Origin of the sequence: Burkholderia sp. SRS-W-2-2016, assembly GCF_001931485.1 — a bacterium.
Lineage (GTDB): Bacteria > Pseudomonadota > Gammaproteobacteria > Burkholderiales > Burkholderiaceae > Paraburkholderia.
Genome location: NZ_MSDV01000026.1, coordinates 1 through 113335, shown reverse-complemented (window position 1 = coordinate 113335; position 113335 = coordinate 1). Strand labels below are relative to the sequence as shown.

Here is a 113335-nt window from a genome sequence, read left to right as displayed (position 1 = left end):
CCGCGGACGGCGAGACGCTCGCCGGCTCCACGCGACGCGGGGAAAAGTAGATAACGACCTGCATCCGAAATTAGAATGTTTACTCTAAACGGAGCATATCATCAGAGCGGAGGTTTCGGACACTGTCCGTAATTCACGCTATTCGGACAGATCGCGGGTTGCGATTTTTTGCGGAATCGGCAGTGCTCATTGGCTGCTTTCCTCTGAAGAAAACGCTCCGTGCCGGGCGTCTTGCGATCGCTCTCGCGGGCGGCTCAAGAATGCAAAACGCATGCCGTTATAGCGCGCACGCGCCGCACTCGCAGCCTCACGATGGCTGTTCGTCGCGGGCGCGCCACCACCGGCACTGTTGTCAAGCGATGACCTTTCACTCTGTTTTCCGCCGGTTGCGATCGCTGGCTTCGATCCCGCGCGGCAACCCCGGGCTACTGAACGCGCAGTTCGACGCGTTCCGGCATCAGATGCCGCTGATGTACCTGATGCTGATCGCCAACAGCTGGGCGCTCGTCATCACGCATTACCGGTCCGCGCCGGCCTGGCTGGTCGTGCACGTGCCGGTCGCGTTGACCGCGTTCAGTGCGTTGCGGGCGTGGAAATGGGCGCGCTCGAACCGCGTGCGGCCCTCGCTCGCCGTCGCCGAGCGGGCGCTGGCGCGCACCAACCGGCTCGCGGTGGTGATGGCAGTCGGCTTCACCGCATGGGCGCTGTCGCTGGCCCGCTATGGGGACGCATACGCGCAGGCGCACGTCGCGTTCTATATGGCGATTACGGTGATCGGCGTGATTTTTTCGCTGATGCATCTGCGGCCGGCGGCGATTACGGTGGCGCTCATCGTCAATGGCGCGTTCTTCGTGTTCTTCCTGTTGTCGGAGAACATCGTGTTTCGCGCGATCGCGGTCAATACCGCGCTCGTGTCCGCCGCGATGCTGGTGCTCCTGTTGAACCACTACCGCGATTTCACGCGGATGGTCGACGCGCGCGCGGAAAACGAGCGGCTCGCGAATCTGGACAGCCTGACCGGTCTGCCGAACCGGCGCTCGTTCTTTCACGAACTCGACGCGACCTGCGCGGCCGCGGTTGCGAGCCAGACTTCGCTCGCGGTCGGCGTCATCGATCTGGACGGCTTCAAGCCGGTCAACGACATCCACGGTCATGCGATCGGCGACAAGGTGCTGGGGCAGATCGGCGAGCGTCTCGCACTCCTGATCACCCCGCGTTTGCGGCTGGCCCGGCTGGGCGGCGACGAGTTCGGGCTGCTGGTCTCGGAGTTCTCCTGCAGCGACGATTTGCTGGCACTCGGCGAACGGGTGTGCCGGGTGCTGCGCGAACCGGTCGTCGCCGGCGATGTGGCGGTGCAGATTTCCGGCTCGATCGGCTTCGCGATGTATCCGGACCATTGCTCGACGGCGGTGCAGCTGTATGAGTTCGCCGACTACGCGCTGTATGCGGGCAAGCGCAACCGGCGCGGCAGCGTGGTGATGTTTTCCGCGGCTCACGACGCCGCGATCCGGCGCGGTTCCCTGATCGAGCAGGCGTTGCAGATGGCGGATCTGGAGCGCGAACTATCGGTGGTGTTCCAGCCGATCATCTATATAGCGACGGGGCGCGTGTTCGGTTTCGAAGCGCTGGCGCGGTGGTCGCATCCGGTGCTCGGCCATGTTCCGCCCGACCATTTCATTCCGGTGGCCGAACGGATCGGCGTGATCAGCGGGCTGACGCGCGTGCTGTTGCAGAAGGCGCTCGCCACCGCGTTGCGCTGGCCGGATCCGGTGCGGCTGGCGTTCAATCTGTCGACCCTCGATCTGGCTTCGCGCGAGACGATGTCGGAGCTTCTCGGGCTGATCCACGACAGCGGTTTCGATCCGTCGCGGCTCGACTTCGAGATCACCGAAACCGCGTTGGCCCGCGAGATCGATCCGGTGCAGGAGGCGGCCGCGCGGCTGCGGGCAATCGGCTGCGGCGTGTCGCTCGATGATTTCGGCGTCGGCTATTCGAGCCTGTCGTATCTGCATACGCTGCCGCTTACGAAGATCAAGATCGATCGCAGCTTCGTGCGCGGGATGGATGCGGTCCGCACCAGCCACAAGATCGTCAAGTCGCTGCTCGCGCTGGGTCGCGACATGGGCGTCGAAACCATCGTGGAAGGCGTCGAGACGGACGATGAGCTGGCCGCGCTGCGGGCGGCCGGCGCCGAGCTGGCGCAGGGATTTCTGTTTGCGAAGCCGGTGGAGCCGGCGCAGACCTGTGCGTTGGCGCAGCGGTGCCTGTTGCCGGGGGCGGTGGTTGCGGAGGTTGGCTGAGCGACGCGCCGCTGCGTTCCGCGGAGAGCCGCTCTTGCGAAGAGTGCGTTTGCGTTGGTGCCCGTGTTTGTGCTTGCGTGCGTGTGTGTTTGTGCTCACGAATCGGATGCGTGCTGTTTTGTTTCTAAGGCTTCGCGAACCGCAGCGTCATCCGGTCCGATTCGCCGATTGCGGCAAAGCGTGAGCGGTCGACGTCGCCGCCTTTGTAGGTTGGCGGCAGTGACCAGACGCCATGCGGATAGTCCTTGGTATCGCGCGGATTCGCGTTGATCTCGCTGCGGGCGACCAGCACGAAGCCGGCAGCCTGGGCGTGTTCGATCACGAACGCTTCGCTCACATAGCCGGATTCGATCATTTGCTGGACGCTTGTTCCCGGCCGCGCGCGATGCTCCTCGACGCCGAGTTCGCCGCCCTGCTTGAGCGCCCGATAAAACGCGCGCAGGTTCGCATCGAGTTGTCCGTCCTTCATCCAGTTATGGATGTTCCGGAACGTGAAGACCCGGTCGAATTTCGCGTCGGCGTCGAAGCCTTCGAGCTGGCCTGCTTGCAGCGTGCCGACGACTACCTTCCCATACAGCGCCGGATTGTTCGCGAGCTTGCCGCGGAAATTGCGGTCGGTCGCGGCGTCCGCGGCGACGAGATCGGCGGACGTGCTCACGTACTGCGCTTCGTACAGCTGACCGGAAGCGTGGAGATAGGGCGCGAGTATGTCGGTGTACCAGCCGCCGCCCGGGGCGATTTCCAGCACGGTTTGCGTGGGCGCGAGTTCGAAGAACTGCAGCGTTTCCTTAGGATGACGATAGACGTCCCGGGCGCGCGCCTGGTTGCTGCGCTGGGGGCCGCTGATGGCGGCATCAAGTGATCCTGCGGTAACGGTGGACTGCGCGGTGCCTGCGGGCGATGAATCCTGCGCATTCAATGCGGAGGACGTGCAGCCTGTCAGGGTGAGCGCGAGAAACGCGGCGGTGGTCGTGAGTGTCGAAGTGAACGTATGAGCGAGCGGCGGGCGGGTGGTTTTCATCGAATCAACGAAGGCTGGAAGTAGGCGACAGGATACGCGTTAGCGCCGCGATTTGCCCACGGCCGCCCGCATGGATGCGAGAGTGGCGCCCGCGCCGCGCGGTAGTCGGATTGCCGGCGGCAACAACGTTCAGCGGCAGCAGAGGCAACCACCGGCGTGGCGCATCCCATAGCTGCCTGCGCCTTCGTCGGAAGTCGAAGAGACGCCGGCGAGACTCGCGGCTTTCGTATTCACATGGCGTGAAGCCTGACGGCCGCAGGCCGGACAGCACAGCTCGCTATCGCGCTCGGCGATCATGCGTCGTGCCTCGAATAGACCGCAGCTTGGGCATTCGTAGTCGTAGATGGGCATGGTTTAATAGAAATCGTCTGACAGATACCTGAATCACCTCGGCCGCTCGAACGCGGCGAACCGCATTATCTTCAATCATCACAGTGAAGGAGAGACCTTATGCCCTACGTTGAGCGAACCCAACGAGGTTCGCTTGTCGATGCGCTCTGGCGCGTCGCGCTTCGCGTCGGCTTTCAACTGGCTCGCGCCTGGTGGCACGTTCGGCGACCCGACCATGAGGGCGCGCTGGTCACCATCTACGTCGACGGGGCGTTGTTGCTGGTGAAGACATCGTACCGCGCCGAGTGGGGGCTTCCCGGTGGAAGTATCCACGCCGGTGAGACGCCTGTCGTGGCGGCGCAGCGGGAAATGGAAGAGGAAATCGGTCTGCCGGCTTATCCGCTGATAGCGGCGGGCAGCGTCAGCGGTTTCTGGGACGGAAGAAGAGACCGCGTGCATTTCTTCGAACTGCATCTCGATAGCCTGCCCGAATTGCGGCTCGATAATCGCGAGATTGTCGCCGCGTATCTGGCGTCGCCGGAGGAGTTGCGCAGTTTCTCGCTGACTGCGGCGGTCGCTGCGCATCTGGGTAAAGACACGCGTGTTCGAGCGGATACGTAGAAGTTAATGACAACACCTTGAGCGGTATTAACGGCCACACCGTATTACCGATATTTCAGCGTGGAGAGCGTGCATCCACACACGTTCCTGAACGTTTCGAGCCCGGCGGGTAATTTCGCGGTGACTCCCGTCTTCTACTTCGCCCCGTCCTGAAGCTTCTGCACGAGCGCGTCGGCAATCTGCTGGGCGCTCGTTCTGATCGCCGTCTTTTCATCGCGCCCCGACAGCACGACCTTCGCGGCGATCACGTATGGATTGAGCTTGATCACCGCGCCCGGCATATTCCGGCTCGCGCCCGTATCGACGCTTTCATAGAGCGGCGGCAAATCCGGCGCCGCGAGGCTATCGCAGGACACCGCGACCTGAAACTGGCTCTGGCCCGCGCCCATGCCGACCATCGCGCGACGCACGCGGTTGCCTTCGTCGACACTGAGAAACACGCCCCGCACCTGCCAGCCGCTGTGGGGCAGCGGCTCGCCCGGCATGACGCGGCGCGCGTCGACGCCGGCCTTCTTCAGATCGTCGGTCAGCGATTGCGCCATCAGTTCGACGACTTCTTGCGCCCGTACCTGCGGATCGTGCTGCTGGCGCACGGGCCCTTCTGGCAACAGATGACCGACGATGCCGCGCGCACGGTTGGCCGGCCCGCTGTCGGTGGTGACGTTGGCGGCGTCGAGATCGAAATTGGCCACGTAGACGACTGTAGAAGCGAGCGCCGGCGCGCCAGCGGTCGATGCATCCGCCGCCAGACAGGCGCGTGAGCCGGCGCACACAGATATCGCCAGACCGAGCATTCGCATCCATCGGGACATCATCGCGCACCTCCGCGCCGTTTTTTACTTCTTGTGCGGTACCGTCACGCGCCGGAGAGACGAAAGCGCGGTCGCCATAGCGTTAAAGCCTAGTACAACGGTGCGGGAACGAAAGCGACATTGCGGCGGCTGCGCGAGGCCGGTACGTGACCAACCCCGCTCAGTCGATCGAACCACCCGCGCAACCACCGCAAGAACGCGCCTTGCCGAGCCGCAGCCGCCCGGCGCTCACGCTCACCTCGGCACCGCATTCGCACCGGCACACCCACAAACCGTTGCCGGCGTAGCGGTCGGTGGTCAGCTGGCCGAACACTTCGCCGCCGCGCAGCGCGGTCGAGCCGGGCCGGGAGCGCCACACGCGACGCTGCTCGCGGCAGCCGCAATCGCGCATCTGGCCGCGCTCCACCGCATCGAGCCCGGCGGTCAGTTGGACGCCGCATTTGCAGCGCCAGAGCCACAGGTTCGCGCCGCGATATTGAAGCGCGACGAGGTCGCCGAAACCCCGCCCGGCGACATCGCGACGGGGCGGGAACGGCCAGGGAGGCGGCAACGGGGAGGGATTGCGGGGTTTCACGAACGGTAAATGGGAATCGGCAGCCGATTCTCAAGCATACCCTGCCTTCGATTCCCGGCGCTTCGGCGCTTTCCCGATCCCGCCCGCTCGCTGGATCCGTCGCCTGGTCAGCGATTGATTTCCTCGAGCCGCAGCCCGTTCGTCTTCGGACCGAACGCACCGATCGAGATCATCACGATCACCATGCACGCGGTAATACCGGTGAATACACCCGGAACGCCGAAGTCGCGCAGCAGGAACGCGATGATGAAGCCCGACATCATCGCGCCGGCGCGGCTGGCCGAATACACGATCCCATTCGCGCGGCAGCGTACCGCGGTCGGAAAAAGCTCCGACTGGTAAGTGTGATAGCACACCGAAATGGTTTGGCCCGCGAGGCTGATCAGCACGCCAAGCACGATCAACGGGCCGACGGTTTTCATCTGCCCGAACAGCAGGCCGAACACGATCACCGCGAGCGCCGCGCCGACGATCAGCCATTTGCGTTGCACCCGGTCCGCGTACAGCATCGCGAGCAACGGGCCGGCCGGCAGCGCGATCGCGATGACCGACGAATACAGCAGACTTTTGGTGACCGTAATGCCTTGCCCGATCAGCAGCGTCGGCACCCAGTTCGCGAAACCGTAATAGCCGATCGCCTGGCAGAAGTTGAAAACGATCAGCATGATCAGACGCGCACGGTAGGGCGGCTGCAGCAATTCGGCCAGCGACGCGCGTCGATGGACCGGCTGCTCGACTGTTTCCGCGGGTGCGGGCAGCGGCCGGCCCAACTGCTCGAGCGCCTTCGCCTCCATTTTCTCGACGATCCGTTCGGCCTTCTGCTCGCGGCCGTGCGAGGCGAGCCAACGCGGACTCTCGGGCACGATGCGCCGGATGATCCACACCAGCAGCGCGCCGAGCGAGCCGAGCAGCACCACCCAGCGCCACCCGTCGATGCCGAACAGCGTGGTCGGCACCAGCCAGTAGGACAGGATCGCCGCAACCGGCGCGGCGGCGAACATCACCATCTGGTTGAACGCCATCGCGCGGCCGCGCATATGCTGCGGGACGATTTCGGTGACGTAACTGTCGATCGTGACGATCTCGATCCCCACGCCGATGCCGGTAATGAAGCGCCACAGAATCAGGCTTTCCGGCGTGCTCTGGAAGGCCATGATCGCGGAGCCGACCGAGTACCAGAGCAGCGAATAGGTGAATACCGCGCGACGCCCGAAGCGGTCGGGCAGCCAACCGAAACAGAACGTCCCGACGAAAAGACCGGCGAAAGTCGCGGCGATAAAGCCCGCAATCCCGTGAAAGCCGAAGAACGCCGTGGTGGTGGTTTTCAGCAGGCCGCTTTTGGCCATGCCCGGTGCGATATAGCCGGTAAAGATCAGGTCGTAGACTTCGAAGAAGCCGCCGAGCGAGATCAGCAATACCAATAGCCACATATAACCGGTGGCCGGCAAGCGGTCCATGCGCGCCGACAGCATCGCCGCGCTCCGTGATCCGGTGCGGGTACCGGCTGCCGCGAGCGGCGCAATTTCCGTGGTGATCACACGTTGCATCAATGTCTCCTGGATGTCTCCCGCGGCGGTTTTATTGTCTGCGGTGCGCGTCGGGATGCGTTTTTGTCGATCGTCAGGCCGCGGCCCGGCCTGTCAGACGGGCGAGAATTTCCTGCGTGTGTTCGCCGACCCGCGCCAATGCCTGACGCACGCCGGGCCGCCGTCCGCCCATCAACAACGGCAGCAGCACGACTTCGGTGGGACCGTCTTCGGTGTCCATCGGCACGAGGCCGCCGCTTGCCTTCAGGTGCGGATCGTCGAGCAACTGGTCGGGGCGCACGATCGGCGCGTACGGAATGCCGGCCGCTTCGAGCTTCGCTGACAGTTCGTCGGCGCGGTGATGTTTGAGGATGTCGGCGAGACGCGCGAGCAGTTCCGGCCGCACCGCGACGCGCAGCGCGTTGCTCGCGAATTGCGGTTCCGCCGCGAGATCCGCTCGCTCCAGCACGTCGCACAACGTGATGAACTGCTTGTCGCTGACCGCGCCGATAAAAAGCTGTTCGTCGCCGGCAAGGGTGAACACGTCGTAGACGCTCCAGGCCGACACGCGCGACGGCATCGGCGGCGGCGGTTCCTTCGTCATCGCGTACTGCTGCATGTGCTGACTGCTCAGGAATACGCAGTTTTCGAAAAGCGCGCTTTGCACTTCCTGGCCGCGCCCGGTCGAATCGCGTTCGCGCAATGCCGCGAGTACGCCGATCGCGCCGAACATTCCGCCCATGATGTCGTTGACCGAAGTGCCCGCGCGCAGCGGCCGGCCCGCGGGTCCGGTCATATACGACAGGCCGCCCATCATCTGCACGACTTCGTCGAGCGCGAGGCGCTTTTCGTAGGGGCCCGGCAGAAAGCCTTTGTGCGACACGTAGATCAGCCGCGGATATTTCCTCGATAGCGTTGCATAGTCGAGGCCGAGTTTCGTCATCAGGCCGGGCCGGAAGTTCTCCAGCATCACGTCGCATTGACCGATCAGTTCGACCGCGGCGGCGAGGCCGTCCGGCGTATTGATGTCGAGCACCACGCTCTTCTTGTTGCGGTTGAACGAGCGGAAAAAGCCGATGCCCAGACCCGGCAGTGTGCGGGTCTTGTCGCCGCCGGGCGGTTCGATCTTGATGACTTCCGCGCCGAGGTCGGCGAGGATCATCCCGCAGGTCGGGCCCATGACCATGTGCGTGAATTCGATCACGCGCACGCCGGCGAGAGGAAGCGGATTGGGAGTGTTCATGATGGTCTCGGTCAGGCGTTCTGTGTTGCGCTCGGGAAGGGCGTGAAGGTCTTCGGCAAACCCGCACGCCACAACGCGCCGTGCAGTGTTTCGTTGGACAGCCAGCCGGCGACTTTCGCGCGCAGGCGCAGCAGGCGCGCAATATCGATGCCGGTCGCAATGCCCATATCGGCGAGCATGAACGCGAGGTCTTCGCTCGCGGCATTGCCGCTCGCGCCCGGCGCATGCGGGCAGCCGCCGATGCCGGCGAGCGTCGCGTCGAAGCGCGTCACGCCGGTTTCGAGCGCCGCATAGACATTGGCGAGCGCGAGACCGCGCGTGTCGTGGAAGTGGCCGCACCAGAAGCGCTCGCCGGCAAGCGCGCGGGCCTTGCCGAACAGCTCGCGCACGGCCGCGGGTCCGGCGTAGCCGACCGTATCGGCGATGCTCACGTAATCGGCGCCCGCGTCGAGCAGCCCCTGCATACAGCGCAGTACTTCGGTTTGCTCGACCGCGCCCTGGAGCGTGCAGCCGAACGCGGTGCCGATCCCGCCTTCGATCAGCGTCGTCGAGCCGGCGGCATCGCGTGCCGCGCGGATGCGGGCGACTTCGGCGATGACTTCATCGGGCGTTTTGCGCAGATTCGCGACGCTATGCGCGTGGCTCGCGGAAAGCGGCACCAGCATCAGATCGGCTTGCGATTCGATTGCGCGTTCGGCGCCTTTCAGATTGGGCACGAGTACCGACACGCGCAGTCCGGGCAGTGTCTTTGCGTAGGCGACCACCTCGGCGGTGTCCGCGAGTTGCGGCAGAAGTCTGGCGGGAACATACGAGCCGACTTCGATCTCGCGTTGGCCGGCCGCATACGCATCGGCGATCCATTCGATTTTGCGTTCGGTCGCGAGGATGCTCTGAATGCTTTGCAGGCCGTCGCGCAAACCCACTTCGCGAATGACGACGCTGGTCGGGAAAGAGGGCATGGAGTCTCCTGAATACTGCCGGTCGTGTGCGCCGGCGATAGGGCCACTCTAGGCTTTCCGCAAAAGACATAAAGAGGTATTTTGGAACCGTTAAGATTCCGAAATGGAAAGTCAGAGCGCCCAGAGGCACCGATGAGAGACATTGATCTGAAAACGCTGAGGCTGTTCGTCGCCGTCTGCGAGTTCCGCAACATGGGCCGCGCGGCCGACGAAGAACATATCGAGCCGTCGGCGATCAGCAAGCGGATCGGTCAGCTGGAAACCGACCTCGGCGTGCCGTTGCTCACGCGCTCGCGCCGCGGCGTGCAGCCGACCGCCGCGGGTCTGTCGCTGCTGGAACACGCGCGCAACGTGCTATTTACGATGGACCGGATCGCGAGCGATGTCGCCGCATTCGGCAGCGGCGTGAAGGGCCGCGTCAGCATTTGCGCGACGGCCTCCGCGATTGCCGAAGTGCTGCTGGACGATATCGCCGCGTTCATGCGCGAGCCGGATAACCAGAACATTCGCGTCGATGTCGAAGAGCGGCTGTCGATCGATCTGGTTCGACAACTGCGCGAAGGGGCGGCGTCGGTCGGGGTCTGCTGGGACGGCGCGGATCTGGAAGGTCTGCAGCATGTGCCGTATCGGCAGGACCGGCTCGCGCTCGCGGTTTATCCCGGCCATCCGCTCGCGAAGATGAAATCGCTGCGCTTCGAGCAGACGCTTGCTCACGATCACGTCGGTATGCCGCCGTCGACCGCGGTACACGCGATGCTGCAGCGGGCGGCCGCCAAAGCGGGGCGCACGGTTTCCTATCGGGTGATCGTGTCGAACTTCGACGCCGCGTTTCGGGTCGTCGCCGCGAAGCTTGGGATCAGCGTCGTGCCGCTGGAGGTCGGCGAAACCTACAAACGGATCTTCGACATCGTGACGATTCCGCTGACGGACCCGTGGGCGCGGCGGCGCTTCGTCGTGTGTTTCAGGGAGCTGGAAGCGTTGCAGCCGGCCGCGCGGCGGATGGTCGATCACCTGGCCAGCCGGGCGTCGTTAGACGCTGACTGAGCGCGGCATCAGTTCCGACACGCGCCACCAGCGGCTGCGCGGCGTGCCGGCCAGCCGCAGCAGCAACGGCGCCTCGGCGACCAGACACTCGACCGGAAAGCAGCGCGCGCCGTGCGATGTGAGCCACAGCATGCGGTCGATTCCATCGGCGACGGACACATACGGTTCGGTCGTCGTGCCGACGAACGAAGACGCGTTGATCGAGCGCGCAATCGAGCGCGGACGAACCCGGCAGCGAACTTCGGCCAGCGGAAGAGGGGCGGTTTGATCACTAAGCAAATCGCCGCCGCTCAACGCCGGCCTGTTTGCGATCCGTGCCGGCATTGCATGCAGCGTGACGTCGCCTGTGTCTTCGGCGGCGGTCCAGTTGCGCCATAGTCCGAGTACCGCATCGCGCCGGACCTCGACGATCGCGCGTTCCTCGTGCCCGCGTTTGGTGGAATCCACGCTCAGCAACACATCGCCGCGATCGGTCGCCACCTTGAACAACGCCACGGTGCCGGCGAGGGCCGAATCAGAAGGTCCAATGTAGGTTTGCACGGTAATCCCGGTCTGCGGATAACGATTCGAATCGCCTGCGGGTCGTTGGCGGTCGGCGAGGGCGCCCGGCACGATGTCGCGCGTGTCGGGCGTGGTCCATTCAGTTGCGATTGCGCTTCCGGACGCACGCAGCGCAGCACGGAATCGCCTCGTTATTTGATTACACGCGCGGTTGCGGCGCTAGAAAGATTGCGACGTGTCGGTGGAACGCAATCCCCGTCGCCCGGCGCCTGTCGCGACCGTCAGATATCGATGATCGGCCGCAGCAACGCCTGTCCTTCGTACAGGTAGCGCAAATGCCGGTCGCGGATATCGGCGAGCGACAGCGACGACACCTGCGTGGTAATGGTCAGACTCGCGCGCATCTCGCCGGCGCGGTTGGTCAGCGGCACGCCGAGAATGCGCATCCCCACTTCGTATTCCTGATCGAGCTCCGCATACCCCTGGAGGCGGATCTGTTCGACGACCGCCTTGATTTCATCGACGGAAGTGCGCGTGAACGGCGTCAGCGCCTTGCGCTCGACCCGCGCCAGATACGCGTCCACCTGCGCGTCGGGCAGCGACGCGAGCCACAGGCGGCCGCTGCCGGTGCAGTACATCGGCAGCCGGTAGCCCTGGCGGATCGACAACGACGACACGTTCGCGATCCGGCTGCGCACGATATGCACGACTTCGTCGCCGTCGTGCACCGCCACCGACACATGCTCGCGCGTTTCGGCCGCGACCTTTTCGACGATCGGCCGCAGCATCCGCGGCAGCCGCGCGGAGTCCACGTAAGCCTGACCGAGGCGCAGCGTCCGCGCGGTGAGCCAGTACTTGCGGCTGTCGGTCTGCGCGTAGCCGTCATGCACGAGCGTGAGCAGAAAGCGCCGCGCGGCGCTGTGCGTGAGACCGGCCAGGCGCGCGACATCGGCGACGCTCAGGCGCGGCATGTCCTCGGTAAAGAGCTGGATGATCGCCAGACCCTTCTGCAAACCGACGATCAGATCGCGCTCGTGAATGACCGGTGAAGCCATGATTTAGCCTGCAAAGCGTAAAAGGAGTGCGATTATCGCACTGCAATTGCGCTAATTGGTCGATTGTCCCGATCGCGGCGTTGCCCGCGAGCGGGCCGGGTCGCAACATGAGTGCCGTTCGCAACAACCGTCCGGTGCCATTCATGATTAGCGGTACGACCGAGCTGTTGGCCATCGTTGGTTCTCCGATTGCGCAGGTGAAATCCCCGGAGAACTTCAATGCGTGGTTCGCTCGCCATAACAAAAACGCGTCGATGATTCCGATCGATCTCGACCGCGATTCGCTCGACGACTTCGTCGACACGCTGCGCGCATGGCGCAATCTGCGCGGCTGCGTGGTCACCGTGCCGTACAAACACGAGATTGCGAAGCACCTCGACGCGCTCAGCGAACGGGCGCGCTCGCTTGCCTGCGTGAACGTGATCCGCCGCGAAGCCGACGGCACGCTGGTTGGCGACATGGTCGACGGCGACGGCTTTATCAACGCGGCACGGCGCAACGGCTTCGAAGCGGGCGGCAAGCGTGTGCTGATCGTCGGCGCGGGCGGCGCCGGTAGCGCGATTGCGTGGTCGCTGTGCGAGCAGGGCGTCGCCAGCCTGACGCTCGCCGATCTCGACGCCGCGCGCGCGCAACGACTGGCCGCGCTGCTCGCCGCGCGCTTCCCGGCGGTGACGACGCGCTTGCAGTTCGATTCGCTCGAAGCGTTCGATCTGGTCGTCAACGCGTCGCCGGCCGGAATGACCGGCAACGACGCGCTGCCGGTCGCGGAAGAAAAATTCGCGACGCTGCGCGCCGGCACGCTGGTCGCGGATGTCGTGACGACCCCTGAAATCACGCGCTTTCTGGCGCTCGCTCATCGCGCCGGCTGCCGGATTCAGACCGGCGCCGAGATGGCGATGGGCCAGTTCGGCTACCTCGGCGCATTCATGAATATCACGCCGCTTGCCGCGTAATCGACCGCGGCCGCCCGCGCTCACCTATGCGTTGGGCGGCGCGTGGCCGCTGCATTCACTCGAACATCAAACATCAAACAGGAGACCCCAGATGGACATCGATGGAAAAATCCCGGCGCCATCCAGCCAGCAAACGAGGCGCGCGACCGCGAGCGGCTGGATCGGATCGGTGCTCGAATACTACGACTTCTTCATCTACGCGCAGGCCGCGTCGATGGTGTTCCCGCAACTGTTCTTCCCGCATGGCAACCCGAAACTCGCGATCGTCGCGTCGCTCGCGACCTACGGCGTGGGCTACGTCGCGCGGCCGATCGGCGGCTTCGTGCTCGGGCGCCGCGGCGACACGCACGGACGCAAGCATCTGCTGTTGCTGTGCATGTTCCTGATGGGCGTGTCGACGTTCGCGGTCGGCCTGCTGCCGACCTATCAGCAGATCGGCATCGCCGCGCCGATCGCGCTGGTCGTGCTGCGTCTGATCCAGGGCTTCGCGGTGGCCGGGGAAATCTCCGGCGCCAGTTCGATGATTCTCGAACAGGCGCCGTTCGGGAGACGCGGCTATTACGCGAGCTTCGCGTTGCAAGGCACCCAGGCGGGCCAGATTTTCGCGGCGGCGATCTTCATGCCGCTCGCGTACTGGCTGCCGGCCGATGCGTTCGCCGCGTGGGGCTGGCGCATTCCGTTCCTGCTCAGCGCGTTCGTGCTGGTGGCCGGCTATGTGATCCGCCGCAATGTTCAGGAGTCGCGAGCTTTTATCGACGTAGGCGCGCAGCATGCGGTTCCCGAGTCGCCGATCCGGGTCGCGTTTCGCGAAAGCTGGCGTGACATCGTGCGTATCGCGGTGATGGCGTCGGCCGCGGTGATCGCGATGGTCGCGACGATTTTCGGCGCGGCGTACGCGGTGCAGCCGGCTTACGGGATCGGCTTTCACCCGAACACGTATCTGGTGATCCCGCTGGTCGGCAACATCGTCGCGGTGATCGTGATTCCGTTCGTTGGCCGCCTGTCCGACCGGATTGGACGGCGGATTCCGGTGGTCGTTGGGTCGCTGGGCGCGGGCTTGCTGTCGTATGTCTATCTGTATGCGATCAGCGCGGGCAACGCCCCGCTCGCGATCGTCACGTCGGTGCTGATGTGGGGCATCGTCTATCAGGGCTTCAACGCGGTGTTTCCGAGCTTTATGCCTGAGCTGTTTCCGACCCGTACCCGCGTGTCGGCGATGTCGATCGGGCAGAACGTCGGGATGGCGTTGACCGCGTTGCTGCCGTCGCTGTTTGCCGCGATCGCGCCGCCGGGTACGCAGAACATTCCGCTGTTGATCGGCACCGTCACGCTGGTGATCACCGCGGTCGCGGCGCTCGCCGCGTGGACCGCGCGGGAGACCTACCGGACGCCGTTGCACGAACTGGGTGAGCGTGGGGCGGGGCGCCGCGCGAGCGCCGGTATTGCGCGTGCCGATGCTGTCGAGGCGCGCTGACGAAGAGACGCTGCGAGTCACGGTGGCCTGATTCGCGTAGGCGGGCGCACGGCGGAGGATCACGGACAACCCGTGACTTCGCGGTGCGCCCGTCGTCGTTTGTTGCACTTTTCACCACACGGTTCAAATAGTTGTTCGTTATCTCAATATTTAATTACAATGAGAACGATTCTCATATGCATTCTCAATAAATCCATCACATCAACCAACAAGAAGACCACACGTTCATGTCTGTCCGCGACCCGCTGCCGGCTTCCTGCCAACCCACCGCCGTTTCCTCCGCCGTCCATCGCCTGCTGATGATTCTCGTCGCGAGCGCCATCACGCAGACGTTCGCGTACGCGCAAACTGCATCGCAGGCCAGCCCGGCTGCGGCTTCGGCCGCCGCGCCCGCCGCAGCCGCCGCGCCCGCGACCACCGGCGAAACCGGCGCTGAATCGGTGCAATCGGCCCAATCGGCCCAACCGTCCGTTCTGCCCACCGTCTCGGTCAAGGCGACCAGCCTGCCCGGCGAATTGCCCGCACCGTACGCGGGCGGCCAGATCGCGACCGGCGGCGGCCTCGGCGTGCTCGGCACCGGCAAGGTGATGGACCAACCGTTCAGCACGACGAACTACACCGAGCAGGCGATCCGCGACGTGCAGGCGCGCACACTCGCCGATATCGTCGTCAACAACGCGTCGGTGCGGACCGAGCAGAGCGGCGGCAGCTTCGGCGACGTGTTCCAGATTCGCGGCTTCGCGGTGCAGGCGACCGACGTCGCGCTCAACGGTCTGTACGGGATGGTGTCGGCGAGCCGGATGCCGGTCAATCTGCTGGAGCGGGTCGAAGTGCTGCAAGGTCCCGGCTCGCTAATGTACGGGATGGGGCCGTCGGGCAGCATCGGCGGGGCGATCAACATCGTCACGAAACGCGCCGATGACGAGCCGCTGACCCGCATCACCGCGCTGTATCAGTCGAAGGCGCAATTCGGCGCGCAGGCCGACGTGGGCCGGCGTTTCGGCGCGGACGGGCAGTGGGGCATCCGTGTCAACGGTCAGTACATGGACGGCCAGACGGGCATCACGCACGGCAACCAGAGCCAGGGCAACGGCGCGGTCGCGCTGGATTACCGCGGCACGAAGCTGCGCTGGTCGTTCGACGCGTACAACATCTCGGAGAACACCGACGAGTTCCGCCCGCAGATCGGTCTGGGCGAATCGACGTCGGTGCCGGCCCCGCCGTCCGGCTACACCAACTTCTATCCGGGCACGAAGCTGAGGCTGCGCGACTCGGCGGTCACGACGCGGCTCGAATACGACATCGACCGGCATTTCACCGTGTACGCGGCGGCGGGCCAGCACTACGGCACCTCCGAGCAGAACTTCCCGTACGCGTTCGGGATGACCCCGGCGGGCGACTTCTCGGTCTACAACGGCTACTACGACGCGTATAACCGCACCAAAACGATCGACGCCGGCATACGTTCGCACTTCGAAACGTTCGGGATCCGTCACACGCTGGTCGCGGGCCTGACCACGTTGAACGAGGAGCAGGGTTATTTCTACGCGCTGTCGGACAGCTACGCGGCGTCCAATCTCTACAATCCGTCGCCGCTGCCGGTGATGACGGTGAGCCGCGACGACCCGCAGCGCTCCAACCATACGCGCCTGAACAGCCAGCAGCTGATCGATACGATGTCGCTGCTGAACGACCGCCTGCTGCTGACCGGCGGTTTTCGCCGCCAGACCATCGGCGTAGACAACTACGATCCGGCCTCCGGCGCGCAGATGAGCTCGTACTCGAAGCAGGCGATCACGCCGGTCGCCGGTATCGTGGTCAAGCCGCTGTCGAACGTGTCGGTGTACGGCAATTTCACCTCCGGCCTGTCGGACGGCGGGACCGCGCCGGAGGGCACCGCCAACGCGGGTCAGGCGTTCGCGCCGTACAAGTCGAACCAGTATGAAGCCGGCGTAAAGGCGGACTGGGGCCGGGTGATGACGACGGTGTCGGTGTTCCAGATCTCGCGGCCGAACGGCGTGACGAACACGGCGACGAACATCTACAGCCTCGACGGCAGCTCGAAAGTGCGCGGCCTCGAACTGGCCGCGTACGGTGAACCGATCCGGCATCTGCGGCTGATGGCGAGCGCGACCTTCTACGATGCGAAGCTCGAAGGCACCGCTGGCGGCGCGACCGACGGCAACGAGCCGGTGGGTATCCCGCACTACGCGTTCAATCTCGGCGCGGACTACGACCTGCCGTGGGTCCAGGGCCTCGCGGTAAACGGCCGGATCATTCACACCGGCGCGCAGTACTACAACACGACCAACACGCTGCGGCTGCCCGCGTGGACGCGCTATGACGTCGGCGTGCGCTACGGCACGAAGGTCCTCGGCAAGGACGTGGTGTTGCGCGCGAACGTCGAGAATCTGTTCGGCAGCCGGTACTGGCTCCAGCAGGAAACCTATCTGACGACCGCCGCGCCGCGCACCGTATTGCTGTCCGCGCAATTCGATTTTTAAGCGTCATTTACGCGGGCGGGCGCTGCCGGTATCATCAGGTATCATCAGTTTTGATACTTCTTATTTGTGATGAAACTCCTTGATACCCCGGCGCCCGACCCGTGGCATTTCGCTCGACCGGAGCTTGCCGAAGCCTATCTGCAGGCTTTCAGCCTGAAGCTGTCGTCGGCGCGCGGGCTGTTCGCGCGGCGGCGCATGGGCAAGACCGAGTTTCTGCGCCGCGACCTGTTGCCGGCGGCGCTCGAGCACGGCTACCTCGTCGCCTACACGAACCTGTGGGACAACCGCTCGTCGCCGGACGTCGCGTTGATCGCCGCACTGACCGACGCGCTCGCGCCGCAAGGCGTGAAGGCGGTGCTGACGAAACTCGGCAAGCCGGTGCGCAAGATCAAGGCGAGCGCCAAGGTGGCGGGCGCGGAGGGTTCGCTGGAGGCGGAACTCGGCGCGGCCGACGCGGACCGCGCGGGCGCGCTGCGAGAAGTGCTGCGCCAGCTCGACCGGCAGAAAAAGCCGCTGCTGCTGGTGATCGACGAGGCGCAGGTGCTGGCGCGCGCGGAGCACGGCGATTTCGCGCATGCGCTGCGGGCCGCGCTCGACATCCGCAAGGAGCGCATCAAGGTGATTTTCGCGGGCAGTTCGGAGACGACGCTGCGCGAGATGTTCGCGCGGGCGTCCGAACCGTTCTACAACTGGGCCGCACTGGAACCGTTCCCGCTGCTCGGCGACGAGTTCGTCGCGTTCACGATCAAGCTGATGAACAGCATGGCGCGTCAGCGGCTGACGCTCGCGCAGGGCCGGCTCGCGTTCGACGAACTGCATCGCACGCCGGAATTTTTCAAGCGTTTTGTCGAGCGTTACATGCTCTACCAGCCGCAGGGCGACGCCGCCGCACTGGCTCATACCAAAGCGTCGGTATTCTCCGACGACCATTTTCTGCGGCAATGGAGTGAGCTGAACCGCGCGGACCAGGCGGTGATCACGATGCTCGCGCGTGGCGAAACGGATCTGCACGGCACCGCGAGCCTCGGCAAGCTGGCCGCGGCAACCGGTAAGTCCGCGACCAAAAACACCGCCGCCCACGCGCTGCGGCGACTGCAAGCGCAGAACTTCGTCACGCGTCTCGGCATGGGCGATTACCGGATCGAAGACGAGGCGTTCGCGGAATGGGTGCGGCGCCGCAAGGAAACGTCTTAGCCGGACGCGTCAATCCTCGAACGGGTTGCCGCTGCTTTTCACTTCGGTACTCAGGTTGTATTCGGCGCGTACGGCTTTCATCACGTCCGCGATGGCGCGGTCGAAGCCGATCGCATTGCCGAAGTTCGTCATATTCCAGTTGCATCCGGTCTTGTCCGGCTCCTGCAATTGCGGCCGCGGCACCCGGATTTTCACGCCATCCTCGACGATTTCCTGCAAGCGATGGATCCGCCGATTGACTTCCTGTTGCAGTTGCGACGCATTGAGCGTTTTGCGGATCATGCGGGCCTCCTTCCATTTGATCGACGCAGTCTAACGCAACGAGGGGGTGCGCAAACCGGCTTGCGGGCGCGTTCCGGGCTGGTATTGGGACCATCCGGAATAAGGGTTTTCAGCAAAAATCAGAAAACCGCCTGTTTTAAGGGCTTATCTTCTTGCATAGCTAAACAACCGTTGCTACGCTACCGGTCAGCTTAAGACGGCGCAGTAACGCGCGGCGTCGTGTGCCGTCTTAAGCGGATCTCTCAACCGCAAAGAGGATTTCGATGGCAACGAAGACCGCAACCGCTGCAGCCAAAAAGGCTGCGACGAAGACCGCAGAGAAGAAACCCGCAGCGAAGAAGGCTGCGCCGGCGAAAAGTGCCGCCGCCAGCGCGACGCTGAAGCCTTTGAAAGAACAGTTCACGAAGGCGTCGCTGGCGACTCATGTCGCCACGCAAGCCGGCGTCGAACCGAAGCAGGCCAAGGCCGTGCTGGCCGCTCTCGAAAGCACGATCCTCGGTGCCGTCCATAAGAAAGGGGCGGGCGAGTTCACGCTGTCGGGTCTGCTGAAGATCGGCGTTCAGCAGGTGCCGGCGAAGAAGAAGCGTTTCGGCAAGGATCCGTTCACCGGCGAAGAACGCTGGTTCGATGCGAAGCCCGCAACGGTCCGTCTGAAGGTTCGTCCGCTAAAGAAACTGAAAGACGCGGCAGCCTGATAAAAGTACTGCGTTCGATAAAAGCCCGCCTTCCGGCGGGCTTTTGTGTATTTGTCCGCGACTAATGCAATTCGGGGTGTTGTATTCGCCGTGCAATGTGGCATAGTGCGGCCCACCATTTTATGCAAAGGAAACATATGGCAACGCTGGCCTCCATTCAGGCGAAGATCGCAAAACTCCAGGCCCAGAAAGCAGCATTGGCGGCGAAAGATTCCGCGCAGGTGATCGGGAAAATACGTAGTCTGATGGAGCAGCATGCGCTGACCATTGCCGATATCGAAGCATCGGTGGGCAAGCGTCGTGGCCGCAAACCGGCTGCGAGTGCGCCGGTGCAAGAGGTCGCGGCGGCGAAGTACGTCGACCCGAAGACGGGCGCGACGTGGTCGGGCCGCGGCCGCGCGCCGGCATGGATTGCCGCCGCGAAGGATCGCAGCAAGTTCCTGGTAGCGGGCGCGACGGAGAAGCCGGCAGCGGTTGCGCCGAAAGCGCCGAAGGCCGCAAAGGCAGCACCGAAAGCGGCGAAGACGGCAAAGGCCGTGCGCGCGCCGCAGCCTGCGATGTATCAGGATCCCAAAACGGGCGCGACGTGGAGCGGTCGTGGCCGCGCACCGGCGTGGATCGCCGGCGCGAAGGATCGCACGAAGTTTCTGATCGGCGCGGCGACGAAGCCGGTAAGTATTCGAAAGGCGAGCGGCGCTAAAGCGGCCGTGGCGAGCCCGGCAGCCGCGAAGAAAGTCGCGGAGAAGAACGCTACGGCGAACAAGCCGGCGGCTAAGAAAGTGTCCGCGAAAAAGGCTGCCGCACCGGTGCGAAACAGCACGCCGAAGACGGTCGACGCCGCCAAATCGCCGGTGGCCCGCAAGCCGCGCGCGGCGAAGGCCGCAGTGAAGTCGACGGCTCCGGTCGAAGCGGTGGCGGCGCAAGCGGCGCCCGAGGTCGTGACTACGGCTGTCGACGCATAAGCATCGAGTAACGAGCAACGAGCAACGGGCTGCGAGAGTTTTTCGCAGCCCGTTTCTGTTTGGTGCTGTCGCGGCCCGATGTTTCAGGCTCGATGTTTCAGGCCCGATGTCTCAGGCCATTTCTCCGAGCGTCCCGAAGAAGCCTGCAACACGTGACAGCAGCCGCGCAAGCGGACGAACGCACCGGCTGACTAGCGACGTCCGCTGCGGCCCCATACATAGCGGACCCACCGCTGCCACCTGCTTTGTGGCACCGCGCGCGAATGGTGGTCGGCTTGCGTCGCGCGATCGCGCTCGACGCTCTTTTGCACCTGCTCGTGAATCTGCCGCAACGTCATGCCGCCGGGACCTTTCAGTTTGTCGGCATCGTCATCGTCATTGGAGTCGGGATGGTCTGTCATGAAAGTCGCTCATTGCGGGTGAGACGGCTCGATCTTGATACGGATAGGCGGTCGCGGCAAGCATGCGGAAAACCGCTGGCACGCTGACTTCGAATCCGCGGGACTGGCACAATCGAGGCGATCTTCTTGCCGCTCAGGAATCCTCATGTCAGATGCCGCTCAGTCCACCCGCCGAATCAGTCCGCTGTTCGCGCTGTCGCCGTTTCTGCGCCCTTACGCCGGACGCTGGGCGCTCGCGTTCCTCGCGCTGGTGACGTCGGCGGGCGCGACTCTCGCGTTGCCGGTCACGTTCCGCTATCTGATCGACCGGGGTTTTGCCGGCGCTAACCGCGAACACATCGACCGCTATTTCCTCGCGCTGCTGGCCGTTTCTCTGATACTGGCCGGGGCCACCGCGCTGCGTTTCTATCTGGTGTCGTGGCTCGGCGAGCGGGTCACCGCCGATTTGCGCAAGGCGGTCTACGACCATGTACTGCGGATGAGTCCGCAATTCTTCGAGACCACGCAAAGCGGCGAGGTACTGTCGCGACTCACCACGGACACCACGTTGATCCAGACCGTGGTGGGCACCAGCCTGTCGTTGGGCTTGCGCAACTTCTTTCTGCTGACCGGCGGCCTCGCGATGCTGGCGATCACGAGCCCCGTGTTGTGCGGCTACATCATGGCCACGCTCGTCGTGGTGGTCGTGCCGATCGTCGTATTCGGGCGGCGCGTGCGGCGCCTTTCGCGCGCGAGTCAGGACAAGGTGGCGAGCGCGAGCGCACTGGCGGGCGAAGTGCTCAATGCGATGCCGACCGTGCAATCGTATACACAGGAGCCGCGCGAGGCGCGGCGCTTCGCCGGCATGGTCGAAGCGGCGTTCGACACGGCGCTCACCCGCATCCGGGCACGCGCGTACCTGACCGCGGCGGTCATCGTGCTGGTGTTCGCGGCGATCGTTTTCGTGCTGTGGCTAGGCGCGCAGGCGGTACTGGCCGGGCGCATGACCGCTGGCCAGCTGTCGCAGTTCATTCTGTATGCGGTGGTCACCGCGGGCGCGGTGGGTGCGGTCGCGGAAGTGTGGGGCGATCTGCAGCGCGCGGCCGGCGCCACCGAACGACTGCTGCAACTACTGGCCGCGCGTTCGCCGGTCGAGCAGGAAGACGCCGCCGTGCAGTTGCCGGCGCGCGGTGACGGGATCCGCTTCGAGAACGTCAGCTTTGCGTATCCGTCGCGCCCGGGCAGCGCCGCGCTCGCCGGCTTTTCGCTCGATGTCCGTCCGGGCGAGCACGTCGCGCTGGTCGGACCTTCAGGCGCCGGCAAGACCACGCTGTTCCAGCTGCTGCTGCGCTTTTACGATCCGCAGGGCGGCAACATCCTGATCAACGGCGTGCCGACCCGGCAGGTGCCGCTCGCGCAATTGCGCCGCGATATCGGCGTGGTGTTGCAGGAGTCGGTGATTTTTTCCGGCAGCGTGCTCGACAATATCCGCTACGGCGTGCCCGATGCGACGCTCGCCGAAGTGCAGCGGGCCGCGGAAATGGCCGCCGCCGCGGGCTTTATCGATGAATTGCCGGAGCGCTACGACACGTTTCTCGGCGAGCGCGGCGTGCGGCTTTCCGGTGGACAGCGTCAGCGCATCGCGATTGCCCGCGCGATCCTGAAGAATCCGCCGATCCTGCTGCTCGACGAGGCCACCAGTGCGCTCGATGCCGCCAGCGAACGACTGGTGCAACTGGCGCTCGATAACGCCGCGCAAAATCGCACCACGCTGGTCATCGCGCACCGGCTCGCCACTGTGCAACAAGCCGATCGTATCGTCGTGCTGGACCACGGCCGCATCGTCGCGCAGGGCCGTCATTCGGAATTGCTGCACAGCTCGCCGCTGTATGCGCAGCTTGCCGCGCTGCAGTTCGGAGAAATGCAGGGGCCCGCGACGCCGCGCGATGCGGTGCGCGATCAGGTCAACCCGGCGTGAGCGCACGCCCGTTCAATATGGCCGCAGTCGTATAGAAGGCATTCGGCTCGCCCATCTTGTTCTCGTGACGGGCTCGTCCTACTCTGAGCTCGAAGGATAGCCGGGCCGTTCGACGCCCGGGCTGTCCGCTCCTTCCGTCGACAATCCGTTGCCGCTGGCGCGCATCGGTGTACTTATCGGAGATCACATGCACGAGCACATGACCGCTACTTTCGTCGTTGGAACGAGAGAAATTGCCCAGGGTTATTCCGCTGTGGAAGTGCGGACATCCGCACGCTCGGCGTTGCCGGCATTCGGCGACGGTGCGTTGGTGGATACGATGCGAACGGGCTCCAACGGCGTGGTCAGGACCTATCCGCTGTGCCGCTCATCGACGCGGAGCGATGTCTACGTAATAGGTATGAGGACCGGCGGCGGGCGGGGCGGCGAGCGGCACTCCATTGAATTCACGCTGAAGGACGGCGACGAGATTCTGGTCGGAAAGCCCCGCATCACGCCGGTGACGCTCGACGCCGGCGCCCGCTATATTCTGCTCGGCGGCGGAATAGGGATCGCGGCTATCGCAGGCGTAGCGCGCAAGCTCGCTGCGAGCGGCATCGCCTTCGAGTTGCACAACTTCGCCCGCACGCCGGAACGAGCGGTATTTCGCGCCGAGCTGGACGGCGTGCGAGAACATGGGCGGGTCTATCACCATGTTGGATTGTCGGCCGAAGAGATCGCGCAAACGGTTGCGCACGCGCTCGCCCCGACGCACGCAAACTCGCAGGTTTACTGCAGCGGTCCGCCCGCGTTCATGGACCTTATCCGTCGACGCGCGATAGAGTGGGTCTACCCGGAAAACGTGCACCAGATCTTGCTGGGCGACAGGGCTCGTGCATCGAGTCCGGACAGTGGTCAGGTTTTCGCTTAAACCGTCATATAGCGCGCCATTCGCATGCATTAACTCGTTCCGTATTCCTCTATACTTCTGCGGCGAAAAGAACCCGGGATACGCCGCCTCCGCGCTTCGTGCATTACCGGTCACCGCCAGCGCATCCGGCCAGCGATCGACAACCTCGAGCCGGTAAGTATTGCTTCCTTTACCGACCATTCTCTCCCGGGGCAAGAAGTGTTGATATTGCTGTATCAGCTGTTGATCGTTGCAACGTTGGGTGGCGTACGACTCATCGCGCCAAAGCAACTCACGACAGCCAGCCTGATCTGGACCGCACTGACGATTTTCAATCTGTTCTGGCCTCCGCTGATCGCGCTGCAACTGATTGTGATCTGGACCGCCTATGCGATTTTCAAACCGGGCGAGTCCGCGTCGAAACAGAAGGTACAGCCGTCGTCGACACCTACCGGTCCTACCACTCCTGCCGCGCCGGTAAAGTCCGCCGCCGCGCAACCGGATAAGCAAGCCAGATCTGCGTCTGCCCCGGCCGCCATGCCGGGCAAGTCCATCTTCACGCCGGAGACAATCGATCCGGCGGTGTCGGTTCGGCCCGCACCGCCGCAGCCGACTGCCGGGCTGGTCGACCAGTTCGCCGAGTTCATCGAAACCGAGGAGGCGGCACAGCGGGCAGCATCGCCGCTGACTCAGGCGTGCGGCATCGAGCAGCTGTATATCAAGTACTCGTTGCAATGTGCTTCACGGCATCTGCAGCTGGAGCGCGAATTAGCGTCGCGCGGCGAGGAATTCAGGCAGCAGTATCGGCAAAACTACGACCGGGTTCTCGGTGTACTGAAAGAGCACAACGGTGAGCGCGAGGTAGAGGAGCCGGCATCGCCGTTTGTTTGCATCAGTCTCGCTCAACGCCCGACCGATCCGAAGCCATCGATCGATGCCGTCATTCAGCGCAAAGTGAATTCGGCTATCGATCAATATGCGCAGTTTCTCGCGGAACTTGTACTCACGCTGAAACAGCCCGGCCTGAAGGCGATCTTCGAAAAGGAAATGATCGACGGCGGGTATCGCGAGATCCTGAAGCGCGTTCAACGCTTCGAGGCCGGAGTTGATTGGCTCGGCCTTGGGACCCCCGACGAGGGCGACGCTTCTGCGCCGCTCACCGTGCCGCCGGTGCCGTCCAGTAGCTTCTGGGCCAGGCAGATGGACGCCGCGTCGGTCGCGCGTGCTGCCAATGCTGTTGCCGATGCCGGCGATCCGGTCGCGCTGGTGGAAAGCGAGCCGCCGCCCGCAGGCGCCGTGGCCGACAGTACTTCGCCTCACACAATCGAAGAACTGGCCGGCGTGCTGAACATCCCGATGCTCGCGCATTTCACGCGTGCTTCTAATTTGGAGTCGATCCTGACGCACGGTTTGTGTTCGGTCGCCAAAGCCGCCGAAATCGGCATTACGCCGAATATCAACGATGAACAGCGCCTGGACGGCCGGCGAGCCGGCGTGTCGCTTTCGATCGGGTTTCCGAACCACAGAATGTTCTTCAAGTACCGGCAAATGAACCCTGAAGAACGCTGGGTCGTGCTCGGTATTAATTCCGCCGTGCTGTGGAAGAAGAACTGCGGGTTCTGTCAACGCAATGCGGCGGACCATCGAATCAGGGCGCTTCCGCTAGCGAGCCTGACGGGCGTCGCTGCATTTCGCCGGATGTTCGATCAGCTCGACGATCTGCCGAGCCGCGCCGAGCAAAACCTGCAAGCTTTCGATCCGACCGATCCGCAAGCGGAAGTACTGGTGTTCGACGTGATCGAGCCGCAATACATTGAGGCGATCGCATTCGACAGCGATGAATTGAAGAATGCATTTTCCGCGTCTCTCGGCGGCCGTTATGCCGAAGTGTTCGGCGCCGAGACCGGACCGTTCGCGTCGCGCGGCTACTACCGTAAAGGACGAAACTGATTTGATCGCGCAGCGACCCGTTTACATACCGATTAGCGAAGGACCGCTACTGGTTCGCACGGTAGAAATCCAGTTCGAATGGTTTGCGGGACTCGCCGTTTCGCAAAAGCAGCGTTCCATCGACGCGCTGCATGCCGCTGCGCAGCCGCGCGTGGGGAGCGGGCAAATACTCGAAATCTCGACTAAATCCCGGCAGGCGGCGGGTATCGCGTCGAGCGCGTTCAACCTGATGCTGCGAATGCCGGTATCCGGGCGCGCGACCAGCGTCGAGAGTGCTTTTCAAGGCAGCAAGGTGTTCGAGAATGGCGGCCCGTATTCGGATATTCTCGCGATGTCGTCGGTCGACGCGAAACGGGATCAGCGAATCAAGAATTCCGGGCGGCTCACCGGCTTCCGCTTCATGAACGAAGACTGGCCGCTGGAACCGCGCACGGCCTTCTACGACTGGCTGTTCATCAGCGCGTTGTTGCAGAACCCGGCCTTGGCCCACCAGTTACGCGGCTATTGCGCGTTCACCGACATCGAATTCAATCCCGCTCGTTCGATCAATTGCCAGGCTTATTCGGCCGCGCTATTCGTCGCGCTCAGCGCGCGCGGAAAACTCGCTTCGTCCGCGCTGGACCAGGCGACGTTTCTCGCTCTGCTCGCGGATTACTCGCAGGTCGACCGTGACGCCGATGCGGGGCAGGCGTCGCTGTTCTGATCAGAGGTCTTCAGCGGGTGGCAAGCCGCTGTCACGAATCCACCGCTTTGAATAGCCGGTTTTTTTCGAGCGTCGCCGCGTCGAGGGTCTTTTCGGCATCGTCGGCAGGCGGCGCGGCGTCTTCCAGCGCGCGCCCGGTATAGCGGCTGCGCGGCCGGATCACCTTGCCGACGCGCAACTGCTCGATGCAATGCGCGAGCAGGCCGACGCTGCGCGCGGTCGCGAACAACGCGAACGACGCTTCGCGCGGCAGTGCCAATTGCGCGGACAACGCCGCTAGCGCAACGTCGATATTCGGCTGCAATCCGGTCAGCTCCACGACCTTGTCGATAAACGCGACGAGTTCCGCAGGGGGATCGAGTACTTCGAGCAACGCGGCCGCGCGCGGATCGCCGTCCGGATACAGATGATGTCCGAACCCCGGAATTGGAATCGCCGACTGCAAATGATGAGCGACGACCTGTTCGACGCCGAGTCGGCCCACATCGTCGAACACGGCCCGCACGCGGCCCGACGCATCGCCATGCAGCGGGCCCGATAGAGTCGCGAGCCCGGTGAGCAGACAGCCCGGCAGCGATGCGCCGGTGGACGCGGTAATTCGCGCGGCGAACGCCGAACTCGTGATCTCGTGGTCGGCGACCAGCACCATCGCCCGGCGGATCAGTTCGGCGCCGGCGCGGTCCTGGCGCCAACCGAGCGCGAGACGTTCATGAGTGGTCGACGCAGTCGCGTCGCGACGCGCGCCGAATGCCTGCGCGATCAGCGCAACGAGCCGGCCGGCTTCGACATGCAGCGCGCTGTCCGTGCGTCCGAGCGTCGAGTGCCCGCTGGCCGCGAGCGCGGCCAGCGACGTGAACGCGCATTGTCTGCCGCGTTCGTCGCCGTGCAGCGGCAGATCGCCGGCGTCGAATGAAATCGGCGCGCGCGCATTCCACAGCAGGGTCGCGACTTCTTCGAGCGTCGCGGTGTCGGCGAGCCGGATACCGTCGCGTCCACGGTAATACGGCCTGCCTTTCGAGAACGTGGTGATGCCGCTATAAATGCACGGCTCGGTGCCGAAGATCATCCCGGCGGCGAGTGCTTCGCGTTTGCGGCCAACCTGTTTTTTGCGGTACAGGCCGGCGACGTCTTCCGCGCGATAAAGACTTTTACGCGGGTCCTGCGGGTCCGGCATCACCGCGATCGCGCCTCGACTCACGTACGCATAGACAGTCTGCGCTTGCACGCCGAGTTGTCGGGCCGCTTCGGTCAGGGTGATCCAGTTTCGCATGGGATGACAGACAGATAAGGCTGCTGCCTGAAGCAGCAGAGAAGTTGTAGTGCGGGTCGCGCGCGAGAGCAAGCGCGACCGGTTCAGCGTCAATAGTGGCGTTTTTTCAGGTAAAAGTCATCTCGGCCGGCCGCCGCTCCAGAATCTCGACGAGGACATCGCCCGGCGAGCGCACGAAGCAGGCTCCGACACCGGCGCGAACCTGCTTGATCGGCTCGACGATTTCCGCGTCACAGCGCAGCAGATGTTCGAACGCCGCGTCGAGATCGTCGACGGTCACGCCGAAATGATCGATACCCTGTCTTTGCTCGCCGGCCGGAAGCCGGCCTGCCGGCGCGTTCGCCCGGTCGGTGATGAAAAGATTGATGCCGCCGATGCGCAGATCGACGCGCCCCGGGCGCCGGACGATTTCGGCATTCAGGCAGCGCGCAAACCATGCGGCGGTCGCTTCGGCATCCGCCGAGCACAGTTGCAGATGATCCCACTTGAATTCAAGCATGCGAGTGTCTCTGGATAGTCGGTAGAAAATGGTCGGTCGAACGCGTCACAGTTCGATGCGGGAAAGTTTTCCCAGCAGCACGGAATAAGAGAGCGCGCCGAGCAGGCAGATTGCGCCCATCAGATTCAGCGCCCAGTAGAAGTGGCCGGTGTGGTGGGTGATATAGCCGATCATCAGCGGCGTGGTGATGCCCGCGAGATTGGCAGCGAGACTGGTCACGCTGCTCGTCAGGCCAACGTATTGGCGCGGCGCGATTTCGGAGACGGCGGCCCACGACATCGAGCCGACACCCTGCGCGAAGAACGCAATGGTCAGAATAGCGATCACCGCCTCGTTCGACTCGACAAAGTTGACCAGCACGATCGACGCGCCGAGCAGCGTGCCGACAATCAGCGGCGCCTTGCGCGCGGTCGAAATCGACACGCCGCGGCGGATAAAGAAATCCGACAGCGATCCCGCCAGCAGAATCCCAACCGTCGCGCCGATAAAAGGCAGTGCCTGGAAGATCCCGACCTTGATCATCGACATATGGCGCGCTTCGATCAGGTAGGTCATGAACCACGTCGTGAAGAACACCAGCAACGTGTTGTTGCAGAACTTGCCGAGACAGATCGCGAGAATCTGCCGGTAGCTGAGCAGCTTCAGCGCCATGCGCCAGTTGAACTTCTCGCGTGGCTTGCGCGCAGCCGTCGTGCCGTCGTTGATGTACTGCAACTCGGCGGCGTTCACGCCAGCGTGCCGATGCGGATCGCGATACACGCGATACCAGACCAGACTGAACAGAATGCCGAAACCGCCGGTCACGAAAAACACCGCGCGCCAGCCGTATGCGGCGGAGATCCACAGCAGCAGGCCGGTAAACAACGGTGTGCCGATGTATTGCCCCATCACGTACACGCTGGTCGCGAAGCCGCGCTCGCGGGCCGGAAACCACAACGTCACCGCGCGCGCATTCGACGGGAAGGCCGGCGCCTCCAGCGCGCCGATCGCGAGCCGCGAGCCGAGCAGCATGTGATAGCCGGTCGCCAGACCCTGCGTGAACGTCGCGAACGACCAGCCGACCAGCGACAGCGCATACGCGATGCGCGAGCCGAGCACGTCGGTCAGCACGCCGCCGGGCACCAGCGCAATCGAGTACGCGAGGCCGAACGCGGCGAACAGTTCGCCCATCTGCATCCGGTCGAGCGACAGTCCTTTCGACAGGCCCGGCGCGACGATGCCGAGCGCCGAGCGGTCCACGTAGTTCAGAATCGTCGCCACCAGCAGCATCGACAGCACCACATACCGCACTCTGGAGCGTTTCGCGGTGTCCGCGTAGGCCGCGCTATGCGGCGGCAACGCTTGTTCCTCTACGACTTTCATCGGTGTCTCCGTAAATTAGCCTGTTGTTTTTTTATTGGCGTAAAAGCAATTTAGCCGCGGCCGACGAACGGCATCGCGCTCGCCATGATCGTCATATTGAGCACGTTCGCTTCGAGCGGCAGACCGGCCATGTGCACGACCGCGTTCGCCACATGCGCGACGTCCATCCGTGCCTCGGGCGCGAGGCGGCCATCCGCTTGCAGCACGCCTTTGTTCATCCGTTCGGTCAGCGAGGTCGCCGCGTTGCCGATATCGATCTGCCCGCACGCGATGTTGAACGCGCGGCCATCGAGCGCGATCGATTTGGTGATGCCGCTGACCGCGTGTTTGGTGGCCGAATAGGCAATCGTATTCGGCCGCGGCGAGTGGGCCGAGATCGAGCCGTTGTTGATGATGCGCCCGCCTTGCGGCGACTGCGCTTTCATCAGCCGATACGCGGCGCGCGCGCACAGGAACACGCCGGTCAGATTGGTCGCGACCACGTCGTTCCAGAACTCGACCTCGTAGTCTTCGAGCGGAACCGCGCCCGCATTGCGGCCCGCGTTGTTGAACAGCACGTCGAGCCGGCCGAAGGTCTCGGCGATGCGCGTGAATGCCTGATCGACCGACGCCGCGTCGGAGACGTCGGCCGGAAACGCTTCGGCCTCGCCGCCGGCGACATTGATCAGTTCTTTGGTTTCCAGCAGCGGTTCGAGCCGGCGGCCGAGCAGCGCGACGGTGAAGCCGGCGTTGGCGAGTGCGACGGCGGCGGCGCGGCCGATACCGGAACCGGCGCCGGTCACAGCGGCAAATTTTTTCGATGCAGGCATTTGACTTCCTCACGACCAGTCAGTTGAACATGGCAAACAGCGTTGCATTCGTGCCGTGCATCGAGCAATCTTGATTGATTGAATCAACATCTGAGAGCCTTGCCGATGGGATTCGCACCAGGGTTTTCCTGAGGCGCACATTGCCGCCCGTGCGATGAATAAAGGGTGTTGAAGGCACGGGGCGCGGCGTGCAGCGTGCGCGCCGGAACGAATCGGGGGCTCATCATGTGCCGGGTGTTGATTGATCGAATCAACATTGACGGTCCGGTTGGCCGTTTCGTAGTCTCTCGACATCCGTTCATTCAAGGAAAAACCATGTCGAGTGAGAACCGTACCAGGCTGCTGATTGCGCGCAAAGTTCCGACCGCGGTCGGGCGGCGCGCCGAGGCCGAATTCAATGCGTTCGTGACCGAGTCCGATATGGACGCCGCGTCGGTCGTCGATTTCTGCAACCGGTACGACGTGCCCGCGGTGCTGATCGGCAAGAAATCCGGCTTGCAGGCCGAGCATATTGCCGCGCTGCCGCCGACCGTGAAGATCGTCGCGAATGCGAGCGCGGGTTTCGATCACATGGACGTCGCTGCCGCCCGTGCGAAGGGCATCGTCGTCACGAACGCGCCGGACGCGTTGACCGAATGCACGGCCGACTTTTCGATGCTGCTGGTGCTGGCGGCCTGCCGCCGTGCGTCGGAGTACGAACGAATCATGCGCAACGGCTGGGGCAAGTCGTTCGGTATGACCGACATGCTGGGCACGCGGGTCAACGGCAAAACGCTCGGTATCGTCGGCTTCGGGCGCATCGGCCGCGCGGTTGCGAAACGCGCGCAGGGTTTCGGCATGCGGGTGATTTACACGGATATCGCGCGGGCGGCCGAGTCGCTGGAAAACGGCGCGACCTATTACCCGAGCCTCGCCGACATGCTGCCGCATTCCCAGGTGCTGACGCTGCACGTGCCGGGCGGCGGCGTGCCGCTCATGACCAAACACGAGTTCGGACTGCTGCCGAAAGGCGCGGTGTTCGTTAATGCCGCGCGTGGCGGGCTGGTGGACGAAGACGCGCTGTACGACGCGCTCACTTCGGGACATCTGTTCAGCGCGGGTCTGGACGTGTACCGGAACGAACCGAAGGTCGACCAGCGTTTTGCGGCGCTCGACAATGTATTTCTGACGCCGCATATGGCGAGCGCGACGATCGAGACGCGCGACCAGATGGGTTTCACCGCGCTGGACAATGTGGCCGCGGTGCTCGATGGGCGTAGTGCGTTGAACCCGGTGTAATGCATGGCTTGTCCGGATCGCACGTTGCCATACGCGTGTGACCCGGACATATTTCGATCACGCGGTCATCTGTCGGAATGAACGCGTACACCGACCGCAATAAAGAACATCGCGCACGGAAACATGTAGCGATAGGGCACTTGCAGCAACGTGACCCAGATGCCGATCAGCGCCAAGGTTTATCGCGCTGTAGCAGCACACCGGCGGGCCCGCCGCCCGCCCTAAGCACCGCCCGGATTGGAGTGGCGATTGACCCAGATCAAATTGAATTGCGGATCGCGGTCGATGATTCAACTACGCGCCTGCCCGCCCATCGCTCACCTTTCCGGAGATTCGCCATGTACCAGAACATCCTCGTCGCGCTCGACGGCAGCAATGCCTCCAGAAGCGCACTGAAAGAAGCCGTGGGGCTTGCCGGCCTGACGCGAGGCGTCGTCCACCCGGTCTATGTGGTCGACAAGTCGCCGCTCTTTTCCTACGCCGGCTATTACGATCCGATCACGCTGATGGAGGTGCTGCGCAAGGACGGGCACTCGGTGCTGGCGGAGGCGGAGCAGGCCTGCATGGTTGCGGACGTGCAATGCCGCGCGGAAATGACCGAGTCGAACAGCCTGTCCGACGACGTCGCCAGCGCGGTGCTGCGCCACGCGCAGCAGGTCGACGCGGATCTGATCGTGATGGGCACACATGGGCGCCGGGGGATCCGGCGTCTGGTGATCGGCAGCGTCGCGGAACAGGTGCTGCGTTTCTCGCGCTGTCCGGTGCTGCTGATCCGCGAAGAGGGCGGCCACGAACCCGGCTTCGACGAGGACGCTAGCGCAACGAGTCGAGCGGAATCCGGATCGACATCCTGAAGCCTTTGCCCGGTGAACTCGAGAACGCGACGTTGCCGTGCAACTGCCTGACGCGCTCGCGAATGCCAAGCAGACCGAACGATTGCCGGGCGGGCGGCTGGTCCAGCTCGGCGCCGCCGCCGTTGTCCTGGATATCGAGCGCAAGGAGCGCGTTCGCGCATCTCAGGTCGACGCGCACGCGCGTGGCATTCGCGTGCCGCGCGACGTTGGTCAACGCTTCCTGAACGATCCGGAACAACGCGGTCGATGCGAATTCGCCGAAGCCCGGCTCGGCCGGTTCGAGATGAACGCTCGCCCGCACGCCGTAGCGTTTGGTGAAGTCTTCGGCGAGCCAGTCGAGCGCGGCGGCGAGCCCGAGGTCGTCGAGCAGCGGCGGCCGCAAATCGGCCGCGATGCGCCGCAGCGACGTCGCCATCCAGTCGATCTGGATTTGCAGTTCATGCGCCTGCGACGCGAGCGGCCGGGTCGCCGGCCCTGCGTTCAGGTCCGCTTCGAGCACCGCGACGCTCATCTTCAGCGCGGTCAGCCGCTGGCCGAGATCGTCGTGCAGTTCCTGGGCGACGCGTTTCTGTTCGCTCTCGCGGGCGATCTGCACCTGGGTGGATACCAGGTCCGCGCGTTCGAGTTCAGCGAGACGCATGCGCTCGGTCAGATCGCGCGTCACCTTCGCGAAACCGAGCAGCGCGCCGGACTCGTCGTGAACCGCGGAAATGACCACGTCGGCCCAGAAGCGCGAGCCGTCGCGCCGCACGCGCCAGCCTTCGTCCTCGAAGCGGCCGTCGGCGGCGGCGCTGGCGAGCGCGCGAGCGGGTTTGCCGGCCGCGATGTCTTCGGGGGTATAGAAGGTGGAGAAATGCCGGCCGATGATTTCGTCGGACGTATAGCCCTTGATGCGCTGCGCGCCGGGATTCCAGCTGGCCACGCGGCCGCCGGCGTCGAGCATGAAGATCGCGTAGTCGTGAACCGCTTCGATCAACAGAAAATAACGGTCCTCGACGGGGACGTCCGAGATCGACGCCGCACCGGCACCGCGTGCAGACCTGCCACCCGAATCACCCATCGCTCCTCCACGCGCTCCGGCGCGGCGCGTATCCGTGTGCTTGAGTTATATCAGGTCGGGCGGGGCGGTTCCACGTGCGGATCGAATCTGGCCGATATCGACGGCCAGCCGCGGCTACAACTGCGCGAGGCCGTCCGGGTCGACGATGCGGATCGTCCTGCCGTTTGTATTCACGAGGTTTTCGCGCTGGAACTTCGAGAACATCCGGCTCACCGTTTCGAGCTTCATCCCCAGATAGCAGCCGATTTCCTCGCGCGTCATGCGCAGATTGAATTCGGCGGACGAGAAGCCGCGCGCCTTCAGGCGCGTCGACAGGTTCAGCAGAAACGTCGCGACGCGCTGTTCGGCGGTCATCGTGCCGAGCAGCATCATCTGGCTCGATTCGCGCACGATCTCGCCGCTCATCAGCCGATGGATGTGCTGCTGCAGCGGCTTCATCTCGCGGCAAACCGCTTCGAGCTGCGCGAACGGGATGATGCACACGACGCTATCCTCGAGCGCGATCGCATCGCAGTTCTGCCTGCCCGCGCAGACGCCGTCGAGACCCAGCGCATCGCCGGCGATCTGGAAACCGGTCACGTGCTCGCGGCCGTCGCGATGCATCAGCACGGTCTTGAACGAACCCGAGCGCACCGCGTAGATGCTCTGGAAGGTGTCGCCGGCGCGATACAGCACGTCGCCGCGTTTGAGCGAGCGCGTCGAGCAGATCACGGCGTCGAGTTTCGCGAGTTGCTGCGCGGTCAGATCGGGCGGCAGGCAGATCGCGCGCAGCGAGCAATCGGAGCAGCGCGGCGTTCGCTGGGGCGCCGGTAGCTCGGCTTCGAGCGCGTGAAGCGGCAGCATGGGGGCCGGGCGAGGCGTTCGGTAGGCGGGTTCGCAGGTTTGTGCAACGTGCATGATCGGCTCCGGTTGGCTACGCGTAATGCGCCCGCCGCGTCGGATGACGCGGCGGCGGTGGTGTCGGTGCCAATCAGTATCGGTGCCTGTATCTCAAAAATATATCGGCCAGGCTTTAAGTGGGACTCGGAATTCGGGTAGCGGCTGTAGGAAAATTCCTAACGCGCGAGGAGAAGAGCCGATTAGAGCTCGTTTTCGTCGTCGAACAGCTTGTGACGGATTGCGTAGCGCAGCAGCCCGTTCTCGTTGGGCATCTGCATTTTTTCGAGGATGCGGGTCTTGTGCGTGCTGATCGTCTTCACGCTGACGCACAATTCGTTGGCGATTTCGGTGATGCTCTGACCGCCGACGATCCGCCGGAACACCTCGAATTCGCGATTGGACAGCCGCTGGTGCGGCAGCGTGTCGGCCGGCTCCTGCAGATTCTGCGCGAAGCGCTCGGCCATCGCGAGGCTCACGTAGACGCCGCCGGCGGCGATCTTCGTGACCGCGCCGACCAGTTCGGCGCTCGCGCTTTCCTTGGTCAGATAGCCGGATGCGCCCGCCTTGAACGCGCGCACCGCGTATTGCTGCTCCGCGTGCATGGTCAGCACGAGAATGCGCAGCGCGGGTTTCTCGTCCTTGATCTGGCGGATCAGTTCGAGACCGTTGCGCCCGGGCATCGACAGATCGAGCACCAGCACCTGCGCGTCGGTCGCGCGGATCAGCGCGATCGTCGAGGCGCTGTCGGCCGCCTCGCCGGCCACCTCGAAGCCGCTGGCTTTCTGCAGGATATGGCGCAGCCCTTCGCGCACGAGCGTGTGGTCGTCAGCCAGCAACACCTTGATCATGGTCGCTCTCTGCCTGTTGCAGCGATTGCAGGGGAAACGTCACGGTGACGGCGAAACCCGCGTTATCGGCCGTATCGATCCGGACCGAACCGCCGAGCGTGTGAGCGCGTTCGCGCACGCCGATCAGGCCGAAGGGTTTGTGCCGGGTGTCGCCCGGCGGCGGGCGACACGCTCCGCGGCCATTATCCGCTATCCGCAGCATGCAATCGGGGCCGCGCGTGTCGAGCGTCAGTTCGACGGCGCTCGCGTCCGCGTGACGCGCGACGTTGTTCAGCGCTTCCTGAACGATGCGAAACAGCGCGGTCGCGCGTTGCCGCGAATACGCGGCGTCGAGCGGTTCGATCCGGCGCGCGACCTCGATGCCGTAGCGGCGGGTGAAGTCGTTGGCGAGCCAGTCGAGCGCGGCGACGAGTCCGAGATCGTCGAGCATGACCGGGCGCAGGTCGGCGGCGATCCGGCGCAGCGACGCGACTGTGGAGTCGATTACGCCGTGCATGCCGCGCAATTGCGCGGCGACGCCGGCGGTGGTTGCGGCAGTCGTTGCGGCCATGCTTCTCGCAGCGCTTCCGGCGCGCGCCGCGCCGCGTTCGCACAGCGTCTGTTCAAGCGTCGCCAGATCCATCTTCAACGCGGCCAGCTGCTGGCCGAGATCGTCGTGCAGTTCGCGCGCGATCCGGCGTTGTTCCGCTTCGCGCACGTTCTGCAGATTCGCCGACAACTGCCGCAACTCCTCGCGCGACTGCTGCAGCGCATGTTCCGCTTCGACCCGCGCGGTGACGTCGCGCAGCATCACCGTGTACAGCTTGCCGGCGTCTTCGCCGGTTTGCGAAATCGATGCCTCGAGCGGGAATTCCTCGCCGTTCGCGCGCAGGCCCGGCAACACGCGCTGGCCGCCCATCCTCGTGTCGGCGATGCCGGTTACGCCGAACTTCGCGACGTGCGCCGCGTGCGCGCTTCTGAAGCGCAGCGGCACGAAGCGCGCGAGCGGCGTGCCGATCGCTTCGGCCGCGCCGACACCGAACATCCGCTCGGCGGCCGGATTGAAGAACACGATGTTCTGCGAGTCGTCGATCGTGATGATCGCTTCCATCGACGAGCGGATGATCGCCATCATCCGCGCCTCGGCGCGCCTGGGGTCGGCTAGCACCCGCGACGCGGCGGCCAGCCACACCAGCGCGGCGAGCAGCGCGGCGGCCGTCATGCCGGCGACGAGCAGCAGCGCGGCAGCGTGCGCGTGCGCCGGATTGCGCGCGACCACGCGGCTGGCGACGAGCGCGACGGCGGTAGCGAGCGCGTAGGTCAGCAGAGCGCGCAGCGCCGCACCGGCCAGCGACGCCCGACGATCTGCGTTACGGGTGAACATCGCGTTCTGCTGACGGGGGCCGTCGGGATGGCTTCGATCCACCGTCAATGCGACAGCAGGACCGGCACCGTCATCGAGCGCAGCATCGTGCGCGTCGCGCCTCCCAGCACGACTTCGTGCAGGCGCGAATGCGCGTACGCGCCCATCACGATCAGGTCGCAACCGAGCTCGGACGCCTGCGACAGCAGCGCGTCGCCGACCGGCGTATCGGTTGCGACGCTCAGCTCCCGTACGTCGGCCTTCACGCCGTGACGGGCGATGCTCTGCGCGATGTCGGCGCCGGCAATGCGATCGGGCGCGGTCCGGTCGCGTGGCGAATGGACGGTCAGCAGCGTGACTTTTGCGGCATCCACCAGCAACGGCAGCGCGTCGGCGATCGCGCGGGTCGCTTCGCGGCTGCCGTCCCAGGCGATCAGCGCGTGCCGGCCCGGCGCCGCGAAGGTTCCCGCCGACGGCACCAGCAGCACCGGACGCCCGGCCGACAACACAATGTGCTCGACGAACTGCTCGGCGACAAAAGACTCGGGATCGGCCGGATTGGACTGCCCGAGCACGATCAGATCGGCCAGACGCGCGTACGGCGGCACCGCGTCGTTCGCATAGCCGTTCGCCGCGATCCACTCGCCGTCGACGTTCGCGCGCGCGAGTTCCGCACGAAACAGCCGCTCCAGCGCGCCGGCCCGTTCGTGGCGCTGGCGCTCGTGCTCGGCGTAATACCCGGCGGTGCCGGCCATCACGAGAAACGCGTGGCGCGGCGGCACGTAGGTCGAGAACAAGCCGGTCAGCCGCGCGTGAAAGCGGTGCGCGAGCTGCAACGCGAACTCCAGACGCGGGTGCGCGCGAGCGCTCGTATCGAGGTGAACGAGGATGCTGTGGTAGCTCATCGCCGGGCTCCGTGCAGAACGTAAGAATCTGAGAACGTCAGAAACGGGCGGGCCGCCCGTGGTGAGATCGAGTCTAGGAGCGGCGGGCGTGCCGAGTTTGACCCAGGTCAAATACTGCGTTGCGCGTCGGCACACGATAAGCCAGTGGCAAACAGCGCTGATAGCGGACTGGCCGGGCAGTGCCCGGGCGATTTTCGGAGCGCGGAGGCAAGCATGGGCATCGGCATGCAGGTCGTCTATCTCGGCTTCGCCGGCGCGGCGCAACTGGAAGCGGAGGCGGGGGCGCAACTGGTGCGTCTCGCGCGGTTCGGCGCGCTGCTGTCGAACTGCCATCTCGCGATCGAGGCGCTCGGCACCCGTTCCGGCAACCCGCTCTATGACGTGCGGCTCGATCTGATCACGGCGGCCCACGAACTCCGGCCGATCGCGCATTGCACGAATGCGAACGCGGAGGAAGCGATTCGCCGCGCGTTCGATCTCGCCGAAAAACAGCTGGAAACAACGGTCGTCGCGTTGTTTAACAGCCGCGCCGATGGGCGGACGTCATGATGCCTGGACGAGCAGCAGCGGCACCGGCGTAAGCCGCGCGACCCGCTCGGCGACGCTGCCCAGCAGCCAGCGGGTCACGCCGCGTCGCCCGTGCGTGCCCATCACGATCATGTCCGCCTGCCAGCGCGCGGCCTCGCGCACGATCGCGTGGGCCACGTCGTCGCCGCTGCGCTCGGTCAGCACGAGTTCGGTGCCCGCTCCGCCGGATGCATCCGTCAACACGGGACGGGCCGCGCCAAGCACGCGCACGCCTTCGTTGGCGAACGCGTCTTCCAGCGTGGTGACCGACAGCGCGCGTGCGCTGAGGCCGCTCAGGCGCTCCGCGCGATCGACTACATAGATTGCTCGCAACGACGTGTCCGGCGTGGCGAAGCGCACGCCATAGCGGAGCGCCGCGCTGGCCTGTTCGCTGCCATCGACCGCGAACAGGATGCGCTGGAGCGAAGGGCGCTCCTGTGCGTCAGCGGCGGCGGGAACGATCAGGATCGGGCACGGAGCGAATCGCGCCAACGGCGCGGAAACGGTGCCTTCGACCCAGCGCAGCAAGCCGTGATGCTGATGCGCGCCGGTGACGATCAGATCCGCCTGCCACGCGCGGGCCGCATCGAGCAGCGCGTGCACGACGTCGCCGCCGGACTTCGCCAGATCGATTGCCGTGGTGTCCACGCTCGCGTCGCAACCCGACAGGGTTTCGACGCCGGCGGCCAGCGCGTCGTGCGCGTCGCGCAGAAGTTCGTCGCGCGCGGCGTCCAGCACGCTGCGTACCAGCGATCCCGCCGGCACCAGCGTGCGCGGGTTCTCCGCAATGCTGACCAGACGGATCGCGCCGCCCGGCGCGACGAGACGGCTCGCGTACGCGAGCGCATGTTGCGATGCGGTGGAACGATCGAGCGCGACCAGTACTTTGGTGGGCAGCGTCGATGTTGGAGAGGCTGAAAGCGGGGAGTTCATGATCCGCTCCTTGCGGGTGGTTGGCGGACTGATGGACGAAATTTTCCGGGCTCATGCGCCGACGTGTTTGACTGAGGTCAAGTTCGCGTCGACGCGGGAGCCGCGGTTGCGCTCGCTTCATTCGCGTCTGCCCGGCGAATTCGACAGCGGCTCACAGGGAGTTCGCGGCTTGCCCGTGCGTCCGGCCGCATTTGATGTGGATCAAAGGCGCGGCACGGCGCACGGCTACGCTGAAGTTTCGGCCCACGGCGCCGGGAAGCCCGGGCGCGCGAGCGGTTTCCGGCGCGCGTGACCGGTCGGCATGCGCGGGCGAAAAACAGAAGGAGTCCCCAATGACGTTATCGGCAAACCTGCAACAGGGAACCTGGTCCGTGAGCGTGCGGACGAACGAGGCGCAAGGCGGCGGCTACCAGTCGACGATCTTCGTCAAGCATTCGTCGCCGGGCGGCGACTTCGAACATGGCTTTCACCACGCGACGACCTTTGCGTCCGAACGCGAAGCGGTGCTCGAAGGGCTGCGCGAAGGGATGACCTGGATCGCGCTGAAGACGACCCGGACCATCGCGGTGTAGAAGCGCGGACGAGCGACTAGCGTCGTCTCGTTGCAAACGCGTCGCCGATCTGCCGCGCCCGGGTGACTTCATCGCTGTGCAGATAGATCGACGTGGTCGACACGGATGCGTGCCGCAGATTGTCCCGCACCGTCGTCAGTTCGGCGCCGCGGCTGAGCGCATGGCTTGCATGCGTGTGGCGCATCCAGTGGGTGCTGGCGTCGCGCAGTTTGGCGGCGAGAGGCGGATGATCCGCTTCGATATCGGCCGCGGCCAGCAGAAAGAAGCGCTTGAGCACACCCCACAACCGCACGCTGCTGATCGCCGCGGCGCTGTCCGTTTCGAGACTGCCGATGACCGGTGTTTGCGGACGCCATTGCACCGCCACAACCGGTAGTCCCCGTTCGGCCAGATAGCGCGCGAGCGCATCCCACGCGAGCGGCGGCAGCGCGACCTGCGCGAGCTTGTTGCCCTTGCCGGTCACGTGCAACCAGTGATCGCCGCGCGCATCCGTTCTGACGTTGCCGAGCGTCGCGCCGACCAGTTCGCTCGCGCGCAAGCCGGTCGCATAGCCGAAATCGAGCAGAAAACGCAGACGCTGCGCGGCCGGCACGCTCCAGCCGGATGAGGGCGATGGCGCCGATCGTGCCGATCTTGCCGATGACGCTGCCGCGTCGTCGCGAAACTCGAGGCCGTCGGCGATCGTGCGCACTAGCGCCCATTCGCCTTCGGTGAACGCATGCGACGTATCGAGCGTCGCCGCGCCGTTGCCGCCGCGCACTTTCACGCCGGAAAACGGATTGGCGAGCACGTAGCGTTGCTCGATCAGCCAGCGCATCAGCGCGCCGAGGATCGACAGCGCGTGCGCGACCGAGCGCTCCGACAGATTGCCGTTGAACGGCCGCCATTCCGGCGACGTACGCGGCCGCACCGGGCCGACCCAGCGTGCGTGCGGCGCAGGACGGCGCAGAAACGCGCGATACGCGATCGCGTCTTCGGTGGTCAGCGACGACAGCGCGCGGTCCCGTTCGACGATCGCCCACAGGATCAGACGCTCGGCTTCCTTGCGATACGTGCGCCGGGTCGCGGGCGACTCCTGCAGCGCGAGCCAGGTCTGCACGGCTTCGTAGTCGTTCGATGCGTCCAGCGTGCAGGTCGCCGCCGGCGCGCGAAACGTGCCGTTGCTGCCGTCGACCTCGTGCGGCAGCTTCAGCGTTTCCCACGGCACGATGTCGCTGCGCTGGCTCGCCACGATCAGCGTGCGGGCCTTTTCGGTGAGCGCGGGCCACGCGGCAAAGAACTGTTCGATCGCGCGCGCACTCGCCGCGCCGAGGCCGGGCACCGCTTTCCACCATTGACGCCGGCGCGGCACCCGCACGGTCAGATCGGCCAGCGTCGCGATGCCGTGTTCGCGCAGCACGCGCACCGCGCGCGGGGCGAGCCATTGTTCGATGTCGTCGGCGATTTGCGGCGCGGCTGGACGCGCGGTGCGCAGGATCTCGATCACGTGCGCGACGGTCTTCGCGTGCTGTTCGCGTTCGTTGGCCGGATGGTCGAGCAGCGCGGCGAGATCGGCGCGATGCAGGGAGCGCGCAACGGCCAGCAGCTGGCGACGGATTTTGCCGAGCACGCCGCGCGCGGATTTGTGCTCGCCCAGTTGCGCGGGCAGGTAGCGTGCTACCGCCTGCCGTACCGGCAGGCCCGCGTACCACGCGCGTAATACCGCGAGTTCGTCGGCGTTGGGCAGCGTGGCGGCGGTGGGGGCGGGGAGTGACGGTGTGGTGGCGGGGCGCGATTTCATGAGCGTGAGTTTAACGCGTAAATCGATGTCTTATGATAAGAAAAGTTATCTTAGCGGCTGCAAGTTCGGGCACGGAATAATGTGGATGCTTGACCTGGGGCGTCGCGTTCGGGCTGTTATCGGCCGGCCGGGCTAGTGGCGGCGCGCGCGCTGGGCTTGAGCTTGCGACTCAACCGGAGGCTGCGCCTGTCCGACCGGCGCTTGCTCACCCGCACCGCCCTCCAGCTGATGCAGCAACGTCGGTGACAGAAAACACCCCATCACAGCGGACAGAATGATAAAAATCGCCGCCGCATCGATGAGAAACCCGAAGCGGACGAAAATATAAAAGCAGCACAGCACGTTCAGCAGATGCAGCGACACGCCGACCACCGCGAGTCCCCTCGGCACCGCCTTCATAAACGACGGCAGCCGCGTGCCCTTGCGTGGCACGTACCAGATGATCAGCAGCCCGAACACCATGATGAAGCCGGTCTCCGCCCATTTCAGCCATGTCGGGCGGCGCAGGAAACGGCCTTCGAAGATCGTCTCGATCACCTGCGCCTGAATCTCGATCCCCGGCACGAGTTCGCCGAGCGGCGTCGTGCGCATGTCGGTCACGCCGGCGCCGGTCAGGCCGACCAGCACGAGTTTGTCGCGAAAGCGTTGCGGGTCGACCGTGCGTTGCAGCACCTCGCGCGCCGACACGTAGCGCGCCAGCGTCGAGTGGATCGACGCGAAATGCAGCCAGATGTCGCCGCCCGGTTGCGTCGGCACCAGCGCATCCGCGACGCCGACTGTTTGCACGCCCGAGCGGTCGGTATAGACATCGATGGCAGGCGACCCGGTCGCGACGCGCAGCATTTCGATCGGCAGACTCGGCACGAGTTTGTCGCCAAGTCCCATCACGAGCGGCAAATGCCGGACCACGCCTTGTTCCAACGCGACGCTCAGCAGCGCCTGTCCATGCGCGGCCGCCTGCAGCATCGGCAGGCTCGCGAGCACATAGTCGAAGCGCGGCACGCGAGCGAGCGTAGCGTTGCCGTGCAGCAGGATCGGCGCGCTGCGCAGTGAGGTGCGGGTCTCGACCGCGGGATGATCGAGCGCGGCCGCGCCGAGGATCGTCGGCGCCGCGTGCAACGACGCGGCGAGAATCCCGTCGTGTGTCGGCAGCGCGCGCAACGCGGCGGCGAGTGCGGTGCTGCCGGGCGGCAGGTTGTCGGCGACGCGCTCGGGAGAGGTCTCGTCCGGCTCTGGCATATAGATGTCGAGTCCGATCGCCAGTGGTTTCTGCGCCGCAATCGCGTCGATCAGACCGGCGAGGCGGTTGCGCGGCCACGGCCACTGGCCGGTGGCCGCGAGCGTCTCCTCGTCGATCTCGACGATGATCACCGGCTGCGCGTCCGGCACGCGCGGATAGTGGCGCTCGTACTGATCGAACAGCAGTTGCCGAGCCGATTTGAACGAGTCGGGCAGGGCTTCGTCGACCGTATCGACAAACGACGGACGCGCAATGTCGCTCGGCCATTCGCTGATCAGGTTCAGCAGACTCAGGCCGACCAGCACGATCAATGCGATCGGTCGCCCCTGCATCGCTTTCAGCAGTCTGCCGATGCGCGCGTGCCGGAGGTCGTGGAAGCGTTTCATCGCAGGCGAGGGCCGTCAGCGGCGCCGGGCAGGAGTGCTCATTGAATCGTGATGACGACCCGCCGGTTCATCCGGTTGGGCACGCCGTCCGGCGTCGGCACGAGCGGCTCGCGTTTGCCGCGCGCGGCGGTCTCGATCTGCTTGGCGGGAATGCCCTGCTTGACGAGGAACGCCGCCGCGCTTTGCGCGCGCCGCATCGACAGCCGGTCGTTGAACTCGTCCGAGCCCGCCAGATCGGTGTGGCCGATCACGACGACCTGCGGCGCGGGCCAGTTCGCCAGCACCGTTTTCATTTTCTCGACGGTGGCCGGCGACTGCGGCGCCAGTTCGGTGGCGGAGTCGAACAGGAAGAACAGCGTGAAGGTCTGCGGTCGCGGTGGGCGCGCCGCGAGCAGATCGCTGTAACGCGTTTGTACGGTCTGCTGACTATCGGCTGTCGCTTCGATCTTGCCGTTCTGTGCGACGTCGACGCCGGCATAAGCCGTGTTGATGGTCTGCTCGCCTTTCGCGCTATGCACGACGATCGTGCCGACCTTGCCGTCGGGATCGGGCAGCAGGATGACCTTGTCCGGCGGCGTACTGCATCCGGCCAGCCAGCTCAGCGCGACGAACAACGCTGCTGTTGCCGGCGGCGCGATGCGCCCGGATCGGAGCAGGGCCTTCAAGGCGCCGTCTCCCGTTGATCGCCGACTTCGATAATGAACTGCGTGCCGCGCACGCCGAGCGTGGTGGTCGGCGTGCTGAAGCGGACCGAGTCGGGATTCGCCTTGGCCAGCTTGCCGGAGATCACCGCGAGCGAACCGTGTTTGACGCTCGCGTGCAGCACGCCGTCATAGGTCTTGCTGTCGAACGCGAACTGCTCGAGTTCGAGCGTGGTGTTGGCGCCGGCGGACAGCTGGGTCGTGTCGCGCAGCGTGATGCCGACCGACGATTCCGGGCCGGTCACGACGCGGTCGTGGCTGTATACGTCGCTGCCGATGCTCGCCGCCGCGCTGCCTGCCGGCCGCTCGATCCGCACCGTGCCCTTGACGGTTTTGACGACGCCGGCGACATCGGCGGCGACGGCGGGTGCGCTTGCCGGTGCGGTAGTAGACGCGGCGTTCGCGTTGGGGTCTGCGGCGAGCGCGTTAGAGGCGATGAAAGTGCAGAACGCGCAACAGGCGCTAACGGAAGTAGCCGCGACGAGGCCACGCGCGACAGTCGGGACACGGGTGATCGAGCGGGCATGCATCGGTGACACCTGCTGGCGAAAACGCTAATTCCACGCGGCGGCGCGGCTTGCCGATGCCGACGTGGGGCTGTGACCGGAAACGACCGACTGCGCGTGCGTTGAGACAGGTGCTGGGCAGGCGCAAACGGAGACCCGGCAAAAAAGCGGGGCGTCGTTTGTGCTGCAACGAAAAGAGTAGGGTGACCGGCGCGCGCCGTTCTGTGCGGTTGCGCGCATTTCGTGAGAGGCGTATGAGGCGGGGGTGTGAGCCGCCAGGCGTTATCGGCCTTGAAATGGCGGCATTGGCGGGTGGCGCCTCGTGATGTCAGCCACGCGTTGCGGATGAGCGGCGACCTCGATTCATACCGAGGCCGCGCCCGCCCGAATTAATGATGCACGGACAAATGCGCGTCGCCCTACGCAAGCATTACGACACCGCAGCCTGCGCGGCGGCCGCTTCGGCGGCAACCACCGCGGGCGACACGATCGCCGGCTGGCCGGTCTGCTGACGCGAACGCCCGGAGCTCAGATAGTCGGCGATCGAATCCTGCGTGACTTCGCCGATATAGCGGCCGTCCGCGTCCAGCACCGGCATCCACGACGAGTTGAACTGATACATCTTCGACAGCACGATGCGCAGATGCTCGTCGGCGCTGGCGGTCGCCTTGAACGGCGTCAGATGATCGCCGCACACGCCTTGGCCCGCGCGCGCCGCGCGGCGCGTCACGTAGCCGAGCGCCTGCTGGTTGTCGTCGACGACCGTCAGATAGCGGTTGTCGCTGTCGTCCATGATCTGGAACGCGCGAGTGAGCGGCAGATCGGCGCGCGCGGTTTCCGGCTGGGTGGCGGCGTCGCCGGCCTTCACCAGCAACAGACGCTTCAACGTGCTGTCCTGACCGACGAACGCGCCGACGAAATCGTCGCGCGGATGCGCGAGCAGCGTATCCGGGTGATCGTATTGCACCAGCTGGCCACGGCGGAACACGGCGACCCGGTCGCCGAGCTTGATCGCTTCGTCGATGTCATGGCTCACCATGATCACCGTCTTGTTCAGCTGACGCTGCATCTGGAAGAACTCGTTCTGGATCGATTCGCGGTTGATCGGATCGACCGCGCCGAACGGCTCGTCCATCAGCAGCACCGGCGGATCGGCGGCCAGTGCGCGAATCACGCCGATACGCTGTTGCTGTCCGCCGGACAACTCGCGCGGATAGCGCTTCAGGTACTGCTTCGGATCGAGCGCGACCATCGACATCAGTTCGGTGGCCCGCTCGCGGCAGCGCTTCTTGTCCCAGCCGAGCAGACGCGGCACGACCGTGATGTTCTCCTCGATCGTCATGTTCGGGAACAGACCGATCTGCTGGATCACGTAGCCGATATGGCGGCGCAACTCGACCTCGTTCAGGCCCGACGTATCTTCGCCATTGATCAGCACGCGGCCCGAGGTCGGTGCGATCAGGCGGTTGATCATCTTCAGCGTGGTGGTCTTGCCGCAGCCCGAAGGCCCGAGAAACACGCAGATTTCGCCTTCGCCGACGGTGAGGCTCACCGAATCGACCGCCTTGATCTGCTGGCCGTCCTTCTGCGTAAAGGTCTTTGTCAGTTTGTCGAGTTCGATCATGTCTTTTGCACTCCCTTCGGTGTCAGCAGGCGTTGCAGCGCTTGCAGCAGCAGGTCGGCGACGATCGCGAGCACGCTCACGAGCACCGCGCCGACCAACAGTTTCATCATGTTGCTTTGGCCGATCGCACGGATGATCAGGTTGCCCAGACCTCCCGCGCCGATCACCGCGGCGATCGTCATCACGCCGATGTTCATCACGACAGCGGTGCGCACACCGCCGAGAATCACCGGCACCGCGAGCGGCAGGTCGACCAGACGCAACCGTTGCCAGACGGTCATGCCGATGCCGAGGCCGGCCTCCTTGATGCCGGCGTCCACGTTGCGCAGCGCGAGGTAGGTGTTGCGCATGATCGGCAGCAGCGAATAGAGGAACACGGCGGTGATCGCCGGCACCGCGCCGACGCCCTGGCCGAAGCGCGAGAACAGCGGAATCATCAGGCCGAACAGCGCGATCGACGGCAAGGTCAGCACCACGGTCGCGATGCTCAGCAACGGCGCGGCCAGCCATTCGTGGCGATTGATCAGGATCCCCAACGGTACGCCGACGACGATCGCGCAGCCCACCGCGATCCCCACCAGCCACACGTGTTGCGCGGTCAGTTGCAGCAGTTCCGGCCAGTTGGCCGACAGATAGTCGAATACAGTCATCAAAAGGTCTCCGCTCAGGGCAACGGGTGGGCGCGCAGGAATTCGGCCGCGACTTCACGCACCGGCTTGCCGTCGATATCGACCTGCTTGTTCATCTCCAGCATCACGTCGTTGTTCAGTACCGCCGACAGCGCGTTCAGTTGCGCGGCGAGCTTCGGGTTCTGGTCGAGCGTGGCCTTACGCACCACCGGCGTCGCGTTGTACGCGGGGAAATGGTGCAGGTCGTCTTCGAGCGGCACGATGTCGAAGCCCTTCACGCGGCCGTCCGTCGTGTAAATCAGACCGATCGGCACCTGCGCGTTATGCAACGCCGTGTACACGAGGCCCGGATCCATCTGGCGCGTTTCGGCGCGGCTGAAGCTCATTCCGTACGCCGCTTCGAGCGGCTTCAGGCCGTCCGGGCGATTGGCAAACTCGGCGTCCATCGCGAACACATGCTTCTTGTCCGGCTCGGCGGCGATCTTCGCGGCGAGCTGCGAGATCGTGCGGATGCCGGTCTCCTCGGCGTACTTTTGCGGCAGGCCGAGCGCGTACGTGTCGTTCAACGGCGACGCATCGAGCCAGACGAGGCCGCGCTTCGCGTCGAGCTCCTTCACGCGTTCGTACATCGCTTTGGCGTCGAGCTTTTCGGTGATCTTGTTGTAGACCAGCGCGGACGTGCCCGTGTATTCCCACACCACGTCGATCTGGCCGTTCTCCTGCGCGCTGCGCATCAGCGTGCTGCCGAGACCGGCACGCGCATCGATCGTGTAGCCCTTCGAGCGTAAATATTGCGCGGTAATTTCGTTGAGCACGTACTGCTCGGTGAAATTTTTACCGCCGACCACCAGTGTCGTCGCGCTCGCGTGCAGGCTTGCGAGCAACAACGCGCCGGCCGCGAGCCAGCGGTTCGGTTTGAGCAGATTGATCATGCGGCCACCCCGCGTCGCGCGAGCATGTAGCGGCTGCCGGCCGCGACGATGCCGTCGAGTACCAGCGCGAGAATCGCGGTCGCCGCCGCGCCGAGCAGAAGCTGCTGCTGATTGTTCAGATAGATGCCCGGGAAGATCAGCGTGCCGAGGCTGTCGGCGCCGATCAGATAGGCGAGCGGCGCGCTGCCGACGTTGATCGCGAGCGCGGTGCGCACACCGCCGATGATGATCGGCAGTGCATTGGGCAACTCGACGCGCACGAGCGACTGCCAGCCGGTCATGCCGATGCCGCGCGCCGCTTCCTTCAACGCGGGCGACACGTTCTTCATCCCTTCGTACGCGTTGCGGGTGATCGGCAGCAGCGACGCGAGGAACAGCGCGACCAGCGCCGGAATATCGCCGATCCCGAAGACGCCGAGCGCGATCGCCAGTACTGCCAACGAAGGCACGGTGTTACCGATGTTGAAGATCTGCATGAAGCGCTCGGCGTGACGCGCGAACGCGGGCCGGCTCAGCATCACGCCGCACGGGATGCCGACCAGCAGCGCGGCCGCCATCGAATAGCCGACCAGCAGCAGATGCCGTTTCGTGTAGTAGGCGAGATCCGGCGCGTATTGATGCAACGCGGCGGGGTCGATGACGTGACCCAGCAATGCAACGACGATGCCGAGAGCCACGAGACTGCCGATCAGTCTGGCAGGACGATGAATCATGAAGATGCGCCTCCGTGTTCGAGCGACGCGCGCAATAGGCCACGCCGCACAGGCGCCATTAAGGCGCTGCGAATGGGAAGTTCGGGACGCGGCAGGTGCCGCGAATTGAACCGAGTGATGCCGGGACTCTGTACGACTTGCCCGACGCGAGGACGCGGCACGATGCGTTGTCCTCGATGGCTTGCCAGTGTGCGGTAGCAATACTGGTGCCAGATCCTTCGATGAGTGGACGGCGGCGTTGAGCCGCTTGTCCGGCAGGGCTTGGCAAGCCCCTTGGGAAACCGGTTTTAGGGCCGGTGCTGGGTCGAATACGGCGTTTCGTATAACTTGTATTCAACCCCTTCTAACGTAGCCTATTTGGCTGCGATTTCGCGGTTAGGGTGCGGCGATTATAGTCGGGGTATGCTGATTCGTCTACCCATGCGGTTAATCCAGAGGCTGCGCGCGTGAGCGCCGTCGTCGTGTGGCGTGCAACGAATACGCTGATCTGGAGTGCGAATTAATCGGTTGCGCGCGAGCACCGGGTCAGTCTGGAGGGGCTCGATAGCGCGACTCGCGTCGCGTCAGATCCGGTCAGGTCAGGTCAGCGCCGCCGTGCGCATATTTCAGCAGTCCGCGCTTGATTGCCTTGTAGAGCGTCGGGCCGAGCGCATCCGCCAGTTCCTGTTCGGTTGCTTCCACCGCGGCGTGGAAATGGTCGAGCCAGTCCCGGCCTTTCGCTGTGAACAGCACGATCTTCGCGCGTCCGTCCGTCGGGTCCGGTTCGCGCATCACGATGCCGAGCGTCTCGAGCTGGGTGACGAGTTCGCCGATCGACTGCTTCGTCATCGACGCGCGGCGTGCCAGCTCGACCGCGCGCGTTCCGTCGAGATCGAGGTTGCGCGTCACCGTGATGTGACTGAGCGTGCATTCGCCGTGACCGCCGCGCGCCATCTTTTCCAGCACGCTTTCCTCGAAGCGGTGAACGGCTTCATTGAGCAGTCTGCCGATATTCGTCGCTCGCCACGCATCGTCGATGCCGGGAATCGTTGCGTTATCGCGCGCCGCGGCGCGCGTTCTGTTTCGTTTGCGGGGCGTATCGGATGCTACTGCCATGGTCGTTGCGGTTCCGGCTGAAAGCGGGCTGGGAGGTGTCTTGACTTCGGTAGCGCGAGTATATCGTCGCCGGGAATCGGGGGGAAACCCTCACTTGTACAGGTAGTCAGGCAGTCTTACTATCTGCAAAAAGTCAGGCAGGCTTACCAGTTTCGGATTCGGGCCGCCTGGACATGCATCAATCAATCCCAATAGCGAAGTGAACATGGAATCGATTCAGGTAGACGTGATGATCTGTGGCGGCGGGCCGTGCGGTCTGATGCTGGCTAACGAGCTTGGCCGTCGCGGAGTCTCGGTGTTTCTGGCTGACGAAAAGGCCACCACCGCATTCAATCCCCAGGCCAACGCGACTCAGGCCCGCACGATGGAGCACTTCCGCCGGCTCGGCTTTGCCGATGAGATCCGCGCGCAAGGTTTGCCGCCGGATTTCCCGACGGATATCGCTTACTTCACCCGCTACGCGCAGCGCGAACTCGCGCGTTTCCGGCTGCCGTCCGCGCAGCAGGCCAAACTCAAGGCGCGCGAATTGAGAGGCTCGTGGAGTGCCGCGGAGCTGCCGCACCGGGTGTCGCAAAAGTACGTGGAAGCGGTGCTCAGACAGCAGGCCGAGCAGTTGCCGGGCGTGACGGTTCGCTATGGGCACCGGGTGACCGGTTTCACCGAAACGGCCGACGGCGTGACGACTACCGTGCAGGCTCAGTCCGGCGGCGCGCCGTTCACCGTCGAAAGCCGCTACCTCGTCGGCGCGGACGGCCCGCGCAGTTTCGTGCGCGAGCGTCTGGGATTTCGCTACACGGGCGAGACGGGAATCAGCCGGGACTTCATGGGCGGGCGGATGTTCGCGGTCTACCTGCGTTGTCCGGAGTTCTACCAGCGCGTGCCGCACGCGCCCGCGTGGATGAACGTGACGTTCAATCGCGAACGCCGGGCCTTCATGGCGGCGGTGGACGGCAAGGGCGAGTTCGCGTTCCACACGCAGCTGCGTCCGCACGAGAAGGAGGAGTCGATCACCGATGCGGACGCCCGCGCCTTGTTTATCGCGGCGACCGGCATCGATCTCGACGTGGAAGTGCTGTCGAAGGGCGGCTGGACAGCGGGGCACTCGCTGGTTGCCGAACACTTTCAGCGCGGACGCGTGTTCCTCGGCGGCGATGCGGTGCATCTGTTCACGCCGACCGGCGGGCTCGGCTACAACACCGCGGTCGAGGATGCCGTCAACCTCGGCTGGAAACTGGCGGCGGTGATGCAAGGCAAAGCGCACGCGAGCCTGCTCGACAGCTACGAGTTGGAGCGTCGTCCGTTGGCAATCAGGAACACCGGCTATGCGCGGGCCTTCGCCGATTCGCTGGGTCTGTACACGCCGGTGGAAGAAATCGAGGAAGACAGCACTCGCGGCGAGGCGGCGCGAAGCGAAGCCGGCGAGTATCTCGGCCAGCACGGCCGCGCGGAATTCAACATCCCCGGCATCACGTTCGGCGGACGGTACGACGGCTCCCCGGCCATCGTGCCGGACGGCTCGCAGCCGCCGGCCGATGCGCCGAACGTCTACACGCCGAGCGCCTGTCCGGGTGGCCGGCCGCCGCACGCGTGGCTGGAAGATGGTTCGTCGCTGTTCGACGCGTTCGGCTTCGACTGGACGTTGCTGGTGTTGGGCTCCGCCGCGATCGATACCACGCCGTTCTCGTCCGCGATGCAACGTTCCAACGTCGATCTGCGAATCGTGCGGGTCACGGATCCTGAAGTCAGCGCGCTTTACGAAGCGCCGCTCGTCCTGATCCGTCCTGACCAGATCGTCGCCTGGCGTGGCGACACCGGCGCGGACGCGGTAGCCATCGTCAACCGGTTACTGGGTGAACACAAGTGACACAGCGTTTTACGTACGACATCAACCCCGGGCGGATTCTGTTCGGCACGGGTACGCTCGATGCGGTCGCCGGTCAGATCGAGCAACTCGGCGCAAAACGCGCATTGATCCTGTCGACGCCGTTCCAGCGCGCGGATGCCGAGAAACTCGCACGCCGGATCGGCCCGCTCGCGGCCGGCGTATTCAGCGAAGCCCGCATGCATACGCCGGTAAGCGTGACGCTCGACGCAATCGCGGCGTTCGACGCACTCGGCGCGGACTGTCTGGTGGCGCTCGGCGGCGGTTCGACGATTGGTCTGGGCAAGGCGATCGCATTGCGCAACGACGCGCCGCAGATCGTGGTCGCGACGACCTACGCGGGCTCCGAGGTCACGCCGGTAGTCGGGCAGACCGAGAACGGCGTGAAGACGACAGTTCGGGATCCGAAGGTTCTGCCCGAAGTGGTGATCTACGATCCGGCGCTGACGCTCGAACTGCCCGTCGCGATGAGCGTCACCAGCGGTCTGAATGCGATCGCGCATGCGATGGAGGGCATGTATGCGCGCGATCGCAATCCGGTGTCGTCGCTGATGGCCGTCGAGGGCGTGCGAGCACTGCGCGATGCGCTGCCGGTGATCGTGAAAGAGCCGGGCGATCTGGCCGCGCGCAGCGATGCGCTGTACGGCTCGTGGCTGTGCGGTTCGGTGCTGGGGACCGTCGGCATGGCGTTGCATCACAAGCTCTGCCACACGCTGGGCGGCAGTTTCGACCTGCCGCATGCGGACACGCACGCGATCATGCTGCCGCACTCGGCGGCGTACAACGCGCAGGCGGCGGCCGCTGAACTGCAGCCGCTGGCCGACCTGTTCGGCGGGTCGATCGGTGGCGGGCTGTACGACTTCGCGCAGTCGCTCGGCGCGCCGCGCGCGTTGCGCGATCTCGGCGTCGATGAAGCGCAGCTCGATCGCGCCGCTGATCTGGCGGTGAAAAATCCGTACTGGAATCCCCGGCCGGTCGAGCGTGACGCGCTCCGCGAACTATTGCAACGCGCGTGGCAAGGCACGCGGCCCGAATGACCCGTAACGAGCGCGACAAGCGCAACAAGCGTTCTTCACCGGAAATAACCATGACCCAGTTTTTTAATGAAGCGAATTCCGTCGAGGCCGTCAATGCACGCATCGGCGCGGACGTCAGCCCCCGTCTGAAGGAGGTGATGAGTTCGCTGGTCGCGCACCTGCATGCGTTCGTCAAAGACGTCCAGCTCACGCAACCGGAATGGGAATTCGCGATCGACTTCCTGACCCGTACGGGCCAGATATGTAGTGAGGAGCGCCAGGAATTCATTCTGCTGAGCGACACGCTCGGCGTGTCGATGCTGGTCGATGCGCTCAACAACCGGCGTCCGCCCGCCGCGACCGAGAACACCGTAATGGGGCCGTTCTTCGTCGCGGGTGCGCCGCAACGCGAGATGGGCGCGACTATCTCGCTCGACGGCAACGGCGAGAGCTGTCGGTTCGAAGGCCGCGTGCTCGATCTCGAAGGCCGGCCGGTGAGCGGGGCGCGCATCAACGTGTGGTCCGACAATGCCGATGGCTTCTACGACGTTCAGCAGCCCGGGGTCCAGCCTAAATGGAACAACCGGGGTGTGTTCTCGACCGGCGCGGACGGACGTTACAGCTTCACCGGGATCAAGCCGGTGTCCTATCCGATTCCACACGATGGCCCGGTCGGCACGATGCTCACGGCCCTCGGTCGCGGACCGTATCGTCCGGCGCATATGCACTTCATCGTGGAAGCCGCGGGTTTTCAGACGATCGTCACGCATACGTTCGTCGGCGACGACGCGTACCTCGGGTGCGATGCGGTGTTCGGCGTCAAGGACAGCCTGGTCGCGCCTTTCGAACCCGCGGGCGACGCGAACACCGCGTGGCGTTCGCGGTTCGACTTCGTGCTGACGCCAGTCTGAGTTCAGTTCGAGTTCAGTTCGACGTCAATGCGGCGCGGACGGATCAAACAGCAATTTCAGAGTAGGCCCGTCAAAGGGCCGGTTAAAGGCGGTGTGGTCGAAGAACAATAAACGAGCGATCGGCCGCCTCGGTAAAACATCAAGAGGAGACATTGAATGGCAGGCTATATAGCTCCGTCCCGTAGCGGCGGAGACGCACGAACCGGACGCCACGACGAGGCGACCAACACCGGCGGCGCAGCGGCAGTCGACATCGGAGCGGTGCTCGACGACGGTCCATTCACGAGGTTTCAGAAACTGATCGTGCTGCTGGCCGCGCTCGCGGTTATTTTCGACGGCGGCGACACGCAGATGATCGGCTTCGCGATTCCCGTGCTGATCAAGGAATGGGGGATCACGCGCAATGCGTTTGCGCCGGTGGTGGCGGCCGGGCTCGCGGGGATGGGCATCGGCAGCGCCTGTGCGGGCCTGCTTGCCGATCGCTTCGGGCGGCGCGGCGCGGTGATCGGCAGCGTACTCGTATTCGGCGCCGCCACCGGTGCGATCGGCTTCGCGCCGAACGTCGCCGCGATCGCGCTGCTGCGCTTCGTGGCCGGGCTCGGCATCGGCGGCGCGGTACCGACCTGCGCGACGCTGACCGCGGAGTACACGCCGGCCCGATTCCGCACCATCGCCATCACGATCACGATCCTGTGCATTCCGCTCGGCGGTATGTTCGCTGGCCTGTTCTCCAGCGCGATCCTCGCGACCCACGGCTGGCGCATGCTGTTCGTCGTGGGCGGCGTGCTTCCGCTGGCGCTCGCGGCCGTGCTGTTGCTGCTGCTGCCGGAGTCGCCGCGCTTTCTGTCGCGCCGGCCGGCTCGCTGGGGCGAACTGAGACGACTGCTCGCGCGGATGGGCCGTCACGTGTCCGCCGATGCGCAATTCGTCGATGTCCGCGAACAGCTTGCCGAGCGGCACCTGGGGTTCACCGCGCTCTTCAAGGACGGGCGCGCGGCCGACACCGTGGCGATCTGGTGCGCGTTCTTCATGTGTCTGCTGGCCGTCTACGCGGCGTTCAGCTGGTTGCCGACCATGTTGGCCAACGAAGGCTTGTCCGTGCGGATCGCCGGCTACGGATTGACGCTCTATAACCTGGGCGGCGCAATTGGCGCGCTGGCGTGCGCGGTGGTCATCGGGCGGTATGGCTCGCGTGTGCCGCTGATCGCCTGTTGCCTCGGGGCGATCGCGAGCGTCGGCCTGATGATGACCATCGACGTCGCGCAGCATGTCACCGCGACGATGGCCGGGTTCTTCGCGCATGGCCTGTTCGTCAACGCGGTCCAGGTGGCGATGGTGGCACTGTGCGCGCATGTCTATCCGACCGGCGTGCGCGCGACCGGTACCGCGTCGGCCTTTTCATTCGGGCGGATCGGCTCGATCGTCAGCGCCTTTGCGGGCGCCGCGGTGATCACCGCGGGCGGCGCGACGTCGTATCTGCTGATGCTCGGCGCGGCGATGGCAATCGTGCTGATCGCGCTCGCGGTGGTGCGGCGTCATATTCCGTCCCGCGCGCAGATGAACCACTGAAACTGGAGCATCGTGCCGGCAGTTGATACGGGGTCCGTAACATAAGCGCCGAGCGCCTCGATCCGGCATCGCGCTTGCTCTCACATCGAGCGACCGCGCAGCGATAAACTGCGCCAGGTCTTCCCAACCGGAGAGCGTGATGAAGCTGGTCGACTGGAACATACAGTGGGGCGGCGGGGTCGACGGCCGTGTCGATCTCGGCCGGATCGTTCGCGAGGCGCGAGCGCTGTGCGATTTCGACGTGCTGTGTTTGCAGGAAGTCACGCGCGGCTTCAACGACGCCCCGGCGCGCGGCGGACTGAAGGGCGCGCCATCGGTCGATCAGTTCGCCGAACTGGCCGCTCTGCTGCCGGACATGAGCGTGTTCGACGCGATCGGCTCCGATCTTCCTTCGCCGGGAGCGAGCCGCAAGCGCCGCCAGTTCGGCAATGCGATCGCGACCCGCTTGCCGGTGCGGCAGGTGCTTCGGCATTCTCTGCCGTGGCCCGCCGATCCGGCCAAACCGTCGATGTTGCGCGTCGCGCTCGAAGTGGTGCTCGAAGCCGATATCGGTCCGCTGCGGGTGATCAGCACGCATCTGGAGTTCTATTCGGAAACGCAGCGTCTCGCGCAGGTGGAGAGACTGCGCGAGTTGCATCGGGAAGCTTGCGAGCACGCACGTTTTCCAGCGAAGGCGGAAAAGCCCGACAGTCCATTTGCCGATACCGCGCGTCCGCTCAGCGCGGTTTTATGCGGCGACTTCAACAGCGCATTCGAAGACAGCGCGTATTGCAGGATGCTCGAACCGATTGCCGACGCGCCGGCGTTCGTCGATGCATGGACCCGCGCGCATCCCGGCGAGCCGCGCGCTGCGACGGTCGGTTTGTACGATCGCGAGCAATGGCCGGACGGACCGTTCGCGTGCGATTTCGTGTTCGTCACGGAAGACTTGCGCGCACGCGTTGCGTCGTGCGATGTCGATCCGCATAGCCGTTCGTCGGATCATCAGCCGCTGTGGATGGAACTGGTTTGATGTGAGTTGGGTGTCGCGGGTGCCGGGCAAAGGCCCGGACACCTGCGCGTGTGGCGTGAATCTAGATTGGAATGAAAGAGGGCAGGCGTGCGCCGTATTGGCCGTTACTGTTTGCCGGCGTCGTCGCGCTGAACGTCTTTCTCGACGATCTCCATGTCGATGGTCCGCCCATCGTCGCCGAACGGACGGGAATCACCAAACGGACGCGCCTCGCCGAACGTGGTGCGCGGCTGTTGGCGAAGCTTGCGCGTCTTCCACCACAGATAGCCGACGACGATCACGCCGACGCCGAACAGCACCGCGAGCAGAACCAGCGACAGCACGGCGGCCGCCACGAACACCACAGCGCTCACGGCGAGGACCAGCAAGCGGCTGAACCATCCGGTGCCGCCGATCCGGATCCCTTTCTCGTAGGTCACCCGCGGTCGCGGGGGCATATCGTTTTGCATCGATCATCTCCAGGCTAACGTCCGGCGAATGCGGACAGACGGTTGCCGGTGGGGCAGTGCGCCAAAAATAAAAACCGGTGACCTGGTTGTGGTCGACCGGTACTTAACTTCGATTATGCGTCACGATGCCAACGAGCGGCTTGCCGCGCGTGATCCGCCGCGGCGCACGGCGTCGTTCCGAACCCGTCTGGCGGCCACCGCGAAGCGCCGCTCGTGGCGACGAAAAGGCCCGCACGGCAGGTACATTCGTTGCCGTCACAGATGCGACAAAATGCGCGTCCACGGCTGAAGTCGAGCACCTATCCTAAAAAAGAGCACCACACCTGGAACTTCAGATCAACGGAGACGATCATGCTCAGCCCCCATGAAATCGCCGCGCTCATGCTGCTCGACACGAACCCGCGTCCGGAGCAACTCGATTTTGGCGACCTCGACGCGCTGTGCGAGCGCCAATTGGTGTCGCTGGAAAAGCTCGCGTCGGGATCGGTTCACGGGCGTCTGACCGCACGAGGCCGCTCGGTACTGAAGTCGGTGGCAAGGCTTCATTAGCCGCTGGCCGGCTATCAGCCCAGGTACTAAGCCAGGTACTAAGCCAGCTAATAAGCCAGGTAACAAGCCTGGTGCTTTGACTTGCAGGAGCAATCACATGAAACCGTCCGTCGCGCGAAGCGCAATCCACACGATTGTCCGGGAGCATCAACAGCTTTCGGCGGTGGTCAACGGCATGACCCGGTTTGTCGAGTCGAACGCTGAAGGCGCGCATCGACCCGACCCGATGGTGATGCGGGCGATGCTTTACTACATCCGCGAATATCCGGAGCAGGTCCATCATCCGAAGGAGGACAAGTACCTGTTCGCGCGGCTGCGATCGCGCAGCGATGAACTGGACGACGTGATCGACGAACTGGAGGCTCAGCACGTGGAAGGCGCGGCGCGGGTACGTGCCATGGACGAGGCGCTGACCCGCTATGAACTGAGCGGCGCTTCAGCAGCGCCGGCCTTGCGAACGCTGGTCAATGAGTACGCGGCGTTTTACGCGCGTCACAGGCGCCTGGAGGAGGAGATCATTCTGCCGGCGGCGCTGCGGTTCTTTTCCGCGCTCGACTGGATGGAACTGGACGAAGCATTCGAAGCCAACCGCGATCCGTTCAACGGCAGCGAACTTCAGGGCGGACTGGACCGCTTGTATGGGCTGATCGTGAATACGGTCGGCACGACGATCGAATAAGACATTGCCGGCACGGCGCGCATGGCGCTCAGGGTTTCCAGGGCCACGTCGGATAGATGCGCTGGCTGGTCTCGATGCTCTCGCGGCCTTTGCCGCTTTGCTCGTCGGCGAGCGGAGCGGCGCCGGCGGCAACGTCCTCCGCCACGGCCGGATCGTCCGCATCGGTTTGGTTCGATGACTCCCGCAGGTCCTCGTTAGCTTCCGGCAACGGCACGCCGACACCGAACCACGACACTTCGCCCTTCAGGCTGGCGACATACGCGCGCCATCCGTCCGGATTGCCGGCGAACAGCTTGCTTTGGACGGTCGCCGCGAGCCCTTCGCGGTTCAACTCGGGCTCCAGCAGTTCGCGCGGCCAGTCGAGCAACGCACCGGTCGCACCCCGCACGAATTCCAGTGAAGTCATCCGCGCCGACACGTGCTCGAGCAGCGGCAAGCGCGCGAGGTCGTGATCCGTTGCGGCCAACTCATGCACGGTCCGATGCTGATCGTCATATTTAACGAGCCGGTTCACCGCCTCCAATACATCCGCGAGGTGCAGCAACAGGGCCCGGCGTTCGTATGCGTCTTTCATCTGCTGATTTCTCTGCTGAAGGTCGATTCGCGATTTTAACGCCCCGTTCGACCGGAGGCCGGCGCTCGCGTTCCGAGACTCAGGCCACCAGCGGAACCGCACTCGTACATTTGATTTCGTCGAGACACACGCTCGATTTGACGCCGCTCACGCCAGGAATGCGCATCAGCGTATCGAGCAGAAATTCCGACAGTGCCTTCAGATCATGCGCGACGACCTTCAGCATGTAATCGATATCACCGGTCACGACGAAGCATTCCTGCACCTGGCTCAGCTCCGAAATCATCCGCTTGAATTTGGACAGGTCGCGCACATGGCCGCGCTCCATCGTCACCTGAATGAACGCGACTACGCCAAAGCCGAGCATCTGCGCGTCGAGCCGGGTTTCGTAGCACTTGACCACGCCCAGTTCTTCGAGCCGGCGATGACGCCTGAGCGTCTGAGCGGGCGACAGGTTGATCGCCTCGGCGAGTTCGAGATTGGAGATGCGCCCTTGCGACTGAAGAATCTCCAGCAAACGCAGGTCGATACGGTCGAATTCGGCGGTCTGCACTTTTCTTTCTCCGTCTATCAATGAAAGGAAATTTTAGTGCGCCAATAAGGGTTTGTCTTTGCCTCTTAGGAAATCATATTGCGGCGGTAAAAAATTACACTGGTTTCCAATGCAGCTGAGAAAGACGCAGTCGAGCACTGCAAATCAGCGGGCGTGCAGGCTGCACGACCGCGTCGCCGCGAAATGAATAGCGAAATTTTCTTTCATCTATCCGACATCAAACTACACAGCCGCATCGACAACACAGATCTTTACCAGACACGGCACCGGCGTCACAAGCGCGGTGCCATGACGCCGCGGTACCTTTCGCCCGCCTGACCAGCGCGGACGAAAAGCGCGGCGTGACGCGCGGAATCCATCGCAGAACCCAGGAGACAGGAGAGAACATGGAGGCTCACCAGCAGCACGGCTCGCTACACCGCGGGCTGAAGAATCGTCATATCCAGTTGATCGCGCTAGGCGGCGCAATCGGCACCGGACTTTTTCTCGGCATTGCACAGACCATCAAAACGGCGGGGCCGTCGGTGCTGCTCGGCTACGCGATCGCGGGCATCGTCGCGTTCTTTATCATGCGGCAGCTCGGCGAAATGGTCGTCGACGAGCCGGTGGCCGGTTCGTTCAGTTACTTCGCCGGCAAATACTGCGGCCAGTTCTCCGGTTTCGTGTCCGGCTGGAATTACTGGGTGCTGTATATCCTGGTGTCGATGGCGGAATTGTCGGCGGTCGGTATTTACATGCAGTACTGGTGGCCGGGTCTACCCACGTGGGTCTCCGCGCTAGTCTGCTTCTGCCTGATCAATGCGGTGAACCTCACCAGCGTGAAGTCGTACGGCGAACTGGAGTTCTGGTTCTCGATCGTCAAGGTCGCGGCGATCGTCGGGATGATCGGCTTCGGCGGCTATCTGCTGGTGTCGGGCCATGCGGGTCCCGAAGCGGGCGTCGCCAATCTCTGGCGACACGGCGGCTTCTTCCCGAACGGCGTATCGGGTCTCGTGATGGCGATGGCCGTGATCATGTTCTCGTTCGGCGGCCTGGAACTCGTCGGCATTACCGCCGCCGAGGCCGACGATCCTTCGCGCACGATTCCGCGCGCGATCAATCAGGTGATCTATCGAATCCTGATCTTCTACGTCGGCGCGCTCGGTGTGCTGCTGTCGCTGTATCCGTGGCAAAAAGTCGTGACGGGCGGCAGTCCGTTCGTGCTGATCTTTCACGCGATGAATAGCAACTTCGTCGCCAATGTACTCAATGCGGTGGTGCTGACGGCCGCGCTGTCGGTGTACAACAGCGGCGTCTATTGCAACAGCCGGATGCTGTACGGTCTCGCCGGCCAGGGTAATGCGCCGCGCGGGCTGTTGAAGGTCAATTCGCGCGGCATTCCGCTCGTCGCGCTGGGCGTTTCCGCACTGGCCACGGCCGTCTGCGTGGTGATCAACTACCTGATGCCGGGCAAGGCGTTCGAACTGTTGATGGGGCTCGTCGTGTCCGCGCTGATCATCAACTGGGCAATGATCAGCGTCATCCATCTGCGCTTTCGCGCCGCCAAAACGCGCGCCGGCGAAACGACCGCGTTCCGCAGCCTCGGCTATCCGCTGACCAACTACCTGTGTCTGGTGTTCCTCGCGGGCATTCTGGTCGTGATGTGGCTGATTCCGGATCTGCGCCTGTCGGTCTACCTGATTCCCGTGTGGCTTGTCGCGCTGGCCGTCGGTTATCGGCTGCGCAATCGACGCGCGGACGAATCGGTCGCGGTCGGCGTGCCGACGCGCTAAGCGCCGCGTGTGTCCAATCTTCTAGCCCAATCCAGGAACCAGCATGTTCGAACACATCGATGCCTATCCGGGCGACCCGATCCTCACGTTGAACGAGAACTTCGCGAAAGACCCGCGCGACAATAAAGTCAATCTGAGCATCGGCATTTACTACGACGACCAGGGCCGCCTGCCGGTGATGCAGGCGGTGCGCGAAGCCGAAGCGCAACTGTTTGCGGAACCCGGGCCGAAACCGTATCTGCCGATGGCCGGCTTCGCGCAGTACCGCAACGCGGTGCAAGCGCTGCTGTTCGGTGACGACTCGCAAGCACGCAGCGAAGGGCGCATCGCGACGGTGCAGACGCTGGGCGGCTCGGGCGCTCTGAAGGTCGGCGCGGATTTTATCAAGCGCTATTTTCCGGGCTCGAAAGTGTGGGTCAGCGATCCGACGTGGGAAAACCACCGCTTTATTTTCGAGCGTGCGGGCTTCGAGGTCGGCGCGTATCCGTACTACGACGAAGCGAGCGGCGGCCTGCAATTTCCGGCGATGCTCGCGGCGATCGACGCGCTGCCGGCCCGCAGCGTCGTGCTGCTGCACGCGTGCTGTCACAACCCGACCGGCGTCGATCTGAACGACGCGCAATGGGTGCAGCTGATCGACGTGATGAAGCGGCGCGAGCTGCTGCCGTTCATCGATATCGCGTATCAGGGCTTCGGCGCGGGCATCGAAGCGGACGCGTTTGCGCTTCGCGAACTCGCGCGCCGGAACATGCCCGCGTTGGTGGCCAATTCGTTTTCAAAGAACTTTTCGCTGTATGGCGAGCGCTGCGGCGGACTGTCGGTGATCTGCGAGTCGCCCGAGATTGCCGTGCGCGTGCTGGGTCAATTGACGAGCGCGGTGCGCGCGAACTACAGCAATCCGCCGACGCACGGCGCGAAGATCGTCGCGCGTGTGCTGGGCACACCGGCACTGCGGCAAGCATGGCAAGAGGAGCTGGCATCGATGTGTGGACGCATCCTGCGGATGCGCGCGCAGATTCATGAATGCCTGCGCGGCAAGGTGCCGGATGCGCTGCTCGCGCGCTATATCGAGCAGCGCGGGATGTTCACCTATGCCGGACTGTCCGCACAGCAGGTCGACACGCTGCGCGACACGCACGGTGTCTACCTGATCCGCTCCGGGCGCATGTGCGTCGCCGCGTTGAACGACAACAACGTCGCGGCGGTCGCCGGCGCGATCGCGAAGGTGGTCGCACAACGCGGCGCCTGGAGCAACGTCTAGAGCAACGCCTGGGTCCGCGGATCGGCCTCGCCGCCGAAATACTTGCGCAGCGCTTCGACAAACACATCGTTGTCAGTCGTCGCGTGCGCGAACAGCGTGATCGACGAACGAAACTTCAGGTCATCCGGATACCCGAAGATGTCCTCGATCGAACGTTCGTTAACCTGATTGACCAGTTGCGTCGTTTCACGCAACCGCGGGCCGAGTAGCGGGTGGCGCAGATAGGCGTCGGCCTCAGCGAGCGACGCAAGCGCGTAGTGCTGGGCCATCGCGCTGGCGCCGAGCCCCCGGATTTGCGGAAACACGAACCACATCCAATGACTGCGCTTGCGGCCTTGCCGCAACTCATCGCAGACCTGGGCGTAAACCGGGTCCTGAGCATCGACGAAACGTTGCAGGTCGTAGGGATCGTCCATTGGGTAGTCCTCCTGATATCGGTCAGGCAAGCAATCCTCGAGCCGGACCTGCTTTGCCTTCGACACATTGCTGTCATCCGGACATGCGATGGTCGATCGTAATCTCAATGAAAGCAATTGGGTGCTCATCACTCTCGTGGATTTCATAACCAACGGATGGCAAGTATGACGAAGAGAATTGCAGTGGTAACCGGCGGTATGGGCGGGCTCGGCGAAGCGATCAGCACGAAGCTGCACGACGCCGGTTATGCGGTGGTGGTCACGCACTCGCCGAACAACACGGGCGCATCCGGGTGGCTGGCCAATATGGAAGCGCAGGGCCGTAACTTTCTCGCGTATCCGGTCGACGTGGCCGACTACGATTCGTGCCAGCGTTGCGCGGCCAGTATTCGAGCGGAAGCGGGGCCGGTCGATATTCTGGTGAACAACGCCGGCATCACCCAGGACATGACGCTGCGCAAGATGGACAAGGTCAACTGGGACGCGGTGATCCGCACCAATCTGGATTCGATCTTCAATATGACCAAGCCGCTGTGCGAAGAGATGGTCGCGCGCGGCTGGGGACGCATCGTCAATATTTCGTCGGTCAACGGATCGAAGGGTTCGGTCGGCCAGACCAATTACGCGGCGGCCAAGGCCGGGATGCACGGCTTTACCAAATCGCTGGCGCTCGAAGTGGCGCGCAAAGGCGTGACCGTCAACACGATTTCGCCGGGTTACCTCGCAACCAAAATGGTCACCGCGATTCCGCAGGACATCCTCGACACCAAGGTGCTGCCGCATATCCCGATGGGGCGTCTGGGCAAACCGGAGGAGGTGGCCGCGCTGGTCGCCTATCTGTGCTCGGAAGACGCCGGCTTCGTGACCGGCGCGAATATCGCGATCAACGGCGGCCAGCACATGCACTGACCGTCTGGCACGAAGAACGCCGCGTTGAGCGCCGGTCCTTGCCGTGACGACGCAAGGACCGGCACGACGCACGAACGCGCCTGAAACGCGGGCGCGTCTACGCCAGCAGCGTTTCGTATTCGTCGCGAAACTGCGCGATCGAACTTTCGACCACCGTCACCGCGCCGTCGATCAGACCGCAGCGCCCGCTGCCCGGCAGAATCCGGCACAGGTTCTCCAGCGCCTCCAGGTCGGCGCGCACGCCGCGGCCGGTGTCGAGGCGATTGAGCAGCCGCATCATCTGGAAGGTCCCGCCCTTGCATGGCGGACATTGCCCGCACGAGCCCTGCGCGAAGAAGCTCACATACTCGGCGACCTTGCGGACGATGCTGGTGCCTTCCGACACGACGATCATCGCGCCGGTGCCCAAACGGGAGTGGCGTTGCCGCACCGAATCGAAGTCGAGCGCCACGTCGAGATCGCGCCTCGTCAGCAGCGTATTGGACGGCCCGCCGGTAAACACCGCCTTGAACTGCTTGCCCTGCAACATGCCGCCGCCATGCTCGAATACGAGCGTTGCGAGGCGGGTGCCCATCGGCAGTTCGTACAGACCGGGCCGCAGTACATCGCCCGATAGCGAGTAGAGCTTGGTTCCGGCCGCGTCGCCCGCGCCGAGTTCGCGATACCACTGCGCGCCGTGACGCAGAATGCCCGGCACGTGCGCGAGGGTCTCGGTGTTGTTGACGACGGTCGGCGCGCCATGCACGCCCTGTTCGGCGGGGAACGGCGGTTTGCGGCGCGGGAACGGAAAGCCCCCTTCGACGCTGGCGATCACCGCGGTTTCCTCGCCGCCGATATACAAGCCGGAGCTGGGCACGACGCGCAGCGACAGCGGCGTGCCGACAGACTGCCCGAGCGCCGCGAAGAGCGGATGCGCTTGCCACTGCCGCACGGCCTCGCGGGTCACCGCGAGCGCTTGCTGCTGATGCGGGTTCACATACAGCACGACGTGATTGGCACCGGTCGCGACGGCGGCGATCAGCGCGCCCTCGATCACCTGGTGCGGCGTATGTTCGAGCAGAAAGCGATCCTTGAAGGTGCCCGGTTCGTCCTCGTTGCCGTTGCAGATGATGTACTTGTCACCGGCGGGCGCGGCCGCCACCGGCACCCATTTGCGATGCGTGGGGAAGCCCGCGCCGCCCATTCCGCGCAAGTCGGCGGCGGCAATTTCCGCCAGCACCGCCGCCGGGTCATCGAGCGCGCGGCTCAGCCCCTCGCCGCCGCCGCGCGCGAGCCACGCGTCGAGGTCGGCGCCGACGCGGATCTCGTTCCGCAACAGAACCTGATTGAGCTTGTCCATTGGCGCTGGCTCCGTGGCTTGCCTCATCGTGTGTCGCCGGCCGCTTGCGGCGGCGCGTCCGGATGCAGGCCGGCAGCGGCTCGCAGATCGAAGTGCGCGTAGTCGGGAAAGAGTTGCGGCGCCTTGAAATCCGGCGACAGCCCCGCCAGCGTCAGTTCGCGCTGCCACGCATGCACGTGGCCGATGCTCGCGCGGCTCGCCATCACGCGGCCCTTTGCTTCTGCCGCGCTGCGCCCGGCGCGTCGTCCCATGCTGAGGATGTCGAGCAGCGCGTTGCCCATCAGCCGGTTGCGGCCGTGAATCCCACCGGTTAGTTCACCTGCGCAATAGAGGCCGGGCACGTTGGTCGCGCCGTGCGTATCGATCGCGACGCCGCCGTTCTGATAATGCAGCGTCGGATAAACCAGAAACGGCTCGCGCGCCGGATCGATCCCGCACTTGTGCGCGAGGTGCCGCAACGTGACGAGGCGTTGCGCGAGAATGCCGGGGTTCGCCAGTTCGAGCGTCGGCGTATCGAGAAACACGCCGGCCTGGCCGTCGCGCACGATCCCGCGGCCTTGCGCGCATTCGCGCAGGATCGCCGACGCAACCACGTCGCGCGGCTGCAGTTCATCGACGAAGCGTTCGCCTTCGCCATTGATCAGCGTCGCGCCGGCGGAGCGCGCCGCTTCGGAGATCAGCCCGCCCGCGAGCCGGGGCGGCCACGCGATGCCGGTCGGGTGGTACTGGAACGAATCGAGTTCGCGCAGCCGCGCGCCGAGCCGGTACGCGAGCACGAGGCCGTCGGCGGTCGCGCCGTAGTGGTTCGAGGTCGGGAACGCGTTCAGATGCAGGCGGCCGGCGCCGCCGGTCGCGAGGATCACCGAGCGCGCGCGGACCAGCACGAAGGTGCGCCATTCGAGGTTGTAGATCACCGCGCCCGCGCAGCCGCCGCGCTCGTCCGACAGCAGTTCGACGGCGGGGCAGCGGTTCCAGACGTCGATGCCCGGTTCCAGATACACCGCCTCGCGCAGCACCCGCATCATCTCCAGGCCGGTGTAATCGCGATACGACAGGATGCGCGCGGCCGATGCGCCGCCCGGTTTCTTGCGCAGCAGGTTGCCGCCGGCCGGCCGTTCGTCTTCGAGGTCGAACGCCATGCCGAGCTGGATCAGCCAGCGAATCACGTCGGGGCCGTCCATCACCATCTGCGCGACGAGTTCGGGGTCGCCGCAAAAATGGCCGGCGCGCAGCGTGTCTTCGAAATGCAGCTGCGGACTGTCGTCGTCGCCGATCGCCGCCTGGATCCCGCCTTCGGCCATCACCGTGTTGCTGTCGCCGAGCCGCAGCTTGCCGGCGACGATCACCCGCGCGCCTTGTTGCGCAGCGGTCAATGCGGCCGCGCAGCCGGCTCCGCCGCCGCCGATGATCAGCACATCGGTGCTGACGAGTTGCGCGCCGGCGAGGTCGACGTCGTCGATCAGCGCGTTCGCCTGCAGATGACGCGCGAGATCGGGCTGGCACGGGTCGCCGCGGTTCACGCCGACCTGTAGCGGGACGCGCGCATTCGCGCCGTGATCGGGGTGATACGCCTTCAGCAGTGCAGCGATGGGAGCGTCGTCGCTGCGCAGCGCGGGCGAGGTGCCCGGCTGATAGCGCCGGCGCGCGATTTCGTAGGGAATGCCAACGGTCATGATCGTGCGGGTCTCCGTCAGCGCGGCGGCCGCGCGCCCGGCGCGTCGAAATCGATCGTCATCTCGCCGCTGTCGATCTGCTGTAGCCGGCGGATCAGATTGGCCGGCCGCAACGATTGCGATGCGCTCATCCGTCTGACGAACAGGCCGAGATGATTGGGCCGGATATGTTCGGGGCAGGCGAGCGAGCACAGGTTGCACATCACGCATTCGTCGAATACGCGGCCCGCTTCGGCGAGCTTGCCGGCCACCGCGAGATTCACGCCTTGCTGAACTTCCAGGCTTTTCGGGCACGCGCGATCGCAGCCGCTGCAGTGACGGCAATGGGCGGCTTCGGGAAAGATGTCGGAGAGGGTGCGCAGCGCGTGCCAGCTATCGCCGAGTTCTTCCATCCGATAGGTGTGGCGCGTCTGGCTGCTGAAGTAATCGATGAACGCGACCTGCATGCCGTCCTCGATCAGCGTCTCGCACGCGAGCAGCGTTTTGACTTCCTGCTCGCCGCCGCGCCGGACCATCACGCGGCACGAGCCGCATACCCCCTGGCCCATGCAGCCGACGCCTTCGACCAGCGTCTGGCCGGCATGCTGAAACGCTTGCAGGATCGAGCAGTTATCCGGCGCTTCGAGTTCGCGCCCATCGATGCTCAGGCGAACCATCCGAGGTCTCCTTGCGAGGCGCTATCGCCACCATGGCGAGGCCGCGAAAAACGCTATGAAACATAGCACAGGAAAACGCGCAGAAGCGGGCTCGCGAGAGGGCGAGCGCGAGGCCCGATGCGGGATGCATGCGCGCGCCGAGCGGCGCTCCGTCTAACCGGCGGCGTGCGCGTAGTCTCGCGCGGCGGCGGGTGTGTTGCCGGTGCAGAGCCAGTGGATGTCGAGGCCGAACGCGGCGGCGAGACGGGTGCACGCGTTCAGCGGCGGCACCGTGATGCCGTGGCGCCAGTACTGCACGTCGTACTCGTTCACGCCCAACCATTTCGCGGCGTGCGCCGAGCTGATGCGGGCCCGTTTGAAGGCCCGGTCGAGGCGCGCGGCCAGTGCGCGCCGGAGGCGGTCATCGTCGACGCTACGTTCGAGATGGCCAATAGTCTGCAAATGCGGGTTCATGCCTCGGATCTCTCAGCTTGCTTTTTGTCGCTCGTCGCCGGCTGGTGGGCGGCGCCGCGTGACGGTCGCGAGACATTACGGGGCGGTGATGACACCGGTGTGAATCGATGCGCGCAATTGCGCGGAAGGCGGGTAAATATTGCGCGTCGCACAAAGTCACGCCACTGTAAAAAAGTCGGAAGAATAGGTATTTTTGAGACTACGGGTTTTCACTTAAATATTGTGTGAATCCTTTTATTGACGGGCGTTTCGGCGCGCGTGAGTGCGCTCCCGAGCGAACTCGGACCGTAATCTCGTTGACATTCTTCGGCAGCGATCTAGAATCGATTTGCTGCATCGCACCAAACGATTTTCCGGATGCGGTGCGCGGCGCGTGTCCCGCATTGCCGCGCACCGGCCCGGCCCGCAGTTCCCGCCCTACGATGGAGTTATCGATGATCAGTACTACCCCGCAACATTTCGTCGCCGCGCAGAAAGCGGGCGTCGACACGACGTTCGAGATCCTGAACAAAACGGCCGGCGCGTTCGAAAAGCTGGCCGCGCTGAACCTGCAAACCGTCCAGGCCGCGCTCGCGGACCAGCAGCAACGCGCGCGCGACGCGTTCGCCGCCAACGCGCCGCAGACGTTCTTTGCGCAGCAGGCGGGCCGCTCGCAACCCGCACTGGAACAAGCCCGATCCTATTGGCGCGAAGTTCACGAAATCGTGGCCGGCACGCGCGCGGATTTTCTGGCGCTCGCGCAAGCGCGGGTGAGCGCGTATCGCAGCGAGGCGCAAGGCTATTTCGACAATCTGGCGAAACAGGCGGCGCCCGCCGAAACCGCCGGGAAGTAAGCACGCAGTCGTGCACGCGCCACCGCCGGCCGGCCCGGCGGTGGCCGTCGACGGTTACGCGGCGGGCCCGCTTGCCGGCCGTTACCGGTACCTCGACGACAGTGCCACCTGTCCAACGCGGAGCTGTCAGGCAGCCCGAAGGAGCAGTGGATGAATACGGCAAAGAGGACCCTGCAGTCGCTGGTCGATAAATGGCTGACCTCGGCGACCCCGGTGCGGCTCACCCGCGTCGGCCGCTCCGGTGCGAACTGCAGGCGTTGCATCCACATCGAGGCGCAGCGCGCGGACGGCCTCGTCGGGCTGTTTTTCTTCCGTCACGACGACGGTTCATGGCAGGTGTTTCCACCCGGGAAAGACGGCTTGCCGTAACACGAATGCGTTGGGGTTGACCGCAACAGACATCTGGCGACGAATGACGGATTCTTGTCTGCGGAAAACATTCATTCGGCGTAAAACTTTATTGCGCCGATCACAATTACCGATACGAATGCCCACCCAAGCGAGTCTTCAACCGATTACCGTCACGGCCCTTCATTCGTCCAAGGGGGCAAGAGCGAACATGCGCACGGCAAGTCCTGCTTTGACCGACCGGCTGAGTCAGTATCGTTTGCTGATACTCGAGATGATCGCGAGAGGCCTGCCGTACGACGAGTGTCTGGACGCGATTGCCGATTGCGTCGCCGAACTCGGCAACGGTTTGCGCGCGTGGTTCGTGCTGGCGGACGAGTCGAGGAGCCGGGTCGAACGCATCCAGGGCAAGCAGGTGCCGCCGTTGCTGCGCGACAAGCTGCCCGGCGCGCCGATCGACGACTCGTGGTTCGGCACCTGCGGCCGCACGATCCACCGGGGCGAGCGCACCATCTGCAGCGACGTGGCGGGCGACCGGCGCTGGGCCGCCCGCTGGCGCGACGTGTGCGTCGCGTCGGATATTCAGGCGTGCTGCTCGACGCCGGTGTTCGTCGGCGGCACGCGGCCGGTGGGCTCGCTGCTGCTGGCGCGCGACGCGCCCGGCGAATTTTCCGTCGAGCAGACCGGCGTCGCCGACATCGCCGCGTATCTGGTGAGCGTGCTGATCCAGCGCACGAGGACCAACGCGTTGGCGCTCGAAGCGCGCGCCAGCATCGAAGAGCGGATCGCCAGCCTGCATCAGCTGATCGGCATTTGCCTCGAACTGAGCGCGATCCGGCAGGAGCGCGACTTCGTGCGGGCCGTGCTGAAGTCAGCCTGCCGGCTCTCCAATGCGCCGTTTGCCAGCGTGCAATTGCCGGCGCCGTGGCAACGGCTCGCCGGCGCGCGGGAGATCAATCCGCGCATCGCGTTGTCGCCCGCGTTCAATGCACAGCTGGCGAAGCAACTGGGCGCGACGCCCGGCGGCGCGAAAAGCCGCTTCGTCGGCGACATCGCGAAAACGAGCCTGCCGGACGCGCTGAGCGGCGCGTTGCGCAAGGAAGGGGTGCGGGCGATGCAGTTCACCACGGTCGGCGCCGGGCAACCGCGCCCTGTCGGCATGCTGTGCATGTACTGGAGCGTCGCGCGCGCGCCGTCCGCGACTCGCGCATGGGCGCTGGAGGCGCTCGCGACGCTGACCGCTTCGCTGGCCACGCGCTTCGAGCCCGCCGGCACGGCTTGAGCGAAACGGCAGGAAGCGCGAATCGGTATGCGCGAACACAACGCGCGATCCGCGCCGTAACGGCCGGAGTACACTGATTTTCGCGGCGTCGTGACCGCGCAAGGAGGTCGAAATGAGATTCGCCGAACTGTTCAGGCGCCCGAAGCGGGGCGTCAAGGTCGCTCACGCATCCGAAGCAGAGCCGCACGAGGATCACGCGAAGGCGCTGCAAAAGGAGGCGAGAAAGCAGTGGGACGTGGTCGGGCGCAATCGCCACAAGAACGCGAAGTGGCAGTAGCGCGAGGACGAGCACCGCGAGCGTTTCCCTACCGATGCCGGGCCGCGGCTTCGCCCGGCAGCTACGATAAAATGGCGGGTTTTCCCCTGACAACACCCGCCCGTGCAATCCGCTCCCTCCGCCACACCCGCTACCGCGCGCGACGCTAGCGCCGACGCCGCCGACTCCAGCCACGATCTCGTCTACGGTCCGAACGACCGCCCCGCGCCGACCATCGCGTTCGTCGCGGCCCTCCAGCATCTGCTCGCGATCCTCGTGCCGATCGTCACGCCGGGCCTTTTGATCTGCCAGGCGCTCGGCGTATCGAGCCGCGACACCACGCTGATCGTGTCGATGTCGCTGGTCGTCTCCGGCATCGCGACCTTCCTGCAATGCAAACGCGTCGGGCCGCTCGGCGCGGGCCTGCTGATCGTGCAGGGCACCAGCTTCAACTTCGTCGGCCCGCTGATCGCGGGCGGCAGCCTGATGGTCAAGCAGGGCACACCGGTCGAAACGGTGATGGCGGCGATCTTCGGCGTCGTGATCGCGGGCTCGTTTGTCGAGATCGGCGTGTCGCGGATCCTGCCGTTCGTCAAGCGGCTGATCACGCCGCTGGTGACCGGCATCGTCGTGCTGTTGATCGGCCTCACGCTGATCAAGGTCGGTCTGATCAGCATGGGCGGCGGCTATGGCGCGATTGCGAAGGGCAACTTCGCGAGCGTCGAAAACCTCACGCTGTCCGGTCTCGTGCTCGGCACGATCATCGTGCTCAATCGCGTGCCGGTGGTGTGGGTGCGCAGCACCGCGCTAGTGATCGCGCTGGCCGTCGGTTATGTCGTGGCGGGCGTGATGGGCCGGCTCGACTTCACCGGCGCGCGCGAAGCGTCGCTGCTGCAGATCCCGACGCCGCTGCACTTCGGCCTCGGTTTCTCGTGGTCGCTGTTCGTGCCGATGCTGATCATTTATCTGGTCACGTCGCTCGAAGCGATCGGCGACGTCACCGCGACCAGCAAGATTTCGAAAGAGCCGGTCGAAGGGCCGGTGTGGATGCGGCGCATCAAGGGCGGCGTGCTGGTGAACGGTGTCAACTCGCTGATCGCAGGTTTCTTCAATACGTTCCCGAGTTCGGTGTTCGCGCAGAACAACGGCGTGATCCAGCTGACCGGTATTGCCAGCCGTCACGTCGGGATGTGGATCGCGGGCATGCTGGTCGTGCTCGGTCTGTTCCCGCCGGTGGCCGGCGTGTTGCAGGCGGTGCCGGAACCGGTGCTCGGCGGCGCGGCGATGGTGATGTTCGGCGCGGTCGCCGCGTCCGGCATCAATATTCTCGCGGGCATTCGACTCGACCGCCGCGCGCTGTTGATCATCGCGGTGTCGCTCGCGCTGGGGCTCGGTGTATCGCAGGTGCCGGAGATTCTCACGAGCTTGCCGCATGCGTTGAAGAACGTGCTCGAATCGGGCGTCGCGACGGGCGGCATCTGCGCGTTGCTGATGAACTGGTTTTTGCCTGAAAAGCGTTGATGCGCGACGCCGGCGGTCACGCCGGCGACGCGGCTCGCGGTGTTGCCGCCGCGGGGGCCGGGGTGCCGAAACGGCGCTTTCCCGGCGGTTTCTCCCTACAAAAGCAGTCGCGCGGTGATGGTACATTAGCAGCCTGACCTCGCAGAACCCGGGCGCGCGCGACGCGTCGCCCGAGGCGTCGGTCCCGGATAAAAGTACGAACGTGTCCGCCGTTTGATGTCGTGGGCACAGGAGACAACGATGGACGTGCGGCAACGCGATCACATCGAAACCGTGGTGCTGACGACCGCCGGCGCAGCGCCGGTGGCCGCCCGGATGCACGATGCAATCATCCAGAGCTCGTGGCAACGCTGCGTGCACCAGTACGGCCTCGATCCGACCCGAATGCAGGAAGCGCGCATCGTGCCGCAAACGCGGCTGCGCGAGCATCAGCAACGCCTCGACGACTTCGCGCGGATCGCCCGCTACGGGCTCGAAACGCTGTACGGCCAGGTGGCCGGCATGGGTTACGTGGTACTGCTGACCGACGCCGACGGCATCACCGTCGATTATCTCGGCGACGCCAACACGGATGCGGGGCTGCGTCGCGCGGGCCTCTATCTGGGCGCCGAATGGAGCGAGGACGGCGCGGGCACCTGCGCGGTCGGCACCGCGCTCGCGACCGGCCAGGCGCTGACCGTGCATCAGGCCGATCACTTCGATGCGACCCATATTCCGCTGACCTGTACCGCTGTGCCGCTGTTCGATTCGTACGGCGGCCTGAACGCGATCCTCGACATTTCCGCCCTCAGTTCGCCGCTCGCGAAAGACAGCCAGATGCTCGCGCTGCATCTGGTGCGCACTTACGCGGGCCGCATCGAGGACGCTTATTTTCTGCGCCGGCACCGGCAGGACTGGATCCTCAAGCTGAGCCCCGGCCCGGAGTTTCTCGACGTCAATCCCGAGTACCTGATCGCGCTCGATGCGAACGGCTGCATCGTCGGCCACAATCGCCGCGCGCAGCAGATGCTGACGGCCGAGCCGCGCATCGCCGCGGGCGGCGGCATCACGCTGCTGGGGATGCGCTTCGATACGCTGTTCGACGCGCGCGCGGAGGAGCTGGGCCGCTTCGTCTATTCGCGGCCGAGCGAGCAGCGCATCGTCCGGCTCAGCGGCAGCGGCACACTGCTTTATCTGAGCGTGATGCCGCCGATGCTGCGGCTGCCCGCCGAGACCCAGGTGCCGATTCCGTCGGCGCTGGCGTCGCTGTGCGGCGGCGATGCGGCGCTGTCGCAGCAATTGCAGCGCGCCGCGAAGCTGCTCGATGCGCCGATCAATCTGCTGATCAATGGCGAGACCGGCAGCGGCAAGGAGTACTTCGCGCGGGCGCTGCATCGGGCGAGCGCGCGGCGCGACGGTCCGTTCATCGCGGTCAATTGCGCGGCGATTCCGGAGACGCTGATCGAAAGCGAGCTGTTCGGGCATCTGCCGCACAGTTTTTCGGGCGCCGGGCCGAAGGCGCGCCGCGGGCTGATTCAGGAGGCCGATGGCGGCACGCTGTTTCTCGACGAAATCGGCGATATGCCGCGCGAACTGCAATCGCGGCTGCTGCGCGTGCTCGCGGAGGGCGAGGTGCTGGCGATCGGCGCATCACGGCCGGTGCCGGTCAACGTGCGGGTGATTTCGGCGACCCATCATCCGCTCGATCAACTGATCAGCGGCGGGGGCTTTCGCGAAGACCTGTATTACCGGCTCAACGGCGCGCGGCTGGTGTTGCCGCCGCTGCGCGAACGCAGCGATCTGGACTGGCTGATCGACAAGTTTCTCGCGGTGCCGCAAGGGGCAGCCGGCTTCACGCTTGCCGAGGCGGCGCGCGCGCAACTGCACCGGCATCGCTGGCCCGGCAATTTGCGCGAGCTGCGTAATGCGCTCGAATATGCGCGCGCGGTGTGCAGTCACCGGCATATCGAGGTCGGCGATCTGCCAGACGGGATCGGCGAGCCGCTTGCTTCGCTTGCGTCGCTTACGCCCGGCGCGGCGGCGCGCGAGACGGCCACCGTGCATCCCCCCGTCACCGATCCGCATACGCTGCCGCCCGAAGCGATGCTGCTGATGCAGTACCTGCGCGCGTCCGGCTGGAACCTGAGCGCGGTCGCGCGGCAGATCGGCATTAGCCGGATGACGCTGTATCGGCGGATGGCGCGCTATGGGATTCAGTCGCCGAATCGCAGCGATACGGTCGCCGGTCATTGACGGTACGCAGCTGCCACCGCGCACCGAGACACCTGTCCACCGCGATACAACCGCCGCTGTGACACCTGTCACAAGCGCGTGCCGCACGCGCGCTTTTCAGCCGCGGTTCTTCAGGGTAACTACGTAATTTCCGCCGCGCTCTCAGCGCATTTCGCCGCGTTTGCGCCGGCCTTCGCATTGGCACGCCTGTTGCAAAAAGCCTGACCGCATCCACCCATCAGGAGACAGGCATGCGCGAAGCGGGCGCGGATCGTTCGCCACTCGTCGGCATCATCGCGAACCCGGTGTCGGCTCGCGACATCCGGCGCGTGGTCGCCAACGCCAATAGTCTGCAACTGGCCGACCGCGTGAACATCGTGCTGCGCGCGATGGCGGCACTCGGCGCGTGCGGCGTAACGCGCGTGCTGATGATGCCGGACCGCGAAGGCCTGAAGCCGATGCTCGAACGCCATCTAGCCCGCGAACGCGCGGCGGCGAGCGCATCGCATGCATGGCCGCAGCTCGAATGGTTAGCGATGCCAACCACCGGGCGGGTCGACGACACCTTCCGGGCCGCGCGCCTGATGCGCGACGCACAGGTCGCGGCGATCGTCGTGCTCGGCGGCGACGGCACCCATCGCGCGGTGGTGCGCGAGTGCGGCCCGGTGCCGATCGCGGGGCTGTCGACCGGCACCAACAACGCGTATCCCGAACTGCGCGAGGCCACGTTGGCCGGCCTCGCGGTGGGCCTCTATGCGACCGGCCGGATTCCGGCGGATGCGGCGCTGACTTTCAACAAACGGCTGGACGTGACGCTGAAGGCGGCGAGCGGGGCGGTGCGCGACGACATCGCGTTGGTGGATGTCGCGATTGCGCGCGAGCATTACATCGGCGCCAAAGCGTTGTGGCGCACCGATTCGCTCGCGGCCGTCTATCTGGCGTTCGCCGATCCGGAAGCGATCGGGCTGTCGTCGATCGGCGGGCTGCTGGAGCCGGTCGGGCGCTACGAGCCGGGGGGCTTGCAGGTGGCGTTGAGTGCAGCGCAGGCGAGCGAGTCAGGCCGGCGCGATGAACCCGACGCGGCTCCCGCCCGCGCGCCGCTATTTCACCTACACGCGCCGATCGCCCCCGGCCTGCTGCAACCGGTGCCGGTCTACGGCTGGCATCGATTGATCGACGGCGAGCCGGTACAAGTGCGCGAACGCAACGGCGTGGTCGCGCTCGACGGCGAACGCGAGATCACCTTCGGCCCCACCGATCACCTGAGCGTCACGCTGCGCGAGCGCGCGTTCCGCTCGATCGCGGTCGCCGCCTGCCTGCGCTATGCGGCGCTGCACGGCTTGCTGCGCGGGCCGCCCGGTCTTGCGCTCGCACCAGGAGTTCCGCCGCCGCACAGCACTCCCGAAGCCGCCGGCGCGGCATCCACTCCCTTTCCTTCGCCGCTGTAAATCAGAACCGTCACAGGAGACACGCATGACTTCGCAATCTGCTTCGCTACCGTTGGGCCAGCGCGAACTGCTCGACTGTTATCGCCGGATGCGCACCATCCGCGAGTTCGAGGAACGCCTGCACGTCGACTTTTCGCGCGGCGACATCCCCGGTTTCGTGCATCTGTATGCCGGCGAGGAAGCCGCCGGCGTCGGCATCCTGCACCATCTGCACGACGGCGACCGGATCGCCAGCACGCACCGCGGGCACGGCCACTGCATCGCCAAGGGCGTCGACGTGACCGGCATGATGAAAGAGATCTACGGCAAGACCGGCGGCTCCTGCAACGGCAAGGGCGGCTCGATGCATATCGCCGACCTGTCGAAGGGGATGATGGGCGCCAACGGCATTCTCGGCGCCGGCGCACCGCTGATCTGCGGCGCCGCGCTGGCCGCCAAATTCCGCGGCAAGGGCGAAGTCGGCATCACCTTCGCGGGCGATGGCGCGTCCAACCAGGGCACCTTCCTCGAAAGCCTGAATCTCGCGGCGGTGTGGAATCTGCCGGTGATCTTCGTGATCGAGAACAACGGCTATGCGGAAGCGACCTCGCGCGATTACGCGACGGCGGTCGATAGCTACGTCGATCGCGCGGCCGGCTTCGGCATTCCCGGCGTCACGGTGGACGGCACCGATTTCTTCGCGGTGCACGAGGCCGCCGGCGAAGTGATTCGCCGCGCGCGCGAAGGCGGCGGCCCGTCGCTGCTCGAATGCAAGATGGTGCGTTTCTACGGCCATTTCGAAGGCGATGCGCAGACCTATCGCGCGTCCGGCGAACTGGACGAGATCCGCGCCAATCGCGACTGCCTGAAGATTTTCGCGGCGCGGGTGATCGAGGCCGAGGTCGTCACGCGGGCCGAGCTGGAGGCGATCGACGAGGAAGTGGCCGCGCTGATCGAGCGCGCGGTGCAGGAAGCGAAAGCCGCGCCGCTGCCCAAACCGGCCGATCTGCTCACCGACGTCTACGTGAAGTACTGACCCGCGAAATCCGACGAATCCAGAGGAATCCGTATCATGGCCCGCAAACTCAGCATGAAGCTGGCGATCAACGAAGCGATCGACCAGGAAATGACCCGCGATCCGAGCGTGATCATGCTCGGCGAAGATATTGTCGGCGGCTCCGGCGCCGATGGCGAGAAGGACGCGTGGGGCGGCGTGCTCGGCGTCACCAAGGGACTCTACGCGAAGCACGGCGACCGCCTGCTCGACACGCCGCTCAGCGAAAGCGCTTACGTGGGCGCCGCGATCGGCGCGGCCGCGTGCGGCATGCGGCCGATCGCCGAACTGATGTTCATCGATTTCATGGGCGTGTGCTTCGACCAGATCTTCAATCAGGCCGCCAAATTCCGCTACATGTTCGGCGGCAAGGCCGAAACGCCGGTGGTGATCCGCTGCATGGTCGGCGCCGGTTTTCGCGCGGCCGCGCAGCATTCGCAAATGCTCACGCCGCTGTTCACGCACATCCCCGGGCTGAAGGTGGTCTGCCCGAGCACGCCGTACGACACCAAGGGACTGCTGATCCAGGCGATCCGCGACAACGACCCGGTGATCTTCTGCGAGCACAAGAACCTGTACGGCTTCGAAGGCGAAGTGCCGGAGAACTCGTACGCGATTCCGTTCGGCGAGGCGAACATCGTGCGCGACGGCAAGCAGGTGTCGATCGTGACTTACGGGCTGATGGTGCATCGCGCACTGGAGGCCGCGACGCAGCTCGCGAAGGACGGCATCGACGCGGAAGTGATCGACTTGCGCACGCTGTCGCCGCTCGATATGGACACGGTGCTCGAATCGGTCGAGAAAACCGGCCATCTGGTGGTGGTCGATGAAGCGAGCCCGCGCTGCAATATCGCCACCGATATTTCCGCGCAGGTCGCGCAACAGATTTTCGGCGCGCTGAAGGGGCCGATCGAAATGGTCGCGCCGCCGCATGTGCCGGTGCCGTTCTCGCCGACACTCGAAGATCTTTACATTCCCAGCGCCGCGCAGATCGTGGACGCGGTCCGTCGCACGCTCGGCACCGGAGGCAAGCACTGATGAGTACGTACATCACCCCGATCGTGATGCCCAAGTGGGGTCTGGAAATGCGCGAGGGCACCGTGCAGGACTGGCTGGTGGCCGAAGGCGAGCGCATCGAAGTCGGCCAGCCGCTGCTCGACGTGGACACCGACAAAATCTCCAACGCCGTCGAGGCGACCGACGCCGGCCTGTTGCGCCGGATCGTCGCGCAAAGCGGCGACACGCTGCCGGTCAAGGCGCTGCTCGGCGTGCTGGCCGATAGCGAGGTCAGCGACGCCGAGATCGAAGCCTATATCGCCGCGTACGAGGTGCCGGCCGCCGGCGACGACGAAGAGGAGAGCGGGCCGGCGTTCGACTATGCGGACGTCGGCGGGATTCGCGTGCGCTATGCGCGACGCGGACCGGACCAGGGCACGCCGGTGCTGTTCATTCACGGTTTTGGAGGAGACCTGAACAACTGGCTGTTCAATCTCGATGCGATCGCGGCCAAACATCCGGTGATCGCGCTCGATCTGCCCGCGCATGGGCAGAGTCAGGCGGCGTTGCCGGGCGCATCGGTCGATGCGTTGGCGGACTTCGTGCGGGGCTTCCTGGAGGCGGCGCACGTGAATGGGCCGGTGCACGTGGTCGGTCATTCGATGGGCGGTGCGATCGCAATGCAGATGGCACTCAGCACGCCCGCGCAGGTCGCGAGTCTCGCGCTGGTCAGCCCGGCTGGTTTCGATAGCGAGATCAACAGCGGCTATACCGATGGCTTCGTGCAGGCGCAATCGCGGCGCGAGCTGAAGCCGGTGCTGGAGCAGCTATTCGCGGACCCGGAACTGGTCAGCCGGCAGATGATCGACGATCTGCTCAAGTTCAAGCGGATGGACGGCATCGAGCCATTGCTGGCGGAGCTGGCCGGCACGCTGTTCAGGGACGGCAGGCAATCGGCGATACTGGCGGACCGGCTCGCCGGCGTGGACAAACCGGTGCTCGTGTTGTGGGGCAAAGACGACCGGGTGATTCCGTCCGCCCAGGCGGCGAAGGCGCCGGCGGGCGCGCAGGTGATCCTGTTCGACGCGACCGGCCATATGGCGATGCTCGAGAAGGCCAGCGAGGTGAACGCGGCGCTGCTGCGGCATCTGGCAGGCGGCTGACGGGCGAGTTCGCGTAAGCTCGGGCGACCGTTGCGCGAGCGGGTCTGGCCGGTGTCGCCGCGGCCGGACCCGCGGTCGCTTTTTTCATGTTCATGCCTATGCCATTCGAGATTGTCGATATCGAGGTTGGCCGCGCCGACCCGCTCGCCGCGGAGATGGAGTTGCTGTCGCTGGCGGCGGCGGGGCGGTGCGTCGCGCATCTTTGGGAGGCGCCGCTGTCGCTGGTGGTGCCGCGCAGTTACCGGCGCTTCGCCGAGTTCGAGCGCGCTCGCGCCGAGTTCGCGGCGCGCGGGTGTCCGGTGTATCTGCGCATGTCCGGCGGCGGGCTGGTGCCGCAGGGGCCGGGCATTCTGAATCTGAGCCTCGCGTATCCGCTGCGGGGTACCGTCGGCGATCGTTCCGAAACGGTCTATCGACATCTGTGCGCGATCCTCGCCGATGCGCTCGGCACGCTGGGGCTGCAAACGCACTGGCAGACGGTGGAGGGCTCGTTTTGCGATGGCCGCTTCAATCTGGCGTGGGGTCCGCCGGACGATGCGCGCAAGATCGCGGGTACTGCGCAGTATTGGCGGCGGGTGGAGGCGGCGTCGGCGGTGATGTCGGCAGCCGGGGCGGTTGCGCCGTTGCACGTCGTGCTGGCTCACGCGGTGTTGCTGGTCAGCGCCGATCCGCAGGAAATCAATCGGCGCGCCAATGAGTTCGAGGACGCGATCGGCAGCGGGCGGCGGTATCTTGCAGAGCGGGTGGTTAGTGTGAAGCAGGCGCTTTCGCCTGGCGGCGATGCCGCGGTGGGGCGGCTCGAGGAGCGGGTCGCGGCGGCGTTGCGGGCGTGTGTGGTGGCGGCGGGGCCGCCGGCGGACGCCGCTCAATCCTGATCCTGCCTCACGCACACTCCGAGTTTGTACCGGGCATTTCATGTTCCTCTTTTATTATCAGGTTGCCTGATAGAAAATCGAACGTTCGAGACGGTATAAACAGGAGACCCAAGCATGCAACCCGTTCTAACGCATATCGCCGACATCAGGATCGAAGTCGGCCAACCGGTAACGGTCGGCGAGACCGGCGACGGATTGCGCCGCATCGTGCCGATTCTCGGCGGCACCATTCGCGGCGAGATTTCCGGTGAAATCTGCGCGGCCGGCGCGGACTATCAACTGATCCGCGCCGACGGCTTCACGACGCTCGACGCCCGTTACGCAGCGCGTCTCGACAACGGCGAGCATCTTTTCATCGTCAACACCGGCGTGCGTTTCGGCCCCATCGACGTGATGGAGCGGATCACCCGCGGCGAACCCGTTCCACCGGAGCAGGTGTACTTTCGCACCACGCCGCGCTTCGAAACAACATCGGCTGAGCACGCATGGCTGACTCGCCATATCTTCGTCGCGTCCGGTATCCGGCATCCCGACTGCGTCGAGTTGCGGGTGTTTCGCGTGGAGTAGTGGGACTGCCGCTTCAAACTGAAATTCGCCGTCGTCCGAATCCGATCACCGGTAACCCGCTAATCCCCCGTTCTCCCGGGGATTTACCCTGGCAATCCCCCCGTCCGGACACCCGCAACCCCACGTGCACGGGGCTTCGCGCGCAGCTATGTCCTGCGTGCATCGCCTCGGCCCACAATGCATTGGCCGATTCGCCGCGCATCTCTTAGTGTCTCTCCATCCTTCTATAAAAAAGCGCCGCGCTCGCGCGGCCGCCCTGGAGACGACACAACGTGAACCAGCTGAACGTATCCGACTACATTGCGAAAAGCGATTTCCGGCGCTTTCATTTCATTCTGCTGATTATTGGCTTCTTTTGCGTCATCTTCGACGGCTACGACACTGCCGTGTTCGGCGCCATCCTGCCGCCGATGATGAAGGAGTGGCACCTGACGCCGGTTGAGGCCGGCGCGTTGGGCAGCTACAGCCTGTTCGGAATGCTGTTCGGCGCGATCACGTTCGGCGTTCTCGCCGACCGCTTCGGCCGCAAGCGGATGGTGGCCGCCACCGTGATCCTGTTCAGCCTGTTCACCGCGCTGGGCGGCGTGGCACCGGGCCCGCAAGTGTTCGGCCTGTTCCGCTTCCTCGCGGGCCTCGGACTGGGCGGCATCCTACCGAACGCGATTGCGCTGCTTACCGACTACTCCCCGCAGAAAAGCCGCACCACGATCACCGCGATCATGATGTGCGGCTATTGTCTCGGCGGGATGCTGTCACCGTTCATCGGGATTCTCGCGATTGGCGAGTACGGCTGGCGCTTCGTGCTGTGGATGGGCGCCGTGCCGTTGATCTTCCTGCCGCTGGCGTACCGCTACCTGCCGGAATCGTGCTTCGTTCTGCTGCGTGAAGGGCGCGACGCGGAGTTGCGCGGCGTGCTCGCGCGCATCGACCCGACCCGCACGATTCCGGCCGACGTTCGACTGGTCGAGTCGCACGAAACCGCCAAACAGACGCCGCTCGCGAGCCTGTTCAACGAAGGCCGCGCGGTGAGCACTGCGATGTTCACCGCGGCGATCTTCTTCCATCTGATCCTCGGCTACGGGCTGATCAACTGGCTGCCGAAGCTGATGCTCGAAGCCGGTTTCACGATGAATTCGAGCCTGATGTTTCTGATCGTCCTGCAATGCGGCGCGATCGTCGGGACCCTGGTGATGGGCTATGCCGGCGATCACTATTCGCTCAAACGGATTCTCGTCGGCCTGTATCTGCTGGGCACGGTCACCATGGTCCTGTTCGCACTGAACCGCAGCCCCACCTGGGCCTATGTGCTGATCGCCGTGGCGGGCGTGCCGGTGGTCGGTGCGCAGAATCTGGTGCAGGTCTACATGTCGCAGTTCTATCCGGTGTTCGTGCGTTCGAGCGCGCTCGGCTTCGCGTCGAGCGTCGGGCGGATCGGCGGCATGCTCGGGCCGTTGCTGGCCGGCTGGCTGGTATCGATGTCGTTCTCGATCCATCACATGTTCCTCGCGTTCGCGATTCCGGGCGTGCTGTCCGCGCTGGCGATTTCGGCGGTCCAGCACCGCTATTCGAGCGACCGCAACCGGCGCGACGAACCGCGGCTCGACATGCAATTTCAGGGAGGAGTGGAGAAGTAAACGGCCGGAATTCGCCGGCCCGAGCGGGAGGCTCGGGTCGACGAAGCCGGTTCGCGTAGCGGATGTAAGACGGCAAAAATCTACACTATTAAATTAGGATCACGAATGATGGCATCTACCGTCGCACGCATGCTTGCAACCATGCGCCTGAAAAAACCGGCTCTCGCGCTGGGGGTTCTGATGTCCACCGCGGGAGCGGCCCATGCGCAAAGCAGCGTGACGCTGTTCGGGATCCTCGACGGCGGCATTCTTTACACCAGCAACACCGGCGGACATTCGTCGTGGCAGACCCTCAGCGGTCCGCTGCTCGCACCGCGCTGGGGGTTGAGGGTGGTCGAAGATCTCGGGGGCGGTGTGAGCACCGTCGCGCATCTGGAAAACGGCTTCAACCAGTTCACCGGTGCGTCGCTGCAGGGCGGCCGTCTGTTCGGCCGGCAGGCATGGGTGGGACTGACCTCCAAACAGTACGGGACGCTGAGCATGGGCCGGCAATATAGTCCGCTGCAGGATTTCATCGCGCCATTGCTGGGCAGCACGACCCTCACCGGTTCTGCGTTACATCCGCTGGATAACGAAGGTTTCCTGACCTATCGGACCGACAATTCGGTCAAATACGTGAGCCCCGTCTACGCCGGTCTGCAGGCCGAAGCGATGTACGCATTCTCGAACTCGACCAATTTCGCCAGCAACCGTTCGTGGAGCGTCGGCGCGACCTACACGAAAGGCAATCTGCAGTTGGCCACCGCTTATGTGCATCTCGACAATCCGGCAGTCAACAAGGACACCAATGGCGCAATTCCGTCGGACTCCTATTTCAGTTATTCGACCACGCCTTTTCTCGCCACCGCATCGGCCGTTCAGGAATGGGCGGTGGGAGGAAGATATACGGTCGGTCGCGCCAATTTCGGCCTGCTCTATACCAACACCCAATTCGATAATCCGGCCACCGGCTCGCTATTTTCCGGGGCGACGGGAAGCGGTGGCGGTAGCGGCTCCGTGCACTTCCAGAACCTCGAAGGCAGCGTGCGCTACGACTTCGCGCCGGACCTGATCGGCTCGTTCTCGCAGGCCTATACGCATGCCACTGAGGGTTCGGCCTCGGGCAACTACTGGCAAACCAACGTTGGCGTGTCGTACTTCCTGTCCAAGCGCACGAATCTCTACGTGGACGCGTTCTATCAGAAGACCTCGAATAATCTGCATCCGTGGATCATGCTGACCGGCGCGCCGTCCAGCACGAGTACGCAGATTGCCGCGGTATTCGGCCTGTGCCACCGGTTCTAAAGAAGACCCGTAAAGATGTAATTAGCGACGCCGGCCAGCAGGCCGGCGCGCTCACGTCGCGCGAATGAAGCAGTGCGCGTTGGCCATGCAAGTCAGTCATGCACCCCATGCATGGCCTCGTCAGAAATAGCATTTCACAGCGGTTGCGGCGGTGGATACCATGAATCCGTAGCTGACCCGGTTGCGGTAATGCGACAAATACGGAGTGGAGACATGTTAGAGACCGTGAGTGAAGCGGATTTCAAGTCCGCGATGAAGAACCTGGCCGCCGGCGTCACGCTGATTACCAGCGTCGCCGATGCACAGCGCGGCGGCATGACCGCCACCGCAGTTTGCTCGCTTTCCGCGGCGCCGGCCCAACTGGTGATTTGCGTGAATCGCCAGAACTCGACCCATCAGATGATCGTCGCAAGCCGCAGGTTCTGCGTGAATGTGCTGTCCGCGCAGCAGAGCGAGGTGGCCCAACGCTTCGCGAATCATCTGGTGCGCGCGGAGCGCTTCGAGTCCGGCCGCTGGTCGACGCTGAAGACCGGCGCGCCGGTGCTGATGGATGCGCTGGTTGCGTTCGATTGCGAGCTGGGCGAAGCGATCGAATCGGGCACGCACTCTATTTTCGTCGGCCGCGTGGTGGACGTGCATGCGGTCGAGCAAAGCGCGCCATTGCTCTACTACCGCAGCGGCTATGCCGGTATTTCGGCGCATAACTGAGTGCGCTAGCGCACCCGTCAATCACGAACCGTTCTTCACCGGGGTATCAAGATGGTCAATCAGCAGGTAATCGAAAACGCTGTGAAGTCGCCGCTGCCGTCCTACCGGATGGTCGACGACAGCTGGATGAACGACGCCGAGCGCAAGCTGTTCGACACCGCACTCGACATGGTCGACGTGCTGAAAGAGCGCGAGGCGGACTGCCTGCGCCAGCGCAACGTCCCGCAGGCAACCGTCGACTGTTTCCGCGCAACCGGACTCTCGCGCATTCTCCAGCCGAAGCGCTACGGCGGGCTGCAAAGCTCCCCATTGCTGCTCTCGCGCGTGGTGGAGGAACTCGCGATGGGCTGTCCGTCGAGCGCATGGGTGCTGTCGGTATTCGGCGAGCACGCGTGGGTCGCCGGCTGTTTTCCCGAGCAGGCGCAGGAAGACCTGTGGGGCTCGAATCCGCTCGCGGTGGTCGCTTCGAGCCTCGCGCCGCGCGCGATCGCGCAACGGGCGAAGGGCGGCTACCGCATCTCCGGCACCTATCCGTTTGCGAGCGGCTGCAAACACGCGGAATGGCTGGTGGTGGGCGCGTGGGTCGAACACGACGGCGGCCGCTCGCTGCAGTACCTGCTGGTGCCGATGTCCGACGTGACGATCCTCGATGACTGGCAGACGCTGGGGCTGCGTGGCACCGGCAGCAACACGGTCTCGCTTGGCGACGTGTTCGTGCCGGAGCATCGGATGGTGAGCGACGCGGATCTGAAAAAAGGCGAGACCCCGGGCAGTGCGGTGCATCCCGACTATCCGCTGTTGAAGGCGCCGCGCGCGGCGTTCGCGATCTTCACGCAGTTGCCGGTGACGCTCGCGCTCGCGCGTCTCGTGCTCGAACACACCGGGCTGACGATGCGCGGGCGGGTCTCGCGCGGCACGACCACGCTGTCCGACTCGCAGATCATTCAGTGCAAGCTCGGCGAGGCCGCCGCGGACATCGACGCGGCGATCTTCGTCGCGCATCGCCGGCACCGGCACGTGGCCGATCTGATCGCTTCCGGCAAGTGCGTGAGCCCGCATGACGCGCAGGCGGCGCATCGCGATTCGGTGTGGGCGAACCGGGTCGCGCGGCGCGGCATCGAAACGCTGGTGTCGACCACCAGCGCGGAGATCGTGCACGACCGCAACCCGTTGCAGTCGTGGTACCGGGATTCCCTGACCACCGGTTCGCACTTCGGCGCGAACTGGGAGGCGGCGATGGTTCCATACGGCCGGATGCTGCTCGGGATGGCGGGCTGAGCGGACAGCGAAACCGATTGGCGGGATTGCACAAACCTAGATGAGGAATACTGAAGATGGTAGAGCAGATGGAAGCTATCAAGGTCGAGGACGTGGTCTATCTGAAGCACGACGACGTGGAGCTGCTGGCGCGCGTCTACACGCCCGACGGTGAAGGCCCGTTCGCGGCCGTGATCGAGCTGCATGGCGGCGCGTGGAGCAAGTTCGACCGGACCCGCGGCAAGGCGGTTCACGAGGCGCTGGCCCGCTCGGGTCTGGTGGTGGTGTCGCTCGATTTCCGCCAGGGCGTGCAGGGCGCCTATCCGAAGTCGCCGTCCGACATCAACTACGGGATCCGCTGGCTGAAGGCGAATGCCGCGCGTTTCAAGGTCGATCCTGAACGCATCGGACTGTCCGGCAATTCGAGCGGCGGCCACCTCGGGATGCTCGTGGCGATGCGCCCGCACGATGCGCAATACGCGGCGATCGCGCTGCCGCAGGGCTCGCCGGAGGTCGACGCGACGGTCAGATGCGTGTCGATGCTGTGGCCAGTGATCAATCCGTACGGCCGCTATCGCTATGCGAAGCGCCTGCTGGCTGAGGGCAATGCGCCGGACTGGGCCGCCGAGGTGATCGGTCTGCACGACGGCTACTGGCAGACCGAAGCCAACATGAAGGAAGGCAGCCCGACGCTGGTCCTCGAACGCGGCGAGCCGGTCTTTCTGCCGCCGGCGCTGTGGGTGCTCGCCACCGACGACGACGTGCACAACTACCACGACATCGAATCCGAAGTGCCGGGAACCGAGGCCGATCGCTTCATGCAGCGCTACCGGGAAGCGGGCGGCGAGATCGAACTGGCGGTCTACGAGGCGCCGATGATGTTCACGACCATGCATCCGACGCTGCCGGCCTCGGTGGCCGCGATGCAGAAGGTGGTGGAGTTCGCGCATCAGCATCTGTCGCGCTGATAGCGGGTGTGTGGCCGGGCCCGCGGGGCAGCCACACCCGCACATCCCGAATCGATCAACTATGGAGACGGCGGCATGAATCGCGAGGAGCGGTACGACGTGGGCGGCGTGATGTTCGCGCAACCCTTCAAGGCAGTACGGTTGGGCCATCTCGGTCTGTGGTGCGCGGACACGCAAGGCGGCGAGCAGCGGCTCGTCGATAGCTTCGGCCTGCGGCAGACCGACCGGCTGGTTGGCAAGGAAGGCCAACTGCTCGGTTGCTTCACGACCTGCAATACCGATCACCATGCGCTGGTGGCGATCAACCCGGACACCGCCGATCCGGTGCGGCGCGCGTACTACGAGGCCGGCGCAACGCTCAATCAGATCTCGTTTCAGGTGAACAGCCTGCGCGAAGTGAACGACGCGCATCGATATTTCCAGAAGCACGGCGTCAAGATTGCCCGCATCGGCCGCGACCTGCCGGGCAGCAACTGGGCGGTCTACGCGTACGATCCGGACGGCCACCGGGTCGAACTGTTCTACGGGATGGAGCAGGTCGGCTGGAACGGCGTGAGCAAGCCGGCGGCGATGTACAACCACTTGCCGTACGAAGAGTTCCCGCTGCCGCAGCAGCCGGAGGTACACGAGGTTCAGCAGGCGCGCGAGAACGGTATCGATCTGCTGTCCGGCTACGGCCGCGAATCGGCTTTGCCCTATACCTACGATGTCGGCGGCGTGCTGTTGCAGCGTCCGTTCAAGGTGGGCGCGGTCGGTCCGGTGCGGATTTTCGTCAATGACCTCGCGGCATCGGAGCGCTTCTATACCGAGATCATCGGCCTGACGAAGTCGGCGGAAGTGACGTATGCGGGCGAGCGCTGCGTGTTTCTGCGCGCGGGCGCCGAGCACCACAGCATTGCGCTGATACCGGTGGCACTGCGCGCGAGCCTCGGGATGCATCCGAAAACACTGCTGATGAGTTTCGGCTTGCGGGTGCAGACCTACCGGCAGTTGAAGGACGCCCGCAAGTTTCTGCTCGACGCGGGACTCAAGGAGATCGGCCTGCCGGCCGCGCTGCATCCGGGCATCGGGCATGCGTTGCACTTCATGCTGGACGAGCTGCATTGCGTGCAGCTTTACTTCGAGATGGACCAGTTCGGCTCCGCAACCGGCGCGCGCGCGGGCGATGCGCCGGCGGCGGAGTGGCCGGAGCAGCTGGACGGCACCGCATCGAGCTACGCGAGCCAGTTGCGGCAGGGTCCGCTCGCCTGAGCGCACTGCTGGCGGATCGCGCCGGGCGGCAGGTAACTAGCGGAGCCTACCGCCCGGAATTCAATCAGGATCACGAAGGAACACGATGAAACTGGCCAGTTATGAAATCGACGGCGTCGCAAGTTATGGCGCGGTGGTCGAGCGCGGCATCGTCGATCTGAAGCAGTTGTGCGACGGACGTTATGCCGATCTGCGCGCGGTCCTCGCCGCCGATGCGGTCGCGGAACTCGCCGCGCTGGCACAGGGGCGCGCGGCCGACTTGCCGCTTGAACGGGTCACGCTGCTGCCGGTGATTCCGGCTCCCGGCAAGATCTGGTGCTGCGGCCTGAACTACCACGAGCACGTCGACGAGTGCGGCGCGCAGCCCGCCAACGCGCCGCTGTTTTTCCTGCGCACGGCCAGCTCGCAGGTCGCGCACGACGCGCCGGTGCTGCGCCCGCGCGAGTCGGAGCAGTTCGATTTCGAGGGCGAAATGGCCGTCGTGATCAGCAGGGCGGGGCGCCGCATCGCAGCCGCTGAGGCGCACCGGCACGTGGCCGGTTACGCCTGCTACAACGACGTCAGCGTGCGCGACTGGCAACTGCGCACGTCGCAATGGGATGTCGGCAAGAACTTCTGGCGCACCGGCAGTTTCGGTCCGTGGCTGGTGACGGCCGACGAAATTCCGTTCGGCAGTGACCTCGCGCTCGTCACGCGGCTGAACGGCGCTGAGGTCCAGCGCTCGTCGACGCGCATGATGATCCACGACATTGCCGCGCAGATCGCCCACCTGTCCACGATTGCGCCGCTCGAAGCCGGTGACGTGATCGTGACCGGCACGCCCGGCGGGATCGGCGCGATGCGCAAGCCGCCGCTGTGGATGCGGGACGGCGATACCGTGGAAGTTGAAATCGAGCGGGTGGGCGTACTGCGCAACACGGTCGCCGCCGATTGAGCGCTGCGCCGCCGCGCGGCGGTTCGCCGTGCAGGGTGGCTCATTAATAAGGATTCCAGAGTGAGCGAGCAAATGACGGAGAGCGTGGTCCTGTACGCGGTGGCCGGCCGGATTGCGACGATCACGCTCGACCGGCCGCAGCGCGGTAATGCGTTATCGATTGCGCTGCTGCACGAGTTGCGCGCGGCGCTGCAGGCCGCGCAGCGCGATCCCGAGGTCGGCGTGATCCTGCTGCGGGCCAATGGCAGGCACTTTTGCACCGGCGCCGACCTCGGCTGGGCCGGCGCGCGGCAACACGGCGACGACGCGCGCTGGCGCGAAGGCAACGACGCGCTGGTCGCGCTGCTGCACGAGCTGTACGGCCTGACCAGGCCGGTGGTGGCGCGGGTGCAGGGGACCGTGCTCGGCGGCGCGGTCGCGCTGCTGAGCCTGTGCGACGACGTGGTCGCGCTGCGCGACGCGAGCTGGCATCTGCCCGAACTGAAGCTCGGCCTCGTACCGTCGGCGATCGTGCCGGTGTTGCGGCAGATCACGACGCCCGCCGCGCTGCGCCGCGTGCTGTACGACGAAACGCCGTGGACCAGCGTGGACGCGCAGGGCTTTGGGATCGTGACGCGGGTCGGCGCGACGGAAACGCTCGACGCGCTCGTGCGCAACCGTCTGGATAGCTGGCTCGACCTGCCGCCGGACGCGCTCGCGGCCACCAAACGCTGGCTGCGCGAACTCGACGCCGACGACTTCTTCCGGGCGCTGCGACTCGGGCGCGAGCACGCGGCGTCCCTGTGAATTCCAACCATGAGAATCGACATGCAAGCACATTCCGTCGTTGAACGGATCGACGCGGTCGCCGCGCAGCGCAGGCAACGCGGCCGCGAAATTCTCGCGGAGCTGGCCGGCAGCGCCGGGCGGACCTACACCAGCCTGCTGCGTGAACGCGCACAGCAGCGCAGCGCACAGCCCGCGGTCGCGTACCGTGGGCGCATGCTGAGCTACGCGCAGTTGCTGGACGCGGTCGACACCGCACGCCAGTTGCTCCACGAGCGCGGCGTGCGCGAGCAGCAGGCGGTGGCGCTGCTGATGAACAACAGCGATCACTACCTGGTCTGGTATCTGGCGGTGCTCGGTCTCGGCGCGGTCGCCGTGCCGTTGAACAATCGCCTGGTGGCGGCTGAACTCGCCTTCATCCTCGAGCATTCGCAGAGCGTGCTGACCGTCTCCGAGCCGGCGTTCGCCGCGCTGCTCGGGCAGGTTCGCGACACGCATCGCGTCGAGGTGGCGCAGTTGCTGGTCGATGTCACGGCCGCGGTGCCGGTGGCAGGCTCGCCGCGCTACCGGCACGAACCGCGCATCGACGCAAATGCGCCGGCCGCTGTCTATTACACGTCGGGTACGACCGGCAAGCCGAAGGGCGTCGTGCATACCCATGCGTCGCTGTTCGCCGACGCGCTGCAATCGCCGGGCGCGTGGGAATACGACCACGACGATGCGCGCCTGCTGGCCGTCACGCCGCTGTTCCATATCGCCGCGCACACCTGCTTTTTCCCGGTGCTGTTCATCGGCGGCACGCTTTATATCGATCAATACGGCACCGAGTCCGCGATCGAACTGGTGCGCCGCGAGCGCATCACCGCGCTGTTCGCGGTGCCGTCGATCCTGCTGCTGATGGTCGACAAGGCGCGCGCACAAGGCGTCGTGCTCGATAGCGTGAAGACCCTCGATTTCGGCGCCGCGCCGATGACGATCGCGCGTCTGGGCGACGTGCAGGCGCTGTTCCCGAATGCGTCGCTGGTGCACGGGATGGGGCAGACCGAGTCGGGCGGCACGCTGGTGACGCTGCCGGGCGCGCTCGCGGTCGAGCGGGCCGGTTCGGTCGGTCTGCCGATGGCGGCCGTCGAAGTGGCGATCTTCGATGCCGACGACCGCGAATTGCCACGCGGTCAGGTGGGCGAACTGGTCGCGCGCGGCCCGAATGTGATGCGCGCGTATCTGCGCGACGAAGCGGCCACTAGCGCGACGTTGCGCAACGGCTGGCTGCATACCGGCGACCTCGGCTTCCAGAGCGACGACGGGCTGATCACGCTGGTCGACCGCAAGAAGGACATGATCATCCGCGGCGGCGAAAACATCTATTCGAGCGAGGTCGAGCAGGTGCTGCTCAGGCATCCGCTCGTCAAGGCGGCGGCGGTCGTCGGTCAACCCGATCCGCTGTTCGGCGAACAGGTCTGCGCATTCGTCGCGATCGATCCCGGGCAGGCGCCGCCAAATGTCGAAGCACTGCTCGCGCATTGCCGCGACAGTCTGGCTGATTACAAGGTGCCGGTGACTTTCCGCTTCGTCGAACAGATGCCGCTGACCTCGACCGGGAAGATCATGAAGGCGCAATTGCGTGCGATGTTGACTGCAATGGAGCAGGAAAATGCTTGAACAACGGACCAAACCCGATTTCGATGCCGTCGTGATCGGCGCCGGCATTACCGGCATGTACCAGACCTGGCTGCTGGAGCGGATGGGGCTGACGGTACGCGGCTACGAGGCGGGCTCGGATGTCGGCGGCACCTGGTACTGGAACCGGTATCCGGGCTGCCGGCTCGACACAGAAAGCTATGCGTACGGCTACTTCGCGCTCAACGGCATCATCCCGGAGTGGCAGTGGAGCGAGCGTTTCGCCGGTCAGGCCGAGTTGCTGCGCTACGCGCAATACGCGGCCGACAAAATGGACGTGCGCCGTCACTATGAATTCGAGGTACAGGTGAGCGCCGCGCATTTCGACGACACGCAACGCTGCTGGCGCCTGACACTCGCGGACGGCCGCGAGGCGACCTGCCGGTTCCTGCTGTCCGCGGTCGGGCCGCTGTCGGCGACGCGGATGCCGGCGATTCCCGGTATCGAAAGCTTCACCGGCCTGTCGTTCCATTCGTCGCGCTGGCCGCGCGATGCGGCGGCCAGCGCCACCGATTTCACCGGCAAGCGGGTCGGCGTGATCGGCACCGGCGCGACCGGCGTGCAGATCATCCCGGTGGTCGCGAAGACCGCGCAGCAACTGCACGTGTTCCAGCGCACGCCGAACTGGTGCGCGCCGCTCGGCAATCACGCGCTCGACCCCGAACTGATCGAGCGCTTGCGCGGCAAACCCGACGCTTTTCTGGACTTCATCAAGACGACCGAGACGGCGTTCCCGTATCAGCGTCACACGAAAAAAGCCCACGAGGCGAGTCACGAGGAGCGCGAGGCGCTGTTCGAATCGCTGTACGACATGCCCGGCTATGGCATCTGGCTTTCGGGCTACCGCGATCTGTTGACCAACCGGACCTCGAACCAGTATCTGGCGGATTTCATCGCCGCCAAGATTCGCTCGCGGGTGGCCGATCCGAGCGTGGCCGAGAAGCTGATTCCGAAAAATCATCCGTTCGGTACGCGCCGGGTGCCACTGGAGACCCGCTATTACGAGGTGTACAACCAGCCCAACGTCGAACTGGTCGATATCGGCGAATCGCCGATCGAGCGCATCACGCCGAACGGCGTGGTGGTCGGCGGCAGGGAAATCGAACTCGACGTGCTGATCTTCGCGACCGGTTTCGACGGCGTGACCGGCGCGCTCGACCGCATCGACATTCGCGGCAAGGACGGCCAACGTCTGAAGGAAGTGTGGGCCGACGGCCCACAGACTTATCTCGGACTCCAGATTACCGGCTTCCCGAACCTGTTCACGCTGGTGGGCGCGCACAACGGCGCGTCGTTCTGCAACATCGGCGTGTGCGGCGCGCTGCAGGTCGAATGGGTCGCGCGGATGATCGAACACATGCATCGCAACGGCCTCGAATACGCGGAAGCCGATCCCGGCTACCAGGCCGCATGGACCGAACAGGTGTATCAGGTCTACGCGAAAACCCTGCTGGCCGACAGCGACGCGTGGTGGGCCCGGGTCACACAGAACCCGGACGGCACGGTGACGAAGCGGGCGCTGATCTACGTCGGCAGCGCGCCCGATTACCGCGCGCAGTGCGAAAAGGCCGCGGAAAGCGGCTATGAAGGGTTCGTGCTGAATTGAGCATTCGGTATTGACCGGATGGCCGGTCCCGGCCGGCCCCGACTAGAATAACGAGATAGAAACTGGAAACGATTATTCCGTGCAGCAGCCCGGGCCGCACCGGATGGCTGAAGCCATCCGGGCAAAGGAGACAGCATGCGGTCGAAACTTTCGCGTTACATGACCAATCTCGAGCATTTCGCCACCGTGGTGGAGTACGGCAACATCAGTGCGGCCTCCACGGTGCTCGGGATTACGCAACCGGCGCTCACGCGCAGCATCATGCGGCTGGAGGAGGTGCTCGGCGCCCAGTTGCTGCATCGTTCGGCGCGCGGCGTGAGCGCCACCGAGTGCGGCAAGGCGATGCTGGACCATATTCAGGCCGCCGAATCGGAGCTGAACAAGGCGCTCGCCGTGGTGCAGGCGATTCGCGGCGACAACGAAAGCAGAATCACCTGCGGGGCGGGTTCGGTGTCGATGAACCATATCCTGCCGACCGCGGTGAGCCGGACCAAACGCAGGCTCGGCAAAATGCAGATCAATCTGATCGAAGGGCGGACGCATGAACTGCTGCACAAGCTGAAGAACTGCGAACTCGATCTGGTGCTGGGCATCGAGCAGCCCGACGGCCTGTTTTCCGATCTGATCAGCGAACGCCTGCTCGAAGAGGAGTTTTATTTCTGTGTGCGCGCCGGCCATCCGCTTGCCAGCGAAGCCGCGCTGAACTTCAGCGAACTGGTCAGCCGTGAACAACTGGTGATGCCGGTGCTCAGTTCGAGTCCGGTCGAACGCGCGCTCAATCTCGAACTGAGCCGCCACGGCTGCGAACTCGGCGACCATCGCGTCGAAACGCTGTCGCATGCGGTGATGCGGCACCTCGTGTACGAGGACGACTATGTCGCGTTCTGTTCGTCGATCTGGTTCCACGACGACGTGCACTCGGGTTCGCTCAAGGTGCTGAAGGGAAACTGGACGCTTCCGCAATTCGGCACGATGCTGTTCCGCCGCAGCGGCGAGGTGACGACGCCGTGGCTGTCCTATTTCATCAACGAAATCCGCAGCGCGGCGGCTGGCTTGCGCAGCGACGCCGCGCATACCGCGCCGCGGGTCGCGGCCGCGGCGTCCTGACCTCGATGGCTGGAGAAGCGCGGCCGCCCAGTTATCCGCTCAATTATCCGGATTACTCGCCACAAAACTCTTGAACGCGTTATACGGCGCGCTGATCGGCGTGCCGTTTATCATGATCCCGTACGTCTGGTCTCCGCTGTCGAGCACGTAGTACATCACCGACTGAACGTTGCTCGTCTTGCGCCCGCCGTAGTACTTGCCCAGCCGGCTCGTGACGAAGCTGGCGCGGTAATCCTCGTTCTTCTCCGGACCGGTATTCCATTCGGTGATGATGAACGGCACCCCATAGCGCGCCTTGCAGTAGGCGGGCAGATCGAAGCCCGGGCCCGCGCCGTCGCTGCCGATGTTGAAGATATCGCCGTACACCTCGTAGTTGTGCCAGGTCGTGATGTCCCAGCGCACCTTCGGATAGCCGCCCGAGCCGTCCGGTTGCATGCCGTCCCACAGCGCATCCGCCGCGCCGATGTCGGCGACGCAGAAGTTGATCCCGCATTTCGCGTCCGACTGCACGGCCTTCACGCCGTCGATCATCCCGCGCATCGCGCCGCGCATGATCGGCCAGTGCTGGTTGTTGAAGTCGACCACCTTGGTGCCGGCGTACGTGAAGTTGAGCACCGTGTCGTTCTGGCGCGTCAGCTCGTTGCCGCATTCGTAGATCGTCACGCCGTATTGCTTCAGCGAATTGGCGATGGTCATCGCCGCCTGCTGCGCGTGGTTGTACGCGGCCGATTCGCTGGTAAACAGATTGCCGACCGAATCGTAGATGCCGTGGTTGATCAGCACCAGCAGCGTCATCCCGTTCGACTGGAATGCCTGCGCGAGTTTGACGACCGCATTGATCTGGTTCGGATCGTCGGTACAGCCGACCCGATAGCTGGTGCACCCCATATCCTTCAGGATCGAGATGAGTTTGGCCGGCGTGTACGTGTAGTCGAAGTGGCCGTTCATCCCGTAGAACGAGCCCGCGGTGGCGGCGACCGCGACGCGCGGATCGCTGCACGGCAGCCACTGGTCGGCGTCGTTGCACACGTAGAACTGTCCGCCGGTGCCGACGTGCCAGATCCTGCCGCCGTACCACAGCAGCAGCGACACGTTGTACGTATTGCCGACGGTGCTGCCGTTGCGATAGATGACGCCGTTATTGACCGTCCACTTGGAGCCGTTCTTGTCGATGATGGTCGAGGCCGACGGAATCGTGGTCCCATCGGCCGAGGTGCTGGACACCTGGCCATAGGCGTTCATCAGATAGCTGCCGCCGACAGCCGTCAGGCAACCGAGAAATTGACGTCGAGTAATCATCGCGAATGCGTTTCCACCGGAATAGTTTTGAAAGAACACCGACAGTTGAATGTCGGAGTTTCAGAAAGACGACGAGCGCGAACCCATTACCCAGTACTACTGACTGGTAACGATGAGGTTCCACCCGCTTGATGCGTGGCAACGGAGCACGACTGCCTTACTGCCGCGTCGCGGCTGGCCGGTTCGTGCCGACTGGCCGCGACGGTTTGAGCCCGGAGCTCGCGACTCATGGCGCCGGTGCCATGACGATCCGCCGGCCCGGCATGCCGGGTCGGGGCGCTTCTCCGTGGAGGGTGACGACTTGCGTCGTCTGACTGATGCGCTGCGCCGACTCGTGAGTCGGAAAAAGTCACTGCGCTAGCCCGTTCGATGGGGGTGAATAATACCGGCTTTGTCGGATTATTTGGATGCTTCTTGCTCGATTAGCGGGAATTTTCCAGAGATCGCTTTTCGCGAAGAAGATCGGCCTTTTTTGTACCGGCCGGTGAATTCGTTCGGAGTCCGGAATCGGCTAATTCGACGGGGTCCGGTAAGAATTAGACATCCGTTCCGGGAACGCCGGTTGCGCCGCGACGCGCGATCAGTCAGGTTCGCGCGAAGGGCGATGAGAGAAGGGCGGGATCAGACACAATTACCGGCGCGCGCCGCTCGGTGACTCTGATGAAAATGCGCGCGGGTCGAGAACATTTTTTCGGAATCGACCCTGGTTATTCCGATCCTCCGCGCGCGCGTCGCGGCGACGGCGAGCGCTCATCCGGATGTGAGCCGCGCGCGCTTCATGCAAATAGGCGGACCGGATCAGTCCGCCGCCGCGCCGCATTGCAGTGTCACGCGGAAGCGGGCTGACCGTTGCCGCGGGTTCTCGCGCGTTGCCGGTCGCGCTTGTTCTCATACATCGCCGCGTCGGCGAGCGCGATCGCCTGATCCGCACTGACGAAGCGCACCGCGACCACGCCGACGCTCAGCGAGATTGGATCGGCCGAGTAGCGGCCCGACAGGCTCGCGCCATTGGCCGCCGCGGCGATGCGCGTGCGAATGTCGTCCGCGCTGCGGTTCGCGTCGGCGGCGTCCAGCGAGCCCGGGCTCACGAACGCGAATTCGTCGCCGCCCAGCCGCGCGACCATATCGCCCTCGCGCGTGACGCTGCGCACGAGGTGCGCGCACGCGGTCAGATGGCTGTCGCCGGCCGCATGGCCGTATTCGTCGTTGATCTTCTTGAAGTCGTCGAGGTCGATCATCCCGACGATCACATACGAGCCGTCTCGCGCGGCGCGCGCGAGCAGGCGGTTCAGTTCGTCGAGGAACGCGCGCCGGTTGGGCAGGCCGGTCAATGCATCGGTCAGCGCGGACTTCGCGAGGTACTCGTTCGACTGTTGCAGTTCTTTCAGCAGGCGCTCGCGCTCCAGATGCTGGGCGATGATCCGCGAGAACAGATTGAGCGCGCTGCGGGCACGCGGGCCGATCGTCTGGCTCTGCTTGCTGGCCGCGCACAGCGTGCCGATCACGAGGCCGTTGCTCGCGCAGATCGGCGCGCTCGCATAGGTCTCGATACCGAGTGCTTTGGCCGCGTCGCTGTCGGGCCACAGCGTGCTGACGCTGGAAGTGAAGCGGTGGCCTTCCTCGATACAGCGCTTGCACAGCGTGTCCGACCACGGCACTTCGAGGCCCTCGGGGATCCGCAGCTCGCCGCTGTTGCGCGCGAAGTCGACGAACTGGATGCCCGCGGCTTCATCGATCGAAGTCAGATACACCGACTCCAGACCGGTGACGATCTGCAGCATTTCGAGCAGCGGCCTCGTCAGCTGCTCCAGGCTTTCCGCCGAAGCCACCGATTCCGAAAGCCGCTCGAGCATTGATTCCATGAATACCTCGTTTGAACTGGAGTGGCTCAATTGAACAGGACTGTAACAGCACAGCCGCCAGTATATTTGACCGGATAGCCTGCTGATCCGGCCGGGCGTCGCGGTCAAAACGCCATGCCGGTTAGTACGGTTATCGGCATCGGCGCGCGGGATCTTTCGCGGACGGGGAAATCTTGCGGTGTCGAGCGCCGCGCAAGGAGCGACAGGCGCCCGCGACGCGCGCGAAAATGGATTACATTCTGTCGTCCAACAGGCCGGATCGACACAGTCGAGCCCGCGACCTTCGCAGCCTCAGTCAATTCTCAACGTAGAGGATCGTGAACCACCATGAGCACTCCAGCGGAAACAGCGAACAAAGACGGTCAGCGCGCGTTGCTGAGCACGCTCGGCATCCACAAGCCGATCATCCAGGCACCGATGGCCGGCGTCACCACGCCGGCGCTGGCCGCCGCGGTATCGAACGCGGGCGCGCTCGGCTCGCTCGGCGTCGCCGCGATGAACGCGGAGAATGCGCGCAAGGCGATTCGCCAGACCCGCGAACTGACGACCAGGCCGTTCAACGTCAACGTGTTCTGCCATCGGCCGGCCACCGCCGATGCGGCCGTCGAGCGTGCATGGCTCGACTGGCTCGAGCCGGTGTTCCGCCAGTACAACGCGACGCCGCCGCAAGCGCTCACGGAGATTTACACGAGCTTCGTCGTCGATGAAGCGATGCAGAAAATGCTGCTCGAAGAAAAGCCGGCGGTCGTGAGTTTTCATTTCGGCTTGCCGCCCGATGCGGTGATCGCCCGTCTCAAGCACGCGGGCATCCGGCTGCTGGCGAGCGCGACCGAGCTCGACGAAGCGGCCGCGGCGGTCGAGGCGGGCGTCGATGCGATCGTCGCGCAGGGGATTGAAGCGGGCGGCCATCGCGGCACGTTTGACAGCACCGCGCGCGACCAGCGCCTCGGCACCTTCGCGCTCACGCGCCTGATTGCGAGCGAGTTCGACGTGCCGGTGATCGCGGCCGGCGGGATCATGGACGGCGCCGGCATCGCCGCCGCGCTCGCGCTCGGCGCGCAGGCCGCGCAACTGGGCACCGCGTTCGTCGCCTGTCCGGAGACCGCGATCGACGACGCGTATCGCGCGGCCCTGCTCGGCGACGCCGCGCGTCAGACCACCTTCACCGCGGCGATCTCGGGGCGTCTCGCGCGCAGCATCGTCAATCGCTTTACCGCGCTCGGCGAGGACCCGCACGCGCCGCGCGTGCCGTCCTATCCGATCACCTACGACGCGGGCAAGGCGCTCAACGCGGCCGCCAAAGCGGCCGGCGAAACGGGTTACGGCGCGCAGTGGGCGGGGCAGGCCGCGCGCCTCGCGCGCTCGTTGCCGGCCGCCGAACTCGTCGCGCAACTGGAACGCGAGACGCGCGAGAGTATCGAGCGGCTCGGCAAAGGTTGGGCGTGAATTGAATGCATACGCGGGCTACGGCGTGCGTACACCCCGTAGCCCGCGTCGTCACGCATTAGCGCAACGCCTTACGCTCAATGCGCGGCGATCGTCACCGACCCGGTCAGCGCATTCGGATCGCGCGATGACGCCCCCGCGATCATCTGATAGACGCCACCGTTGAGCTTCCAAACGTGGTTGGTCGCATCCCATGTCGACAGCAGCTTCGGCGCGACCGACACGCTGACCTGCTGCGACTGCCCCGCCTGCAACGCGACCTTCTGCCAGCCGACCAGCCGCTTCGGCGGCTCGCCCAGACCGCTCGGCAACGCCGCATACACCTGCGCGATCTCCGCGCCCGCGCGCGAGCCGGTGTTTTTCACCGTAAACGTCACCGTCACGTTGCCGCTCGCGTCGACCTGCGCATTGAGCCCCGAGTAGCTGTAGCTGGTGTACGACAGCCCATAGCCGAACGGGAACAGCGGCGCGATCTGCTTGCCGTCGTACCAGCGATACCCCATCAGCAGACCTTCGCCGTAGGTGACGGTGGTGTCGGTCGCGGCGATGGACGGTTGCGGCAGGTCCGCGTCCCGCACCGGGAACGTCAGCGGCAGCTTGCCCGACGGGTTGACGTCGCCGAACAGCAGATCGGCGATCGCCTGGCCGCCCTGCACACCCGGATACCAGCTTTCGAGCACGCCGTGCACGTTGGAAAGCCACGGCATCAGCACCGGGCTGCCGTTTTCGAGGACCACGATCACGCGCTTCGCCTGCGCGGCAACCGCGGTGATCAGCGCATTCTGGTCGTAGCTCTGGTTGTAGCTGTCGGTGCTCTGGTCCGGCAGCGACAGGCTCGACAGGTCCGCGCCCTCGGTCTCCCATTGCGTCGCGAACACGATCGCCACGTCGGCCTTCGCGGCGGCGCTCGCCGCGGCCGCCGCGTCGGTGCCGTCGACGAACGTCACGCTCGCGTTCGGCGCCTTCGCCTTGATCGCATCGAGCGGCGCGGACTTGTACCAGGTCGCGCAGGTGCTCAGCAGCGGCGACGGCGACGCGCAACCGGACACCGCATTGCCGGCCGCCGCGGGCACCGCGCCCGAGCCGCCGCCCGACAGCACACCGGTATCCGCATGACCGCCGATCACGACGATCGACGACACGCTCGCCGCATTCAACGGCAGCACCGTCTGCGTATCGCCGCTCGCGACCGCGTTCTTCAGAAGTACCGACGACTGCTGCGCGACCTGCAACGCGAGCGCATTGCCGGCGCTCTGATCGACGCTGCCGCCGGTCGCCGGCGGATTATCGAACACGCCGTAGCGGATCATCGTGCGCAGCTTGCGCTGCACCATGTCGTTCAGACGCGCGAGCGGCACGCTGCCCGCGTTGACCGCGCTCGCCAGCGCGCTGCTGAAATACGAGTTGATCGTGAAGCCCGGAAACGACGCGCCGCCGCCGATATCGCCGGGTTCTTCCTCGTCCAGCCCGGCAACCGCCGCCGCAACCGTGCTATGGGTCGCGGTCCAGTCGGACTGCACCACGCCCTTGAAGCCCCATTCGTTTTTCAGGACCGTGGTCAGCAGATACGGGTCTTCGCACGCATACACGCCGTTCAGCAGGTTGTACGAGCACATCACGCTGCCGGGCTTGCCTTCGGTCACGCCGATCTCGAACGCGAGCAGCTCGGTCTCGCGCATCGTGCGTTCGTCGACGACCGAATTGCTGGTCATCCGGTTGGTTTCCTGATCGTTCATCGCGTAGTGCTTGATCGTCGCGATCACGTTCTGCGCCTGTGTGCCGGTCGTGCGCGCCGCGCTCAGCGTGCCGCTGAGCACCGGGTCCTCGCCCATGTATTCGAACGTGCGGCCGTTGCGCGGCTCGCGGGTCAGGTTGACGCCGCCGCCCAGACCCTCGCCGTAACCGAGCACGCGCAACTCGGTCGCGATGCGCGCGCCGTATTCGTTGGCCAGCGTCGGATCCCAGCTGGCCGCGAGCGCGAGCGGCGCGGGCAGCGCGGTCGCGTTCGAATTGGCGACGTTGACGCCGCCCGACGAATCGGCCATCGCGAGCCCCGGAATGCCGAGCCGCGCGATGCCGGGGATATAGCCGGCGCCGGCCACGCCGGCCGGGAACGGGCCGCCGATGCCGGCGTTGGGCATCCCCACGCCGTGCACGATCTGGATTTTTTCGGCGGTCGTCATCTGCGCGACCAGCGCGGCCGCGCGTGCGTCGGCGCGCGCATCCGGATCGCTCGGCAACGGCGGGTCACTGATGTTGTTGCCGTTGCCGCAGGCCGCGAGCACCAGCGCGACACCGCAAGCGATCGCGCTCGCGGCAAAGGGAATCGTCAGCTTCCTTCTCATCATCTCGCTCCGTGTTGTCGTTCTCTGTGATGCCTTTGTGGTGTTCCCGGCATCGCGATGCTGATTTATCGACGCGCGCCGGATCGGCACGCTACCGGCCCGTGACGCGCGCTGTTACGCTTGGCGGTCACGGTAAAACGCCGTAAGAAATTCTAGGGACGCGCCCGAAACGCGCTTGACCGTTGGGTGCAACGCTTGACCGGGCAGCGCTCAGGACAAACCCGCACCCGGCCCTGAACTGGAGGAGACAGAGTGGAACTGCGCCAGAAATCCGTTTCGGCCCGCATCTATCGCGGCCTGCTCGACGCGGCCGAACGCCGGGGCTTCGATCGCGCGAAGCTGGCCCGCGAGATCGGCATTCACGAGCCCGATATCGCCGCCGCCGATGCGCGGGTGGCCGGCGACAAACACGTCGCGCTGCTCAAACTCGCGGAACGCCACTTCACGCACCGCCCGCCCGACGGCGACATGCTCGACGGCCTGCTGTATTTCCCGGAACTCGCCGGCGTGCTGTGCAATAGCCCGACGCTGCGCGACGCGCTGCGCAATTACGTCGCCTATCGCGATCTGATCGGCAATGTCGACTGGCTGGTGATGCACGAGCACGACGATGAAATCGCGTTCGATTACGTGGTGGAAGGCGAGGGCCGCGACGCGTCGAGCGCATTGGGCAACTTCGCGCTGCTCGCGCGCGTCGCGCGCTTCTACGATCCGCGGCTGCGGGTCAGCGATGCGGGCATCACCGATGCGCGCTGCGACGCGCTCGTCGCGTTGCGCGACACGCTGGGCGCGCGCGTTCAGCTGGAGCGGACCCGCAACCGGCTGGTGCTGCAATCGACGGCGCTGGACAGCGCGTTCGACCTGTACAACGCGCCGCTGTCGAAGATTCACCTGCACGCGGCGCAGCGCATGCTCGAACGGATTCGCGAGCAGGGGCGTTTCGTGCCGACCGTCGAGCGCTGTCTGCGCGATGTGCTGCGCGAACAGGCCGACGAGAGCGAATCGAAGAGCTTGCAGGCAATCGTTTGCGAGAGGTTGTCGCTGACGCGCTGGACCTTGCAGCGCAAGCTCGCGGCCGAGCGCAAAACCTTCAGCGAAGTGCTGACGCAAACGCGCATCGACGAAGCGCGCGCGCTGCTCGTGCATACGCCGATGTCGATCAGCGAGATCAGCGAGCGGGTCGGGTTCGGCTCGGCGGCGGCGTTTACGCGCTTTTTCACGCGCGCGTGCGGGGCGCCCCCGGCGCGGTATCGCGGGCAGGGGCGGGCGTGAGCGGAGCGTGACACGCCGCGTTCGTTTCGACGTCCTACAATAATCCGGTTGTCTGGACCCGCGTCGCCGCTGCGAATCCGCGCGGCGCGCGCCGGTTGCTGTGCCGTTCCCGTCCCCGTGCGGCGCGTTCACCGATCCCGCACGGTTCCTTCCCTCTCAAGGAGTAAGCGATGCGAAAGATGCAGGCAGTGCAAGTAGCGAAAGCCGGCGGTCCGCTGGAACTCGTCGAACGCGAGGTGCCGGAACCGCCCGAAGGACATGTGCTCGTAAAGGTCCAGGCCTGCGGGATCTGCCATAGCGACTCGCTGACGAAGGAAGGGCACTGGCCGGGGCTGGCGTTTCCGCGCGTGCCCGGTCACGAGATCGCCGGCGTGATCGACAGGCTCGGCGCACGCGTCGACGAGTGGCAGGTCGGCCAGCGCGTCGGGGTGGGCTGGCACGGCGGTCACTGCGGCCATTGCGAACACTGCCGGCATGGCGACTTCGTGCTGTGCAAACGCGGCCAGATTCCCGGCATCAGCTACGACGGCGGCTACGCGGAATACATGGTCGCGCCGCAGGAAGCGCTCGCGCGGATGGCCGAGGACCTGTCCGACGTCGATGCCGCGCCGCTGCTGTGCGCGGGCATCACCACTTTCAATGCGCTGCGCAACAGCGGCGCGCGCGGCGGCGACGTCGTGGCGATTCTCGGCATCGGCGGGCTCGGCCATCTCGGCGTGCAGTACGCGCGCAAGCTCGGCTTCGTGACGGTGGCGATCGCGCGCGGCCAGGACAAGGCGCCGCTCGCGCAGCAGCTTGGTGCGCATCACTACATCGACAGCGCGTCGCAGAACGTCGCCGAAGCATTGCAGGCGCTCGGCGGCGCGCGCGTGATTCTGGCCACCGCGACGAGCGGCAAGGCGATGAGCGCGGCGCTCGGCGGCCTCGGTCTGAACGGCAAGATGATTATGGTCGGCGTGTCCGAGGAACCGGTCGAGGTGCCGATCACGCAGTTCATCATGGGCCGCCATTCGGTGCAGGGCTGGCCGTCGGGGACCGCGGCGGATTCGACCGAAACGCTCGCGTTCAGCGCGCTGGCCGGCGTGAAGCCGATGATCGAGGAGTATCCGCTGTCGCGCGCGGCCGAGGCCTACGAGCGGATGATGAGCGGCAAAGCGCGCTTTCGGGTGGTGTTGAAGCCGGGCGCGTAAAGAGTGAGCGGGGCGGGGCGCGCAGATCCACACTCACGCCCACGCCCCTGAACTCACTGCACGTTCGCCACTTTCCCGACATCCTCGGCCGGCATTTCGCGCACCACCCGGAAGCCGAGATAGCCGCGCCGCACGCTGACCGGCACCGCGGCGCGGCTCGCCGCCCGCACGAAAGACGGCACGTTCGACCACGACCCGCCGCGAATCACGCGCCGGTTGCAACTGGCGGTATCCCATACGCCGCCGTCGCCCGGCGCGCCGGTGTAGTCGTCGTGCCAGCAGTCGGCGGTCCATTGCCAGACGTTGCCGAGCACGTCGTACAGCCCGTACGGATTGGCCGGAAAACTGCCGACCGGCGAGCTGAAGGTCCACTGATCGACGCCTTGCGCATAGCCGCCGCAATTGGTCTGCTGCGCGCACACGTCGGGGCCGTAGTTCGCGTCCGCGCGGCTCAGTCCATCGCCCCACCAGCGCGCGCTGGTGGTCTGCGCGCGGGCCGCGTATTCCCATTCGGCCTCGCTCGGCAGCCGGTAGCGAGCGCCGGTCTTGCCGCTCAGCCAGGTCAGATACGCGCGCGCGTCTTCCCAGCCGACGTTGACGACCGGGAACGCGTCGCGGCCGTGACCGTCGTCGGACGGGCTGTACGCGCGGCAGCCCTGGTCGCGCACGCAGGCGTCCCACTCGGCGAAGGTCACGTCGAAGCGGCCGATCGCAAACGGCGTCGCGATATCGACCACGTGCTGCTGTTCGTTGCCGAAGCGGCCCGTTTCGCTGGCGGGCGAACCCATCACGAAGCGGCCGGGCGGCAGCGGCACCAGTTCCGGGCAGTCGCGGCAATCGCGAAACGGTTTTCCCGCGCTCGCGGTTGCAGTCCCAGTGCCAGTGCCATGCGCGGCGGCGCTATGCGCGAGCGTCGGCACCTGCGCGGACAGGTACAGCGACAGATTGGCGATCTCCGCGTCGGTCAACGCGCGCGCCGCGGTACTCATCAGCGGCTGGTTGCGCGCGCCGCTACGGAACGCGCGCAACTGCGCATCGAGATAGCCGGCGTACTGACCGGCGAGCCGCGGGTAGGCGGGCGTCGCCGAGTCGCCGGCCGGACCGTGGCAGGCCGCGCATGCGGGAACCGCGCGCGCCGGGTCGCCATGCGCGTACAACGCGCTGCCGGCGGACGCGTCGGCAGCCTGCGCGCCGGCCGATGGGCCAGCCTCGCAGGCGAGCGGCGCGGCGTGCACCGTGCCGCCCAGCTGCGTGCAGGTTCCCTTCGGGACCATCGTCCATTCGGTCGGATCGTGATCGTGTTGCGACAGCCCCGAGCACAAATGGAAGCAGGTGGTGTTCGCGCAGTCGTTATGGCCCGCGCTCGCGACGCCATAGCAGACTTCCTGCGCTTGCGCCGCCGGCGCGGCTGCGTGGGCGGCCGGCACCGCCGCGCTCGCGCACACCGCGGTCAGCGCCGCGCGCACCAGCAGTTGGCGGGCTTGCGCCGGCTGGGCCGTCATGCCGGTCACATCCATCACGCCGGTCACGCCGCCGCTCCGAGCATCGCGTCGTGCCGCTGCGGCAATCGCGCGGGCGCGGATGCGGGAGACGCCGAGGACGCCGGCGACAGCAGCCGCAACGGCGCATCGGCGGGACCGGCGTCGGCATCGCGGCCGACGCGCCGCAGATGATCGAGCAGCAACGCGGTATCGCCGGAGAGCGGCTGGCCGCGCGGCACCGCGATCTGCAATTGCAGCACCGCCCACGCATCGTCGAGCGCGACCGCGTGCAGACCGAGCGGCTGGCCGATCGCGCGGAACACCTCGTAGGGCACGAGGCCGACCCCGACGCCGGCCTGCACCATCCGGCACAGCGCGTCGAAACCGGACACATGCACGCGCGCCTTGAACGTGCGGCCGGCCGCGCTCGCCGCGCGCTGGCTTTGCCGGGTGACCCAGCAATTGCCTTGCAGGCCGATGTAATCGGTATCGAGCGTGTCGACGAACGGCACACTCGCGCAGCGCGCGAGCGCGTGATCGCCGCGCGTGACCAGCACCAGCCGGTCGCGGCGGTACGGATGAAGCTCGACGCCGGCATCGGCGAGATCCGGATTGGTGCAGATGCCGAGGTCCGCGTTGCCGTCGCGAATCGTCTGCGGCACGCTGCTGCTCGGCATTTCGTTCAGCTTGATGTGGACGCACGGATGCGCGGCCATGAAGCGGTTCAGATCGTCCGGAAAGAACTGGATGATCGCGGACAGATTGGCCGCGACCCGCACCGGCTGCGGCGCGTGCGCGCCGCATTCGCCCAGTTCGCTATTGAGGCGTTGCGCGCTCAGGATCATGTCGCGCGCATGGCGCAGCAGGATTTCTCCGGTGCGCGTCAGCGTCATTCCGCTTCGCTCCCGCACGAACAGCGCTTCGCCGAGCGCTCGCTCGAGTTCGTGCAGACGCTTGCTGGCGGCGGAAACGGCAATCGCCTCACGGCGCGCGGCCTGGGTCAGCGTGCCGTGCTGATGGATCGACAACAACAATTGCAGCGTCGTCAGATCGAGATGCTTCAATAGCGTTTTGAGTTGCATCGTCTCTGTCTCTCTTCTTATCGTTGATGTGCGAATCTCCGCCGCGTGACCGCGCGGCGGGCGCTGCCCGCGCCTGGGTCAAAGCGCGTTCGACAGCCACGGATAGCGCTGCAAATGCCGCGTTTCGAACTCGCCGATCTCGCTCGCGCGCCGCAGCGTCAGGCCGACGTCGTCATAGCCGTTGAGCAGGCAGTACTTGCGGAACGGATCGATGTCGAAGCGATAGGTGAGCGTGTGATCGAGCGTGCGCACGATCTGCTCTTCCAGATCGACATACAGGCACAGCACTTCGTGCTCGCGCGCCGCGTCGAACAGCGCGTCGATCTGCGCGGGTTCGAGTGTGATCGGCAGCATGCCGTTCTTGAAACAGTTGTGGAAAAAGATGTCGGCGAAGCTCGATGCGATCAGCACGCGGAAGCCGTACTGTTCGAGCGCCCACGGCGCATGTTCGCGCGACGAGCCGCAGCCGAAGTTCGCGCGCGTGAGCAGCACCGACGCGCCGCGCAGGTCGGGGCGGTTCAGCACGAAGTCGGGATTGAGCGGCCGCTGCGAGCAGTCCTGGCCCGGCTCGCCGTGGTCGAGGTAGCGCCACTCGTCGAACAGGTTCTCGCCGAAGCCGGTGCGCCGGATCGACTTGAGGAACTGCTTGGGCATGATCGCGTCGGTATCGACGTTGGCCCGGTCGAGCGGCACGACGATGCCTTCGTGGCTGGTAAACGGAGTCATGGAAATCGTCTCGGGTTGTTTTGTGGGGTTCTGCGCGCGGGCCGTCGCCTGGATGGCCCGCGGGTTTCGCGTTCCTGCGACGTTACAGCGAGCGAATATCGACGAAGCGGCCGGCAATCGCGCTCGCGGCGGCCATCGCCGGACTGACGAGGTGAGTGCGCCCGCCCGGCCCCTGACGTCCTTCGAAATTGCGGTTCGACGTCGATGCGCAGCGCTCGCCCGGTTTGAGTCGATCGTCGTTCATCGCCATGCACATCGAGCAACCCGGCTCGCGCCATTCGAAGCCGGCGTCAACAAAAATCTTGTCGAGTCCCTCGCGTTCGGCCTGCGCCTTCACGAGTCCCGAGCCCGGCACCACCATCGCGAGCGTCACGTTGGCCGCGAGCCGCTTGCCGCGCACAACCGCGGCCGCCGCGCGCAAATCCTCGATACGCGAATTCGTGCAGGAGCCGATAAAGACCTTGTCGATTGCGATCTCGGTGATCGGCGTGCCGGCGGCGAGACCCATATACGCGAGTGCTTTTTCCATGCTGTCGCGGCGCACCGGATCGGCTTCGGCGCGCGGGTCGGGCACGCGCGCGTCGACCGCGACCACCATTTCCGGCGACGTGCCCCAGCTCACGTGCGGCTTCACCGTGCTCGCGTCGATTTCGACGATCGCGTCGAACTGCGCGCCGGAGTCCGAGTGCAGCGTGCGCCAGTAGGCGAGTGCTTCGTCCCACTGTGCGCCGCTCGGCGCGAGCGGCCGGCCGCGCACGTAGTCGAGCGTGGTGTCGTCGAATGCGACCATGCCGGCGCGCGCGCCCGCTTCGATCGTCATATTGCAGATCGTCATGCGGCCTTCCATCGACATCGCGCGAATCGTCGAGCCCGCGTATTCGATCGCGTAACCGGTGCCGCCGGCGGTGCCGATCTTGCCGATCACCGCGAGGATCAGGTCCTTCGCGGTGGAGCCGGGCGGCAGTTCGCCGTCGATCTTGACCAGCATCGATTTCATCTTTTTCGTCAGCAGCGTCTGCGTGATCAGCACGTGCTCGACTTCGGACGTGCCGATGCCGTGCGCGAGACACGCGAACGCGCCGTGCGTCGACGTATGCGAGTCGCCGCATACGAGCGTCATGCCCGGCAGCGTGATCCCTTGTTCCGGTCCGATCACGTGCTCGATCCCCTGGCGCGGATCGAGCATGCCGAAGAACTGGAAGCCGTAGGCTTTCGCGTTGTCGTCGAGCGTGCCGACCTGCAGGCGCGAAATCGGATCGGCGATATGGCCGCCCGCGCGGCTGGTGGTCGGCACGTTGTGATCGGCGACCGCGAAATTCGCGCGGATGCGCCACGGCGCGCGGCCCGCCAGTCGCATCGCCTCGAATGCCTGCGGGCTGGAGACTTCGTTGATCAGATGGCGATCGATATAGAGCAGCGTCGTGCCGTCTTCCTCGGTGGCGATCGCATGCGTGTCCCAAAGCTTGTCGTAGAGCGTCTGCGGCATAGTCCAACCGGTTCGTGTGTAGGTCGGACGATGATAGAGCGCGCCTGCCGCGCCTCGCGTGCCAAGTTGCGATGCCAGCATTCTCGAAACGACAATGCTGCGGCTCAGCGCTTGCCGGTCAGAAAATTCACCAGCGCGGCGGCCGGCGCGGCGAGCCGTTCGTGACTGCGGCACACGATCATCAGCGTGCGCACCGCCCAGTCCTCCGCGATCGGCACCAGTTCGACATTCAGCGTATTGATGTACAACTCGCCGATCTGCTGCGGCACCGCCGCGACGCCGAGCCTCACGTGAACCATCCGGCACAGCGCATCGAGACTGCCGACGCGGATTTTCACGTCGAGCTTCGCGCCGAGCTTGCGCGCCTGCTCCGCGAGCAGTTTGGTCAGCGCGGCGTCGCTGCGCAGTCCGACGAAATGCTCGCCGACGATCTCCTGCAAGCGCACCGTCGTCGCGCCGCACAGCCGGTGACCGGCGGGCACCATCAATACCAGCCGGTCGCTGCGATACGGGCGCAGATCGAGACCCTCGGTGCCTTCGATCGCATTGCAGATGCCGAAGTCGACGTCGCCTTCGCGCACGCTGCGCAGCACGTTGACGCTGGTCTGTTCGTCGATCTGGATATCCACTTCCGGAAAGACCCGTTTGAACGACGAAATGTCTTCGGGCAGAAACTGCACGACCGCCGACAGATTCGCGACGACGCGCACGCTGCCTTTCGCGCCGCTCGCATAGCGCGACAGCTCGGCTTCCATCCGTTCGAGATTGCCGATCACCGCTTCCGCGTAGCGCATCACGGTTTCGCCGACCGGCGTGACCGAAATGCCGCGTGATTCGCGAATCACGACCGGCAGCCCGATCAGCGCTTCGATTTCGGCAATCCGCCGGCTCACGGCGGAAGGGGTGATGCATTCGCGTTCGGCGGCCCGTGCAATGCTGCGCTCCTGGCAGACGGCGACGAACAGGCGCAACGACGTGAGATCGAATTTTTTTAGTAGTTGCGTCATGGCGTGGGGGCTGCGCATTAATGCGCGGCGTGACCTTCAAAAGCCCGAGCGTATCACGCCGATTCGCGCTTCAGACCCAGGGATTTTAGGCACGATAATCGGTCCGCATAAAAACAATCCGCAAAATGGGAAATCGCGCACTCCGTTCGCCAAAAAGAAACTGAGGTTGAAAATTTGCGACTGGCCAATTCCACGCCGAGTAATTAACTTGTGATGAAAATTCATTTAGCGGCGCAACGACAGCACTGGCGCGGCCACGTCACGCTTACTCGTACGGCACCGGTCGATCGGTAATACGAACCGGTGCGGTTTATTCCGATGCATTACTTTCCCAAAGAGCATAACCGGAGCGCTGCAACATGACAGAAAACCCAATTTGTCTCTTATCCTTTATCGAGGATTTTGCAAAGCCTCATATTCTGGGAAATACCTCCGCGCCGCGTTGGCGTGAACACGGGCATACCGCCGCTTATGTTCTCGATATGCCGCTGCGCGAGCGCATTGTGGATGCGTCGCGGCGCCTCGCGCTCGATGCGCGTTGCGACGACACCGAGCGGCTCGACTATCTGCACCGCGTGCTCGGGAAGATTTACGACTATCGCTTCTCGGTGCCGGACGTCGACACCGCCAATATCGACGTGTCGCCGCTGTTCGCGGACGTGACCAGCCTGCTCGAAGCGGCGATGCTCGACGCCGAGATCGACCCGATCGACGAAGACCTGTTCTGGGCGATGCCGACCGACGGCGACGCATTCGTCGAATGGCTCAAGCGCACGATGTCCGATCATCCGGCGGCCGTGCATACGTTCTATCGCGAGTACCTGCGCGATACCGCCGACATCGACAGCCTGAAGGTTTTCCTCGCGCAGGAAACCACGCTCGATCCGCGTTTCGACGACATTCTCGCGCTGATGCAGGTCGGCACCAGCGGCGCCGAGAAGATGGAGATCGCGAAAAACTACTACGACGAGATGGGCTGCGGCGAAGAAACCGGCGTGCACACCTATCTGTTCAGCAAGACGCTCGATGCGCTCGGTATCGACACACAGTATGTAAACGGCGCGCTGCTGCCGGATTCGCGCGTGTCGGGCAATCTGTCCGCGTGTCTGGTGCTGAGCCCGCGGCATCACTACAAGGCGATCGGCTATTTCGGCGTGACCGAATATCTGGCGCCGCGCCGCTTCAAGGATCTGGTGGCGGGCTGGCGCCGGCTCGGCCTGCCCGAAGACGGCATCGCTTATCACGATCTGCATATCCGCATCGACGCGATCCACGGCCGTGCATGGCTCGATAACGTGATCCGGCCGCTGGTCGACCGCGATCCGCGCGTCGCTCGCGAGATCGCGCTGGGCGCGCTGATTCGCCTCAATTCGTCGGCGCGTTATCTCGACAAGCTGCAGACCACGCTCGCACCGCGCGGCGCTAGCGCGTGCGCCGAATCGCTGACCGCCTGAGCCCGTCACTTCGATGAGTTTCGATCGCAACCCCCGGCGAGCCGATAGCGCCCATATTCATCAGGGATCCTATGCACAGCCATGACGATCTCGTGCGGGTCGGCGCGGCGTCGCCGCTCGTGCAGGTGGCGCGCGAGGCCTTCCGGCTCGGCGAGGTGGATTTCCTGTGCTTCGGCGAGAGCGATCATCCGCCGCCCGCAACCGCGACCGCCGCGCTGAAGAGCGCGCTCGACCGCGGCGAGACCCGCTATCCGGACATTCGCGGCTTGCCCGCGTTACGCGTGGCGCTGGCCGCGTATCTGAGCGCGCTGCATCGCCGGCCGGTGAGCGAGACGCGCGTTGCGGTAACCGCGTCGGGGATGGCCGCGCTGAACGTTGCGTTCCTCGCGTTGCTGCGGGCCGGCGATGTCGCGGTGGTGGTGTCGCCGGCGTGGCCGAACCCGGCGAGTCTGGCCCGCACGCGCGGCGCAAGCGTCCGGGAAGTCGTGCTGAGCTACGGCGAGGAGGGCTTCTCGCTCGATCTCGACGCGCTCGAACAGGCGTTGAGCGGCGCGCGGCTGCTGTTCCTGAACTCGCCGAACAACCCGACCGGCTGGTGCGCGAGCGACGCCGAACTGCTCGCGATCCTCGCGCTGTGCCGCAAGCACGGCGTGTGGATCGTCGCGGACGACGTGTACTCGCGGCTGGTGTTCGACGGTCGAGAAGCGGCGCCGTCGCTACTCGATCATGCCGAGCCGTGGGATCGCGTGATCGTTTGCAACAGCTTCAGCAAGGCATGGGCGATGACCGGCTTTCGGGTCGGCTGGCTGGTTACGCCCGCCGGCGTGCGCGACGAGATCGGCGAGCTGATCGAGATCACGCACTCGGGCGTCGCGCCGTTCATCCAGCGGGCAGCCGTCGCCGCGCTGGCGGACGATGCCTTCGTCAGGGACTTCCGCGCGTATTGCCTGCGCGGCCGCGCGCTCGTCGACGACGCGTTCGAGGACATGCCGTGGGTCCGCTATCGCGCGCCGGCCGCGACCTTCTATGCGTTCGTGCAGATCGAAGGGCTGACCGACAGCACCGCGCTCGCGCTGCGGCTGGTGCGCGAGCAGCGTATCGCGGTGGCGCCGGGCGGCGCGTTCGGTGCGGGCGGCGAGGGTTTTATCCGGCTGTGCTTCGCGCAGGACAGTCACCGCCTCGGCCAGGCGGTGGCGCGATTGCAGCGCAGTCTGTTCGAAAACGTGGTGTTTGACCGATTCATTTCCTGAGGAGCACGAATTGCCCTACGTCAATATCAAGATCACCGATGAAGGTGTGACCCGCGAGCAGAAGAAGCAGCTGATCGCCGGCGTGACCGAGGTGCTGCAGAAAACCCTCGGCAAGAACCCTAAAACCACCACCGTGGTGATCGACGAAATCAACGTCGACAACTGGGGAATGGGCGGTCTGCCGGTGCCGGAATTTCGCGAGACGTTGAAACAGCAGTCCTGAATCAAGCAGTTGAAGGTGGATAGAAATGGGTAAAAGCGGGTAGAAGCGCGGCGCCGCTCGCGCATTCGAATTCTTGTGTGGTTCATCCTGAGAGAGGTTGTCATGCTGACTGTTTGGGGTAGAGAGCGTGGTTTGTGCGTGAAGAAGGTGCTTTGGTGTCTCGAAGACCTGGAGCTGAAATTCGACCGCATCGACGCCGGCCGCCAATACGGCCGTACCAACGAGGAAGAGTATCTGAAGATGAACCGCAACGGCCTCGTGCCGACGCTGGTCGACGACGGCTACGTACTGTGGGAATCGAACTCGATCATGCGTTATCTGGCGATCACGTACGGTCCGGCGTCGTTCTATCCGCTCAACAACGCGCGGCAGCACGCGGACGTGAACCGCTGGCTCGACTGGTCGATGGGCGCGCTGTGGCCGGATATCGTGCCGCTGTTCACGTCGCTGATCCGCACCGCGCCGGAAAAGCGCGACATGAATGCGGTGCGCACGCAGAGCGCGCGTCTGGTGAAGAACTGGGCGATCGCCGACGAATACCTCGCGGGCAAGAAGTACATCACCGGCGACGAATTCACGATCGCCGACATCTCGCTGGGCGTGCTCGCGCAGACCTACGACACGTTCGAACTCGACAACAAGCCGGTGCTGCCGAACTTCGAGAAATGGTACGAGCGCATCGCGCAGCGCCCGGGCTTCCAGCGCTATGCGGTGTTGCCGCCGGAACCGGATCCGACCTCGAATCACTGAGCGGCAGGTTAGGTACTGCCGGCGCGGCGGGACGCCCGCGCGCGCCGGCATGAATGGCCATGTACGGAATTGACCAGGGAGTGTCGATGCGATTCAACAGACGTCCGGAAGGATCGAACTGGGGGGACTTCGGAGCCGACGACCAGCTCGGAAGACTCAATTTGCTGACCCCGCAGAAAGTGCGCGAAGGGGCCGCCGAAGTACGCGAGGGCAAGTCGTTCTGCCTGAGCCTGCCGCTCGATCTGCCCGGCGGCAGCAAATGGAATCCGCGCCGCCGTCCGCCGTCGCTGTTTCCGGTGTTGCGCAACAACAAATCGAATATCAGCTACGAGCTGCGCCAGGACGAACCGTATCTGACCGACGTGTTGTGCGATCACCGCGTGACGCTCGATACCCAGTACTCCACACAATGGGATGCGCTCTCGCAGGTCGGCAGCCTGTACGACCTGGACGGCGACGGCAATCCGCGCAGCTGTTTCTACAACGGCTATGCGGCCGAGCGCGACATGTTCGGCCCGCTGGTGCGCGAGCCCGACGCGCACGGCAGCCTGCCGCCGGCGCCGACCCGCGCACTCGGCATCGAGCATATGGCGGCTACCGGCGTGCAGGGGCGCGGCGTGCTGATCGACCTCGAAGCGCATTTCGGGCGCGACAAACGCCGGGTCGGCTATCGCGATCTGATGCACGTGATGGACCGCGACCGGATCGTCGTCGAGCCGGGCGATATCGTGCTGTTCCATACCGGCTTCGCGCAGATGCTGGTCGATATGAACGGCGACCCGGACGTCGAGCGGCTCGAACACGCGGGCGCCGAACTCGATGGCCGCGACGACGCGCTGCTGCGCTGGATCGACGAAGCGCAGATCGCCGCGATCGCCGCCGACAACCACGCGGTCGAAGCCTATCCGGCCGGCAAGCTCGACGCGCCGCGCTATCCGACGCTGCCGCTGCACGAACTCTGCCTGTTCAAGCTCGGCATCCACCTGGGCGAACTGTGGTATCTCACCCCGCTCGCGCGCTGGTTGCGAGACAATGCGCGCAGCCGCTTTCTCCTCACCGCCCCGCCTTTGCGGCTGACGGGCGCGGTCGCGTCGCCGGTCACGCCGGTGGCGACCGTCTAGAGGCCTATTCCTATCGTCGATGAATACCTACACCCTCGGTCCCGGTACTGCGGATAACGCGTGGCAGCGCAATCTGGCGGTCTGCTTCTTCGGCTCTTTCATCAACATCGTCGCGATGACGCTGCTGTTGCCGTTTCTGCCGCTGTACGTCGAACAACTCGGCGTGCACGGCCACGCGGCGATCGTGCAGTGGTCCGGCATCGCCTACGGCGCGACCTTTCTGTCGGCCGCGCTGGTCGCGCCGTTGTGGGGGCGGCTCGCCGACCGCTACGGCTGCAAGCTGAACCTGATCCGTGCGAGCTTCGGGATGGTGGTGGCGATGTCGCTGATCGGGCTGTCGCAGAACATCTGGCAGCTCGTCGCGCTGCGGCTGTTCGTCGGGCTCGCCGGCGGCTATACGTCCGGCTCGTACGTGATCGTCGCCGCGCAGACGCCGAAGGAGCGTTCCGCGTGGGCGCTCGGCATGCTGGCCTCCGGCATCATGGCCGGCAATCTGCTCGGGCCGCTGCTCGGCGGCGTGCTGCCGCAATGGCTCGGCATCCGCATGACGTTCTTCGTCGCGAGCGGCTTCATCATGCTGAACCTGATCGCCACCGCGACGCTGATCCGCGAGGATCGCAACAGCATCGCCGCGAAAAAGAAGGCCAGCGCGGGCGCCGGCGGCGGCACGATTTCGGGCGCGCGCAACCTCGTGCTGTCGATGCTCGCGACCGCGATGCTGCTGATGTTCGCGAACATGTCGATCGAACCGATCATCACGGTCTATATGCAGCAACTGCTCGGCGAGTCGGGCAGCGTGACGCTTTACTCGGGGCTCGCGATGTCGGCGGCGGCGCTCGGCAGCATCACGTCGGCGTCGCGGCTCGGCAAGATCGCCGACCGGATCGGCGCGATGAAGGTCGTGATCGGCTGCCTCGCGGTGTCGGGGCTGCTGCTGATTCCGCAGGCCTTCGTCACGCACGCGTGGCAACTGATCCTGCTGCGGTTTTTGATGGGGCTGTCGTTGGGCGGCTTGCTGCCGTGTCTGACGTCGATCATTCGCCATAACGTGCAGGACGGCTCGGTTGGGCGCGTGCTGGGGTATTCGACGTCGTCGCAGTATGCGGGGCAGGTGCTCGGGCCGGTGGCGGGCGGTTTCGTCGGCGGTCATCTGGGGATGCGCTACGTATTCCTGATGACCTGCGTGTTGCTGCTGGGGAGCGCGTTGAGC

105 protein-coding genes and 1 pseudogene are annotated in these 113335 nt (G+C 65.1%); 60 read left to right on the top strand and 46 right to left on the bottom strand.

The features are described from left to right. Positions 1–359: 359 nt before the first annotated feature. The gene (locus tag BTH42_RS13205; RefSeq protein ID WP_075299924.1) at positions 360–2300 is read left to right on the top strand and encodes a bifunctional diguanylate cyclase/phosphodiesterase; all 1941 of its coding nucleotides are present in this window, start codon (positions 360–362) and stop codon (positions 2298–2300) included. Between the two features lie 124 nt (positions 2301–2424). Here BTH42_RS13205 and BTH42_RS13200 read toward each other — a convergent pair whose 3' ends face one another. Then, entirely contained in the window at positions 2425–3321 is an 897-nt protein-coding gene (locus tag BTH42_RS13200; RefSeq protein WP_075299922.1) for a class I SAM-dependent methyltransferase, read from the bottom strand. Positions 3322–3450: 129 nt separating this feature from the next. Further along, a complete protein-coding gene (locus BTH42_RS13195) occupies positions 3451–3672 on the bottom strand; it encodes a zinc ribbon domain-containing protein (RefSeq protein WP_075299920.1) in 222 nt (73 codons plus the stop codon). 99 nt (positions 3673–3771) lie between these two features. On the opposite strand from BTH42_RS13195, the gene BTH42_RS13190 reads away from it, so the two are divergent. After that, positions 3772–4272 carry an NUDIX domain-containing protein gene (locus BTH42_RS13190; RefSeq protein ID WP_075299918.1) on the top strand — a complete coding sequence of 167 codons (501 nt, stop codon included), beginning with the start codon at positions 3772–3774 and terminating at the stop codon, positions 4270–4272. Between the two features lie 134 nt (positions 4273–4406). Here the strand turns inward: BTH42_RS13190 and BTH42_RS13185 are convergent, their stop codons facing one another. The 5 genes from BTH42_RS13185 to BTH42_RS13165 all read right to left on the bottom strand — a co-directional run bounded on the left by BTH42_RS13185 (position 4407) and on the right by BTH42_RS13165 (position 9386). After that, on the bottom strand, positions 4407–5087 hold the full coding sequence (locus BTH42_RS13185; protein WP_075299916.1) for a DUF4410 domain-containing protein: 681 nt from the start codon (positions 5085–5087) through the stop codon (positions 4407–4409). A gap of 157 nt (positions 5088–5244) precedes the next feature. Next, positions 5245–5634 (bottom strand): hypothetical protein, encoded by a 390-nt coding sequence (locus tag BTH42_RS13180; protein ID WP_075299914.1) that lies wholly within the window; start codon positions 5632–5634, stop codon positions 5245–5247. Positions 5635–5765: 131 nt separating this feature from the next. Beyond that, complete coding sequence (locus BTH42_RS13175; RefSeq protein WP_075299912.1) at positions 5766–7205, bottom strand: MFS transporter; 1440 nt, start codon at positions 7203–7205, stop codon at positions 5766–5768. Positions 7206–7278: 73 nt separating this feature from the next. Next, positions 7279–8427: a CaiB/BaiF CoA-transferase family protein gene (locus BTH42_RS13170; RefSeq protein ID WP_075299910.1), complete on the bottom strand. Its 1149-nt coding sequence runs from the start codon at positions 8425–8427 to the stop codon at positions 7279–7281. Between the two features lie 11 nt (positions 8428–8438). Further along, positions 8439–9386 carry a hydroxymethylglutaryl-CoA lyase gene (locus BTH42_RS13165; protein ID WP_075299908.1) on the bottom strand — a complete coding sequence of 316 codons (948 nt, stop codon included), beginning with the start codon at positions 9384–9386 and terminating at the stop codon, positions 8439–8441. 132 nt (positions 9387–9518) lie between these two features. On the opposite strand from BTH42_RS13165, the gene BTH42_RS13160 reads away from it, so the two are divergent. Continuing rightward, a complete protein-coding gene (locus BTH42_RS13160; protein WP_075299906.1) occupies positions 9519–10430 on the top strand; it encodes a LysR family transcriptional regulator in 912 nt (303 codons plus the stop codon). On the opposite strand, the gene BTH42_RS13155 is transcribed toward BTH42_RS13160, so the two are convergent. Further along, a complete protein-coding gene (locus tag BTH42_RS13155; protein ID WP_143752035.1) occupies positions 10416–10970 on the bottom strand; it encodes a hypothetical protein in 555 nt (184 codons plus the stop codon). The genes BTH42_RS13160 and BTH42_RS13155 overlap by 15 nt on opposite strands. Positions 10971–11212: 242 nt before the next feature. Continuing rightward, entirely contained in the window at positions 11213–11986 is a 774-nt protein-coding gene (locus tag BTH42_RS13150) for an IclR family transcriptional regulator C-terminal domain-containing protein (protein ID WP_075299902.1), read from the bottom strand. Positions 11987–12093: 107 nt separating this feature from the next. Here BTH42_RS13150 and BTH42_RS13145 point away from each other — a divergent pair, with 107 nt between their 5' ends. From BTH42_RS13145 to BTH42_RS13130, 4 genes are all read left to right on the top strand, one after another. Then, positions 12094–12939 (top strand): shikimate dehydrogenase, encoded by an 846-nt coding sequence (locus BTH42_RS13145; RefSeq protein WP_305954790.1) that lies wholly within the window; start codon positions 12094–12096, stop codon positions 12937–12939. Positions 12940–13030: 91 nt separating this feature from the next. Continuing rightward, positions 13031–14413, top strand: coding sequence for an MFS transporter (locus BTH42_RS13140; protein WP_075299900.1), 1383 nt, complete (start codon positions 13031–13033; stop codon positions 14411–14413). Between the two features lie 227 nt (positions 14414–14640). Continuing rightward, the gene (locus BTH42_RS13135; RefSeq protein ID WP_075299898.1) at positions 14641–16917 is read left to right on the top strand and encodes a TonB-dependent siderophore receptor; all 2277 of its coding nucleotides are present in this window, start codon (positions 14641–14643) and stop codon (positions 16915–16917) included. A 69-nt stretch (positions 16918–16986) separates the two neighbouring features. After that, positions 16987–18111 carry a hypothetical protein gene (locus BTH42_RS13130; RefSeq protein ID WP_075299896.1) on the top strand — a complete coding sequence of 375 codons (1125 nt, stop codon included), beginning with the start codon at positions 16987–16989 and terminating at the stop codon, positions 18109–18111. A 9-nt stretch (positions 18112–18120) separates the two neighbouring features. On the opposite strand, the gene BTH42_RS13125 is transcribed toward BTH42_RS13130, so the two are convergent. Then, positions 18121–18393 carry a hypothetical protein gene (locus BTH42_RS13125; RefSeq protein ID WP_075299894.1) on the bottom strand — a complete coding sequence of 91 codons (273 nt, stop codon included), beginning with the start codon at positions 18391–18393 and terminating at the stop codon, positions 18121–18123. 263 nt (positions 18394–18656) lie between these two features. Here BTH42_RS13125 and BTH42_RS13120 point away from each other — a divergent pair, with 263 nt between their 5' ends. Both BTH42_RS13120 and BTH42_RS13115 read left to right on the top strand, forming a co-directional pair. Then, positions 18657–19088 carry an HU family DNA-binding protein gene (locus BTH42_RS13120; RefSeq protein ID WP_075299892.1) on the top strand — a complete coding sequence of 144 codons (432 nt, stop codon included), beginning with the start codon at positions 18657–18659 and terminating at the stop codon, positions 19086–19088. 137 nt (positions 19089–19225) lie between these two features. After that, on the top strand, positions 19226–20050 hold the full coding sequence (locus tag BTH42_RS13115; protein WP_075299890.1) for an H-NS family nucleoid-associated regulatory protein: 825 nt from the start codon (positions 19226–19228) through the stop codon (positions 20048–20050). A gap of 191 nt (positions 20051–20241) precedes the next feature. On the opposite strand, the gene BTH42_RS13110 is transcribed toward BTH42_RS13115, so the two are convergent. Then, the gene (locus BTH42_RS13110) at positions 20242–20451 is read right to left on the bottom strand and encodes a hypothetical protein (protein ID WP_075299888.1); all 210 of its coding nucleotides are present in this window, start codon (positions 20449–20451) and stop codon (positions 20242–20244) included. A gap of 145 nt (positions 20452–20596) precedes the next feature. Here BTH42_RS13110 and BTH42_RS13105 point away from each other — a divergent pair, with 145 nt between their 5' ends. From BTH42_RS13105 to BTH42_RS13090, 4 genes are all read left to right on the top strand, one after another. Then, complete coding sequence (locus tag BTH42_RS13105) at positions 20597–22408, top strand: ABC transporter transmembrane domain-containing protein (protein WP_075299886.1); 1812 nt, start codon at positions 20597–20599, stop codon at positions 22406–22408. Between the two features lie 187 nt (positions 22409–22595). Continuing rightward, a complete protein-coding gene (locus BTH42_RS13100; RefSeq protein ID WP_075299884.1) occupies positions 22596–23318 on the top strand; it encodes a hypothetical protein in 723 nt (240 codons plus the stop codon). 207 nt (positions 23319–23525) lie between these two features. After that, positions 23526–25247, top strand: coding sequence for a DarT ssDNA thymidine ADP-ribosyltransferase family protein (locus BTH42_RS35805; RefSeq protein ID WP_218642010.1), 1722 nt, complete (start codon positions 23526–23528; stop codon positions 25245–25247). Further along, the gene (locus BTH42_RS13090) at positions 25147–25950 is read left to right on the top strand and encodes a hypothetical protein (RefSeq protein ID WP_372237263.1); all 804 of its coding nucleotides are present in this window, start codon (positions 25147–25149) and stop codon (positions 25948–25950) included. Before BTH42_RS35805 ends, BTH42_RS13090 begins: the two co-directional genes overlap by 101 nt. A 31-nt stretch (positions 25951–25981) precedes the next feature. On the opposite strand, the gene BTH42_RS13085 is transcribed toward BTH42_RS13090, so the two are convergent. The 4 genes from BTH42_RS13085 to BTH42_RS13070 form a co-directional block, all read right to left on the bottom strand. Next, positions 25982–27220: a citrate synthase gene (locus tag BTH42_RS13085; RefSeq protein ID WP_075299882.1), complete on the bottom strand. Its 1239-nt coding sequence runs from the start codon at positions 27218–27220 to the stop codon at positions 25982–25984. 106 nt (positions 27221–27326) lie between these two features. Further along, positions 27327–27719 carry a VOC family protein gene (locus BTH42_RS13080; protein WP_075299880.1) on the bottom strand — a complete coding sequence of 131 codons (393 nt, stop codon included), beginning with the start codon at positions 27717–27719 and terminating at the stop codon, positions 27327–27329. Between the two features lie 45 nt (positions 27720–27764). Then, the gene (locus BTH42_RS13075; RefSeq protein ID WP_075299878.1) at positions 27765–29081 is read right to left on the bottom strand and encodes an MFS transporter; all 1317 of its coding nucleotides are present in this window, start codon (positions 29079–29081) and stop codon (positions 27765–27767) included. Positions 29082–29131: 50 nt separating this feature from the next. Beyond that, a complete protein-coding gene (locus tag BTH42_RS13070; protein WP_075299876.1) occupies positions 29132–29890 on the bottom strand; it encodes an SDR family oxidoreductase in 759 nt (252 codons plus the stop codon). 315 nt (positions 29891–30205) lie between these two features. On the opposite strand from BTH42_RS13070, the gene BTH42_RS13065 reads away from it, so the two are divergent. After that, positions 30206–31168: a D-glycerate dehydrogenase gene (locus BTH42_RS13065; protein ID WP_075299874.1), complete on the top strand. Its 963-nt coding sequence runs from the start codon at positions 30206–30208 to the stop codon at positions 31166–31168. Between the two features lie 338 nt (positions 31169–31506). Beyond that, complete coding sequence (locus BTH42_RS13060) at positions 31507–32022, top strand: universal stress protein (protein ID WP_075299872.1); 516 nt, start codon at positions 31507–31509, stop codon at positions 32020–32022. Here the strand turns inward: BTH42_RS13060 and BTH42_RS13055 are convergent. From BTH42_RS13055 to BTH42_RS13035, 5 genes and pseudogenes are all read right to left on the bottom strand, one after another. Next, positions 31982–33082 (bottom strand): PAS domain-containing sensor histidine kinase, encoded by a 1101-nt coding sequence (locus BTH42_RS13055; RefSeq protein WP_075299862.1) that lies wholly within the window; start codon positions 33080–33082, stop codon positions 31982–31984. The genes BTH42_RS13060 and BTH42_RS13055 overlap by 41 nt on opposite strands. A gap of 114 nt (positions 33083–33196) precedes the next feature. Continuing rightward, positions 33197–33979: a fumarate/nitrate reduction transcriptional regulator Fnr gene (gene fnr, locus BTH42_RS13050; protein WP_075299860.1), complete on the bottom strand. Its 783-nt coding sequence runs from the start codon at positions 33977–33979 to the stop codon at positions 33197–33199. 182 nt (positions 33980–34161) lie between these two features. After that, positions 34162–34809 carry a response regulator transcription factor gene (locus BTH42_RS13045; protein WP_075299858.1) on the bottom strand — a complete coding sequence of 216 codons (648 nt, stop codon included), beginning with the start codon at positions 34807–34809 and terminating at the stop codon, positions 34162–34164. Next, a pseudogene (locus tag BTH42_RS13040) lies at positions 34787–36037 on the bottom strand (PAS domain S-box protein); the annotation flags it as partial. The pseudogene BTH42_RS13040 and the gene BTH42_RS13045, both read right to left, overlap by 23 nt. Positions 36038–36216: 179 nt before the next feature. Beyond that, entirely contained in the window at positions 36217–37056 is an 840-nt protein-coding gene (locus BTH42_RS13035; RefSeq protein WP_075299854.1) for a universal stress protein, read from the bottom strand. 213 nt (positions 37057–37269) lie between these two features. Here BTH42_RS13035 and BTH42_RS13030 point away from each other — a divergent pair, with 213 nt between their 5' ends. After that, complete coding sequence (locus BTH42_RS13030; RefSeq protein WP_075299852.1) at positions 37270–37605, top strand: hypothetical protein; 336 nt, start codon at positions 37270–37272, stop codon at positions 37603–37605. On the opposite strand, the gene BTH42_RS13025 is transcribed toward BTH42_RS13030, so the two are convergent. Further along, the gene (locus tag BTH42_RS13025) at positions 37600–38556 is read right to left on the bottom strand and encodes a universal stress protein (RefSeq protein WP_075299850.1); all 957 of its coding nucleotides are present in this window, start codon (positions 38554–38556) and stop codon (positions 37600–37602) included. The two genes, BTH42_RS13030 and BTH42_RS13025, sit on opposite strands and share 6 nt — an antisense overlap. Between BTH42_RS13025 and BTH42_RS13020 the strand changes: the two genes are divergently transcribed. Then, on the top strand, positions 38555–38848 hold the full coding sequence (locus BTH42_RS13020; RefSeq protein WP_143752034.1) for a hypothetical protein: 294 nt from the start codon (positions 38555–38557) through the stop codon (positions 38846–38848). The genes BTH42_RS13025 and BTH42_RS13020 overlap by 2 nt on opposite strands. Before the next feature lie 40 nt (positions 38849–38888). Continuing rightward, positions 38889–39128, top strand: a complete 240-nt coding sequence (locus BTH42_RS13015; protein ID WP_075299846.1) for a hypothetical protein — start codon at positions 38889–38891, stop codon at positions 39126–39128. A gap of 16 nt (positions 39129–39144) precedes the next feature. Here BTH42_RS13015 and BTH42_RS13010 read toward each other — a convergent pair whose 3' ends face one another. The 9 genes from BTH42_RS13010 to BTH42_RS12970 form a co-directional block, all read right to left on the bottom strand. Next, the gene (locus tag BTH42_RS13010) at positions 39145–40908 is read right to left on the bottom strand and encodes a site-specific integrase (protein WP_075299844.1); all 1764 of its coding nucleotides are present in this window, start codon (positions 40906–40908) and stop codon (positions 39145–39147) included. Between the two features lie 132 nt (positions 40909–41040). Further along, positions 41041–42534: a CHASE2 domain-containing protein gene (locus tag BTH42_RS13005; RefSeq protein WP_083654779.1), complete on the bottom strand. Its 1494-nt coding sequence runs from the start codon at positions 42532–42534 to the stop codon at positions 41041–41043. Positions 42535–42572: 38 nt separating this feature from the next. Beyond that, positions 42573–43199: an OmpA family protein gene (locus BTH42_RS13000; protein WP_083654778.1), complete on the bottom strand. Its 627-nt coding sequence runs from the start codon at positions 43197–43199 to the stop codon at positions 42573–42575. Continuing rightward, positions 43196–43765, bottom strand: a complete 570-nt coding sequence (locus tag BTH42_RS12995; RefSeq protein ID WP_083654777.1) for a FecR domain-containing protein — start codon at positions 43763–43765, stop codon at positions 43196–43198. Before BTH42_RS12995 ends, BTH42_RS13000 begins: the two co-directional genes overlap by 4 nt. 406 nt (positions 43766–44171) lie before the next feature. Further along, positions 44172–45365, bottom strand: coding sequence for a betaine/proline/choline family ABC transporter ATP-binding protein (locus BTH42_RS12990; RefSeq protein ID WP_075299842.1), 1194 nt, complete (start codon positions 45363–45365; stop codon positions 44172–44174). Continuing rightward, positions 45362–46015, bottom strand: a complete 654-nt coding sequence (locus BTH42_RS12985) for an ABC transporter permease (protein ID WP_075299840.1) — start codon at positions 46013–46015, stop codon at positions 45362–45364. The genes BTH42_RS12990 and BTH42_RS12985 overlap by 4 nt, the downstream gene beginning before the upstream one ends. Positions 46016–46029: 14 nt before the next feature. Continuing rightward, entirely contained in the window at positions 46030–46926 is an 897-nt protein-coding gene (locus BTH42_RS12980; protein WP_075299838.1) for a glycine betaine ABC transporter substrate-binding protein, read from the bottom strand. After that, positions 46923–47639 carry an ABC transporter permease gene (locus BTH42_RS12975; RefSeq protein WP_075299836.1) on the bottom strand — a complete coding sequence of 239 codons (717 nt, stop codon included), beginning with the start codon at positions 47637–47639 and terminating at the stop codon, positions 46923–46925. Before BTH42_RS12975 ends, BTH42_RS12980 begins: the two co-directional genes overlap by 4 nt. Positions 47640–48212: 573 nt before the next feature. Beyond that, a complete protein-coding gene (locus BTH42_RS12970; protein ID WP_083654776.1) occupies positions 48213–48734 on the bottom strand; it encodes a MarR family winged helix-turn-helix transcriptional regulator in 522 nt (173 codons plus the stop codon). A 205-nt stretch (positions 48735–48939) separates the two neighbouring features. On the opposite strand from BTH42_RS12970, the gene BTH42_RS12965 reads away from it, so the two are divergent. From BTH42_RS12965 to BTH42_RS12945, 5 genes are all read left to right on the top strand, one after another. After that, the gene (locus BTH42_RS12965) at positions 48940–50598 is read left to right on the top strand and encodes an FAD-dependent oxidoreductase (protein ID WP_075299834.1); all 1659 of its coding nucleotides are present in this window, start codon (positions 48940–48942) and stop codon (positions 50596–50598) included. Beyond that, on the top strand, positions 50595–51653 hold the full coding sequence (locus BTH42_RS12960; RefSeq protein ID WP_075299832.1) for a maleylacetate reductase: 1059 nt from the start codon (positions 50595–50597) through the stop codon (positions 51651–51653). Before BTH42_RS12965 ends, BTH42_RS12960 begins: the two co-directional genes overlap by 4 nt. Before the next feature lie 50 nt (positions 51654–51703). Next, positions 51704–52543, top strand: coding sequence for a dioxygenase (locus BTH42_RS12955; protein ID WP_075299830.1), 840 nt, complete (start codon positions 51704–51706; stop codon positions 52541–52543). 156 nt (positions 52544–52699) lie between these two features. After that, positions 52700–54112: an MFS transporter gene (locus tag BTH42_RS12950; RefSeq protein WP_075299829.1), complete on the top strand. Its 1413-nt coding sequence runs from the start codon at positions 52700–52702 to the stop codon at positions 54110–54112. Between the two features lie 139 nt (positions 54113–54251). Next, a complete protein-coding gene (locus tag BTH42_RS12945; protein ID WP_075299827.1) occupies positions 54252–55124 on the top strand; it encodes an endonuclease/exonuclease/phosphatase family protein in 873 nt (290 codons plus the stop codon). A 104-nt stretch (positions 55125–55228) separates the two neighbouring features. Here BTH42_RS12945 and BTH42_RS12940 read toward each other — a convergent pair whose 3' ends face one another. Further along, positions 55229–55573, bottom strand: coding sequence for a hypothetical protein (locus BTH42_RS12940; RefSeq protein ID WP_075299825.1), 345 nt, complete (start codon positions 55571–55573; stop codon positions 55229–55231). Positions 55574–55924: 351 nt separating this feature from the next. On the opposite strand from BTH42_RS12940, the gene BTH42_RS12935 reads away from it, so the two are divergent. Next, complete coding sequence (locus BTH42_RS12935; protein ID WP_075299823.1) at positions 55925–56122, top strand: hypothetical protein; 198 nt, start codon at positions 55925–55927, stop codon at positions 56120–56122. A gap of 97 nt (positions 56123–56219) precedes the next feature. Continuing rightward, positions 56220–56801, top strand: a complete 582-nt coding sequence (locus tag BTH42_RS12930) for a hemerythrin domain-containing protein (protein ID WP_075299821.1) — start codon at positions 56220–56222, stop codon at positions 56799–56801. Between the two features lie 28 nt (positions 56802–56829). On the opposite strand, the gene BTH42_RS12925 is transcribed toward BTH42_RS12930, so the two are convergent. Both BTH42_RS12925 and BTH42_RS12920 read right to left on the bottom strand, forming a co-directional pair. Continuing rightward, complete coding sequence (locus tag BTH42_RS12925) at positions 56830–57375, bottom strand: hypothetical protein (protein ID WP_075299819.1); 546 nt, start codon at positions 57373–57375, stop codon at positions 56830–56832. Positions 57376–57454: 79 nt separating this feature from the next. Then, positions 57455–57928, bottom strand: coding sequence for an Lrp/AsnC family transcriptional regulator (locus BTH42_RS12920; protein ID WP_075299817.1), 474 nt, complete (start codon positions 57926–57928; stop codon positions 57455–57457). 386 nt (positions 57929–58314) lie between these two features. On the opposite strand from BTH42_RS12920, the gene BTH42_RS12915 reads away from it, so the two are divergent. Then, positions 58315–59700 (top strand): amino acid permease, encoded by a 1386-nt coding sequence (locus BTH42_RS12915; protein ID WP_075299815.1) that lies wholly within the window; start codon positions 58315–58317, stop codon positions 59698–59700. A gap of 43 nt (positions 59701–59743) precedes the next feature. Beyond that, positions 59744–60961 (top strand): amino acid aminotransferase, encoded by a 1218-nt coding sequence (locus tag BTH42_RS12910; RefSeq protein WP_075299813.1) that lies wholly within the window; start codon positions 59744–59746, stop codon positions 60959–60961. Here BTH42_RS12910 and BTH42_RS12905 read toward each other — a convergent pair. Beyond that, positions 60958–61377, bottom strand: a complete 420-nt coding sequence (locus BTH42_RS12905) for a DUF1810 domain-containing protein (RefSeq protein ID WP_075299802.1) — start codon at positions 61375–61377, stop codon at positions 60958–60960. The genes BTH42_RS12910 and BTH42_RS12905 overlap by 4 nt on opposite strands. 165 nt (positions 61378–61542) lie before the next feature. Here BTH42_RS12905 and phbB point away from each other — a divergent pair, with 165 nt between their 5' ends. Then, positions 61543–62286 carry an acetoacetyl-CoA reductase gene (gene phbB / locus BTH42_RS12900; protein WP_075299800.1) on the top strand — a complete coding sequence of 248 codons (744 nt, stop codon included), beginning with the start codon at positions 61543–61545 and terminating at the stop codon, positions 62284–62286. A gap of 97 nt (positions 62287–62383) precedes the next feature. Here phbB and BTH42_RS12895 read toward each other — a convergent pair whose 3' ends face one another. From BTH42_RS12895 to BTH42_RS12880, 4 genes are all read right to left on the bottom strand, one after another. Beyond that, positions 62384–63625, bottom strand: coding sequence for an NADH-quinone oxidoreductase subunit F (locus BTH42_RS12895; RefSeq protein ID WP_075299798.1), 1242 nt, complete (start codon positions 63623–63625; stop codon positions 62384–62386). A 23-nt stretch (positions 63626–63648) separates the two neighbouring features. Further along, positions 63649–65298: an FAD-binding protein gene (locus BTH42_RS12890; RefSeq protein ID WP_075299796.1), complete on the bottom strand. Its 1650-nt coding sequence runs from the start codon at positions 65296–65298 to the stop codon at positions 63649–63651. Between the two features lie 17 nt (positions 65299–65315). Beyond that, complete coding sequence (locus BTH42_RS12885; protein WP_075299794.1) at positions 65316–65954, bottom strand: 2Fe-2S iron-sulfur cluster-binding protein; 639 nt, start codon at positions 65952–65954, stop codon at positions 65316–65318. A gap of 153 nt (positions 65955–66107) precedes the next feature. Further along, the gene (locus tag BTH42_RS12880) at positions 66108–66407 is read right to left on the bottom strand and encodes a hypothetical protein (protein ID WP_075299792.1); all 300 of its coding nucleotides are present in this window, start codon (positions 66405–66407) and stop codon (positions 66108–66110) included. 434 nt (positions 66408–66841) lie between these two features. Between BTH42_RS12880 and phaP the strand changes: the two genes are divergently transcribed. The 23 genes from phaP to BTH42_RS12770 all read left to right on the top strand — a co-directional run bounded on the left by phaP (position 66842) and on the right by BTH42_RS12770 (position 92131). Continuing rightward, complete coding sequence (gene phaP, locus BTH42_RS12875) at positions 66842–67240, top strand: TIGR01841 family phasin (RefSeq protein ID WP_075299790.1); 399 nt, start codon at positions 66842–66844, stop codon at positions 67238–67240. 150 nt (positions 67241–67390) lie between these two features. Then, positions 67391–67609 (top strand): hypothetical protein, encoded by a 219-nt coding sequence (locus tag BTH42_RS12870; RefSeq protein WP_075299788.1) that lies wholly within the window; start codon positions 67391–67393, stop codon positions 67607–67609. A 190-nt stretch (positions 67610–67799) separates the two neighbouring features. Then, entirely contained in the window at positions 67800–68870 is a 1071-nt protein-coding gene (locus BTH42_RS12865) for a GAF domain-containing protein (protein WP_178392162.1), read from the top strand. A 112-nt stretch (positions 68871–68982) separates the two neighbouring features. Continuing rightward, on the top strand, positions 68983–69147 hold the full coding sequence (locus BTH42_RS35440; RefSeq protein WP_178392161.1) for a hypothetical protein: 165 nt from the start codon (positions 68983–68985) through the stop codon (positions 69145–69147). Positions 69148–69249: 102 nt separating this feature from the next. Continuing rightward, on the top strand, positions 69250–70647 hold the full coding sequence (locus BTH42_RS12860) for a uracil-xanthine permease family protein (RefSeq protein WP_075299784.1): 1398 nt from the start codon (positions 69250–69252) through the stop codon (positions 70645–70647). Positions 70648–70887: 240 nt separating this feature from the next. Further along, positions 70888–72879, top strand: a complete 1992-nt coding sequence (locus tag BTH42_RS12855) for a sigma-54-dependent Fis family transcriptional regulator (RefSeq protein ID WP_075299782.1) — start codon at positions 70888–70890, stop codon at positions 72877–72879. A 230-nt stretch (positions 72880–73109) separates the two neighbouring features. Further along, the gene (locus tag BTH42_RS12850) at positions 73110–74306 is read left to right on the top strand and encodes an ATP-NAD kinase family protein (RefSeq protein ID WP_083654774.1); all 1197 of its coding nucleotides are present in this window, start codon (positions 73110–73112) and stop codon (positions 74304–74306) included. Between the two features lie 25 nt (positions 74307–74331). Then, entirely contained in the window at positions 74332–75321 is a 990-nt protein-coding gene (locus BTH42_RS12845; RefSeq protein ID WP_075299780.1) for a thiamine pyrophosphate-dependent dehydrogenase E1 component subunit alpha, read from the top strand. Between the two features lie 36 nt (positions 75322–75357). Beyond that, the gene (locus BTH42_RS12840; protein ID WP_075299778.1) at positions 75358–76377 is read left to right on the top strand and encodes an alpha-ketoacid dehydrogenase subunit beta; all 1020 of its coding nucleotides are present in this window, start codon (positions 75358–75360) and stop codon (positions 76375–76377) included. Next, positions 76377–77498 (top strand): acetoin dehydrogenase dihydrolipoyllysine-residue acetyltransferase subunit, encoded by a 1122-nt coding sequence (locus BTH42_RS12835; protein ID WP_075299776.1) that lies wholly within the window; start codon positions 76377–76379, stop codon positions 77496–77498. The genes BTH42_RS12840 and BTH42_RS12835 overlap by 1 nt, the downstream gene beginning before the upstream one ends. A gap of 98 nt (positions 77499–77596) precedes the next feature. Further along, positions 77597–78373 carry a lipoate--protein ligase family protein gene (locus BTH42_RS12830; RefSeq protein WP_075299774.1) on the top strand — a complete coding sequence of 259 codons (777 nt, stop codon included), beginning with the start codon at positions 77597–77599 and terminating at the stop codon, positions 78371–78373. A gap of 114 nt (positions 78374–78487) precedes the next feature. Beyond that, a complete protein-coding gene (locus BTH42_RS12825; RefSeq protein WP_075299772.1) occupies positions 78488–78940 on the top strand; it encodes a DUF3237 domain-containing protein in 453 nt (150 codons plus the stop codon). 272 nt (positions 78941–79212) lie between these two features. Next, positions 79213–80574 (top strand): aromatic acid/H+ symport family MFS transporter, encoded by a 1362-nt coding sequence (locus BTH42_RS12820; protein WP_075299770.1) that lies wholly within the window; start codon positions 79213–79215, stop codon positions 80572–80574. A gap of 105 nt (positions 80575–80679) precedes the next feature. Next, a complete protein-coding gene (locus BTH42_RS12815) occupies positions 80680–81858 on the top strand; it encodes a porin (protein WP_256702004.1) in 1179 nt (392 codons plus the stop codon). Positions 81859–82071: 213 nt separating this feature from the next. Continuing rightward, positions 82072–82566 carry a flavin reductase family protein gene (locus BTH42_RS12810; RefSeq protein WP_075299768.1) on the top strand — a complete coding sequence of 165 codons (495 nt, stop codon included), beginning with the start codon at positions 82072–82074 and terminating at the stop codon, positions 82564–82566. Positions 82567–82617: 51 nt separating this feature from the next. Next, positions 82618–83844: an acyl-CoA dehydrogenase family protein gene (locus BTH42_RS12805; RefSeq protein ID WP_075299766.1), complete on the top strand. Its 1227-nt coding sequence runs from the start codon at positions 82618–82620 to the stop codon at positions 83842–83844. A gap of 56 nt (positions 83845–83900) precedes the next feature. Continuing rightward, the gene (locus BTH42_RS12800; protein WP_083654772.1) at positions 83901–84791 is read left to right on the top strand and encodes an alpha/beta hydrolase; all 891 of its coding nucleotides are present in this window, start codon (positions 83901–83903) and stop codon (positions 84789–84791) included. Positions 84792–84866: 75 nt separating this feature from the next. Next, on the top strand, positions 84867–86042 hold the full coding sequence (locus BTH42_RS12795; RefSeq protein ID WP_075299762.1) for a VOC family protein: 1176 nt from the start codon (positions 84867–84869) through the stop codon (positions 86040–86042). Between the two features lie 85 nt (positions 86043–86127). After that, positions 86128–86976 carry a fumarylacetoacetate hydrolase family protein gene (locus BTH42_RS12790; protein WP_075299760.1) on the top strand — a complete coding sequence of 283 codons (849 nt, stop codon included), beginning with the start codon at positions 86128–86130 and terminating at the stop codon, positions 86974–86976. Between the two features lie 60 nt (positions 86977–87036). Then, positions 87037–87762 (top strand): enoyl-CoA hydratase/isomerase family protein, encoded by a 726-nt coding sequence (locus tag BTH42_RS12785; protein WP_075299758.1) that lies wholly within the window; start codon positions 87037–87039, stop codon positions 87760–87762. 21 nt (positions 87763–87783) lie between these two features. Continuing rightward, positions 87784–89400: a class I adenylate-forming enzyme family protein gene (locus BTH42_RS12780; RefSeq protein WP_075299756.1), complete on the top strand. Its 1617-nt coding sequence runs from the start codon at positions 87784–87786 to the stop codon at positions 89398–89400. After that, on the top strand, positions 89393–91024 hold the full coding sequence (locus tag BTH42_RS12775) for an NAD(P)/FAD-dependent oxidoreductase (protein ID WP_075299754.1): 1632 nt from the start codon (positions 89393–89395) through the stop codon (positions 91022–91024). The genes BTH42_RS12780 and BTH42_RS12775 overlap by 8 nt, the downstream gene beginning before the upstream one ends. Before the next feature lie 135 nt (positions 91025–91159). Then, positions 91160–92131, top strand: coding sequence for a LysR family transcriptional regulator (locus tag BTH42_RS12770; RefSeq protein ID WP_075299752.1), 972 nt, complete (start codon positions 91160–91162; stop codon positions 92129–92131). 39 nt (positions 92132–92170) lie between these two features. Here the strand turns inward: BTH42_RS12770 and BTH42_RS12765 are convergent, their stop codons facing one another. Then, positions 92171–93430 (bottom strand): cellulase family glycosylhydrolase, encoded by a 1260-nt coding sequence (locus tag BTH42_RS12765; protein ID WP_075299750.1) that lies wholly within the window; start codon positions 93428–93430, stop codon positions 92171–92173. A gap of 827 nt (positions 93431–94257) precedes the next feature. Beyond that, on the bottom strand, positions 94258–95292 hold the full coding sequence (locus BTH42_RS12760) for a sensor domain-containing diguanylate cyclase (RefSeq protein ID WP_075299748.1): 1035 nt from the start codon (positions 95290–95292) through the stop codon (positions 94258–94260). A 327-nt stretch (positions 95293–95619) separates the two neighbouring features. Here BTH42_RS12760 and BTH42_RS12755 point away from each other — a divergent pair, with 327 nt between their 5' ends. Next, the gene (locus BTH42_RS12755) at positions 95620–96738 is read left to right on the top strand and encodes a nitronate monooxygenase family protein (RefSeq protein WP_075299746.1); all 1119 of its coding nucleotides are present in this window, start codon (positions 95620–95622) and stop codon (positions 96736–96738) included. Positions 96739–96815: 77 nt separating this feature from the next. Here BTH42_RS12755 and BTH42_RS12750 read toward each other — a convergent pair whose 3' ends face one another. Continuing rightward, positions 96816–99083 carry a glycoside hydrolase family 3 protein gene (locus tag BTH42_RS12750; RefSeq protein ID WP_075300158.1) on the bottom strand — a complete coding sequence of 756 codons (2268 nt, stop codon included), beginning with the start codon at positions 99081–99083 and terminating at the stop codon, positions 96816–96818. 252 nt (positions 99084–99335) lie between these two features. Between BTH42_RS12750 and BTH42_RS12745 the strand changes: the two genes are divergently transcribed. Together BTH42_RS12745 and BTH42_RS12740 are read left to right on the top strand one after the other, a co-directional pair. After that, entirely contained in the window at positions 99336–100355 is a 1020-nt protein-coding gene (locus BTH42_RS12745; protein WP_075299744.1) for an AraC family transcriptional regulator, read from the top strand. 170 nt (positions 100356–100525) lie between these two features. After that, entirely contained in the window at positions 100526–101545 is a 1020-nt protein-coding gene (locus tag BTH42_RS12740; RefSeq protein ID WP_075299742.1) for an alcohol dehydrogenase, read from the top strand. Positions 101546–101598: 53 nt separating this feature from the next. Here BTH42_RS12740 and BTH42_RS12735 read toward each other — a convergent pair whose 3' ends face one another. The 5 genes from BTH42_RS12735 to BTH42_RS12715 form a co-directional block, all read right to left on the bottom strand. Continuing rightward, positions 101599–103074, bottom strand: coding sequence for an SUMF1/EgtB/PvdO family nonheme iron enzyme (locus tag BTH42_RS12735; protein WP_075299740.1), 1476 nt, complete (start codon positions 103072–103074; stop codon positions 101599–101601). Beyond that, positions 103071–104108 carry a LysR substrate-binding domain-containing protein gene (locus tag BTH42_RS12730; protein ID WP_075299738.1) on the bottom strand — a complete coding sequence of 346 codons (1038 nt, stop codon included), beginning with the start codon at positions 104106–104108 and terminating at the stop codon, positions 103071–103073. Before BTH42_RS12730 ends, BTH42_RS12735 begins: the two co-directional genes overlap by 4 nt. A gap of 78 nt (positions 104109–104186) precedes the next feature. Next, the gene (gene leuD, locus BTH42_RS12725; RefSeq protein ID WP_075299736.1) at positions 104187–104834 is read right to left on the bottom strand and encodes a 3-isopropylmalate dehydratase small subunit; all 648 of its coding nucleotides are present in this window, start codon (positions 104832–104834) and stop codon (positions 104187–104189) included. 82 nt (positions 104835–104916) lie between these two features. Then, positions 104917–106320, bottom strand: coding sequence for a 3-isopropylmalate dehydratase large subunit (leuC, locus tag BTH42_RS12720; RefSeq protein ID WP_075299735.1), 1404 nt, complete (start codon positions 106318–106320; stop codon positions 104917–104919). Positions 106321–106424: 104 nt separating this feature from the next. Continuing rightward, on the bottom strand, positions 106425–107327 hold the full coding sequence (locus BTH42_RS12715) for a LysR family transcriptional regulator (RefSeq protein WP_075299733.1): 903 nt from the start codon (positions 107325–107327) through the stop codon (positions 106425–106427). Positions 107328–107809: 482 nt separating this feature from the next. On the opposite strand from BTH42_RS12715, the gene BTH42_RS12710 reads away from it, so the two are divergent. From BTH42_RS12710 to BTH42_RS12685, 6 genes are all read left to right on the top strand, one after another. Further along, complete coding sequence (locus BTH42_RS12710) at positions 107810–108781, top strand: iron-containing redox enzyme family protein (protein ID WP_178392160.1); 972 nt, start codon at positions 107810–107812, stop codon at positions 108779–108781. A gap of 71 nt (positions 108782–108852) precedes the next feature. Next, positions 108853–110031: a pyridoxal phosphate-dependent aminotransferase gene (locus BTH42_RS12705; protein ID WP_075299731.1), complete on the top strand. Its 1179-nt coding sequence runs from the start codon at positions 108853–108855 to the stop codon at positions 110029–110031. A 10-nt stretch (positions 110032–110041) separates the two neighbouring features. Beyond that, positions 110042–110254 (top strand): 2-hydroxymuconate tautomerase family protein, encoded by a 213-nt coding sequence (locus BTH42_RS12700; protein WP_075299729.1) that lies wholly within the window; start codon positions 110042–110044, stop codon positions 110252–110254. 102 nt (positions 110255–110356) lie between these two features. Continuing rightward, on the top strand, positions 110357–111004 hold the full coding sequence (locus BTH42_RS12695) for a glutathione S-transferase family protein (protein ID WP_075299727.1): 648 nt from the start codon (positions 110357–110359) through the stop codon (positions 111002–111004). Positions 111005–111090: 86 nt separating this feature from the next. After that, complete coding sequence (locus BTH42_RS12690; protein ID WP_218642008.1) at positions 111091–112125, top strand: cyclase family protein; 1035 nt, start codon at positions 111091–111093, stop codon at positions 112123–112125. A 19-nt stretch (positions 112126–112144) separates the two neighbouring features. Further along, positions 112145–113335 (top strand): MFS transporter (locus BTH42_RS12685; RefSeq protein WP_075299723.1); only part of this gene is annotated, 1191 nt, incomplete at its 3' end.

Excerpts from the sequence above, each read along its gene's own strand:
- BTH42_RS13205 (WP_075299924.1), top strand. The coding sequence starts at position 360 with ATGACCTTTCACTCTGTTTTCCGCCGGTTGCGATCGCTGGCTTCGATC.
- BTH42_RS13200 (WP_075299922.1), bottom strand. The coding sequence starts at position 3,321 with ATGAAAACCACCCGCCCGCCGCTCGCTCATACGTTCACTTCGACACTC.
- BTH42_RS13195 (WP_075299920.1), bottom strand. The coding sequence starts at position 3,672 with ATGCCCATCTACGACTACGAATGCCCAAGCTGCGGTCTATTCGAGGCA.
- BTH42_RS13190 (WP_075299918.1), top strand. The coding sequence starts at position 3,772 with ATGCCCTACGTTGAGCGAACCCAACGAGGTTCGCTTGTCGATGCGCTC.
- BTH42_RS13185 (WP_075299916.1), bottom strand. The coding sequence starts at position 5,087 with ATGATGTCCCGATGGATGCGAATGCTCGGTCTGGCGATATCTGTGTGC.
- BTH42_RS13175 (WP_075299912.1), bottom strand. The coding sequence starts at position 7,205 with ATGCAACGTGTGATCACCACGGAAATTGCGCCGCTCGCGGCAGCCGGT.
- BTH42_RS13170 (WP_075299910.1), bottom strand. The coding sequence starts at position 8,427 with ATGAACACTCCCAATCCGCTTCCTCTCGCCGGCGTGCGCGTGATCGAA.
- BTH42_RS13165 (WP_075299908.1), bottom strand. The coding sequence starts at position 9,386 with ATGCCCTCTTTCCCGACCAGCGTCGTCATTCGCGAAGTGGGTTTGCGC.
- BTH42_RS13160 (WP_075299906.1), top strand. The coding sequence starts at position 9,519 with ATGAGAGACATTGATCTGAAAACGCTGAGGCTGTTCGTCGCCGTCTGC.
- BTH42_RS13150 (WP_075299902.1), bottom strand. The coding sequence starts at position 11,986 with ATGGCTTCACCGGTCATTCACGAGCGCGATCTGATCGTCGGTTTGCAG.
- BTH42_RS13145 (WP_305954790.1), top strand. The coding sequence starts at position 12,094 with ATGAGTGCCGTTCGCAACAACCGTCCGGTGCCATTCATGATTAGCGGT.
- BTH42_RS13140 (WP_075299900.1), top strand. The coding sequence starts at position 13,031 with ATGGACATCGATGGAAAAATCCCGGCGCCATCCAGCCAGCAAACGAGG.
- BTH42_RS13135 (WP_075299898.1), top strand. The coding sequence starts at position 14,641 with ATGTCTGTCCGCGACCCGCTGCCGGCTTCCTGCCAACCCACCGCCGTT.
- BTH42_RS13130 (WP_075299896.1), top strand. The coding sequence starts at position 16,987 with ATGAAACTCCTTGATACCCCGGCGCCCGACCCGTGGCATTTCGCTCGA.
- BTH42_RS13125 (WP_075299894.1), bottom strand. The coding sequence starts at position 18,393 with ATGATCCGCAAAACGCTCAATGCGTCGCAACTGCAACAGGAAGTCAAT.
- BTH42_RS13120 (WP_075299892.1), top strand. The coding sequence starts at position 18,657 with ATGGCAACGAAGACCGCAACCGCTGCAGCCAAAAAGGCTGCGACGAAG.
- BTH42_RS13115 (WP_075299890.1), top strand. The coding sequence starts at position 19,226 with ATGGCAACGCTGGCCTCCATTCAGGCGAAGATCGCAAAACTCCAGGCC.
- BTH42_RS13110 (WP_075299888.1), bottom strand. The coding sequence starts at position 20,451 with ATGACAGACCATCCCGACTCCAATGACGATGACGATGCCGACAAACTG.
- BTH42_RS13105 (WP_075299886.1), top strand. The coding sequence starts at position 20,597 with ATGTCAGATGCCGCTCAGTCCACCCGCCGAATCAGTCCGCTGTTCGCG.
- BTH42_RS13100 (WP_075299884.1), top strand. The coding sequence starts at position 22,596 with ATGCACGAGCACATGACCGCTACTTTCGTCGTTGGAACGAGAGAAATT.
- BTH42_RS13090 (WP_372237263.1), top strand. The coding sequence starts at position 25,147 with ATGCATTTTCCGCGTCTCTCGGCGGCCGTTATGCCGAAGTGTTCGGCG.
- BTH42_RS13085 (WP_075299882.1), bottom strand. The coding sequence starts at position 27,220 with ATGCGAAACTGGATCACCCTGACCGAAGCGGCCCGACAACTCGGCGTG.
- BTH42_RS13080 (WP_075299880.1), bottom strand. The coding sequence starts at position 27,719 with ATGCTTGAATTCAAGTGGGATCATCTGCAACTGTGCTCGGCGGATGCC.
- BTH42_RS13075 (WP_075299878.1), bottom strand. The coding sequence starts at position 29,081 with ATGAAAGTCGTAGAGGAACAAGCGTTGCCGCCGCATAGCGCGGCCTAC.
- BTH42_RS13070 (WP_075299876.1), bottom strand. The coding sequence starts at position 29,890 with ATGCCTGCATCGAAAAAATTTGCCGCTGTGACCGGCGCCGGTTCCGGT.
- BTH42_RS13065 (WP_075299874.1), top strand. The coding sequence starts at position 30,206 with ATGTCGAGTGAGAACCGTACCAGGCTGCTGATTGCGCGCAAAGTTCCG.
- BTH42_RS13060 (WP_075299872.1), top strand. The coding sequence starts at position 31,507 with ATGTACCAGAACATCCTCGTCGCGCTCGACGGCAGCAATGCCTCCAGA.
- BTH42_RS13055 (WP_075299862.1), bottom strand. The coding sequence starts at position 33,082 with ATGGGTGATTCGGGTGGCAGGTCTGCACGCGGTGCCGGTGCGGCGTCG.
- fnr (WP_075299860.1), bottom strand. The coding sequence starts at position 33,979 with ATGCACGTTGCACAAACCTGCGAACCCGCCTACCGAACGCCTCGCCCG.
- BTH42_RS13045 (WP_075299858.1), bottom strand. The coding sequence starts at position 34,809 with ATGATCAAGGTGTTGCTGGCTGACGACCACACGCTCGTGCGCGAAGGG.
- BTH42_RS13035 (WP_075299854.1), bottom strand. The coding sequence starts at position 37,056 with ATGAGCTACCACAGCATCCTCGTTCACCTCGATACGAGCGCTCGCGCG.
- BTH42_RS13030 (WP_075299852.1), top strand. The coding sequence starts at position 37,270 with ATGGGCATCGGCATGCAGGTCGTCTATCTCGGCTTCGCCGGCGCGGCG.
- BTH42_RS13020 (WP_143752034.1), top strand. The coding sequence starts at position 38,555 with ATGATCCGCTCCTTGCGGGTGGTTGGCGGACTGATGGACGAAATTTTC.
- BTH42_RS13025 (WP_075299850.1), bottom strand. The coding sequence starts at position 38,556 with ATGAACTCCCCGCTTTCAGCCTCTCCAACATCGACGCTGCCCACCAAA.
- BTH42_RS13015 (WP_075299846.1), top strand. The coding sequence starts at position 38,889 with ATGACGTTATCGGCAAACCTGCAACAGGGAACCTGGTCCGTGAGCGTG.
- BTH42_RS13010 (WP_075299844.1), bottom strand. The coding sequence starts at position 40,908 with ATGAAATCGCGCCCCGCCACCACACCGTCACTCCCCGCCCCCACCGCC.
- BTH42_RS13005 (WP_083654779.1), bottom strand. The coding sequence starts at position 42,534 with ATGAAACGCTTCCACGACCTCCGGCACGCGCGCATCGGCAGACTGCTG.
- BTH42_RS12995 (WP_083654777.1), bottom strand. The coding sequence starts at position 43,765 with ATGCATGCCCGCTCGATCACCCGTGTCCCGACTGTCGCGCGTGGCCTC.
- BTH42_RS12990 (WP_075299842.1), bottom strand. The coding sequence starts at position 45,365 with ATGATCGAACTCGACAAACTGACAAAGACCTTTACGCAGAAGGACGGC.
- BTH42_RS12985 (WP_075299840.1), bottom strand. The coding sequence starts at position 46,015 with ATGACTGTATTCGACTATCTGTCGGCCAACTGGCCGGAACTGCTGCAA.
- BTH42_RS12980 (WP_075299838.1), bottom strand. The coding sequence starts at position 46,926 with ATGATCAATCTGCTCAAACCGAACCGCTGGCTCGCGGCCGGCGCGTTG.
- BTH42_RS12975 (WP_075299836.1), bottom strand. The coding sequence starts at position 47,639 with ATGATTCATCGTCCTGCCAGACTGATCGGCAGTCTCGTGGCTCTCGGC.
- BTH42_RS12970 (WP_083654776.1), bottom strand. The coding sequence starts at position 48,734 with ATGGCAGTAGCATCCGATACGCCCCGCAAACGAAACAGAACGCGCGCC.
- BTH42_RS12965 (WP_075299834.1), top strand. The coding sequence starts at position 48,940 with ATGGAATCGATTCAGGTAGACGTGATGATCTGTGGCGGCGGGCCGTGC.
- BTH42_RS12955 (WP_075299830.1), top strand. The coding sequence starts at position 51,704 with ATGACCCAGTTTTTTAATGAAGCGAATTCCGTCGAGGCCGTCAATGCA.
- BTH42_RS12950 (WP_075299829.1), top strand. The coding sequence starts at position 52,700 with ATGGCAGGCTATATAGCTCCGTCCCGTAGCGGCGGAGACGCACGAACC.
- BTH42_RS12945 (WP_075299827.1), top strand. The coding sequence starts at position 54,252 with ATGAAGCTGGTCGACTGGAACATACAGTGGGGCGGCGGGGTCGACGGC.
- BTH42_RS12940 (WP_075299825.1), bottom strand. The coding sequence starts at position 55,573 with ATGCAAAACGATATGCCCCCGCGACCGCGGGTGACCTACGAGAAAGGG.
- BTH42_RS12935 (WP_075299823.1), top strand. The coding sequence starts at position 55,925 with ATGCTCAGCCCCCATGAAATCGCCGCGCTCATGCTGCTCGACACGAAC.
- BTH42_RS12930 (WP_075299821.1), top strand. The coding sequence starts at position 56,220 with ATGAAACCGTCCGTCGCGCGAAGCGCAATCCACACGATTGTCCGGGAG.
- BTH42_RS12925 (WP_075299819.1), bottom strand. The coding sequence starts at position 57,375 with ATGAAAGACGCATACGAACGCCGGGCCCTGTTGCTGCACCTCGCGGAT.
- BTH42_RS12915 (WP_075299815.1), top strand. The coding sequence starts at position 58,315 with ATGGAGGCTCACCAGCAGCACGGCTCGCTACACCGCGGGCTGAAGAAT.
- BTH42_RS12910 (WP_075299813.1), top strand. The coding sequence starts at position 59,744 with ATGTTCGAACACATCGATGCCTATCCGGGCGACCCGATCCTCACGTTG.
- BTH42_RS12905 (WP_075299802.1), bottom strand. The coding sequence starts at position 61,377 with ATGGACGATCCCTACGACCTGCAACGTTTCGTCGATGCTCAGGACCCG.
- phbB (WP_075299800.1), top strand. The coding sequence starts at position 61,543 with ATGACGAAGAGAATTGCAGTGGTAACCGGCGGTATGGGCGGGCTCGGC.
- BTH42_RS12895 (WP_075299798.1), bottom strand. The coding sequence starts at position 63,625 with ATGGACAAGCTCAATCAGGTTCTGTTGCGGAACGAGATCCGCGTCGGC.
- BTH42_RS12890 (WP_075299796.1), bottom strand. The coding sequence starts at position 65,298 with ATGACCGTTGGCATTCCCTACGAAATCGCGCGCCGGCGCTATCAGCCG.
- BTH42_RS12885 (WP_075299794.1), bottom strand. The coding sequence starts at position 65,954 with ATGGTTCGCCTGAGCATCGATGGGCGCGAACTCGAAGCGCCGGATAAC.
- BTH42_RS12880 (WP_075299792.1), bottom strand. The coding sequence starts at position 66,407 with ATGAACCCGCATTTGCAGACTATTGGCCATCTCGAACGTAGCGTCGAC.
- phaP (WP_075299790.1), top strand. The coding sequence starts at position 66,842 with ATGATCAGTACTACCCCGCAACATTTCGTCGCCGCGCAGAAAGCGGGC.
- BTH42_RS12870 (WP_075299788.1), top strand. The coding sequence starts at position 67,391 with ATGAATACGGCAAAGAGGACCCTGCAGTCGCTGGTCGATAAATGGCTG.
- BTH42_RS12865 (WP_178392162.1), top strand. The coding sequence starts at position 67,800 with ATGCGCACGGCAAGTCCTGCTTTGACCGACCGGCTGAGTCAGTATCGT.
- BTH42_RS35440 (WP_178392161.1), top strand. The coding sequence starts at position 68,983 with ATGAGATTCGCCGAACTGTTCAGGCGCCCGAAGCGGGGCGTCAAGGTC.
- BTH42_RS12855 (WP_075299782.1), top strand. The coding sequence starts at position 70,888 with ATGGACGTGCGGCAACGCGATCACATCGAAACCGTGGTGCTGACGACC.
- BTH42_RS12850 (WP_083654774.1), top strand. The coding sequence starts at position 73,110 with ATGCGCGAAGCGGGCGCGGATCGTTCGCCACTCGTCGGCATCATCGCG.
- BTH42_RS12845 (WP_075299780.1), top strand. The coding sequence starts at position 74,332 with ATGACTTCGCAATCTGCTTCGCTACCGTTGGGCCAGCGCGAACTGCTC.
- BTH42_RS12840 (WP_075299778.1), top strand. The coding sequence starts at position 75,358 with ATGGCCCGCAAACTCAGCATGAAGCTGGCGATCAACGAAGCGATCGAC.
- BTH42_RS12835 (WP_075299776.1), top strand. The coding sequence starts at position 76,377 with ATGAGTACGTACATCACCCCGATCGTGATGCCCAAGTGGGGTCTGGAA.
- BTH42_RS12830 (WP_075299774.1), top strand. The coding sequence starts at position 77,597 with ATGCCATTCGAGATTGTCGATATCGAGGTTGGCCGCGCCGACCCGCTC.
- BTH42_RS12825 (WP_075299772.1), top strand. The coding sequence starts at position 78,488 with ATGCAACCCGTTCTAACGCATATCGCCGACATCAGGATCGAAGTCGGC.
- BTH42_RS12815 (WP_256702004.1), top strand. The coding sequence starts at position 80,680 with ATGATGGCATCTACCGTCGCACGCATGCTTGCAACCATGCGCCTGAAA.
- BTH42_RS12810 (WP_075299768.1), top strand. The coding sequence starts at position 82,072 with ATGTTAGAGACCGTGAGTGAAGCGGATTTCAAGTCCGCGATGAAGAAC.
- BTH42_RS12805 (WP_075299766.1), top strand. The coding sequence starts at position 82,618 with ATGGTCAATCAGCAGGTAATCGAAAACGCTGTGAAGTCGCCGCTGCCG.
- BTH42_RS12800 (WP_083654772.1), top strand. The coding sequence starts at position 83,901 with ATGGTAGAGCAGATGGAAGCTATCAAGGTCGAGGACGTGGTCTATCTG.
- BTH42_RS12795 (WP_075299762.1), top strand. The coding sequence starts at position 84,867 with ATGAATCGCGAGGAGCGGTACGACGTGGGCGGCGTGATGTTCGCGCAA.
- BTH42_RS12790 (WP_075299760.1), top strand. The coding sequence starts at position 86,128 with ATGAAACTGGCCAGTTATGAAATCGACGGCGTCGCAAGTTATGGCGCG.
- BTH42_RS12780 (WP_075299756.1), top strand. The coding sequence starts at position 87,784 with ATGCAAGCACATTCCGTCGTTGAACGGATCGACGCGGTCGCCGCGCAG.
- BTH42_RS12775 (WP_075299754.1), top strand. The coding sequence starts at position 89,393 with ATGCTTGAACAACGGACCAAACCCGATTTCGATGCCGTCGTGATCGGC.
- BTH42_RS12770 (WP_075299752.1), top strand. The coding sequence starts at position 91,160 with ATGCGGTCGAAACTTTCGCGTTACATGACCAATCTCGAGCATTTCGCC.
- BTH42_RS12765 (WP_075299750.1), bottom strand. The coding sequence starts at position 93,430 with ATGATTACTCGACGTCAATTTCTCGGTTGCCTGACGGCTGTCGGCGGC.
- BTH42_RS12760 (WP_075299748.1), bottom strand. The coding sequence starts at position 95,292 with ATGGAATCAATGCTCGAGCGGCTTTCGGAATCGGTGGCTTCGGCGGAA.
- BTH42_RS12755 (WP_075299746.1), top strand. The coding sequence starts at position 95,620 with ATGAGCACTCCAGCGGAAACAGCGAACAAAGACGGTCAGCGCGCGTTG.
- BTH42_RS12750 (WP_075300158.1), bottom strand. The coding sequence starts at position 99,083 with ATGAGAAGGAAGCTGACGATTCCCTTTGCCGCGAGCGCGATCGCTTGC.
- BTH42_RS12740 (WP_075299742.1), top strand. The coding sequence starts at position 100,526 with ATGCGAAAGATGCAGGCAGTGCAAGTAGCGAAAGCCGGCGGTCCGCTG.
- BTH42_RS12730 (WP_075299738.1), bottom strand. The coding sequence starts at position 104,108 with ATGCAACTCAAAACGCTATTGAAGCATCTCGATCTGACGACGCTGCAA.
- leuD (WP_075299736.1), bottom strand. The coding sequence starts at position 104,834 with ATGACTCCGTTTACCAGCCACGAAGGCATCGTCGTGCCGCTCGACCGG.
- leuC (WP_075299735.1), bottom strand. The coding sequence starts at position 106,320 with ATGCCGCAGACGCTCTACGACAAGCTTTGGGACACGCATGCGATCGCC.
- BTH42_RS12715 (WP_075299733.1), bottom strand. The coding sequence starts at position 107,327 with ATGACGCAACTACTAAAAAAATTCGATCTCACGTCGTTGCGCCTGTTC.
- BTH42_RS12710 (WP_178392160.1), top strand. The coding sequence starts at position 107,810 with ATGCCGCTGCGCGAGCGCATTGTGGATGCGTCGCGGCGCCTCGCGCTC.
- BTH42_RS12705 (WP_075299731.1), top strand. The coding sequence starts at position 108,853 with ATGCACAGCCATGACGATCTCGTGCGGGTCGGCGCGGCGTCGCCGCTC.
- BTH42_RS12695 (WP_075299727.1), top strand. The coding sequence starts at position 110,357 with ATGCTGACTGTTTGGGGTAGAGAGCGTGGTTTGTGCGTGAAGAAGGTG.
- BTH42_RS12690 (WP_218642008.1), top strand. The coding sequence starts at position 111,091 with ATGCGATTCAACAGACGTCCGGAAGGATCGAACTGGGGGGACTTCGGA.